Annotated in this window: 97 protein-coding genes, 1 tRNA gene and 1 pseudogene (1 of these 99 running past the window's edge); 38 read left to right on the forward strand and 61 right to left on the reverse strand. The window is 73.3% G+C overall.

Annotated features, from left to right (window positions below):
* Nucleotides 1-801 precede the first annotated feature (801 nt).
* The 4 genes from uvrC to rsgA all read right to left on the reverse strand — a co-directional run bounded on the left by uvrC (nt 802) and on the right by rsgA (nt 7,757).
* Complete coding sequence (gene uvrC, locus AB0K07_RS15850; protein WP_363755623.1) at nt 802-2,799, reverse strand: excinuclease ABC subunit UvrC; 1,998 nt, start codon at nt 2,797-2,799, stop codon at nt 802-804.
* 129 nt (nt 2,800-2,928) lie between these two features.
* Complete coding sequence (locus tag AB0K07_RS15855) at nt 2,929-3,414, reverse strand: Rieske (2Fe-2S) protein (protein ID WP_363755625.1); 486 nt, start codon at nt 3,412-3,414, stop codon at nt 2,929-2,931.
* Between the two features lie 158 nt (nt 3,415-3,572).
* Nucleotides 3,573-6,518 (reverse strand): excinuclease ABC subunit UvrA, encoded by a 2,946-nt coding sequence (gene uvrA, locus AB0K07_RS15860; RefSeq protein WP_363755627.1) that lies wholly within the window; start codon nt 6,516-6,518, stop codon nt 3,573-3,575.
* 168 nt (nt 6,519-6,686) lie between these two features.
* Complete coding sequence (gene rsgA, locus AB0K07_RS15865; protein ID WP_363755629.1) at nt 6,687-7,757, reverse strand: ribosome small subunit-dependent GTPase A; 1,071 nt, start codon at nt 7,755-7,757, stop codon at nt 6,687-6,689.
* A gap of 178 nt (nt 7,758-7,935) precedes the next feature.
* On the opposite strand from rsgA, the gene AB0K07_RS15870 reads away from it, so the two are divergent.
* Both AB0K07_RS15870 and AB0K07_RS15875 read left to right on the forward strand, forming a co-directional pair.
* Nucleotides 7,936-8,652: a maleylpyruvate isomerase family mycothiol-dependent enzyme gene (locus AB0K07_RS15870; protein WP_363755631.1), complete on the forward strand. Its 717-nt coding sequence runs from the start codon at nt 7,936-7,938 to the stop codon at nt 8,650-8,652.
* Nucleotides 8,653-8,659: 7 nt separating this feature from the next.
* The gene (locus tag AB0K07_RS15875; protein WP_363755633.1) at nt 8,660-9,313 is read left to right on the forward strand and encodes an MBL fold metallo-hydrolase; all 654 of its coding nucleotides are present in this window, start codon (nt 8,660-8,662) and stop codon (nt 9,311-9,313) included.
* An 88-nt stretch (nt 9,314-9,401) separates the two neighbouring features.
* Here the strand turns inward: AB0K07_RS15875 and AB0K07_RS15880 are convergent, their stop codons facing one another.
* Together AB0K07_RS15880 and AB0K07_RS15885 are read right to left on the reverse strand one after the other, a co-directional pair.
* Nucleotides 9,402-10,022 carry a VTT domain-containing protein gene (locus AB0K07_RS15880; protein WP_363755635.1) on the reverse strand — a complete coding sequence of 207 codons (621 nt, stop codon included), beginning with the start codon at nt 10,020-10,022 and terminating at the stop codon, nt 9,402-9,404.
* A 100-nt stretch (nt 10,023-10,122) separates the two neighbouring features.
* Complete coding sequence (locus AB0K07_RS15885) at nt 10,123-10,806, reverse strand: 50S ribosomal protein L11 methyltransferase (protein WP_363755637.1); 684 nt, start codon at nt 10,804-10,806, stop codon at nt 10,123-10,125.
* Between the two features lie 194 nt (nt 10,807-11,000).
* Here AB0K07_RS15885 and AB0K07_RS15890 point away from each other — a divergent pair, with 194 nt between their 5' ends.
* Nucleotides 11,001-11,204 carry a cold-shock protein gene (locus AB0K07_RS15890; protein WP_007462771.1) on the forward strand — a complete coding sequence of 68 codons (204 nt, stop codon included), beginning with the start codon at nt 11,001-11,003 and terminating at the stop codon, nt 11,202-11,204.
* 48 nt (nt 11,205-11,252) lie between these two features.
* Here the strand turns inward: AB0K07_RS15890 and AB0K07_RS15895 are convergent, their stop codons facing one another.
* From AB0K07_RS15895 to AB0K07_RS15915, 5 genes are all read right to left on the reverse strand, one after another.
* Complete coding sequence (locus AB0K07_RS15895; RefSeq protein WP_363755639.1) at nt 11,253-12,533, reverse strand: MFS transporter; 1,281 nt, start codon at nt 12,531-12,533, stop codon at nt 11,253-11,255.
* Nucleotides 12,530-13,105 (reverse strand): metalloregulator ArsR/SmtB family transcription factor, encoded by a 576-nt coding sequence (locus AB0K07_RS15900; protein ID WP_363755641.1) that lies wholly within the window; start codon nt 13,103-13,105, stop codon nt 12,530-12,532. Before AB0K07_RS15900 ends, AB0K07_RS15895 begins: the two co-directional genes overlap by 4 nt.
* An 86-nt stretch (nt 13,106-13,191) precedes the next feature.
* Nucleotides 13,192-14,067: a hypothetical protein gene (locus AB0K07_RS15905; RefSeq protein WP_363755643.1), complete on the reverse strand. Its 876-nt coding sequence runs from the start codon at nt 14,065-14,067 to the stop codon at nt 13,192-13,194.
* Nucleotides 14,068-14,224: 157 nt separating this feature from the next.
* Nucleotides 14,225-15,919 carry a CocE/NonD family hydrolase gene (locus AB0K07_RS15910; RefSeq protein WP_363755645.1) on the reverse strand — a complete coding sequence of 565 codons (1,695 nt, stop codon included), beginning with the start codon at nt 15,917-15,919 and terminating at the stop codon, nt 14,225-14,227.
* 3 nt (nt 15,920-15,922) lie between these two features.
* Nucleotides 15,923-16,438 carry a MarR family transcriptional regulator gene (locus tag AB0K07_RS15915; RefSeq protein WP_363756599.1) on the reverse strand — a complete coding sequence of 172 codons (516 nt, stop codon included), beginning with the start codon at nt 16,436-16,438 and terminating at the stop codon, nt 15,923-15,925.
* 125 nt (nt 16,439-16,563) lie between these two features.
* Here AB0K07_RS15915 and AB0K07_RS15920 point away from each other — a divergent pair, with 125 nt between their 5' ends.
* Nucleotides 16,564-18,684, forward strand: coding sequence for an efflux RND transporter permease subunit (locus AB0K07_RS15920; RefSeq protein WP_363755647.1), 2,121 nt, complete (start codon nt 16,564-16,566; stop codon nt 18,682-18,684).
* 55 nt (nt 18,685-18,739) lie between these two features.
* Here the strand turns inward: AB0K07_RS15920 and AB0K07_RS15925 are convergent, their stop codons facing one another.
* Both AB0K07_RS15925 and AB0K07_RS15930 read right to left on the reverse strand, forming a co-directional pair.
* Nucleotides 18,740-19,624, reverse strand: coding sequence for a transglycosylase SLT domain-containing protein (locus AB0K07_RS15925; protein WP_363755649.1), 885 nt, complete (start codon nt 19,622-19,624; stop codon nt 18,740-18,742).
* A gap of 33 nt (nt 19,625-19,657) precedes the next feature.
* A complete protein-coding gene (locus tag AB0K07_RS15930; RefSeq protein WP_363755651.1) occupies nt 19,658-21,076 on the reverse strand; it encodes a DedA family protein in 1,419 nt (472 codons plus the stop codon).
* Nucleotides 21,077-21,209: 133 nt separating this feature from the next.
* Here AB0K07_RS15930 and typA point away from each other — a divergent pair, with 133 nt between their 5' ends.
* Nucleotides 21,210-23,078, forward strand: a complete 1,869-nt coding sequence (gene typA / locus AB0K07_RS15935; protein WP_363755652.1) for a translational GTPase TypA — start codon at nt 21,210-21,212, stop codon at nt 23,076-23,078.
* A gap of 119 nt (nt 23,079-23,197) precedes the next feature.
* Entirely contained in the window at nt 23,198-24,058 is an 861-nt protein-coding gene (locus AB0K07_RS15940) for a serine hydrolase (protein WP_363755654.1), read from the forward strand.
* 28 nt (nt 24,059-24,086) lie between these two features.
* Here AB0K07_RS15940 and AB0K07_RS15945 read toward each other — a convergent pair whose 3' ends face one another.
* Nucleotides 24,087-24,884: a tyrosine-protein phosphatase gene (locus AB0K07_RS15945; protein ID WP_363755656.1), complete on the reverse strand. Its 798-nt coding sequence runs from the start codon at nt 24,882-24,884 to the stop codon at nt 24,087-24,089.
* A gap of 44 nt (nt 24,885-24,928) precedes the next feature.
* Between AB0K07_RS15945 and AB0K07_RS15950 the strand changes: the two genes are divergently transcribed.
* Together AB0K07_RS15950 and AB0K07_RS15955 are read left to right on the forward strand one after the other, a co-directional pair.
* Nucleotides 24,929-26,026 carry a dipeptide epimerase gene (locus AB0K07_RS15950; protein ID WP_363755658.1) on the forward strand — a complete coding sequence of 366 codons (1,098 nt, stop codon included), beginning with the start codon at nt 24,929-24,931 and terminating at the stop codon, nt 26,024-26,026.
* Between the two features lie 58 nt (nt 26,027-26,084).
* Entirely contained in the window at nt 26,085-27,002 is a 918-nt protein-coding gene (locus AB0K07_RS15955) for an NlpC/P60 family protein (RefSeq protein ID WP_363755660.1), read from the forward strand.
* A gap of 37 nt (nt 27,003-27,039) precedes the next feature.
* Here the strand turns inward: AB0K07_RS15955 and AB0K07_RS15960 are convergent, their stop codons facing one another.
* From AB0K07_RS15960 to pnuC, 3 genes are all read right to left on the reverse strand, one after another.
* Entirely contained in the window at nt 27,040-28,038 is a 999-nt protein-coding gene (locus AB0K07_RS15960; RefSeq protein WP_363755662.1) for a TerC family protein, read from the reverse strand.
* Nucleotides 28,039-28,362: 324 nt separating this feature from the next.
* A complete protein-coding gene (locus tag AB0K07_RS15965) occupies nt 28,363-29,487 on the reverse strand; it encodes an AAA family ATPase (RefSeq protein WP_363755664.1) in 1,125 nt (374 codons plus the stop codon).
* On the reverse strand, nt 29,484-30,137 hold the full coding sequence (pnuC, locus tag AB0K07_RS15970; protein WP_363756601.1) for a nicotinamide riboside transporter PnuC: 654 nt from the start codon (nt 30,135-30,137) through the stop codon (nt 29,484-29,486). Before pnuC ends, AB0K07_RS15965 begins: the two co-directional genes overlap by 4 nt.
* A 98-nt stretch (nt 30,138-30,235) precedes the next feature.
* Between pnuC and AB0K07_RS15975 the strand changes: the two genes are divergently transcribed.
* A complete protein-coding gene (locus AB0K07_RS15975) occupies nt 30,236-30,529 on the forward strand; it encodes an antibiotic biosynthesis monooxygenase family protein (protein ID WP_363755666.1) in 294 nt (97 codons plus the stop codon).
* 100 nt (nt 30,530-30,629) lie between these two features.
* Here AB0K07_RS15975 and AB0K07_RS15980 read toward each other — a convergent pair whose 3' ends face one another.
* The 4 genes from AB0K07_RS15980 to uvrB form a co-directional block, all read right to left on the reverse strand.
* Nucleotides 30,630-31,487: a helix-turn-helix transcriptional regulator gene (locus tag AB0K07_RS15980; protein WP_363755668.1), complete on the reverse strand. Its 858-nt coding sequence runs from the start codon at nt 31,485-31,487 to the stop codon at nt 30,630-30,632.
* 203 nt (nt 31,488-31,690) lie between these two features.
* Nucleotides 31,691-32,059 (reverse strand): VOC family protein, encoded by a 369-nt coding sequence (locus tag AB0K07_RS15985; protein ID WP_363755670.1) that lies wholly within the window; start codon nt 32,057-32,059, stop codon nt 31,691-31,693.
* Nucleotides 32,060-32,137: 78 nt separating this feature from the next.
* On the reverse strand, nt 32,138-33,034 hold the full coding sequence (locus tag AB0K07_RS15990) for a helix-turn-helix domain-containing protein (RefSeq protein ID WP_363755672.1): 897 nt from the start codon (nt 33,032-33,034) through the stop codon (nt 32,138-32,140).
* Nucleotides 33,035-33,117: 83 nt separating this feature from the next.
* A complete protein-coding gene (gene uvrB, locus AB0K07_RS15995; protein ID WP_363755674.1) occupies nt 33,118-35,226 on the reverse strand; it encodes an excinuclease ABC subunit UvrB in 2,109 nt (702 codons plus the stop codon).
* Between the two features lie 327 nt (nt 35,227-35,553).
* Between uvrB and AB0K07_RS16000 the strand changes: the two genes are divergently transcribed.
* The gene (locus tag AB0K07_RS16000; protein ID WP_363755676.1) at nt 35,554-37,059 is read left to right on the forward strand and encodes a hypothetical protein; all 1,506 of its coding nucleotides are present in this window, start codon (nt 35,554-35,556) and stop codon (nt 37,057-37,059) included.
* Nucleotides 37,060-37,072: 13 nt separating this feature from the next.
* Here the strand turns inward: AB0K07_RS16000 and coaE are convergent, their stop codons facing one another.
* Nucleotides 37,073-38,254 carry a dephospho-CoA kinase gene (gene coaE / locus AB0K07_RS16005; protein ID WP_363755678.1) on the reverse strand — a complete coding sequence of 394 codons (1,182 nt, stop codon included), beginning with the start codon at nt 38,252-38,254 and terminating at the stop codon, nt 37,073-37,075.
* A 214-nt stretch (nt 38,255-38,468) separates the two neighbouring features.
* Nucleotides 38,469-39,968 (reverse strand): 30S ribosomal protein S1, encoded by a 1,500-nt coding sequence (gene rpsA, locus AB0K07_RS16010; protein WP_363755680.1) that lies wholly within the window; start codon nt 39,966-39,968, stop codon nt 38,469-38,471.
* Nucleotides 39,969-40,372: 404 nt separating this feature from the next.
* Here rpsA and AB0K07_RS16015 point away from each other — a divergent pair, with 404 nt between their 5' ends.
* Genes AB0K07_RS16015 through AB0K07_RS16030 form a run of 4 tightly spaced genes read left to right on the forward strand, consistent with a single transcriptional unit; the run spans nt 40,373 to nt 42,530 of the window.
* Nucleotides 40,373-41,176 (forward strand): class I SAM-dependent methyltransferase, encoded by an 804-nt coding sequence (locus AB0K07_RS16015; RefSeq protein WP_363755682.1) that lies wholly within the window; start codon nt 40,373-40,375, stop codon nt 41,174-41,176.
* A gap of 55 nt (nt 41,177-41,231) precedes the next feature.
* On the forward strand, nt 41,232-41,834 hold the full coding sequence (locus tag AB0K07_RS16020; protein WP_363755684.1) for a Uma2 family endonuclease: 603 nt from the start codon (nt 41,232-41,234) through the stop codon (nt 41,832-41,834).
* A gap of 53 nt (nt 41,835-41,887) precedes the next feature.
* Entirely contained in the window at nt 41,888-42,109 is a 222-nt protein-coding gene (locus AB0K07_RS16025) for a DUF2945 domain-containing protein (protein ID WP_363755686.1), read from the forward strand.
* Nucleotides 42,096-42,530 (forward strand): DUF3140 domain-containing protein, encoded by a 435-nt coding sequence (locus AB0K07_RS16030; protein WP_363755688.1) that lies wholly within the window; start codon nt 42,096-42,098, stop codon nt 42,528-42,530. The genes AB0K07_RS16025 and AB0K07_RS16030 overlap by 14 nt, the downstream gene beginning before the upstream one ends.
* 42 nt (nt 42,531-42,572) lie before the next feature.
* On the opposite strand, the gene polA is transcribed toward AB0K07_RS16030, so the two are convergent.
* The 8 genes from polA to AB0K07_RS16070 all read right to left on the reverse strand — a co-directional run bounded on the left by polA (nt 42,573) and on the right by AB0K07_RS16070 (nt 52,663).
* Nucleotides 42,573-45,272, reverse strand: coding sequence for a DNA polymerase I (gene polA, locus AB0K07_RS16035; RefSeq protein ID WP_363755690.1), 2,700 nt, complete (start codon nt 45,270-45,272; stop codon nt 42,573-42,575).
* Between the two features lie 134 nt (nt 45,273-45,406).
* Nucleotides 45,407-46,120 carry an ABC transporter ATP-binding protein gene (locus AB0K07_RS16040; RefSeq protein WP_363755692.1) on the reverse strand — a complete coding sequence of 238 codons (714 nt, stop codon included), beginning with the start codon at nt 46,118-46,120 and terminating at the stop codon, nt 45,407-45,409.
* Entirely contained in the window at nt 46,107-47,012 is a 906-nt protein-coding gene (locus tag AB0K07_RS16045; RefSeq protein WP_363756603.1) for an ABC transporter ATP-binding protein, read from the reverse strand. Before AB0K07_RS16045 ends, AB0K07_RS16040 begins: the two co-directional genes overlap by 14 nt.
* Nucleotides 47,013-47,040: 28 nt before the next feature.
* Nucleotides 47,041-48,198, reverse strand: a complete 1,158-nt coding sequence (locus AB0K07_RS16050) for a branched-chain amino acid ABC transporter permease (RefSeq protein ID WP_363755694.1) — start codon at nt 48,196-48,198, stop codon at nt 47,041-47,043.
* Nucleotides 48,195-49,178: a branched-chain amino acid ABC transporter permease gene (locus tag AB0K07_RS16055; RefSeq protein WP_363755696.1), complete on the reverse strand. Its 984-nt coding sequence runs from the start codon at nt 49,176-49,178 to the stop codon at nt 48,195-48,197. The genes AB0K07_RS16050 and AB0K07_RS16055 overlap by 4 nt, the downstream gene beginning before the upstream one ends.
* A 67-nt stretch (nt 49,179-49,245) precedes the next feature.
* On the reverse strand, nt 49,246-50,397 hold the full coding sequence (locus AB0K07_RS16060) for a branched-chain amino acid ABC transporter substrate-binding protein (protein ID WP_363755698.1): 1,152 nt from the start codon (nt 50,395-50,397) through the stop codon (nt 49,246-49,248).
* A gap of 367 nt (nt 50,398-50,764) precedes the next feature.
* Nucleotides 50,765-51,955 (reverse strand): hypothetical protein, encoded by a 1,191-nt coding sequence (locus AB0K07_RS16065; protein ID WP_363755700.1) that lies wholly within the window; start codon nt 51,953-51,955, stop codon nt 50,765-50,767.
* 87 nt (nt 51,956-52,042) lie between these two features.
* Nucleotides 52,043-52,663, reverse strand: a complete 621-nt coding sequence (locus AB0K07_RS16070; RefSeq protein WP_363756605.1) for a response regulator — start codon at nt 52,661-52,663, stop codon at nt 52,043-52,045.
* A 96-nt stretch (nt 52,664-52,759) separates the two neighbouring features.
* On the opposite strand from AB0K07_RS16070, the gene AB0K07_RS16075 reads away from it, so the two are divergent.
* The 3 genes from AB0K07_RS16075 (at nt 52,760) to AB0K07_RS16085 (ending at nt 54,285) form a co-directional block, all read left to right on the forward strand.
* Nucleotides 52,760-52,835, forward strand: a tRNA-Leu gene (locus AB0K07_RS16075).
* A 32-nt stretch (nt 52,836-52,867) separates the two neighbouring features.
* Nucleotides 52,868-53,380, forward strand: coding sequence for a helix-turn-helix domain-containing protein (locus AB0K07_RS16080; protein WP_363755702.1), 513 nt, complete (start codon nt 52,868-52,870; stop codon nt 53,378-53,380).
* A gap of 254 nt (nt 53,381-53,634) precedes the next feature.
* A complete protein-coding gene (locus tag AB0K07_RS16085; RefSeq protein ID WP_363755704.1) occupies nt 53,635-54,285 on the forward strand; it encodes an NAD-dependent epimerase/dehydratase family protein in 651 nt (216 codons plus the stop codon).
* 13 nt (nt 54,286-54,298) lie between these two features.
* On the opposite strand, the gene AB0K07_RS16090 is transcribed toward AB0K07_RS16085, so the two are convergent.
* The gene (locus AB0K07_RS16090; RefSeq protein WP_363755706.1) at nt 54,299-55,477 is read right to left on the reverse strand and encodes an aminotransferase class I/II-fold pyridoxal phosphate-dependent enzyme; all 1,179 of its coding nucleotides are present in this window, start codon (nt 55,475-55,477) and stop codon (nt 54,299-54,301) included.
* Between the two features lie 83 nt (nt 55,478-55,560).
* On the opposite strand from AB0K07_RS16090, the gene AB0K07_RS16095 reads away from it, so the two are divergent.
* The 3 genes from AB0K07_RS16095 (at nt 55,561) to AB0K07_RS16105 (ending at nt 58,814) form a co-directional block, all read left to right on the forward strand.
* Entirely contained in the window at nt 55,561-56,040 is a 480-nt protein-coding gene (locus AB0K07_RS16095; RefSeq protein ID WP_363755708.1) for an Lrp/AsnC family transcriptional regulator, read from the forward strand.
* A 51-nt stretch (nt 56,041-56,091) separates the two neighbouring features.
* The gene (locus tag AB0K07_RS16100; protein WP_363755710.1) at nt 56,092-57,114 is read left to right on the forward strand and encodes an LLM class flavin-dependent oxidoreductase; all 1,023 of its coding nucleotides are present in this window, start codon (nt 56,092-56,094) and stop codon (nt 57,112-57,114) included.
* Between the two features lie 263 nt (nt 57,115-57,377).
* Nucleotides 57,378-58,814 (forward strand): pyridoxal-dependent decarboxylase, encoded by a 1,437-nt coding sequence (locus AB0K07_RS16105; RefSeq protein ID WP_363755712.1) that lies wholly within the window; start codon nt 57,378-57,380, stop codon nt 58,812-58,814.
* 302 nt (nt 58,815-59,116) lie between these two features.
* On the opposite strand, the gene AB0K07_RS16110 is transcribed toward AB0K07_RS16105, so the two are convergent.
* Nucleotides 59,117-60,079 carry a sulfite exporter TauE/SafE family protein gene (locus tag AB0K07_RS16110; RefSeq protein ID WP_363755714.1) on the reverse strand — a complete coding sequence of 321 codons (963 nt, stop codon included), beginning with the start codon at nt 60,077-60,079 and terminating at the stop codon, nt 59,117-59,119.
* Nucleotides 60,080-60,180: 101 nt separating this feature from the next.
* A complete protein-coding gene (locus AB0K07_RS16115; protein WP_363755716.1) occupies nt 60,181-60,645 on the reverse strand; it encodes an Rrf2 family transcriptional regulator in 465 nt (154 codons plus the stop codon).
* Between the two features lie 259 nt (nt 60,646-60,904).
* Here AB0K07_RS16115 and AB0K07_RS16120 point away from each other — a divergent pair, with 259 nt between their 5' ends.
* Nucleotides 60,905-61,576 (forward strand): YceI family protein, encoded by a 672-nt coding sequence (locus tag AB0K07_RS16120; protein ID WP_363755718.1) that lies wholly within the window; start codon nt 60,905-60,907, stop codon nt 61,574-61,576.
* 71 nt (nt 61,577-61,647) lie between these two features.
* Here the strand turns inward: AB0K07_RS16120 and AB0K07_RS16125 are convergent, their stop codons facing one another.
* From AB0K07_RS16125 to AB0K07_RS16135, 3 genes are all read right to left on the reverse strand, one after another.
* Entirely contained in the window at nt 61,648-62,532 is an 885-nt protein-coding gene (locus AB0K07_RS16125; protein ID WP_363755720.1) for an acyl-CoA thioesterase II, read from the reverse strand.
* Entirely contained in the window at nt 62,529-63,977 is a 1,449-nt protein-coding gene (gene pyk, locus AB0K07_RS16130; protein ID WP_363755722.1) for a pyruvate kinase, read from the reverse strand. Before pyk ends, AB0K07_RS16125 begins: the two co-directional genes overlap by 4 nt.
* A 316-nt stretch (nt 63,978-64,293) precedes the next feature.
* Nucleotides 64,294-64,659, reverse strand: a complete 366-nt coding sequence (locus AB0K07_RS16135) for a YciI family protein (RefSeq protein ID WP_089019800.1) — start codon at nt 64,657-64,659, stop codon at nt 64,294-64,296.
* Between the two features lie 257 nt (nt 64,660-64,916).
* Here AB0K07_RS16135 and AB0K07_RS16140 point away from each other — a divergent pair, with 257 nt between their 5' ends.
* On the forward strand, nt 64,917-65,237 hold the full coding sequence (locus AB0K07_RS16140; RefSeq protein WP_363755725.1) for a hypothetical protein: 321 nt from the start codon (nt 64,917-64,919) through the stop codon (nt 65,235-65,237).
* A complete protein-coding gene (locus AB0K07_RS16145) occupies nt 65,234-65,743 on the forward strand; it encodes a hypothetical protein (RefSeq protein WP_363755727.1) in 510 nt (169 codons plus the stop codon). The genes AB0K07_RS16140 and AB0K07_RS16145 overlap by 4 nt, the downstream gene beginning before the upstream one ends.
* 28 nt (nt 65,744-65,771) lie before the next feature.
* Here the strand turns inward: AB0K07_RS16145 and AB0K07_RS16150 are convergent, their stop codons facing one another.
* Nucleotides 65,772-69,788, reverse strand: a complete 4,017-nt coding sequence (locus AB0K07_RS16150) for a CHAT domain-containing protein (protein WP_363755729.1) — start codon at nt 69,786-69,788, stop codon at nt 65,772-65,774.
* A 209-nt stretch (nt 69,789-69,997) separates the two neighbouring features.
* Here AB0K07_RS16150 and AB0K07_RS16155 point away from each other — a divergent pair, with 209 nt between their 5' ends.
* Nucleotides 69,998-70,870: an aldo/keto reductase gene (locus tag AB0K07_RS16155; RefSeq protein ID WP_363755731.1), complete on the forward strand. Its 873-nt coding sequence runs from the start codon at nt 69,998-70,000 to the stop codon at nt 70,868-70,870.
* 58 nt (nt 70,871-70,928) lie between these two features.
* Here the strand turns inward: AB0K07_RS16155 and AB0K07_RS16160 are convergent, their stop codons facing one another.
* Entirely contained in the window at nt 70,929-71,708 is a 780-nt protein-coding gene (locus tag AB0K07_RS16160) for an alpha/beta fold hydrolase (protein WP_363755733.1), read from the reverse strand.
* 234 nt (nt 71,709-71,942) lie between these two features.
* Here AB0K07_RS16160 and AB0K07_RS16165 point away from each other — a divergent pair, with 234 nt between their 5' ends.
* Nucleotides 71,943-73,301 carry a pentapeptide repeat-containing protein gene (locus tag AB0K07_RS16165; protein ID WP_363755734.1) on the forward strand — a complete coding sequence of 453 codons (1,359 nt, stop codon included), beginning with the start codon at nt 71,943-71,945 and terminating at the stop codon, nt 73,299-73,301.
* A 10-nt stretch (nt 73,302-73,311) separates the two neighbouring features.
* Here AB0K07_RS16165 and AB0K07_RS16170 read toward each other — a convergent pair whose 3' ends face one another.
* Nucleotides 73,312-73,887, reverse strand: coding sequence for a helix-turn-helix domain-containing protein (locus AB0K07_RS16170; protein ID WP_363755735.1), 576 nt, complete (start codon nt 73,885-73,887; stop codon nt 73,312-73,314).
* Between the two features lie 216 nt (nt 73,888-74,103).
* Between AB0K07_RS16170 and AB0K07_RS16175 the strand changes: the two genes are divergently transcribed.
* Both AB0K07_RS16175 and AB0K07_RS16180 read left to right on the forward strand, forming a co-directional pair.
* Nucleotides 74,104-75,570, forward strand: coding sequence for an MFS transporter (locus AB0K07_RS16175; protein ID WP_363755737.1), 1,467 nt, complete (start codon nt 74,104-74,106; stop codon nt 75,568-75,570).
* A gap of 117 nt (nt 75,571-75,687) precedes the next feature.
* Entirely contained in the window at nt 75,688-76,680 is a 993-nt protein-coding gene (locus AB0K07_RS16180; RefSeq protein ID WP_363755739.1) for an SEC-C domain-containing protein, read from the forward strand.
* Between the two features lie 145 nt (nt 76,681-76,825).
* Here the strand turns inward: AB0K07_RS16180 and AB0K07_RS16185 are convergent, their stop codons facing one another.
* Nucleotides 76,826-77,089, reverse strand: a complete 264-nt coding sequence (locus tag AB0K07_RS16185) for a DUF6244 family protein (protein WP_363755741.1) — start codon at nt 77,087-77,089, stop codon at nt 76,826-76,828.
* A gap of 353 nt (nt 77,090-77,442) precedes the next feature.
* Here AB0K07_RS16185 and AB0K07_RS16190 point away from each other — a divergent pair, with 353 nt between their 5' ends.
* A complete protein-coding gene (locus tag AB0K07_RS16190; RefSeq protein WP_363755743.1) occupies nt 77,443-77,778 on the forward strand; it encodes a hypothetical protein in 336 nt (111 codons plus the stop codon).
* 76 nt (nt 77,779-77,854) lie between these two features.
* On the opposite strand, the gene AB0K07_RS16195 is transcribed toward AB0K07_RS16190, so the two are convergent.
* The 4 genes from AB0K07_RS16195 to AB0K07_RS16210 form a co-directional block, all read right to left on the reverse strand.
* Nucleotides 77,855-78,169, reverse strand: coding sequence for a helix-turn-helix domain-containing protein (locus AB0K07_RS16195; protein WP_363755745.1), 315 nt, complete (start codon nt 78,167-78,169; stop codon nt 77,855-77,857).
* 666 nt (nt 78,170-78,835) lie between these two features.
* Nucleotides 78,836-79,717: a hypothetical protein gene (locus AB0K07_RS16200; protein WP_363755747.1), complete on the reverse strand. Its 882-nt coding sequence runs from the start codon at nt 79,715-79,717 to the stop codon at nt 78,836-78,838.
* A gap of 2 nt (nt 79,718-79,719) precedes the next feature.
* The gene (locus AB0K07_RS16205; protein ID WP_363755749.1) at nt 79,720-82,251 is read right to left on the reverse strand and encodes an FtsK/SpoIIIE domain-containing protein; all 2,532 of its coding nucleotides are present in this window, start codon (nt 82,249-82,251) and stop codon (nt 79,720-79,722) included.
* A gap of 163 nt (nt 82,252-82,414) precedes the next feature.
* Nucleotides 82,415-83,212, reverse strand: coding sequence for an SGNH/GDSL hydrolase family protein (locus AB0K07_RS16210; protein WP_363755751.1), 798 nt, complete (start codon nt 83,210-83,212; stop codon nt 82,415-82,417).
* Nucleotides 83,213-83,413: 201 nt separating this feature from the next.
* Here AB0K07_RS16210 and AB0K07_RS16215 point away from each other — a divergent pair, with 201 nt between their 5' ends.
* Nucleotides 83,414-84,949 carry a M1 family metallopeptidase gene (locus tag AB0K07_RS16215; protein WP_363755753.1) on the forward strand — a complete coding sequence of 512 codons (1,536 nt, stop codon included), beginning with the start codon at nt 83,414-83,416 and terminating at the stop codon, nt 84,947-84,949.
* Nucleotides 84,950-85,374: 425 nt separating this feature from the next.
* Here AB0K07_RS16215 and AB0K07_RS16220 read toward each other — a convergent pair whose 3' ends face one another.
* The 4 genes from AB0K07_RS16220 to gltB all read right to left on the reverse strand — a co-directional run bounded on the left by AB0K07_RS16220 (nt 85,375) and on the right by gltB (nt 93,842).
* Complete coding sequence (locus AB0K07_RS16220; protein ID WP_363755755.1) at nt 85,375-85,947, reverse strand: hypothetical protein; 573 nt, start codon at nt 85,945-85,947, stop codon at nt 85,375-85,377.
* Between the two features lie 99 nt (nt 85,948-86,046).
* On the reverse strand, nt 86,047-87,558 hold the full coding sequence (locus AB0K07_RS16225; protein ID WP_363755757.1) for an MFS transporter: 1,512 nt from the start codon (nt 87,556-87,558) through the stop codon (nt 86,047-86,049).
* A 160-nt stretch (nt 87,559-87,718) separates the two neighbouring features.
* The gene (locus tag AB0K07_RS16230) at nt 87,719-89,233 is read right to left on the reverse strand and encodes a glutamate synthase subunit beta (protein WP_363755759.1); all 1,515 of its coding nucleotides are present in this window, start codon (nt 89,231-89,233) and stop codon (nt 87,719-87,721) included.
* Nucleotides 89,226-93,842, reverse strand: coding sequence for a glutamate synthase large subunit (gene gltB, locus AB0K07_RS16235; RefSeq protein ID WP_363756607.1), 4,617 nt, complete (start codon nt 93,840-93,842; stop codon nt 89,226-89,228). Before gltB ends, AB0K07_RS16230 begins: the two co-directional genes overlap by 8 nt.
* 243 nt (nt 93,843-94,085) lie before the next feature.
* On the opposite strand from gltB, the gene AB0K07_RS16240 reads away from it, so the two are divergent.
* On the forward strand, nt 94,086-94,922 hold the full coding sequence (locus tag AB0K07_RS16240) for a GNAT family N-acetyltransferase (RefSeq protein WP_363756609.1): 837 nt from the start codon (nt 94,086-94,088) through the stop codon (nt 94,920-94,922).
* A gap of 35 nt (nt 94,923-94,957) precedes the next feature.
* Here the strand turns inward: AB0K07_RS16240 and AB0K07_RS16245 are convergent, their stop codons facing one another.
* Together AB0K07_RS16245 and lgt are read right to left on the reverse strand one after the other, a co-directional pair.
* Nucleotides 94,958-96,145 (reverse strand): NAD(P)/FAD-dependent oxidoreductase, encoded by a 1,188-nt coding sequence (locus AB0K07_RS16245; RefSeq protein ID WP_363755761.1) that lies wholly within the window; start codon nt 96,143-96,145, stop codon nt 94,958-94,960.
* 15 nt (nt 96,146-96,160) lie between these two features.
* Nucleotides 96,161-97,348, reverse strand: coding sequence for a prolipoprotein diacylglyceryl transferase (gene lgt, locus AB0K07_RS16250; protein WP_363755763.1), 1,188 nt, complete (start codon nt 97,346-97,348; stop codon nt 96,161-96,163).
* Nucleotides 97,349-97,449: 101 nt separating this feature from the next.
* Between lgt and AB0K07_RS16255 the strand changes: the two genes are divergently transcribed.
* Nucleotides 97,450-98,094 (forward strand): NUDIX hydrolase, encoded by a 645-nt coding sequence (locus tag AB0K07_RS16255; RefSeq protein ID WP_363755765.1) that lies wholly within the window; start codon nt 97,450-97,452, stop codon nt 98,092-98,094.
* A gap of 559 nt (nt 98,095-98,653) precedes the next feature.
* Here the strand turns inward: AB0K07_RS16255 and trpA are convergent.
* Genes trpA through trpC form a run of 3 tightly spaced genes read right to left on the reverse strand, consistent with a single transcriptional unit; the run spans nt 98,654 to nt 101,539 of the window.
* Entirely contained in the window at nt 98,654-99,457 is an 804-nt protein-coding gene (trpA, locus tag AB0K07_RS16260; protein WP_363755767.1) for a tryptophan synthase subunit alpha, read from the reverse strand.
* Between the two features lies 1 nt (nt 99,458).
* The gene (gene trpB / locus AB0K07_RS16265; protein ID WP_363755769.1) at nt 99,459-100,697 is read right to left on the reverse strand and encodes a tryptophan synthase subunit beta; all 1,239 of its coding nucleotides are present in this window, start codon (nt 100,695-100,697) and stop codon (nt 99,459-99,461) included.
* 38 nt (nt 100,698-100,735) lie between these two features.
* Nucleotides 100,736-101,539 carry an indole-3-glycerol phosphate synthase TrpC gene (gene trpC, locus AB0K07_RS16270; protein ID WP_363756611.1) on the reverse strand — a complete coding sequence of 268 codons (804 nt, stop codon included), beginning with the start codon at nt 101,537-101,539 and terminating at the stop codon, nt 100,736-100,738.
* Nucleotides 101,540-102,025: 486 nt separating this feature from the next.
* Here trpC and AB0K07_RS16275 point away from each other — a divergent pair, with 486 nt between their 5' ends.
* Entirely contained in the window at nt 102,026-102,295 is a 270-nt protein-coding gene (locus AB0K07_RS16275; protein WP_363755771.1) for a hypothetical protein, read from the forward strand.
* Between the two features lie 88 nt (nt 102,296-102,383).
* Here AB0K07_RS16275 and AB0K07_RS16280 read toward each other — a convergent pair whose 3' ends face one another.
* From AB0K07_RS16280 to AB0K07_RS16295, 4 genes and pseudogenes are all read right to left on the reverse strand, one after another.
* Nucleotides 102,384-102,992 (reverse strand): Trp biosynthesis-associated membrane protein, encoded by a 609-nt coding sequence (locus tag AB0K07_RS16280; protein ID WP_363755773.1) that lies wholly within the window; start codon nt 102,990-102,992, stop codon nt 102,384-102,386.
* A complete protein-coding gene (locus AB0K07_RS16285) occupies nt 102,989-104,542 on the reverse strand; it encodes an anthranilate synthase component I (RefSeq protein ID WP_363755775.1) in 1,554 nt (517 codons plus the stop codon). The genes AB0K07_RS16280 and AB0K07_RS16285 overlap by 4 nt, the downstream gene beginning before the upstream one ends.
* Entirely contained in the window at nt 104,539-104,973 is a 435-nt protein-coding gene (hisI, locus tag AB0K07_RS16290) for a phosphoribosyl-AMP cyclohydrolase (RefSeq protein ID WP_363756613.1), read from the reverse strand. The genes AB0K07_RS16285 and hisI overlap by 4 nt, the downstream gene beginning before the upstream one ends.
* Nucleotides 104,974-105,153: 180 nt before the next feature.
* A pseudogene (locus tag AB0K07_RS16295) lies at nt 105,154-105,840 on the reverse strand (phosphoribosyl-AMP cyclohydrolase); the annotation flags it as partial.
* Between the two features lie 174 nt (nt 105,841-106,014).
* Here AB0K07_RS16295 and AB0K07_RS16300 point away from each other — a divergent pair.
* From AB0K07_RS16300 to AB0K07_RS16310, 3 genes are read left to right on the forward strand one after another with little or no spacing between them, the layout of a single operon-like run.
* Nucleotides 106,015-106,770 carry an ABC transporter ATP-binding protein gene (locus AB0K07_RS16300; protein ID WP_363755777.1) on the forward strand — a complete coding sequence of 252 codons (756 nt, stop codon included), beginning with the start codon at nt 106,015-106,017 and terminating at the stop codon, nt 106,768-106,770.
* Complete coding sequence (locus tag AB0K07_RS16305) at nt 106,767-107,522, forward strand: ABC transporter permease (RefSeq protein ID WP_363755779.1); 756 nt, start codon at nt 106,767-106,769, stop codon at nt 107,520-107,522. Before AB0K07_RS16300 ends, AB0K07_RS16305 begins: the two co-directional genes overlap by 4 nt.
* Before the next feature lie 24 nt (nt 107,523-107,546).
* Nucleotides 107,547-108,143 carry a TetR family transcriptional regulator gene (locus AB0K07_RS16310; protein ID WP_363755781.1) on the forward strand — a complete coding sequence of 199 codons (597 nt, stop codon included), beginning with the start codon at nt 107,547-107,549 and terminating at the stop codon, nt 108,141-108,143.
* Between the two features lie 37 nt (nt 108,144-108,180).
* Here the strand turns inward: AB0K07_RS16310 and AB0K07_RS16315 are convergent, their stop codons facing one another.
* The 3 genes from AB0K07_RS16315 to AB0K07_RS16325 all read right to left on the reverse strand — a co-directional run bounded on the left by AB0K07_RS16315 (nt 108,181) and on the right by AB0K07_RS16325 (nt 112,749).
* The gene (locus tag AB0K07_RS16315; protein WP_363755783.1) at nt 108,181-108,930 is read right to left on the reverse strand and encodes a DUF2470 domain-containing protein; all 750 of its coding nucleotides are present in this window, start codon (nt 108,928-108,930) and stop codon (nt 108,181-108,183) included.
* A gap of 98 nt (nt 108,931-109,028) precedes the next feature.
* Nucleotides 109,029-110,810, reverse strand: a complete 1,782-nt coding sequence (locus AB0K07_RS16320) for an ABC transporter ATP-binding protein (protein ID WP_363755785.1) — start codon at nt 110,808-110,810, stop codon at nt 109,029-109,031.
* 55 nt (nt 110,811-110,865) lie between these two features.
* Complete coding sequence (locus AB0K07_RS16325) at nt 110,866-112,749, reverse strand: ABC transporter ATP-binding protein (RefSeq protein ID WP_363755787.1); 1,884 nt, start codon at nt 112,747-112,749, stop codon at nt 110,866-110,868.
* 173 nt (nt 112,750-112,922) lie between these two features.
* On the opposite strand from AB0K07_RS16325, the gene AB0K07_RS16330 reads away from it, so the two are divergent.
* From AB0K07_RS16330 to AB0K07_RS16340, 3 genes are all read left to right on the forward strand, one after another.
* Nucleotides 112,923-113,552, forward strand: a complete 630-nt coding sequence (locus tag AB0K07_RS16330) for a TIGR03085 family metal-binding protein (RefSeq protein WP_363755789.1) — start codon at nt 112,923-112,925, stop codon at nt 113,550-113,552.
* Nucleotides 113,553-113,751: 199 nt separating this feature from the next.
* Nucleotides 113,752-114,627 (forward strand): terpene synthase, encoded by an 876-nt coding sequence (locus AB0K07_RS16335; RefSeq protein ID WP_363755791.1) that lies wholly within the window; start codon nt 113,752-113,754, stop codon nt 114,625-114,627.
* Nucleotides 114,628-114,764: 137 nt separating this feature from the next.
* Nucleotides 114,765-115,343 carry the beginning of a long-chain fatty acid--CoA ligase gene (locus AB0K07_RS16340; protein WP_363755793.1) on the forward strand. 1,248 nt of this gene lie beyond the right edge of the window, so only the first 579 of its 1,827 coding nucleotides appear in the window; it begins with the start codon at nt 114,765-114,767; its stop codon lies off the right edge, out of view.

Raw genomic sequence — 115,343 nt, forward strand, 5'->3', positions numbered from 1 at the left:
GTCCCGGGGATGTAACGTGGCGGCCGGCGGGGTGTTCCCCGGGGCTGCCGCACCGCGCCGGTCAAGCCGCGGTGATCTGCCAGGTATAACGACCCGGGCCGGCCCCCGATTCCACGCTGAGGGTGGCCCCGCCCACCCCACACCGACACCCAAACCGGACACCACACCCACCCGGGCCAACCCTGAACCGGACAGTCAGCGCGCAAGCGCCCGGACGGTCTTGCGCGGGTCGGCCATCACGCCGGGCCTTTGAGATCGAGCCACCCCACCAGCCGGGCGCTCGGATGCCCCAATGTCGCCGACACCGAGTCGATCACCCCTCAGCGGCCGAGCCGAGGCCGCAACACTCGACCACCTGGTGCGCGACCCGATGCAAGATCCGCGCACTTTCCGGGAAACTGCGGCCTCGACGCGTCGGGAGGCAGCAACTTCCCCGAAGTTGCGCAGATCTTCACCGGCGGCGGGACACGCGGACATTGTTCGGGCACCGGTGACGCCGGGCACCGGTGACGCCGGGCACCGGTGACGCCGGGCGGCGGACCCGGGGGGCGGCGGACCCGGGGGCGGCGGACCCGGGGGGCGGGCGAGACCTGCCGGTTGAGCCCTATACCTCAGAGTCATATTTATGACTCTGAGGTATAGGGCTCACTGGTATGGGTGCCGCCTGATGGCCGGCCCAGCGCACGAACGCGCCGCCTGTGGCCGGCCGGGCCCGGCGCAGAAGCAGGGCCAGACGGGCCAGCCTGGGGTGGCGGGTGCACGGTCAGGTCGTGGTCGTGCCGGATGGCAGCCACACCGGGTTCACGGACCCGGTGTGGCCTCGGCGTCCTCGTCGGCCTTCGTGCCCTTGGTGAGTGCGGCCAGGATCGCCTCGGCGGTGCGCCGGCCTACCCCGGGCACCTCGGTGATCTCCTCGACGGTGGCGGCGGACAGCCGCTTGAGCGAGCCGAAGTGCCGCAGCAGCGCCTTGCGCCGCACCTCGCCCAGGCCGGGCACATTGTCGAGCGCCGACTCGGTCATCCGCTTGGAGCGGCGCTGCCGGTGGAAGGTGATGGCGAAGCGATGCGCCTCGTCGCGTACCCGTTGCAGCAGGTAGAGCCCTTCCGAGGTGCGCGGCAGGATGACCGGGAACTCGTCGTCGGGGAGCCAGACCTCCTCCAGCCGCTTGGCCAGCCCGCACAGCGCCACGTCGTCGATCCCGAGCTCGGCGAGGGCCTGGGCGGCCGCCGCGACCTGCGGCGCGCCGCCGTCGACGACCACCAGCTGCGGTGGGTACGCGAACTTGCGCGGCCGACCGGTGGTCGGATCGACCAGGATGCCGACCTGCGGCTCGTCGATCTCACCCAGGCCGCCCGGCGCGGCGGGATCGTCGGCCGGCTCGACCCCCACCTCGCCGGTCTCCGCCCGCGCGTCGAGGTAGCGGGCGAAGCGGCGGCGCAGCACCTCGGACATCGCGGAGAGGTCGTCGGTCGCGCCCCGGACGATGAACCGCCGGTACTCGCTCTTGCGGGGCAGCCCGTCCTCGAAGACCACCATGCTGGCCACCACGTCGGTGCCCTGGATCTGCGAGATGTCGAAGCACTCGATGCGCAGTGGCGAGGTGCGCATGCCCAACGCCTCGCTGATCTCGTCCAGCGCCTTGCCCCGGGTGGTCAGGTCACCGGACCGCTTGAGCTTGTGCCGGGCCAGCGCGTCCTTGGCGTTGCGCTCCACCGTCTCCATCAACGAGCGCTTGTCGCCACGCTGCGGCACCCGCAGGGACACCCGGCTGCCCCGGTGGGTGGAGAGCCAGTCGGCCAGGGCGTCGGCGTCCGCGGGCAGCTCGGGCACCAGCAGCTCGCGGGGCACGTCGGCCTCGCCGTGCTCGCCGCCGTACACCTGGGTGCAGAAGTGGTGCACCAGGTCGCCGGTGGTCAGCTCCTCGGTCTTTTCCACCACCCAACCGCGCTGGCCGCGGACCCGGCCGTCGCGGACGTGGAAGACCTGCACCGCCGCCTCGAGCGGGTCGTCGGCGAACGCGACCACGTCGGCGTCGGTGCCGTCGCCCAGCACCACCGTCTGCTTCTCCATCGCCCGGCGCAGCGCGGCCACGTCGTCGCGCAGCCGGGCCGCCCGCTCGAACTCGAGCTGCTCGCTCGCCTCGGTCATCTCACGTTCGATCTTGCGGACCATGGTGTCGGTGCGCCCGGCCATGAAGTCGCAGAAGCCGTCGACGATAGCCCGGTGCTCGTCGGCGGAGACGCTGCCGACGCAGGGCGCCGAGCACTTGCCGATGTAGCCGAGCAGGCACGGCCGGCCGACCTGGCCGGCCCGCTTGAACACGCCGGCGGAGCAGGTCCGGGCCGGGAACACCCGCAGCAGCAGGTCGAGGGTCTCCCGGATCGCCCAGGCGTGCGAGTACGGCCCGAAGTAGCGCACGCCCTTGCGCTTCGCGCCGCGCATCACCTGGAGTCGCGGGTACTCCTCGTCGAGGGTGACGGCTAGATAGGGGTACGACTTGTCGTCGCGGTAGCGGACGTTGAACCGGGGGTCGTACTGCTTGATCCAGGTGAACTCCTGCTGGAGCGCCTCGACCTCGGTGCCGACGGTGATCCAGTCCACCGATTCGGCGGTGGTGACCATCTGCCGGGTGCGCTCGTGCAGGTTCCACATGTCGCCGAAGTAGGAGTTGAGCCGGCTGCGCAGGTTCTTCGCCTTGCCGACGTAGATCACCCGACCGGTGCCGTCGCGGAAGCGGTAGACCCCCGGGGACTCCGGGATGGTGCCGGGTGCGGGACGGTAGGTAGAGGGGTCAGCCACGTCAGCAAGCCTAGTCCGCGGCACCGACAGACCATGCGAAGCGCTAGATCGACTCGGGCTCCGGAACGTCGGGGCGTTGGCGAACGCCGGACACCCCCGGAGCCCGAGTCGATCAGGCGCCCGGACCGATCAGGCCAGCGAGATCTGGTCGCCGGTGACCTTGATGTTCTTCGGCGGCAGCGGCTTGGTGGCCGGACCGGCCTTCACCGAGCCGTCCTCGATCGAGAACTTGCTGCCGTGGCAGGTGCAGTTGATCGTGCCGCCGTCGACGTTCGTCACCGGGCAGTTCTGGTGCGTGCAGATCGGGCTGAAGCCCTTGAACTGGCCGGCGGTGGGCTGGGTGATCACCACGCCGTCGGTGGCGAGGACCTTGCCGCCACCGACCGGGATGTCGGCGGTGGTGGCGAGCGACTGGGCGCCCTGCCGATCGCCGCCGCCCGCGTCACCGGTGCTGGGCACCGCCGGGCCGCCGCTGGTCGGGGCGGCGCCTCCGTCACCGGCGTCGTCGGTGCCGCAGGCCGCCAGGACGACGGCCGCGCCGACCGCCCCGACGCCGGTGAGCAGGGCCCGACGGGTCTGCGTACCCGGACCGGTCAGCGCCTGATCGTCGCTCATGCCTCGCCTCTCTCTCGGCCGCTGTGCCGGTCCTGATCTCCCGGCCACACTGGTCAACACGGGCAACTGTGCCGGATGGTTCACGGTGGCACGGCCTCGACCCAGGAAATGGGAAACGCCGGCGGTGCCCGACTGGGCACCGCCGGCGTCGGGTCGGCTCAGCGCGCGCCGGCGGTCGCCTTGCGCGGGGCCCGGGTCTTGGCGGTGCCGTTGGCCCGGGCGGCCCGGTTGGTGGCGGCCGTCGCGCCCTTGGCCTCGCCGTCGAGCTTGAGCACCTGGCGCAGGAACTGGCCGGTGTGGCTCTCGGGCACCTCGGCGACCTCCTCGGGGGTGCCGGTGGCGAGCACGCTGCCGCCCCGGTGCCCGCCCTCCGGGCCCATGTCGATCAGCCAGTCGGCCGTCTTGATCACGTCGAGGTTGTGCTCGATGGTGATCACCGTGTTGCCCTTGTCGACCAGCCCCTCCAGGACCATCAGCAGCTTGCGGATGTCCTCGAAGTGCAGGCCGGTGGTCGGCTCGTCGAGCACGTAGACCGTCCGCCCGGTGGAGCGCTTCTGCAACTCGGAGGCGAGCTTGACCCGCTGGGCCTCACCACCGGAGAGGGTCGGCGCGGGCTGGCCGAGGCGGACGTAGCCGAGGCCGACGTCGACCAGCGTCTTGAGGTGACGGTGGATGGCCGGGATGGCGGAGAAGAACTCCGCGGCCTCCTCGATCGGCATCTCCAGCACGTCCGAGACGGTCTTGCCCTTGTAGTGCACCTCGAGGGTCTCCCGGTTGTACCGGGCGCCCTTGCAGACCTCGCACGGGACGTACACGTCGGGCAGGAAGTTCATCTCGATCTTGATGGTGCCGTCGCCGGAGCACGCCTCGCAGCGCCCGCCCTTGACGTTGAACGAGAACCGCCCCGGACCGTACCCGCGAACCTTAGCCTCGGTGGTCTCGGCGAAGAGCTTGCGGACGTGGTCCCAGACGCCGGTGTAGGTGGCCGGGTTGGAGCGCGGCGTCCGGCCGATCGGCGACTGGTCCACGCCGACGACCTTGTCCACGTGCTCCAGGCCGGCGACCCGGGTGTGCCGGCCGGGCACCAGCCGGGCGCCGTTGATCTGGTTGGCCAGCACCGCGTACAGGATGTCGTTGACCAGCGTCGACTTGCCCGAGCCGCTGACCCCGGTGACCGCGATCAGCTGACCCAGCGGGAACCCGACGGTCAGGTTGCGCAGGTTGTGCTCGCGCGCCCCGTGCACCACCAGCTCGCGGGCCGCGTCCTGCGGGCGGCGCGACTTCGGCGTCGGGATCGACCGCTTCCCGGACAGGTACGCCCCGGTGACCGACTCCTTGTTCTTCAGCAGGGCCGGCACCGAGCCGCTGTGCACGATCTTGCCGCCGTGCTCGCCGGCGCCGGGCCCGATGTCGACGATCCAGTCCGCGGTGCGGATGGTGTCCTCGTCGTGCTCCACCACGATCAGCGTGTTGCCCAGGCCGCGCAGCCGGATCAGCGTCTCGATCAACCGGTGGTTGTCGCGCTGGTGCAGCCCGATCGACGGCTCGTCGAGCACGTAGAGCACGCCCACCAGCCCGGAGCCGATCTGGGTGGCCAGCCGGATGCGCTGCGCCTCGCCGCCGGAGAGGGTGCCGGCCGGCCGGTCCAGGGAGAGGTAGTCCAGGCCGACGTCGAGCAGGAACCGCAGCCGGGCGTTGATCTCCTTGAGCACCCGCTCGGCGATCATCTTCTGCCGGTCGGTCAGCTCGATGCCGGCGAGCAGGTCGGCGCACTCCCCCACGGACAGGTTGCAGACCTCGGCGATGCTCTTGCCGGCCAGGGTGACCGCGAGCACCTCGGGCTTGAGCCGGGCGCCGCCGCACGCCGCGCACGGCACGTCGCGCATGTAGCCCTCGTACTTGTCGCGGGACCACTCGGACTCGGTGTCGGAGTGCCGGCGCTCGATCCACTGCACCACGCCCTCGAAGCCGGTGTAGTAGGAGCGCTCGCGGCCGTACTTGTTGCGGTAGCGCACGTGCACCTGGTCGTCGGAGCCGTGCAGGATCGTCTTCTGCGCCCGAGCCGGCAGCGCCCGCCACGGGGTGTCGACGTCGAAGTGCTGGGCCTCGCCGAGCGCCTCCAGCAGGCGCAGGAAGTATTCCAGGTTGTGGCCGGTCGACCAGGGCTGGATGGCGCCCTCGCGCAGGGTGCGCTCCGGGTCGGGCACCAGCAGCTCCGGGTCGACCTCCTTCTTGGTGCCCAGGCCGGTGCACTCCGGGCAGGCGCCGTACGGCGCGTTGAAGGAGAAGACCCGGGGCTCGAGGTCCTCGATGGCGAGCGGGTGGTCGTTGGGGCAGGCCAGGTGCTCGGAGTAGCGGCGCTCCCGGTCCGGGTCGTCCTCCGGCAGGTCGACGAAGTCGAGCAGCACCAGGCCGCTGGAGAGGCCCAGGGCGGCCTCGACCGAGTCGGTCAGCCGTTGCTTGGCGCTCGGCTTGACGGTGAGCCGGTCGATCACCACCTCGATGGTGTGCTTCTCCTGCTTCTTGAGCTTCGGCGGCTCGGTCAGCGGGTGCACCACGCCGTCGACCCGGGCCCGGGCGTAGCCCTTGGCCTGCAGCTCGGCGAAGAGGTCGACGTACTCGCCCTTGCGGCCGCGGACGACCGGGGCGAGCACCATGAACTTGGTGCCCTCGGCCATGGCGAGGACCCGGTCGACGATCTGCTGCGGGCTCTGGCGGGAGATCCGCTCGCCGCAGACCGGGCAGTGCGGCTCACCGATGCGGGCGAAGAGCAGCCGGAGGTAGTCGTAGACCTCGGTGATGGTGCCGACGGTCGAGCGCGGGTTGCGCGAGGTCGACTTCTGATCGATCGAGACGGCCGGGCTCAGCCCCTCGATGAAGTCGACGTCGGGCTTGTCCATCTGGCCGAGGAACTGCCGGGCGTACGACGAGAGCGACTCGACGTAGCGCCGCTGCCCCTCGGCGAAGATCGTGTCGAAGGCCAGGCTCGACTTGCCCGACCCGGACAGCCCGGTGAACACGATGAGTGCGTCCCGGGGCAGGTCGAGACTGACGTCACGCAGGTTGTGCTCGCGCGCGCCACGGATGATCAGTCGGTCGGCCACGGTCCGTGTACTCCCGGGTGAAGATGAAGCGGAGGATGTGTCCCGCTCTGGGGTGGTTCTGAGCGGTCGTGCGGGCGCGGAAAACACGCCTCGGCAACTCTAGCCCCGAGGTATGACAGTTTCCCCCGCCCACACATTCCCCCAGCTCAGCCCGGTCGGCCGGGCCCGTCAGTAACCCCCGGGCGCCGGCGGTCGGGTCGCCCGGCGCCGGGCGGAACGCCACCCGCCACGCCGCTCCGCGGCCAGCCGCGCCTCCCGCCGCCTGCTCTCCTGGGCGACCTCCCCCTGCAGCCGCCGCCAGTTCTCCCAGCGACGGGTCGAGAGCTCCCCGGTGCGCAACGCGTCGCGGACCGCGCAGGCGGGCTCGCCGTCGTGCCCGCAGTCGGCGTACCGACAGCCCTCCGCCAGCCCGGCGATGTCGGCGAACGCCCGGTCGAGCCCGGCGACGCCGTCCAGCAGGCCGACCGCCCGCACGCCGGGAGTGTCGATCACCGCGCCGCCGCCGGGGATCGGCACCAGGGCCCGCCACGTGGTGGTGTGCCGGCCCTTGCCGTCGACCCGCCGGATCGCCTGGGTCGGCATCATCACCGCGCCGGCCAGCGCGTTGACCAGGCTCGACTTGCCGGCGCCGGACGGCCCCAGCAGGCCGAGCGTGCGGCCCGGCGCCACCTCGGCGCGCAGCGGTTCCAGGCCGAGGCCGCGCTCGGCGCTGACCGGCAGCACCGGCACATCGGGGGCGACCGCGGCGAGCTGGCGGGCCAGCGCGGCCGGGTCGGCCGCGAGGTCGGCCTTGGTCAGCACGACCAGCGGCCGGGCGCCGGACTCGTGGGCCAGGGAGAGCAGCCGCTCGATCCGGCCGACGTCCGGCTCCGGGTGCACCGGCTCCACCACGGCGGCGGCGTCGAGGTTGGCGGCCAGCACCTGGCCGCTGGCGTCCTTGCCGGCGGTCCGGCGGATCAGCGCGGCACGCCGGGGCAGCACCGCCTCCACGGTGGTGCGGCGGTCCGGCCAGTGCGCGAGCAACACCCAGTCCCCCGCGCAGGGCAGCGCCGAGGGGTCCCGAGCGGCGGCGGCCAGCACCGCCCCACCCAGGCTGGCCCGGACCGGGCCGGCCGCGGTGAGCACGGTGCAGACCCCCCGGTCCACCCGGGCCACCCGGCCCGGGTGGTGGTTGCCGCGTCGCCCGGCGTACGCGGCCCGCTCGGCGTCCCAGCCGAGCGCGGTCAGATCGATCGTCATGGCATCCTCATCGGTGTCGAAGCTGGTGATGGCGGAACACACGTGCCACGTCCGGCATGGTCACCACCTCCGTCCGACGTCCCGGTGCCGCGTATGCCGCTGACGGTAGGGCGCGCCCCGACGCGCCGAAAGCGATTTCCCTGGCGACGGCGCGACAGCGGACCGCTAGGGTCGACGCGTGACCACCGACCCACTGCTGCTGATGGGCGAGGTGGACGACGCCACCAGTCGACTCCTGCGTACCGCGGCGTCCTTCGACGACGCGGACCTGGCGGCCGCGTCGCTGCTGCCGGGCTGGACGCGGGGGCACGTGCTGGCGCACCTGGCACGCAACGCCGACGGCTTCGTCAACCTGCTCACCGCGGCCCGCACCGGCGAGCCGCTGCCGATGTACGCCTCGCCGGAGGCCCGCGTGGCGGACATCGAGGCCGGCGCGGGCCGGCCACCGGCCGAGCATCTGGACGACCTGCGGCGTACCGCGGACCGGTTCACCGACGCGGTCGCGGCCATGCCGGTCGACGCGTGGGGTGCGACGGTGCAGACCCGCCGGGGCCCGTGGCCCGCCGCGCTGCTCGTGTGGGGCCGGCTGCGCGAGATCGAGGTGCACCACCTCGACCTGGCCGCCGACTACCGGCCCGCCGACTGGCCGGAGGCGTTCGCCCACCGGCTGCTGCACGAGGTGGCCGCCCACCACGCCGACCGGCCGGCGCCGCCGTCGATGGTGCTGCGCTTCGACGGCAGCCAGCACGAGCTGGTGATCGGGGAGCGCGCGGGCGCACCGGTCATCACCGGTCCCGCCTCCGACGTCGCCGCCTGGCTGATCGGCCGTGACGGTGGCGACACGCTCGCCGTCACTCCCGACGGTCCCCTGCCTACTCCACCGGAATGGATCTAGAAACGTCATGACATACAGCGGAGACGTCACCCCCGGCGGCGCGCCGGCGGTACGGGAGCTGGACGGGCTCACCATCAGCAAGCTGTCGGTGGGCCCGATGGACAACAACGCCTACCTGCTGCGCTGCACGGCCACCGGCGAACAGGTGCTGATCGACGCCGCCAACGAGGCGCCCCGCCTGCTGGAGCTGATCGGCGACGGCGGGCTGACCGCCGTGGTGACCACCCACCAGCACATGGACCACTGGGTGGGGCTGGAGGAGGTGGTCGCCAAGACCGGCGCCCGGACGCTGGTGCACGCCGACGACGCGGCCGGGCTGCCGATCGAGGCCGAGCGGCTCGCCGACGGGGACACCGTGCCGGTCGGCGACTGCGCGCTGGAGGTCATCCACATCAAGGGGCACACCCCGGGCTCGATCGCGCTGCTCTACCGCGACCCGGCCGGCATTCCGCATCTCTTTACCGGGGACAGCCTTTTTCCAGGTGGAGTCGGCAACACCGACCAGGACCCGCAGCGCTTCGCCGCGCTGATCGACGACGTCGAGCACAAGCTGTTCGACCGGCTGCCGGACGAGACCTGGTTCTATCCCGGTCACGGCAAGGACAGCACGCTCGGCGCGGAACGCCCGGCCCTGCCCCAGTGGCGCGCCCGGGGGTGGTGACGCCGGCGGGGCCGGCCCCCCGGCCGGCCCCGCACCACCCACCCGACCGCGCGGGCGCACCCCCGCACCCGCCGTCGGGTCGAACCGGTCAGGACGTCGGCGCCCCGGTGACCGCGCGCAGTCGGCGCCGGGTGCTCAGCAGCACCACGGCGGCCAGCACCAGCCCGACACCCATGGTGACCAGCAGCGGACTTGACTCTCCCGGCAGCAGCCCCGCCAGCGAGCGGGACGCGGTGCCCAGCGCGAGGTAGAGACCGGCCCAGGCCGTCGCGCCGAGCGCCGCGCAGCCGAGGAACCTCCGGTACGACATCCGCAGTCCGCCGGCGGCCAGCGGCAGCAGCGCGTTGAACACCGGCAGGAACGGCGCGACCACCACCATCCGGCCCCCACCGCGACGCAGGATCCCCTCCGCTGCCGCCCAGCGCGCCTCGCCGATCCAGTCGCCGACCCGACTGCGCCGCAGCCGCTCCCCGTACCGGCGACCGACCAGGAAGCTCAACGACCAGCCGACCAGGCAGCCGACCAGCACCGCGGTGAAGGTGGCGAGCCCGGTGGCCGGGCGGCCCACCCCGACCGCGGCCAGAATCGCCACGTCACCCGGGACCAGGACACCCAGCAGCGGTACGGCGTCGAAGAGCATGACCAACCCGAGCGCGCCCATCAGCAGGAGGATGGGCAGTTCCCCGACCTGGGTCAGCCATTGCGTCATGCCTCGTACGCTATGGCCGCCGCACCACCGTGGACATCCGGTCGCACCCCCCAGCGACCCCTGGGATCCGCCTCGGGGTCGCCCCTGAGACGGCCCGGCCTCAGGCCGGTCGCAGCACCTGCACCCGGCGCAGCGACGAGTCCACCGACGGTTCGGTGGTGGGCACGGGATAGTCGGCCAGCACCGTCAACCCGTCCGCCGGCAGATGCCCCCGGCCGGGGTCGCCGACCAGCACCTCGGCGCCGCCTGCGGCGGCCCGCTGGAGGAACGGCAGCATCCGGTCGGCCATCGCGCGGCTGTAGAAGACGTCGCCCGCGACGACCAGGTCCGCCGCCGCGTCGATGCTGTCGAGCAGGTCGTCCCCCGTGGCCTCGACGGCGACCCGGTTGGCTCGCGCGTTGACGACGACGGCGGCGACGGCGTACGGGTCGATGTCGTTGGCGACCACCTGCCGCGCGCCGGCCAGCGCGGCGGCGATGGCCACCAGCCCCGACCCGGCGGCGAGGTCGAGAACCCGCCGGCCGGCGGCCAGCTCGGGGTGGTCCAGCAGGTGGCGGGCCAGTGCCTGGCCCCCGGCCCAGGCGGAGGCCCAGAACGGCGGCGGCAGGGCGTGCCCGACGGCCGCCTCCATCCGGGCCCACCAGACGATCGCGTCCTCGGCCAGGTGCAGCCGGACCTCCGGGACGAACGGGGTGGGCACCAGCCGGAGCCGGTCCAGGCCGGCGCCGGGCGCGTCGATTTCGCGCTCCAGCTCGGACAGCGCGGCGGCTGCGGCACCCCTCATCGGCGCAAGCATGCCGCAGCGGCGGGTGGTCGGGGTGACTTTCGCGTGCCCGGCGCGCAGAGTTCACCCGAGTTCCGTCGAAGACCTACGGCACTTCGGCCGGCAGATCGGCGTTTCGACCGTTACTGTCGGACAGGTACGGGCGATCATCGGCCACAGGCCGAGGGTCAGCCGCTTTGAACAGGGAGAGATGCATGGCAACCGGCACGGTTAAGTGGTTCAACTCGGAAAAGGGCTTCGGCTTCATCGAGCAGGACGGTGGAGGGCCGGACGTGTTCGTCCACTACTCCGCCATCGCCTCGAGCGGCTACCGGGAGCTCAACGAGGGCCAGAAGGTCGAGTTCGAGGTGACCCAGGGGCAGAAGGGTCCGCAGGCGGACAACGTCCGCCCGATGTAGCTCCGTGCCGGTAGCGGCGGTCGTTCTCCGGCCGCCGCCGCAGCGCACTCAAGACGCCGCCGGGGCGGCGGGCAGGTCCCGCCGCCGCCGGAGCGGCCCGATCAACAGAATCAACGGGGTGACCGCCAACCAGGCGGTCATCACCGTAATTGCGTTCCCGACGCCGTACCACGCGCCGAGGGCGCCTGCCAGCACGGCCGCCAGCGGGATGGTGCCGTAGTTGAGCAGATGCATGCTCACGGTGACCCGACCGAGCAGGTGGTGCGGGGTGTACGTCTGCCGGAAGCTGCCCTTGACGACGTTGCCGATGGCCACACCGAGGCCGATCAGGACCCCGCCGAGGGCCGGCCAGACCAGCCCGACGCCGGGCGTGGCCAGCGGAATGAGCAGTGCGGGAGGCCCGGTGAGGGCCGCACCGAGCAGCATGGCCCGCGCGGTGCCGCAGCGCCGGGCCAGCGCGGTGGCCAGCAGCGCGCCGACGATCCCCCCGGCGCTCATCACCGCGATCAGGACGCCGACCAGGCCCGGCTCGAGCCGCAGCTCACGGACCAGGAACACCACCAGGACGGCCTGGTAACCGATCAGCCCGATGTTGCTGGCCGCGCCGAAGACCGTCAGTACCCGCAGGTACGGGTCGCGGACGACGAAGCGCAGCCCCTCGGCGATGTCCCGGCGCAGCGACCGGGACGCGTCGGCCCGCCGGGTGCGCGGCTCGACGGTGCGGATCCGCAGCAGGCAGGCCGCGGAGAGCAGGAACGTGACCGCGTCGAGCAGCAGCGCGGCGACCGCACCGGTGAGCTGGGCGATCAGGCCCGCGAGGCCGGGCCCGACGACATAGCTCACGGTCTGGGTGGCCTGCAGCTTCGCGTTGCCCTCCGGCAACTGGTCGGCTCGCAGCAGCACCGGCAGGTACACCTGGTCGGCGGTCTCGAAGAAGACGCGTGCGGTGCCGGCGCCGAGCGCGACCAGCAGCAGGTGCCAGACGGTGAGCCGGTCCAGTGCGGCGGCCAGCGGCACGCTGAGGAACGCCACCGCGCAGAACACGTCGCAGGCGACCATCACCGGCCGGCGCGGCAGCCGGTCCACCCACGCGCCGGCCGGCAGGCCGATGAGCAGCCACGGCAGCCAGGCGGCGGCGGTGAGCACCGCGACCTGGAAGGCGCCGGCGTCGAGCACCGCCACCGCGACCAGCGGCAGCGCGACGGTGGTGACGTTGCTGCCGACGCTGCTGACCGCCTGGCCGATCCAGAGCAGCCGGAAGTCCCGGTGCCGCAGCAGCCCGCCGCTCGGGCGGACCGGGCTCGGGTCGGTGTGCGTGACCGTGGTCACGGCCGGGCCGGGACGCCGTGGGCGAACACGAAGACGGGGTGGCGGTCGCGCCCGTCGTCGGGCACCTCCCGGTCGGCCCAACGGGCCAGCAGGTCGATCATTTCGCGGCTGAGCTCGGCCAGCTCGTCGGGTGTGAGGTGCAGCCAGCGGTCGGTGGAGAACGGCCCGTCGTCCCAGGCCGCCTGCGCCGCCTCGTCGGCGCCGTGCCACGCCCGGGCCAGGGCGACGTGCCGGTCCAGGTTGAGCGAGGTGGCGGCGTCGGCGACCGCGCGGGCGGCCGGGTCGGCGTCGAAGTCGGTGTTGGACCAGCGCACCCCCCGGGTGACCAGCCGCCACCACCGCTCGCGCCGGTCCCGGGCCAGCTCGGGGGCTTCGGCGACCAGCTCGCCGGCGGCGAGCACCTTGAGGTGGTGGCTGACGTTCGCGGGCGCCTGATCGGTGTGCTCGGCGAGCATGCCGACGGTCGACGGGCCGTGCACCTTGAGCACGTCCATCAGCCGGCGGCGCAGCGGGTGGGCCATGGCGGCCAGCACCCGCGAGTCGGTGACCTGGCGTACGTCGGGGCTCTCCATGCCGCCGAGCCTGCCATCCGCAACGGCGGTTACGCAACACCTATTGCGGAACTGCCGTTGCGAATAGAGATCCCGGGTCCCACGGCTCAGGCGACCAGCCGGCGGGCCAACTCGTCGGCGACCTGCTTGGCCAGGGTGGGCGGGATCGCCGCGGCGATCTTCTCCGGGGTCAGCCCGGCCAGCACGCCCTGGACGATCGCCGGTTCGTCGGTGAAGTCCCGGCCCGCCAACGCGGTCAGCGCGGTCTGCAGGGCACTCACCTGCGCGCCGAGTGACTTCAACGTCGGGTGTGCCGGCACGTAGTTCGTCGCGGTCGCGTCCTCGCCCATCGCCATCCGGGTGTAGATCTGACCGATCGGGTTGCGGCCGTCCAGCACGGTCAGGTTCTTGTGGACGGTGGCCAGCCAGGCGTGTTCTTCGGGGGTCATGTCGTTCTCCTCCAGGAGTCCGATGGAGCTGAGGTAACGGCGGAACAGCGGTCGCTGGTCGCGGCCCGCCTTGATGGCGTCACGGAAGAAGCTGAAGTGGGTGTGCCACCGGTGCGAAACGTCGCCGGTGCTGCGCTTGCCGAGCCGGTCCCACCGCTTCACGGTGCTGCCGTCGGGGCTGTAGATGATCTCGCGGATGTCCCGGGTGTCGGCGGCGTTCGCGCCGCACTGCCCCACGCACCAGAGCGAGAAGCTGGGCAGGGTGTGCGTCCCGCCACCGGATCGGACCTCGAAGCCGCCGACGTCCAACGCGGCCGCGTCCAGGGTCAGGCCGGCCCGGTCCCGGGGTGACTCCACCACCGAGTAGTCGCCTGCGACCACCCGGTCCGATCCGCAGTGGTAGCCGCCCCGGTGCGCCGGATCGCCAACGATGCCGACCTCCGCCGGCTCCAGGTCGTCCGGTCCGGGGGCGTTGTCGAGGTGGGCCAGCAGAAGCGTGCGGACGGCCAACAGGTTCGCCGGGGCCCGGGTCATGGGGTCCCCCCTTCGATGAGCGGGGGCCGGGCACGGCGTCACACCGCGTACGCGGCGCGGGGCTACGGGCGAACCCGGCCTACTGGTGCACGGCGCCGGGCGTTGAGCCTACGATAGCCCGCTCAAACCGCTAATGCCCAGCTCAGAGGGCATCTGTTCACTTTGGAGATCGTCGCGAGCCAGAGTGGACGATGGGCAACCGCAGCGCCGACGGGTACGTCGGGTCGTGCAGAACCTGCCGCCAGCCGGCACGCAGAGTCACGGCCGCGCCGAGGGGTTCGCCGCTTCCCGGGTTGCGCGCCCAGCGCGGATGGGCGCCGCCCGTGACCTGCACCCGCAGCCGGTGCCCGGCGGCGAACCGGTACGCCGTCGGCCAGAGCGGCACCGGAACGCGGCGCACCCCGGACGGGTCGGCCGGAAACCGCCCGGGCGCGACCCGGACCAGCCCGTCGCACACGTTCCACGATCGACCGCGACGGTCCACATCGCACAGCCGGACGAAGACGTCCAGGTGCGCGAGTTCACTGCGAACGTGGATCTCGGCCCGCACCGGGCCGATCACCTCGACCGGCGCGGTCAGCGGCGCGCTGGTGTACGTCAGCACGTCGGGGCGGGCCTCAACGCGCCGGTTGTCCACCGGGCCGGCCCGCTGCGCCACCAGCAGCGGCCCGCCGAGCGACGGGGTGGGGTCGGCCGGGTCGTACCGGAACTCGTCCGGCGGCGAGGGGATCGGCGGCCGCACCGCCAGCTCGCCGCCCGGATGCAGGTGCCAGGCCGTGTCGACCGCCGGCGGCGGCCAGTCCGGCAGGTCCCGCCAGCCGCCGCCGGCGCCGCCCACGTGCAGCCGCACCGGGGCTGACCCGGGCGACCCGCCGAGGCGGGGTCGGTTGTCCCCCGCCTGAGCCGACCCGGTCAGGTGCTCGTCCAGCCAGGCCAGCCCCTCCCGCAGGGCGGCCACGAACAGGCCGGGGCTGCCGTGCGTCCAGGGGCCGATCACCAGGCGTGGCCGGGCACCAACGGCGCGCAGGGTGGCGTGGTCGTCGAGCTGGGCGGGCAGGAAGATGTCGTGCCAGCCGGTGACCATGAGCACCGGCGCCCGCACCCGGGCCACCCGGTCGGCGAAGACCCGGGTCCGCCAGTACGGGGCGTCCGGGGTGTGGTGGCGCAGCCACTCCTGGAAGAACGGGATCGTCACCCCGGTGGCCACCCGGTCCGCCCCGGCGAGCGGCAGGTGCTCCAGCGCGGCGGCCAGCCGGGGCTGCCCGCGCTTGAGCTCCCGCTGCCGGGCCAGCCACGGCACCGTCTGCGCGTGCAACAGCTCCGCCCAGGTCAGCACGGTGTCCAGGGCGAACGACTCCCCCGCGTACGTCGAGTCCCGGGTGGCCGAGGCGGTCACCACCGCGACCATCGCGCGCAGGTCGTCACCGGCGTCGGCGGCCAGCGCCCACTGCGCGAAGCCCTGGTAGCTGACCCCGAACATGCCGAGCGCGCCGGCCCACCACGGCTGGCGGCGCAGCCAGTCCAGGGTGTCCACCCCGTCGTCGCGCTCGTGCACCAGCGGCGCGAACGTTCCGCCGGAGCCGCCGGTGCCCCGGCAGGACTGGATCACCGCGTGCCGCCCGCGGGCGGCGAGCAGCCGGCCGAGCAGCCGCAGTGGTCCGCCCCGCCCGTACGGGGTGCGGATCAGCACGGTGGGCGCGTCCCGGACGGCCGGGGCGTAGTGGTCGGTGCGCAGCACGACGCCGTCGCGGGCCCGGACCGGGATGTCACGGGTGACCCGCACGGGGCCGGGGCGGGTCGCGGGAAGCCGCAGCGCGGCGCCGGCGAGACGGGCGACGAGCCGGTCCGGCACCGGTCAGCCCGTCGGGCGGCGGGTCGGTTCGGGTCGGGCGGCGCGCACGGCGTCGCGGTGCGCCCGCAGCGAGTCGCTCATCCGCGCCATGAACCGGTGCACCACCTCCAGCTCGTCGTCGCCGAACTCGGCCATCACCGCGTCGGTACGGGCGCCGAGGGGCTGGAAGAACTCCATGGCCAGCGCGGCCCCCTGGTCGGCGTAGTGCAGCAGCACCTTGCGCCGGTCGACGGTGTCCCGGTCCCGGCGGATGTGGCCGGCTCGCTCCAGCCGGTCGATCAGGGCGGTGACCGAACCGGACGAGAGGTTGAGGTGCTCGCCCAAGCGGCCGGGGGTGATCGGATCACCAAGGAGTTCGGCGTCCATGACGGCGAGCAGCGCGTTCAGGTCGGTCGGGTTGAGCCCGTGCAGGTTGGCGAACGCGTGGCCGACGTGCTGGGCGTCCACCGCGTACCGCCGCAGGTTGTTGGTGATCTCGGCGACCAGCTGCTCGCGGCGCGTGTCGCGCCGCCGGTACATGCCGTGAGTCGCCACCTCGCGCCGCTTCTTCCCGTCGTCGGTCCGCCGTGTTGCAGCATAGAACAGCCGTCGATAATCTCGTTTATCAAGATGCTTTCCCGTCAAGAGACCGTGGGGTCACCCTGATGTCTGCCTTCACCAGAGTCGCCCGTGGTCGGTTGGCCGCCTGGCTCACCGTGGCCGCCGCGATCGTCGTCGGCGCGGCCGTCTTCGGGCTGCCCCACCCGGACAACCCGGCGCCGATCTCCGCCACCGGCCTGTCCGCGCAGTGGCAGTCGACCCAGGTGCAGCGCCTGCAGGAGCAGCTCCCGTCCAGCGAGATCCAGCCGGCCATCGTGGTCGTCAGCCGCGGTGACGGCGGCGCCCTGAACGAGGCCGACCGGGCCGCCGTCGCCGCCCGCTCCGGCGACCTGGGCAGCCTCGCGGCCGGCGGGCGGGTCAGCCCGGCGCAGCTCTCCCCGGACGGCACGGTGGCGCTCGTCGCCGTGCCACTGAGCACCGGCGGCGGCCAGGACGAGGTCACCGAGACGGTCACCCGGCTGCGCGCCGCCCTGGCCGACCTGCCCGAGGGGCTCACCGCCGAGGTGACCGGAGCGCCCGCCTTCACCGCCGACCTCTCCTCGGTCTTCGAGGGCGCCGACGTCACCCTGCTCGCGGTGACCGCCGCCGTCGTCGCGGTGCTGCTGCTGATCACCTACCGCAGCCCGTTCCTGTGGACCGTGCCGCTGGTCGTGGTCGCGGCGACCGAGCAGCTCACCCTGCGCGCGGTGGACACGCTCGTACCGGCCGTGGGCATCACCCTCCAGGAGGGCCAGGTCACCGGCATCGCCAGCGTGCTGGTCTTCGGCGCCGCCACCGACTACGCCCTGCTGCTCATCGCCCGCTACCGCGAGGAGCTACGCCGCGAGGAGGACCGGTTCGCGGCCATGCGTGCCGCGCTGCGTCGCACCGCCGATCCCATCCTGGCCAGCGGCGGCACCGTGGTGCTGGGCGTGCTCACCCTGCTGCTCAGCGAGCAGGAGACGAACCGGGCACTGGCCGTGGCCTGCGCCACCGGGGTGGTCTTCGCGATGCTCTCGGCGCTGTTCGTGCTCCCCGCCGTGCTGGTGCTCTTCGGTCGTGGCCTGTTCTGGCCGTTCGTCCCCCGGGTCGGCGGCCCGGTCCGCGAGGGCCGGCTCTGGGGCCGGCTCGGCACCGCCGTGCAACGCCGCCCGGTGCCGGTCGCGGTGCTGGCCACGCTGCTGCTCGCCGGCCTGGCGCTGGGCGGCCTCGGTATCCGCACCGGCCTGTCGGAGACCGAGCAGTTCCGCGCCGAGCCGGAGGCGGTGACCGGCGCGCAGGCCCTGGCCCGGGCGTTCCCCGCCGGCACCACCCAGCCGGTGGCCGTGCTCACCACCCCGGCGGCGGTGCGGACGGTCACCGACGTCGCTGCCACCGTTCCCGGGGTCGCCTCGGCCCGCCCCGCGGACGCCGGCCAGGGCATCGCCCAGGTCGACGTGGTGCTGGAGGCCGAACCCGGGACCACCACGTCCGACCGCACCATCGAGGCGCTGCGCGACGCGGTCGGCGCGGTCCCCGACTCCGCCCCTCCCGCCGTCGACGGCGCCGACGCGCCGTCCGGGGCGATCGTCGGCGGGACCGTGGCCGGCACCTACGACTCGGAGAAGGCCAACGACCGGGACCTGCGGCTGATCCTGCCGATCATCCTGCTGCTGGTCGGCGCGGTGCTCGTGCTGCTGCTCCGCGGCCTGCTCGCACCGGTGCTGCTGGTGCTCACCGTGATCGCGTCGTTCTTCGCCAGCCTCGGCGCGGCGTGGCTGCTCTTCGACAACGTGCTGGGCTTCCCGGCACTGGACAGCGGCGTGCTGCTGCTCGCCTTCGTGTTCCTGGTGGCGCTCGGCGTGGACTACAACATCTTCCTGGTCACCCGCGCCCGGGAGGACGCGGGCCGCACGGGCACGCGGGACGGGATGCTCTCCGCGCTGCGGGTCACCGGCGGGGTGATCACGAGCGCCGGGGTGCTGCTCGCCGCGGTCTTCGCCGTCCTCGGTGTGCTGCCACTGATCACGCTGACCCAGATCGGCGTCATCGTCTGCATCGGCGTCCTGCTGGACACCCTGCTGGTCCGCACGGTCCTCGTGCCGGCGCTGGCGTTCGTGCTCGGCGACCGCTTCTGGTGGCCCGGCCGGATCGCACGCGAGCGCGTGGCGGACACCCCGCCGGAGCCGGTCGCCGCCCGCCACTGAGCGGGCAACACAATGCCGGGTGGGGCCGGGTGCGGCCCGACCCCACCCGGCTCGCTCAGTACCCCAGGCAGACGCACTCGGTCATCAGCGCCCGCACGTTGCGCACGTACGACGGATTGGGGATCTGCAACGGCTCACCCTCCTGCGCCACCGCACCGTGCCCGAAGTTGTACGCGGAGATGACCGCGTTAAGCAGGCAGGAGTCCAGCTCGGCGGTGCACAGGCCGGCGTCGAGCCGGAAGTCGGACTCGAAGTACATGTCGCCGATGTACTTGGTCAGCCAGGCCAGGTAGTTGGCGCCCAGGTACGCGTTGTCCCGGTAGTCATCGATCTCGTAGCTCTGCTCGAACCGCTGGTTCATCCAGGTCGCGGTGGCCGGCATCACCTGCATCAGCCCGACGCCGCCGTCGCAGGCGTAGATGTTGGACTGCCAGCCGCTCTCCTGCCAGGCGGTGGCCTTGAGCAGCGTGAGCGGGATCTTGATGGTCGGCGCGGAGGTCGGCCAGTACGTGCGGGCGGCCGCGTCGGTCAGCGCCGCCTTCGCCTCGGCCCGGGTCGCCTGGGTGCCCTTGTAGCTGGGCTCGCAGGAGGACGGTGCCGGCTTCGGCGGGGCCGGCGGGACCTTGGTCTCGGTGGGCGGCTTCGCCACCGCGCGCGGCTTCGTCGCCGGGCCGGACGTGCGGGTCGGCTTCTTCGTCGGCTTCGGGGTCGGGGACGCGCTGCGGCTCGGCGCGGCACCCATCGCGGCCACCCCGCTCACCGACGGGCTCGGCTCCCCGGTGGCCTCGTCGACCGGGGCGTCGGTCGGCTCATCGGTGACCGCGACCGGCGCGGCCTGGCTCTGCGGGCGTTTCCCCGCGTCGGCGCAGCCGACCATCGTGCCCACCAGCAGCAGCCCCGCGAGCACCATGGCGCCCACCCGACCGGTCCGTCCACACATGCCGTTCCTCCCCCGTACGACCGACGCCGCACCCTAACAAGGTTCGACCGGGCGCCGCGGCCCCTGCGCCGGCGGCCGGACCGGATCGTCGGGCTGCTCCCGCTCGCCCATCGCCCGGTCCCGGGTGGCCCAGGCCACCATGAACACCACCGTCCACAGCACCCCGAGCAGCACCGCCGCCGCGGTGCCGCTGGCCGTGTCCAGCCCGAGATAGAGCCGGGCGCCGCCGACCCCGAGCACACCCGCGGCGGCGGCCGTCCAGGCGGCCACCGCCACCGGCCAGCGGGCGCCCCGGGACACCAGCCAGGCCAGGGTGCAGAAGCTCGCCGCGACCACCGCGTTCTGGGTCGGGAACGGAACCGCCTCGCCGCCGTCCGGGCCGGCACCCGGTGACCCGGTCAGCTCGGCCACCACGGCCAGCACCAGCAGCGGCACGAACGCGCCCACCGTGCCGACCACACTGAGCAGGTCCGCCCGCCACGGCCGGTTCCGCCACGCCAGCACCGCGGCCACCAGCGCCACCAGAGCCACCAGCACCCAGCCCCGCACCACCGACACCAGCGCCGTGGTCGCGTCGGCGGCGCCCGGGGTCCGCCGGGCCGCGAACCAGTTTCCGATCGCCCCGTCCAACGCCGCCAGCCCGCTGTTGCGCACCACCACCGCGAGCAGGCCGGCGATGGCGAGCCCGGCGGCGAAGAGCAGCAGCAGCCCGGCGGCGAGGTTGAGCAGCAGCGTCCAGGCCGGCCCGATCCGCATGGCCACCAGGAAGAACAGCACCCCGTAGCGGGCGCTGAGCCAGCGCACCGGCGGCAGCGCGCCGGCCCGGGAGAGCAGCGCCCGGGCCGGGTCGGGGTTACGGCCCAGCCACCGGCCGGCCAGCACCACCCCCAACAGGCCCGCCAGCAGCACCAGCACCGCGCCGGTGGCCCGGCCGAGCAACCGGGAGACCGTGTCGTACGACTCACCGGCGACGTGACCGAGCAGCACCGATCCGCCCACCCAGGTCACCACGCCGGCCAGGTTCCACGGCGCGAACCGCCGGTACGGCATGCCGGCCGCACCGGCCAGCCGGGGCACCAGGGTGCGGGCGAAAGCCACCCAGCGAGCGGCGAACACGCCCCTTCCGCCGAGCCGGGCGAGCATGGCGTCGGCCCGGCGCCACCGCTCGGGCCCGACCCGGTGGCCCAGCCCGGCACGCAGGCGGGACCCGTACCGCCGCCCGGCGCGGAACGCCAGCGCGTCACCGGCGAACGCGGCGGCGATCATCGCCAGCAACGCGGGGCCCAGCCGCAAGGTACCGTTGTAGGTGAGGAAGCCGACGAGCAGCAGGGTAGCCTCACCCGGCACGAGCAGACCGAAGATCACCGCGGTCTCGCCCGCCACGATCAGCGCGGCGACCAGGTAGATCCACAGGGTGGGCAGACCCTGCACCATGGTCAGCAGATCGTGCACACAAGCCCCCGGGACACGGGAGCCAGCATGCCAGCCGGGGGAACGACCGGGACAGCAGTTTCACCAGAGATCAGGGGCACCTGGGGGTGACCCCGACGCAGCCTGCGCGAGCGCAGGCGGAAGGATAGAGGGTATGCAGCTTCGCACCGACCTCCGCAACGTCGCCATCATCGCTCACGTCGACCACGGCAAGACCACCCTGGTCGACGCCATGTTGCGGCAGGCCGGCGCGTACGGCGCCCGCGGTGAGACGACCGAGCGGGTGATGGACTCGGGGGACCTGGAACGGGAAAAGGGCATCACGATCCTGGCCAAGAACACCGGCGTCCGCTATCTGCCGGCGGACGGCTCCGACCCGGTCACCATCAACATCATCGACACCCCCGGCCACGCCGACTTCGGTGGCGAGGTGGAGCGCGGCCTGACCATGGTCGACGGTGTGGTGCTGCTTGTCGACGCCAGCGAGGGCCCGCTGCCGCAGACCCGGTTCGTGCTGCGCAAGGCGCTGCGCGCGCGGCTACCGATCATCCTGGTGATCAACAAGGTGGACCGCCCCGACGCCCGGATCAAGGAGGTCGTGGACGACACCTACGAGCTCTTCCTCGACCTGGACGCCGACGAGGAGCAGATCGACTTCCCGATCGTCTACGCCTGCGCCCGCGACGGCATCGCCTCGCTGACCCAGCCCGCCGACGGCTCCGTGCCGGACGACAGCAGCTCCCTGGAGCCGCTGTTCCGCACCCTGCTGGACACCATCCCGGCCCCCGCGTACGACGAGGACGCGCCGTTGCAGGCGCACGTCACCAACCTCGACGCCTCGCCGTTCCTCGGCCGCCTGGCGCTGTGCCGGGTCCGGCAGGGCACGATCAACAAGGGTCAGACGGTGACCTGGTGCCGCACCGACGGCAGCAGCCAGCGGGTGCGCATCTCCGAGCTGCTGATGACCGAGGGCCTGGAGCGCAAGCCGGCCGAGTCGGCGGGTCCGGGCGACATCATCGCGGTCGCCGGCATCTCCGACATCATGATCGGTGAGACGCTGGCCGACGCGGAGAACCCGGTGCCGCTGCCGCTCATCACCGTCGACGAGCCGGCCATCTCGATGACCATCGGCACCAACACCTCGCCGCTGGTCGGCCGGGTGAAGGGCTCCAAGGTCACCGCCCGGATGGTCAAGGACCGGCTCGACAAGGAGCTGATCGGCAACGTGTCGCTGCGGGTGCTGCCCACCGAGCGACCGGACGCCTGGGAGGTGCAGGGCCGCGGCGAGCTGGCGCTGGCCATCCTCGTCGAGCAGATGCGCCGCGAGAGCTACGAGCTGACCGTCGGCAAGCCGCAGGTGGTCACCCGCGAGATCGACGGCAAGACCTGCGAGCCGGTCGAGCGGCTGACCATCGACGCCCCCGAGGAGTACCTGGGCGCGATCACCCAGCTGCTGGCCACCCGCAAGGGCCGGATGGAGCAGCTGGTCAACCACGGCACCGGCTGGATCCGGATGGAGTGGCTGGTCCCGGCGCGCGGCCTGATCGGCTTCCGCACCGAGTTCCTGACCGACACCCGGGGCACCGGCATCCTGCACCACGTCTTCGAGTCCTACGAGCCGTGGTTCGGCGAGCTGCGTACCCGCAACAACGGCTCGCTGGTCGCCGACCGGGCCGGCGCGGTCACCGCCTTCGCGATGATCAACCTGCAGGAGCGCGGCCAGCTCTTCGTCGAGCCGACCACCGAGGTGTACGAGGGCATGATCGTCGGGGAGAACTCCCGCTCCGACGACATGGACGTCAACATCACCAAGGAGAAGAAGCTCACCAACATGCGGGCGTCGACCTCCGACGAGACCGAGAAGCTGATCCCGCCGCGCAAGCTGTCGCTGGAGCAGGCGCTCGAGTTCTGCCGCGAGGACGAGTGCGTCGAGGTCACCCCGACCGCGGTGCGCATCCGCAAGGTCGTGCTCGACCAGCAGCTGCGTGGCCGGGCCGCCGCCCGCCGCAAGCACGCCGGCTGACCCCACCAGCACCCGGCACCGGGCGCGTCGACCGCTTGCGGTCGGCGCGCCCGTCCGCTTTCGGCGGCGTACGCGGGCCAGCCCGTCCGGCCCACCGTTGATCGGCTACGGTCACCGGCATGACCTGGGATGATCTCGACGCCCACCTGGACCGGGTGCCCGGCACCGTCTCGGCGTACGTGGGCCGGCTCGACGCGCCGCCGACCTGGACCCGCCACGCCGACGCCGGCCACTACGCCGCCAGCACCATGAAGGCGGCCGTGCTCGCCGCGCTGCACCGCGCCGCCGAGGCCGGCACGCTGGACCTGGACGCCCCAGTCCCGGTGGTCAACGAGTTCGACTCGGCCCAGCCCGGCGCACCCCGGTTCTCCTGCGCACGGCACTACGACAACGACGACGCCGTCTGGGACCGGGTGGGCGGCACCGCGTCGCTGCGCTGGCTCGCCCACCGGATGATCGTGCGGTCCAGCAACCTGGCCACCAACCTGGTCATCGGCCACGTCGGGCTGCCCGCGGTGGCCGAGGTGTGGGCGCTGGCCGGGGCCCGGCACAGCGTCACCGGCCGGGGCATCGAGGACTTCGCGGCCCGCGAGGCCGGCATCACCAACCTGGTCACCGCGCACGACCTGGCCGCCCTGCTCGGCGCCCTGGCCACCGGGGCGACCAGCCCCGGCCGGCTCGCCTCGCCGGCCGGCTGCACGGCCATGCTGGACGTGCTGCTCGCCCAGGAGCACCGCGAGGACCTGGCCGCCGGCCTGCCCGAGGGCACCCGGATCGCGCACAAGAACGGTTGGGTGCGCGGTGTGCGGCACGGCGCCGGGGTGGTCCTGCCCGACGACGCCCCGCCCTACGTGATCACCGTCTGCACCACCACCGACCTGGCCGACGGCGGCGCCAGCGGGGACGAGGCCGAGGACGACGCCTGCCGGCTGATCGCCCACGTCTCGGCGCAGGTCTGGGCCGCCCGCCACCAGCTCTGACCGGGCACCCGCGCGCCGGCCGGCGCGGTCACTCCAGCAGGTGCTCCCGCAGCGCCATGCGGGTCTCGTCGGTCAGCCCGAGCCCGTCGCGCAGGTAGCCGTCGAACGAGCCGTGCACCCGACGCACCTCCTGGTAGCCGGCGTCGAGGTACTCGGGGCGGACCTCCAGCACCGGAAGCACCGCGTCGACGTCCAGCTCGGGCTGGCGGCGCCGCATCGCCTCGACGATCACCGCGCGCAGGCTGTCGGTGAGCGCGTTGTTGCGCAGGTACTCGGCGCGGATCGCGGCCTCGTCCACGCCGAGCACGGTCAGCAGGATGACGGTGAGCCAGCCGGTCCGGTCCTTGCCGGCGGAGCAGTGGTAGACCAGCGGCAGGTTCTCCGGTGCGGCGGCCAACCGGACGGCCTCGGCGAAGCCGACCCGCGCCGACTCGCCCGTGACGAACCACCGGTAGATCTCCGCCATCGCCCCGGCCGTGCCCTGCCGGGCCAGCTCCGCGTAGGCGTCCAGGTCGTGGCCGAGCAGCACCGCCGAGACGTACGTGAAGACCGGGTGCTCCGGGTCGTGCACCGGCAGGTGCACCACCCGCGGCTCGCCCACCAGCCGGTCGGTCGGGGCCACCTCGATCTCCGAGCCGGCGCGCAGGTCGACCACGCAGGCCGGCCCCAGTTTCGTGAGCACCGGCAGGTCCTCGTCGGTGAGCCGGCCCAGCGCCGGAGTCCGGATCAGCCGCCCGGTGCGTACCCGCCGGCCGTCGGCACCGACGAGGCCCCCCAGGTCACGCGCGTTCGGCGCGCCCACCATCTCCCAGTCCCGCCCGGCCATCCGGTCTCCCCTCCCGCCGTGTGCCTGCGTATAGGGTGCCCCATATGACGATCTCGGCGGTACGCACCCACCGGGTTTCCGCCCCCTTACACACCCCGTTCGTCACCGCGCTGCGCCGCACCACCACGGTGGACACTCTGGTCGTCGAGCTGGTCGACTCCGACGGCCGGTCCGGCTTCGGCGAGGCACCGCAGGTCTGGCAGGTCACCGGCGCGTCGGTCGGCGGCGCGCAGGCGTGCGTGCGGGAGTTGCTCGGGCCGCTGCTCACCGGGCGGGACCCGGACGACCTGGTGGCCCGCTGCGCCGAGGTGCAGCGCGCGGTGGTCGGCAACGAGGCGGCGAAGGCCGCGGTCGACGTCGCCCTGCACGACCTGGCCGCCCGGCGGTTGGGCGTACCCCTGGTGCGGTTGCTCGGGGGCACCACGCTGCGGGTGCCCACGGACGTCACGCTGGCCGCCGGCGACGCGGCGGACCTGGCGGCTGCCGCGCGACAGCGGCAGTCCGACGGCTTCGGCGTGCTCAAGCTGAAGGTCGGCACCGACGCGGCCGGCGACCTGGACCGGGTGCGGGCGGTCCGCTCGGCGGTCGGCGCCGGGGTCCGGATCCGGCTCGACGCCAACCAGGGCTGGACACCCCGCGAGGCGGTGCGGATCATCCGCGGCATCGAGGACGCCGGGCTCGACGTGGAGCTGGTGGAGCAGCCGGTGGCCCGCTGGGACCTGGACGGGCTGGCGTGGGTCAGCGACCGGGTGTCCGTGCCGATCCTCGCCGACGAGGCGGTCTTCGGGGTCCGTGACCTGGTGGAGGTGATTCGCCGCCGCGCCGCCGACCTGGTCAACGTCAAGCTGGCCAAGTGCGGCGGGCTGCGACCGGCCCGCACCCTGCTGGAGCTGGCCGCCGCGCACGGGCTCGGCACGGTCGTCGGGTCGATGATGGAGAGTCAGGTCGGCATCGGCGCGGCGGCGAGCCTGGTCGGCGCGTACGGCACCACGGCGGTCGCGGACCTGGACGCCGCCTGGTGGCTGGCCTGGTCGCCGGTGCGGGGCGGGCTCAGCTACGAGGGCGCCACCGTGGTGCTGCCGGACTCTCCCGGCCTGGGCATCTCCGGCCTGGCTGAAGTAAAGATGCAGCCCTCCGGTTGATGATCGTTGGTTTCTTTCATAGGGTTCCAGGGACAGCGGACACGAGCTGGGGGTTGACGTGGAGCTGCAGCCGGGCCGCGAGGCCGTCGTCCGGGTCGCGGTGGCGACGCTGTGGACCTCCCCCGAGGCGGTCCGCCCGGTCGACCAGCCGGCGCTGACCGCGCGCGCCGACATCCCGACCTGGATCTCCGGCCTGGACACCGACCAGCAGGTCGGCGACTGCGTGCTCAGCCAGCTGCTGCTGGGTGAGCGGGTGCTCGTCAGCGAGCTGCGTCCGGACGGCTGGGCACGGGTCGTCGCCGTCGAGCAACCGGCCGCCAAGCTGGACCCGCGCGGCTACCCGGGCTGGCTGCCCGCCGACCAGCTCACCCCCGTCGACCCGGCCGTCAGCGGCCCCCCGCTGGTGGTGGACGCCACGGTCACCGGCCTGCGCGCCGCGCCGAACGGGCCGGTGGTGCTGCCCGGTGTGGTCGTCGGCACCCGCCTCGTCCCGGCCGGCCCGGCGTGCCACGGCTGGCAGCCGGTGCACGTCCCCGGTCAGGCCGCGCCGCTCTGGCTGCCCGAGGGCCAGCTCACCCCGGCGCCGGCCGGGCCGCCCAATGCCGCCGACGTGCTGGCGGTGGCGCAGCGGCTGCTGCACGTGGCCTACGTCTGGGGCGGGCTCTCCGCGTACGGCATCGACTGCTCCGGTCTGGTGCACCTGGCGTGGCGCCGGTTCGGGGTGCTGCTGCCCCGTGACGCCGACGACCAGGCCGAGGCGACCAGCCCGCTGCCGCTGGGCGCGGAACGCCCCGGCGACCTCTACTTCTTCGCCCGCCCCGGCCGGAAGATCCACCACATCGGTATCGTCACCGCCGTCCCCGGCGACCAGGAGGACCGGCGGATGCTGCACGCCTGCTACCGGCGGCGGCGGGTGATCGAGGAGCCGCTGCCGGCCGAGCGGACCGCCACCCTGGTCGGCGCGCACCGGGTCTGACCGGCCGGGCGCGTCCCCGCACCCGGCCGGTGGTGTCTCAGCCCCGGGCCTCGGCCAGTTCGCGGCGGCGGTCCCGGGCGGACTTCATCAGGCTGGCGACCGTGGCGACCAGCAGGGTGCCGAGGATGACCAGCAGCGAGAGCCAGATCGGGATGTGCGGCGCCCACCCCACGTGCTCCCCGCCGTTGATGAACGGCAGGTTGTTGTCGGCCAGCGCCTCCAGCACCAGCTTGACCCCGATGAAGCCGAGCACGACGGCCAGGCCGTAGCTCAGGTAGATCAACCGGTCGAGCAGGCCGCCGAGCAGGAAGTAGAGCTGGCGCAGGCCCATCAGCGCGAAGACGTTCGCGGTGAAGACCAGGTACGGCTCCTGGGTGATGCCGAAGATCGCCGGGATCGAATCCAGTGCGAAGATCAGGTCGGTGGTGCCGATCGCGATCATGACGATGAGCATCGGCGTGAAGAGCCGTCGGCCGGCCGAGTGGGTCGTCAGCTTCGCGCCGTCGTAGTCCTTGGAGATCGGCAGCGCCTTGCGGCTCCACCGGATCAACAGGTTCTCGGAGAACTCGTCCTCGTCCGGCTCACCCTGCCGCGCCAGGTTGACCGCTGTGTAGATCAGGAACGCGCCGAAGATGTAGAAGACCCAGGAGAACTGGGAGATCAGCGCCGCGCCGGCGGCGATGAACCCGCCGCGCATCACCAGCGCCAGCACGATGCCGACCAGGAGCACCTTCTGCTGGTACTGCCGGGGCACCCCGAAGCGGGCCATGATGATCACAAAGACGAAGAGGTTGTCCACCGAGAGGCTGTACTCGGTGAGCCAGCCGGTGTAGAACTGCCCGGCCGAACTGGCCCCGGAGGTCAGCCAGACACCGGCGCCGAAGAGCAGGGCGAGACCGACGTAGAAGGCGACCCAGAGGCTCGACTCGCGCACACTCGGCTCGTGCGGGCGCCGACCGATGATCAACAGGTCGACGAGCAGGACCGCAGTCAGTGCGACGAGGGTCCCCGCCCACACCAATCCGGACACGTCCAACGTTCATTCCTCCGGCAGACACGCGGCGTCGGGCACACCGTACGCCCCCGGAGGGGCCGGTGTGCCGCTGACGGCTCACTCTGGTGACTGTCGGAGGTCTCTTCCGCCACCTCCCGAGCGGGACGGCGACCGACGGGGCCGGGTCGGGCCGCCGAGAATCCGGCGGTCGACCGTGCTGACGACTCCGTCGCGGGGGAATACTCCCCTCCTCGGTGACCATTCTCCCCCACCACGCCGTGTGATCGCACCCCGGGCAGCCGGTGTCCCCGGCCACCCGACCACCGGGAATACGGAGTGCCACATCCCGTGGCGCGTCCTAGGAGGCTAGTGCGTATCGGGTGCGACGAGCGGGTCGGTGAGCGACCAGCCAGCGGCGAGCAGCGCGTCGCAGGCCGACACCGCCCGGGCCAGCCGATCGGCGTGCGGTCCGGCCAGCTCCACCACCGGCACCCCGCACCCGGCCAGCTCGGTGCGGAACCGCTCGGTCATCCAGCCCCGCAGGTGCTCCCCGTCGCGCAGTCCGTCGTCGGTGAACGGCACGTCCCGGTGGTCGGTCAGCAGGTACAGGGCCGGCCGGCGGGCCGCGGCCCGGACCTCGGGCGACGCGCTGCCCAGGTAGCGCTCCTCCCAGATCGCGGTCGCCCGCGCGTCGGTGTCGCAGAACAGCAGCGGCCCGGACGATCGGGCCGCCGCGTCCTCGGCCGCCTGCTGCTCGCGGACCACCGTGCGGAAGTCGCCCCGGTCCCAGGCGACGTCGAACACGCTCGCCCCGGGTGACCGCTCACGCAGCCGGGCCAGCTTGCGGGCGGTCAACTCCCGGCCGTACTCCGGCACCCAGCCGGTGCCGTAGTGCTCGGCGAGCGCCGCGGCCATCGTGGTGGTGCCGGTCGACTCGGCGCCCACCACAACCACCCGCCGGACGAACCAGGCGCGCACCGGCGGGCTCAGCCACCGCCAGTGCCCCACCGGGTCCGCCCGCACGGCGGTGCCGGAGACCGGCACGGTGCGCCGGTCCGGATCCACCGACACGGATACGGCGTCGAAGCGGCGGGCCAGCTCCGCGCCGTACGCCTCGGAGGAGAAGACCGCGTCCACCGGCCTCGAACCGACCGCCGCCCGAAACACCGCGCAGTGCGCGTCCCAGACCGCCGGGTCGGCGTAGTCCACCGGGTGGTCGTCGTACCGGCCGACGAACCGCACCCACGGGGTGTCCGCGTGCACCTCACGCAGCCAGTCCAGCCGCACCCCGAGCGGGATCGACTCGCGGCGCGACGGCGCCACCACCACGGTGACCCGGGCGCAGCGGGCGGCGGCCGCCGCGATCAGCGCGTGGTGCCCGGCGTGCGGCGGATAGAACTTCCCGACCACCATCCCGTGCCCGAACTCCGGGCTGGACGTCCGCTCCGGCGCCCTCGGCGCCGGCGGGTGGCCGGGTGCGCGGTCGGTCACGCGGTGACCGGGGCCGGGCCGGGTGGGACCGGGGTGGGCCGGTCGGCCCGGCGCAGGTCGGCCCGCCAGGCGCGCAGCCCGAGCACGCAGAGGGCGAGGAAGACCAGGTACAGGACGGCGGTCAGGTGCAGGCCCTTGTACGCGTACAGCGGGATGTAGATCAGGTCGGCGGCGATCCAGAGCCACCAGCTCTCCACCCGCTTGCGGGTCTGCCCGTACGTGGCCAGCAGGGACAGCGCCGTGGTCAGCGCGTCCGGCAGCGGCACCGTGGAGTCGGTGGCCCGGTCCAGCAGAGCCCACAGCGCGCCGGTGAGCAGCACCCCGGCGACGGCCAGCCCCAGCCACTCCCCCCGCCCGGTCCGGCTCACCGTGAGCCGGGTCCGCCGCTCGCCACCGAACAGCCAGTGCCACCAGCCGTAGCAGCCGAGCGCGACGTAGACGATCTGGAGCCCGGCGTCGGCGTACAGGCCGGCCGTCCAGAACAGCAGCATGAGCAGCAGAACGTTGGCGATGCCGATCGGCCAGTTCCCGATCCGCTGCCGGGCCACCAGCCAGACGTTCAGCACGCCGGTGGCGAACCCCAGCAGCTCAGCCCAGGTGGTGCCGGTGCCGGCCACCTGGAACGCGGTGCCGGTGAGCCAGTCGATCATCACAGTGCCCTCCCGGGCACCCACCCTAGGGCCACTGTCGACACCGGAACAGACCCCACGACAGCGCCCGGTCCACCCGTCGTGGGAGGCTTCCCGACATGGTGCTTGAGGTCGCGCTGATCGACGTACTGCCCGGACACGAGGACGCGTTCGCCGCCGCGTACGCCCAGGGTCACCCGGTGCTCGCCGGGACGCCCGGCTGCCGGTCGGTGCGGATGACCCGGGGGATCGAGTCCCCGAGCCGGTTCGTGCTGCTGGTGGAGTGGGACTCGGTCGAGGCGCACGAGGAGAACTTCCGGGCCAGCGAGCGGTTCGAGAAGTGGCGGGCGCTGATCGGGCCGCACTTCGCCGGGCCGCCCCTGGTCGAGCACTTCATCGACGTACCGGCCTGAGCGGAGCTGTCGTACCGCGTGGTTATCGTGCCCACCGCACGCGTCGGCCACCGGTCCCGACGGGCTCGGGGGCGCCGGGCCCGGTGGCCGCGCCGTGCCCTCACTCGCCGACGCGGCGGGCCAGCGCGGTGACCGTCTCCTCGGGCGACAACGCGGCGGCCAGCAACGCCTCGGTCATCCGCGCGTACCGGTCGACGTCGACGGCGGTGGCCAACCGGACGTCGGTGGTCAGCGCCTCCAGCATCACCGTCCGCGGGTCCGCCGGGTCGGGGAAGGCGTACCAGGAGTACGGGGTGAGCGGGTGCAGCCCGCCGCCGGCCGCCCCGCGCGGCAGCAGCCGCACCGTCACGTGGGCCAGCCCGGTCACGGCGACCAGGTGCCGCAGCTGCTCGTGCCAGACCGCGACCGGCAGGTCACCCTGGTCGCAGGCCGCTTCGGCGAGCACCGCGGTGTAGCGCGGCGGGTCGGCCCGACGCAGCACCTCCTGCCGCATCGCCCGCGCGCGCACCTCGGCCTCCACATCGACCTCCGGTGCGAGCAGGGCACCGGCGGCGACCCGCAACCGGGCGTACGCCGGCGTCTGGAGCAGCCCCGGCACGACCGCCGGCTGGTACTCGACGATGTGGGCGGCTCCCGCCTCCAGCTCGGCGTAGGTGCGCTGCCGTTCGCTCATCTCGCCGACGGTCTTCCACCAGCCGCGGCTGGTGGCCGCGTCCCGGGCGATCACGATCAGCGCGTCCCGGGTCGGTGCCGGCACCTGGTAGACGTCGAGCAGGTCCAGCACGTCGGCGAGATCCGGACGGCTCTGGCCCAGCTCGATGCGGGACAACTTCGACGTCGAGGCCCAGCCCAGCCGATCGCAGACCTGCTCCAGGGTCAGCGCCTCGCGCCGGCGTAGCTGGCGCAGCTCGGCGCCGAGCCGCACGCGTCGAATGACCGGACTTGTTGGCAACGGCATCCCCGCCTCCCCACCGAGGGAGAGTACGCAGGACGATCACGCAGCGCAATACCGCGCTCGCGCACCGCAACCAATCCGATCACCCCGGCCGGCCGGGCGGATGGTCACCTTCTCGGTTCCGCACGTCGGCGACGGATGCCCGGCCGGCCTGGGTCGGCCCGGGTCCCCTGCCGGCACGGCGTGTGTCCCCCTGCCCGGCTCGCTCAGGGGCGGTAGGTGCCGAAGCTCCAGACGGTGCCGGCCAGGTCGCGGGCGGCATAGTCACGGGAGCCGTAGTCCGTGTCGAACGGCTCCCGTGTGATCTCGGCGCCGGCCGCGCGGGCCCGAGCGCAGTGGGCGTCGACGTCCGGCACCGCCACGTAGACCGACCAGTCGACGTCGGCCGGACGAAGGGGTGCGTCGGCCCGACCGCCCAGCATGATCATGCCGGTGTCGAGGACGAGTTCGGCGTGCGCGACGGTGCCGTCCGGCGCCTCGTGCACGGCATGCACCTGGAAGCCGAAGGCGGAGCAGAGCCAGTCGATCGCGGAGCGGGGATCGGGGTAACGGAGGATCGGATAGATGGTTCGCATGAGCTGATTCTGCGGCCGGCGGGCCCGACCGGGATTGGACGAATGTGACCTCGGTGGATTTCCCTCGGCTGCGTGGTGTCAGCCGACCATCGCCGACCGGGCGGCGAGCAGCGCGGCCGGAGTGGCCCCCGCGAACCGGCGAAAGTCCCGGATGAGGTGGGACTGGTCGTAGTAACCGCACCGAGCCGCCACCGCGGCCCAGTCGACGGTCCGCCCCGCACCTGCCTCGGACTGCCCAGCCGCGACCGGCGCCCCGACACCCGGCCCGCCCATGGTGCTCGGCCCGATGGTCAGGCCGACGTTGGTCAGCGCCGCGTACGCGTGCTGGAAGCGCAGCAACCGGGCGGCCGTCTTGGGCGGCAGCCCGACCTCCTGCCGGAACCGGGACGCGAGATGCCGCCGGCTCCAACCCAGCTCGTCGGCGAGCACACCGACACCACCCTGCCCACCGCTGCCGACGAGCCACCGCCACGCCCATTCGAGCCGGGCATCCACCGGCGGGGACGCCGACAGCCGGGCGGCGAGCACCCTGTCGAGCAGGACGAACCGCTCCGGCCAGCCCGCCGCCTCGGCGAGCCGGACGCGCAGCCGATCCAGCCAACGGCCCGGGAGCTGCCCCACCCCGACGGCCCGGTTCGTCAGCTCGCCCAGCGGCAGGCCGAGGATGCGGCGGGCGGTCAGCGGCGCGAGCAGCAGCTCGACACCCTCCCCCACACCCACCGTGCGGGTGGTGCACCAGCCGTCGAAGGTGCCGGCCACGAACGAGTCGACCCGCTGGACGCCGCGCTCGGCGCTACGCGGGTCGCTCACGTCCAGTGGGGCACCCCAGCCCAGGATCAGTACCACGAAGACGCCGGCCGCCTCGCGACGGACCAGCGGCAGGTCCGCCCGTTCCCGGTAGCCGACGTACCGGTCGACGAAGGGACGCAACCGCACCTCGGGCAGCCCGAGAACCATCTCGTCGAGGGGTGCCACCGCCGTCAACCCCCACCGCCCTCCCTGCGGCCCCGCCGGTCACGTCCCGAGGGTGCGCGGGGCGCGGCCACCGGGGGTGGTCGTCACTTCACGCCGGCGGCGTCCATGCCGCGCAGCTCCTTCTTCAGGTCGGCGACCTCGTCGCGGATCCGGGCCGCCAGCTCGAACTGCAGCTCGCGCGCGGCGGCCAGCATCTGGTCGTTGAGCTCCTGGATCAGCTGGGCGAGGTCGGCGCGGGCCATCCCCTCGCGTGACGGGGTGGTGGCGGCGGCCCGACTCCGGCTGCGGGTCTCCTTGACCGGCGCCTTGCCCCGGGAGAGCTGGCGTACCGCGCCGCCGACCCGGGAGTTCTCGGTGTCCTCCGCCTCGCGGTAGATGTCGTCCAGGATGTCGTGGATCTTCTTGCGCAGGGGCTCCGGGCTGATCCCGTGCGCCTCGTTGTGCGCGATCTGCTTGGCCCGGCGCCGATCGGTCTCGTCGATCGCGTCCGCCATCGACGGGGTGATCTTGTCGGCGTACATGTGCACCTGGCCGGAGACGTTACGCGCGGCCCGGCCGATGGTCTGGATCAGCGACCGGCCGCTGCGCAGGAAGCCCTCCTTGTCGGCGTCGAGGATCGCCACCAGCGACACCTCGGGCAGGTCCAGACCCTCGCGGAGCAGGTTGATGCCGACCAGCACGTCGTACTCGCCCTTGCGCAGCTCGCGCAGCAGCTCCACCCGGCGCAGCGTGTCGACCTCCGAGTGCAGGTAGCGCACCCGGATGCCGTTCTCCAGCAGGTAGTCCGACAGGTCCTCGGCCATCTTCTTGGTCAGCGTGGTGACCAGCACCCGCTCGTCCCGCTCGGTACGCAGCTTGATCTCATGCATCAGGTCGTCGATCTGGCCCTTGGTCGGCTTGATCACGACCTCCGGGTCGATCAGCCCGGTGGGGCGGATGACCTGCTCGACGAACTCACCCTGAGCCTGCTCCAGCTCCCACGGGCCCGGGGTCGCCGACAGGTAGACCATCTGGCCGACCCGCTCCAGGAACTCGTCGAAGCGCAGCGGCCGGTTGTCGGCCGCGCTGGGCAGCCGGAAGCCGTGGTCGATGAGCATCCGCTTGCGCGAGGCGTCGCCCTCGTACATGCCGCCGATCTGCGGGATCGTCACGTGCGACTCGTCGACGACGGTGAGGAAGTCGTCCGGGAAGTAGTCGAGCAGGCAGTGCGGCGGGCTGCCGGGCAGCCGCCCGTCCATGTGCATCGAGTAGTTCTCGATGCCGGAGCAGAAGCCCACCTGCCGCATCATCTCGATGTCGTAGGTGGTGCGCATCCGCAGCCGCTGGGCCTCCAGCAGCTTGCCCTGCCGCTCCAGCTCGGCCAGCCGCTCGGCCAGCTCCACCTCGATGTCGCGGATGGCCCGCTCCATCCGCTCCGGGCCGGCCGCGTAGTGCGTGGCCGGGAAGATCACCAACTGGTCGACCTCACGGACCACGTCACCGGTCAACGGGTTGAGGTAGTAGAGCTTCTCCACCTCGTCGCCGAACAGCTCGATGCGGACCGCCAGCTCCTCGTACGCCGGGATGATCTCCAGCGTGTCGCCGCGGACCCGGAAGGTGCCCCGGTTGAAGGCCATGTCGTTGCGGGTGTACTGAATGTCGACCAGCCGGCGCAGCAGCTTGTCGCGGTCGAGCTCCTGGCCCACCTCGACCCGGACCGCCCGGTCGAGGTACTCCTCCGGGGTGCCCAGGCCGTAGATCGCCGACACGGTCGCCACCACGATCACGTCGCGGCGGGTGAGCAGCGACATGGTCGCCGAGTGCCGCAGCCGCTCGACCTCCTCGTTGATCGAGGAGTCCTTCTCGATGTAGGTGTCGGTCTGCGGGATGTACGCCTCGGGCTGGTAGTAGTCGTAGTACGAGACGAAGTATTCGACCGCGTTGTGCGGCAGCAGCTCGCTGAACTCCTTGGCGAGCTGCGCGCAGAGCGTCTTGTTCGGGGCGAGCACCAGGGTCGGGCGCTGCAGCCGCTCGATCAGCCACGCGGTGGTGGCGCTCTTGCCGGTGCCGGTCGCGCCGAGCAGCACCGTGTTGCGGTCGCCGCGCCGGACCCGACGCTCAAGGTCGTCGATGGCGGCGGGCTGGTCGCCGGCCGGCTGGAATTCACTGACGACCTGGAAGCGGCTGTCGAGCCGGGGAATGTCGAGCGCCATGACCTCAACGGTACGCCGGAGGTCCGACAGGAACGGCCGTCACGGCGGGTACGTGATCAGCTTCAATATTCCCATTGTGTGGCACATGTCACCGACGCTAGGCTCTCGTCGTAGGCCGCTCGCGGCGGCCGACCGGGCCGGTGGCCCAGGCCGTCATCACGGCCGGCCACCCCCGGCACAGCGGTCGCAGCACCCGGCGCGTCCGGCGTGCGCACCCTTGTGGTCGCGCTCGAGGCGCAGACCGGCCGCCGCGAGCGCCCCTGCTCGCCACTCCGACGCCAGCACCGCCGCTCGTCACCCCGGCGCCGCCCCGCCCGTTTCACATCCGTGGACACCTCTCCGAACCCCACTCGCGACAACGGCAGCGCGCCCCGGCCCGCCGACACCGCCGACACCGGCGCCGCCGACACCGCCGGCCCGGTAAAGGCCAACCGCCGCCGTCGTACGGTCCTGCTGCTGCTCGGCCTGACCGCCGTCACGTCCGCGACCGCGCTGGTGATCGGGTTGCTGAGCTGGGCGCCCGACCCGCCCGAGCCGGTCCGGCCGCTGACCATCGCGGAGGGCGAGCGGCTGGCCGCGATGCGGGTCACCAACCTGCGGGACCTGCGCGCCGGGGTCCGCGTCACGGCCGGCACCGGCGCCGCCCGTACCGAACTCGTGGGCTGGGTGGACTGGTCCCGGCCGCTGCTCTACCTCGACGTGGGCGGGCCGGGCGCGGGCGCCGAGCGGGGCCTGTTGCAGAGCGCCGGCCCGGTGCTGGTGATCCGGCCGGACCCGTCCGCGGTGCCCACCCCCGCCGCGCCGCCACTGGTGCCGCCGGCGGACCGCTGGCGCCTGCGCCACCTGGCACCTGGGTCGGGCCTGGCACCGGTGCTCGACCTGCTCCTCGGCCTCGCCGCCGACCGCCCCGACCCGGCCCAGGCGCTGCGCGACGGCGGTGCCCGCTGGATGGCCCGGGAGACGGTGGCCGCCGGCCCGGTGGACGTCCTCCAGGCGCCGCTGCCCGGCGGAGCCGCGCCCGCCGGCACCCCGGCGCCGGGCAGCACGCCGACCGGTGGCGACCGGGACGGGCAACCCCGCTACTGGCTCGACCGGGACAGCAGGTTGCACAAGCTGGTCGCCCAACTGCCCGGCGTCGGCCCGGTCACGGTGATCCTCAACCGGGCGGACCGGCCGACGCTGCGCCCGGTGGACGCGCTCGGCGGCCGGCCCGGGCTGCCCCGTGCGCTGACCGACGCCGAGCAGGACCGGCTGAGCCGGCTACCGGCCCGGCTGCGCGCCCAGGGCGGGGCCGCGCTGACGCTGACCGCCCCGGTGGGCACGGACACCAACCTGCGGGGTGCCGGCTGGGTGAGCTGGACCGCCCGTACCGCGTACGTGGCGGTGGCCGACCTCGGCGTACCGGATCGCCGGACCCTGCTGCGACGGGACACCGCCGGCCTGGCCCGGGCGGACGTGCCGGCCACGGCCGGTGGCGGCGGCGCCGCCGAGACGCCGGGCCGGCCGCCACTGCCGCCCCCCGCCGGGGCGTGGCGGTCCACCCGGTCCGGCAGCGACGACCTGAGCCGGCTGGTGGGCGCAGCGCTGGCCGCCGGGTCGGCCGGGCAGCGCGGCGCGGCCGTGCGGGTACGCGAGGACGTCGCCGCCGGCCGGACCGTCGACGTCGTCGAGCTGCGGACGGCGGACGGGCGGCTGCGCTACTGGATCGACCGGAACGGGTCGCTGCGCCGGCTGGAGCTGCACACCGCCCCCGGCGCCTGGGCGCAGCTCGACCTCAACCCCGCCTCGGTGCCCCGGCTGCCCCCGGCGCCCCGCCCGGCGGCCACCACCTGAGCGACCCTGGCGCTCAGGGCCGCCAGCCGGTCTGCGCGGCCCACTGCTCGGCCCGCAGGTACTCCTCGTCGAACCACGGGTCACGGGCCGTACCGGACCCGCTGACGAGCGGCGCCGCGTCGACCAACTCCCGCTTGACCAGCAGGTACGCGGCCCGGTGGTCCGGATCGGCGCGCAGGTGGTCGCGCATCAGCAGCGCGTACCGCCAGCCGGGCGATCCGGTCACCCGCACGTGCAGACGCACCGGGCGGGCCGGGTCGGCGCTGCCGTGCAACCGCTTCTCCCACCGGCCGCTGCCGGCCGGCCGCGGATCGTCCCACCACTGCCCGGGCACCCGCGGGAACCCGGCGTTCGCCAACCGGTCGGTCAGCGTCCCGTCGGCGTCGGCGAGGCTGGGCACGGCCACCTGCACGTCGATCACGTCCTCGGCCGCGAGACCGGGCACCGCGGTCGGGCCGACGTGGTCGATCCGCAGGTCGGCCGGGGCCAGCGCGTGCCGGATCCGGGCGGCCAACCGGGCGTACTGCTCGGGCCAGGACGGGTCGGCCTCGGCCCGGTCGACCCGGCCCGGCCGGACCACCCGCCGCTCACGCACGTTGTGCTCGTAGGGCACCAGCCGCTGCCGCCAGAGCGCGTCGACCTGAGCGTGCAGCGCCTCAAGGCTTCCGTCGTTGGTCAGCACCACGTCGGCCACCGCGCGGCGACGGCCGTCGTCGGCCTGCGCGGCGATCCGCCGCTCGGCCTCCGCGCGATCCATCCCCCGGTCCCGCGCCAGCCGTTCCAGTCGCGTCGGCACGGCCGTCTGCACCACGACCACCAGGTGGTACGTGGGCGCGAGACCCACCTCCACCAGCAGCGGCACGTCGTTGACGACGATCGCGTCGGGCGCCGCCGAGGCGACCAGCGCGGCGGTGCGGGCCCGGACCCGGGGATGGGTGATCGCCTCCAGCCGGCGGCGGGCGGCCTCGTCGGCGAACACCACCGCGCCCAGTGCGGCACGGTCCAGAGCGCCCTCGGCGTCGAGCACCCGCTCGGAGAAGGCGGCGACGATCTCGGCCAGCCCCTCGGTGCCCGGCGCGACGACCTCCCGCGCCACCCGGTCGGCGTCGATGAGCACGGCACCCCGCTCGACCAGCCGCGCGGCCACCGCGCTCTTGCCGGACCCGATCCCGCCGGTCAATCCCACCCTCAGCACCGAACCAGTCAACCGGATCACGTACCCCGCCGCCAAACTCACCCGCACCGCGGGTGGCGGCGGGCGGCTGCGAGCCCGGCGTGCCAGCGCGCGGCGCCGGCGGGCCGCGTGCCGGCGCGGACGTGACGGCGGACAGTCTGTCGGGGGTACGGCGAGGGCCCCGCCCCCGACGATCCGAAGATCGCGGGGACGGGGCCCTTCGTCGTTCAGCGGGTCACTTACCGCCGGCGAGCTTCTCCCGCAGTGCGGCGAGCGCCTCGTCGGTGGCCAGGGTGCCGGCCGGCTCCTCGGCCTGCCGGCTCGGGGCCGGGCTGGTCGAGGAGGTGGTGCCGCCGCCAGCGGCCGGGACGGCCGGAGTCGGGTTGGCAGCGGCCTCGGCGTCGGCAGCCCGGGAGGTCTGCACCTGCTTGGTGTGGGCCTCCCAGCGCTGACGGGCCTCGGCGTACTGGTTCTCCCAGGTCTCGCGCTGCTTGTCGTACCCCTCGAGCCACTCGCCCGTCTCCGGGTCGAAGCCCTCCGGGTAGATGTAGTTGCCCTCGGCGTCGTACGTCGCGGCCATGCCGTAGAGGGTCGGGTCGAAGTGCTCCTCGCCCTCGACGAAGCCCTCGTTGGCCTGCTTGAGCGACAGCGAGATCCGGCGGCGCTCCAGGTCGATGTCGATGACCTTGACCATGACCTCGGAGCCGACCTGGACGACCTGCTCCGGGATCTCCACGTGGCGCTCGGCCAGCTCGGAGATGTGGACCAGGCCCTCGATGCCGTCGTCCACCCGGACGAACGCACCGAACGGCACCAGCTTGGTGACCTTACCCGGCACGATCTGCTGGATCGCGTGGGTGCGGGCGAACTGCCGCCACGGGTCCTCCTGCGTCGCCTTCAGCGACAGCGAGACCCGCTCGCGGTCCAGGTCGACGTCCAGGACCTCGACCTCGACCTCCTGGCCCACCTCGACGACCTCGGACGGGTGGTCGATGTGCTTCCAGGACAGCTCGGAGACGTGCACCAGACCGTCGACACCGCCGAGGTCCACGAACGCGCCGAAGTTGACGATCGAGGACACGACGCCCTTGCGGACCTGGCCCTTCTGCAGCTTGTTGAGGAACTCGGTGCGCACCTCGGACTGCGTCTGCTCCAGCCAGGCCCGGCGGGACAGAACCACGTTGTTGCGGTTCTTGTCCAGCTCGATGATCTTGGCCTCGAGCTCCCGCCCGACGTACGGCTGCAGGTCGCGCACGCGCCGCATCTCGACCAGGGACGCGGGCAGGAAGCCGCGCAGCCCGATGTCGAGGATGAGGCCGCCCTTGACCACCTCGATGACCGAGCCGCGGACGACACCGTCCTCGTCCTTGATCTTCTCGATCGTGCCCCAGGCCCGCTCGTACTGCGCCCGCTTCTTGGAGAGGATCAGACGACCCTCCTTGTCCTCCTTCTGGAGGACCAGGGCCTCGATGTGGTCACCAACCGTCACAACCTCGGCGGGGTCCACGTCGTGCTTGATCGACAACTCCCGAGAGGGGATGACACCCTCGGTCTTGTAGCCGATGTCGAGCAGGACCTCGTCCCGATCGACCTTGACGACGGTGCCTTCGACAATGTCGCCGTCGTTGAAGTACTTGATGGTCTCGTCGATCGCGGCGAGGAAAGCCTCCTCGGAACCGAGATCGTCGTGGGTGACCCGGGTGGCGCTCGAGGGGGCCTCGATGCTGCTCGTCATGTGGGCGGTTGCTCCGGTCGGATGGGTTGTCACAGCAGGCTGGTGTCGCGGTGACCTGTTCGCGCCAGCGGATCCGTCGCCGGGCACACCGAACGATCGCCAAGTGAGATCATGATGTGGCTCCGTCGACCGCGCACCGTCTCCCTGCCGAGGCACACGATCCGCGAGCGCATCGTCTAGCCTACCGTGCGCATTACCACAGCGTGCAAGCCCTCCCGACTCCTCGCCGTGCGATGACCTGCGAAAGCCGAACAATCGCCCAGAAACCACCCCTGCTGTCTCCCACGTCACACCCGCCTCCCCAGCACCACCGGGCGGGGGACGCGGCCGGCGCCGGGGAACGCGCCGGCGGGTCGGCTCGGCCCACCGCCCGCGAGAGCCGCCGCGGGGCCTAGCGTGAGCGCGTGGATGACGACAGCCGGGTGACCCGGCGCCGGGTCGGTGACGCCGAGGTCCGGCGGGCCAACCGCGGCTGGTGGGACACCGACGCCGACGACTACCAGGCCGAGCACGGGGCGTTCCTCGGCGAAGTGGACTTCGTCTGGTGCCCGGAGGGCCTGCGCGAGGCCGACGCCCGGCTGCTCGGCGACCTGCCCGGGCGCCGGGTGCTGGAGGTGGGCTGCGGCGCCGCGGCCGCCGCCCGCTGGCTCGCCACCCAGGGCGCCCGGCCGGTCGCCTTCGACCTGTCCGCCGGCATGTTGCGCCACGCCGCGGACGCCGCCGACCGCACCGGGGTACGCGTACCGCTGGTGCAGGCCGACGCGCTCGCCCTGCCGTTCGCCGACGAGTCGTTCGACCTCGCCTGCACCGCGTTCGGCGCGATCCCGTTCGTGGACGACTCGGCGGCCCTGCTCGCCGAGGTGCACCGGGTGCTGCGCCCCGGAGGCCGGTGGGTCTTCTCGGTGACCCACCCGATGCGCTGGATCTTCCTCGACGACCCGGGCGAGGGCGGGCTGACCGCCGTGCACTCGTACTTCGACCGGTCCCCGTACGTGGAGCAGGACGAATCCGGCGTGGCCACGTACGTCGAGCAGCACCGGACCCTCGGCGACCGGATCCGGGAACTGGTCGGGGCCGGGTTCCGGCTGCTGGACCTGGTGGAGCCGGAGTGGCCGGCGGGGCACGAGGGGATCTGGGGGCAGTGGAGCCCGCTGCGCGGGCGGCTCTTCCCCGGCACCGCCATCTTCGTCACGGAGAAGGCCGAATGACGGCATCGCATGCGCGGTGCGACCCCACCCCATCGACCGGCGGTAGGCTCGCCCCATGAGCGCGGAGGCCATTCCGACACCACCTGGCCCCTGGTGTCCGGACCCGATGCGGCAGCAGCGCGCCGACTACACGGTCGAGGATCTGCTCAATCTGCCGGATGACGCCCCCCGCGTCGAACTCGTCGATGGAGTCATCCAGGTGACACCCTCCCCCACGCTGGGCCATCAGGACATCTCCCTGCTCCTCGCCCACTGGCTGCTGCAGCACGCGCCCGGTGACCTTCGGGTCGCCCAAGCCGTTGGTGTCGGGCTCAGCTTCAACACCAGCCGACAGCCGGATGTCCTGTTGCGCCGCGCCGAGGTGCCGTCCGATCGGTCCATGCTGCGGCCGGCGGATGTCGTCCTCGCCGTGGAGATCGTCTCGCCGGGCACCCGACGGATCGACCGGTTCGCCAAGCCCGGCGAGTACGCCGCCGCCGGCATCCCCTTCTACTGGCGCATCGAACAGGATCCGGTGCACGTGTACGCGTACCGGATCGGCGACCGGGTAGGGCCGGGCGGTGAGCGGCAGTACGAGTTGGTCGCCGACGGCACCGACGTGATCGAGTTGACCGAGCCGTTCGAGATCAAGCTGCCGATCGCCGAGATCACGCCGTAGTCGGCCGCCTCGGCAGGCCGTTTCGCCCTGGCGGCGCCGGGTAGCCAGGGCGTATGGCCGAGCAGAGGGAATTCCGCGAGGGCGACCACGTCTCCTGGGCCAGTCACAGCGGCCGGGCGCACGGCGTCGTCAAGGAGAAGCTGACCGATCGGACCCACGTACGCGGGCACGCCGTGAACGCGACGGAGGACGAGCCGCAGTACCGGATCCGCAACGACGACTCGGGCCGCGACGTCGCCCACCGGCCGGAGGTGCTGCGCCGTGAGCAGGGGTGACGACGGCGGCGACACCTACCGGGAGTTCGCCGACGCGGTGAACATGAAGCCCCGCGAGCTGTCGACGTGGCTGGAGACCGACGAGTCGAAGCAGGTCGGCTGGCACAAGGGCGGCCGCTCCGGTGGCGGTGAGTCGGTCGGGCACGAATCCGGTCGAAAGATCATCGACCTGTTGCGACGCAAGCGCGGTGACCTGTCCGAGGGCGACTACAAGCACATGCGCAAGGTGGTCGGCTACGTACGCCGGCACATGGCCCAGCGCCCCTCCGGCGACGTCCGCAACACCAAGTGGCGCTGGTCGCTGATGAACTGGGGCCACGACCCCCTCAAGGGCCCGCTGCCGCCCCCGGGCGGCCCGTCGCGCCGCGCCCTCGACCGGCACGGCACGCCGCCGAAGGAACGCCGGGGGCCTGGCCGCTGACCCACCACCGCGAGCAGAGCGCCGACAGCGCCGACCACAGCGTCAGTGGTCGGCGCTGTTCCAGTCCCGGCCTTCGCCGACCGACACCTCCAGCGGCACCGACAGCGGGTACGCCTCGCCCATCTCCCGCCGGACCAGCGTCTCCAGTGCCTCGCGCTCGCCCGGCGCGACCTCGAACACCAGCTCGTCGTGCACCTGCAGCAGCATCCGGGAGCGCAGCCCGGCGTCGCCCAGCGCGGTGTCGACGTGCAGCATCGCCAGCTTGATGATGTCGGCCGCCGAGCCCTGGATCGGGGCGTTGAGCGCCATCCGTTCGGCGATGTCGCGGCGCTGCCGATTGTCACTGCCCAGGTCGGGCAGGTAGCGGCGGCGGCCCAGAATGGTCGAGGTGTAGCCGTCCTGACGGGCCCGGGCGACCACCTGGTGCAGGTAGTCACGCACCCCACCGAAACCGGCGAAGTAGTTCTCCATCAGTCCGCGCGCCTCTTCGGTGCCGATGCTGAGCTGCTGGGACAGGCCGAACGCGCTGAGGCCGTACGCCAGGCCGTAGTTCATCGCCTTGATCTTGCGGCGCTGGTCCGGGGTGACCTCGTCGACCGGCACCCCGAAGACCGACGAGGCGGTGGCGGCGTGGAAATCGGCGCCGGAGTTGAACGCCTCGATCAGCGCGTCGTCCGAGGACAGGTGCGCCATGATGCGCATCTCGATCTGGCTGTAGTCGGCCGTCAGCAGGCACTCGTAGCCCTCGCCCACCACGAAGGCCCGACGGATCCGCCGGCCTTCCTCGGTGCGGATCGGGATGTTCTGCAGGTTGGGCTCGGTGGAGGAGAGCCGACCGGTGGCCGCGACCGTCTGGTTGAAGGTGGTGTGGATGCGCCCGTCGTCGGAGACCGACTTGAGCAGGCCGTCGACGGTCGACTTGAGCTTGGCCACGTCGCGGTGGCGCAGCAGGTGGGCCAGCACCGGGTGCGGGTTCTGCGCGTAGAGCCACTGCAGGGCGTCGGCGTCGGTGGTGTAACCCGTCTTGATCTTCTTGGTCTTGGGCAGGCCCAGCTCGGTGAAGAGGATCTCCTGCAGCTGCTTGGGCGAGCCGAGGTTGAACTCCCGGCCCACCGCCTCGTACGCGCCCTGCGCGGCGGCCTTCACCTCGGCGGCGAAGTGCGCCTCCAGCTCGGACAGGTAGTGCGTGTCGGCCGCGATGCCGGTGCGCTCCATGCCGGCCAGCACCCGCATCAGCGGAAGCTCCACCCCGGCCATCAGCCGCGCGGACTGCTCACCGTCGCGGGACAGCTCGGCGTCGATCGCGTCGGCCAGGTCGAGGGTGGCGCGGGCCTGGAGCATCAGGTTCTGCTCGGCCACACCCTCGTCGCCGAGCCCGTCGAGCGTGAGCTGGCCGGTCTCCGGCACGTCCACCCGCAGCTCACGGTGCAGGTAGCGCAGCGCCAGGTCGGTCAGGTCGTAGGACCGCTGGTCGGGGCGGGCCAGGTACGCGGCGATCTGGGTGTCCCGGATGATGCCGGCCAGCTCCCAGCCGTGCGCGGCGCAGGCCAGCACGGCCGGCTTGCTGTCGTGCAGCACCTTGGGCCGCTGGGCGTCGGCCAGCCAGCCGGCCAGCGCGCCCTCGTCGGCCGGGTCGAGCCCCGCCGGGTCGACCCAGGCCGCCGCCCCGCCGGCGGTGGCCAGCGCCAGGCCGGCGACGGAGGCGGTGTGCCGCTGGTTGGGGCCGGTGTCGAGCTTGACCGCCAGCCCGACCGGGGTGCCGGTCGGCGCGTGCGTGGTCAGCCACCCGGTCAGCGCGCCCGGCGCGGTGAGCACCTCGCCGGTGAGGTCGAAGCCGGACTCGGCCTCCGGCTCGACCGCCTCCAGGTACTGGTAGAGCCGGTCGCGCAGGATGCGGAACTCCAGGGTGTCGAAGACCTGGTGCACCGCCTCCCGGTCCCAGCCGGCCCACCGGGTGTCCTCGGGGCGCAGCGGCAGCTCGAGGTCGGAGACCAGACAGTTGATCTCGTAGTTGCGGATGACGTCGGCGAGCCGCTCGCGCAGGCTGTCGCCGGCCTTGCCCTTGATCTCGTCGGCACGGGCGATCACGCCCTCCACCCCGCCGTAGGTGGTGATCCACTTGGCGGCGGTCTTCGGGCCGACGCCCGGAACGCCCGGCAGGTTGTCGCTGGTCTCGCCGACCAGCGCGGCCAGGTCGCGGTAGCGCTGCGGCCCGACGCCGTACTTCGCCTCGATCGCCGCCGGGTCCATCCGGGCCAGGTCGGAGACGCCCTTGCGTGGGTAGAGCACGGTGACCTGGTCGCCGACCAACTGGAACGCGTCCCGGTCGCCGGTGCTGATCAGCACCGACATGCCCTGGTCGCGGGCCTGGCAGGCGAGCGTGGCGATGACGTCGTCGGCCTCGTAGCCCTCCATCTCCACCACCGGGATGCGCAGCGCGGCCAGGACCTCCTTGACCAGGCTGACCTGACCCTTGAAGTCGGTCGGGGTCTCGCTGCGGCCGGCCTTGTACTCCGCGTACTTCTCGGTGCGGAAGGAGCGGCGGGAGACGTCGAAGGCGACGACGATGTGGGTGGGCTGCTCGTCGCGCAGCACGTTGATCAGCATTGAGGTGAAGCCGTAGACCGCATTGGTGGGCTGGCCCGTCGTGGTGGAGAAGTTTTCCACCGGCAGGGCGAAGAACGCCCGGTATGCCAGGGAGTGTCCGTCGACGAGGAGCAGGCGCGGCGTCGTAGCTGTCACGGCAGCGACTCTAGTCCGTCGCACCGACATCCCCGGGCGGCGGCACCGCGCGTCCGACGCCGCAACGGACAACCGCGCCCGAACGCCGGCGGCCGGCCACCCCGCGAGGGATGGCCGGCCGCCGGAGGGATGGCTCAGGCCACGCCGAGGTACGCCTCCTTGACCGACGGGTCGTGCAGCAGGTCCTGACCGGACCCCTCCTTCACGATCTGGCCGGTCTCCAGCACGTAGCCGCGGTGCGCCCGGGAGAGCGCCTGCTGGGCGTTCTGCTCCACCAGCAGGATGGTGGTGCCCTGCTCGTTGATCTCGGTGATGATGTCGAAGATCTGCCGGATCACCAGCGGGGCCAGACCCATCGACGGCTCGTCGAGCAGCAGCAGCTTCGGCCGGCTCATCAGCGCCCGGCCGACCGCGAGCATCTGCTGCTCGCCGCCGGAGAGCGTGCCGCCGGCCTGCTTGCGCCGCTCGGCGAGCCGCGGAAAGAGGGTCAGCACCCGTTCCAGGTCGGCGGCGATGCCGGCGGAGTCCCGCCGGGTGTACGCCCCCATGTCCAGGTTCTCCATCACCGTCATACCCGGGAAGATCTGCCGGCCCTCCGGCGACTGACACAGCCCCCGGACCACCCGCAGGTCGGCACGGAGCTTGCTGATGTCCTCGCCGTTGAACGTGATCTTGCCGCTGGCGAGCGACCGGGTACCGGAGATGGCCCGCATCGTGGTGGTCTTACCGGCGCCGTTCGCGCCGATCAGGGCCACCACCTCACCCTCGTTCACGGTGAGGCTGATCCCGTGCAGCGCCTCGATCCGGCCGTAGGCAACGGCGACGTTCTCAAGCTCAAGCAGCGTCATCGGCGGGCTCCCCCAGGTACGCGGCGATCACCTTCGGATCGCGACTGACCTCCGCGGGCGCACCCTCGGCGATCTTGCGGCCGAACTCCAGCACCACGATCCGGTCGGTGACACCCATGACCAGCCGCATGTCGTGCTCGATGAGCAGGACGGTCAGGCCCATGTCACGGATCCTGCGGATCAGGGCGAGGAGTTCCTCCTTCTCCGCCGGGTTGAAGCCGGCGGCCGGCTCGTCCAGGCAGATCAGTTTCGGCTCGGTGGCCAGCGCCCGGGCGATCTCCAACCGACGCTGGTAGCCGTACGGCAGGTTGCGCGCCTCGTCGTTGGCCCGGTCGGCGATCCCGACGAAACGGAGCAGCTCCAGCGCCTTCGCCTCGGCGGCCCGCTCCTCCAGGATGTGCCGGGACAGACCGAAGATCTTCGCGGCCGACAGGCGCACCTGCTGCCAGGTCCGGACGATCCCGGACTCGGCGGTGACCTGCGGCAGCTCCTCCGGCTTCGGCCGCACCCGGTAGAGCCGGAACAGCGCCCCGGGCACGCTCGTCTTGTGCCGGGAGTCCGTGCCGACCATGACGTTCTCCAGCGCCGTCATCTCCGGGAAGAGACGGATGTTCTGGAACGTCCGGGAGATGCCGAGCTGGCTGATCTGGTGCGGCTTGCGACCGGTCACCTTCTGGCCCCGGAACCGGACGGCCCCGGACGTCGGCTTGTACACCCCGGTCATCACGTTGAAGCTGGTGGTCTTGCCGGCACCGTTCGGCCCGATGAGGCCGAGGATCTCGCCCTCGTAGATCTGGAAATTGATCTTGTCGAGAGCGACCACGCCGCCGAAGCGGAGCGTGACGTCATCGACTTCGAGCAGTACCGGCCGCGGTCCTGCCTGAGTCGGGATCTTCGGCGTTGCGGTGCTGGTGGTCTGGTCAGACACGAGCGGGTACCTCCTCTGCCTCCGCCGCGCGGTCCTTCAACTCGCGGGCACGGCGCCGGCTCGGGACGAGGCCCTGCGGACGCAGGATCATCACCAGCACCATGGCCAGACCGAAGACCAACCAGCGGTAGTCGGCGAAGTCGCGGAACCGCTCCGGCAGGTACGCCAGCAGCACCGCGCCGAGCGAGACGCCGATCATGTTGCCGGAGCCGCCGACCACCACCATGGCGACGAAGAGGATGGACAGGTTCGCGTTGAACTGGGTCGGATCGATGAACGCGTTCCGGCTGCCGAACAGGAAGCCCGACAGGCCGCCGAGCGCCGCGCCGATGGCGAACGCCCAGAGCTTGAACTTGAACGGGTACACGCCCATCACCGCGGCGGCGTCCTCGTCCTCCCGCACGGCCAGCCACGCCCGGCCGACCCGGCTGTGCTCCAGCCGGCGGACCAGGAACACCATGATCAGCACGAAGGTGATGGCCAACCAGTACCAGGGCTTCGCGTCGATCAGGCCGAAGTACTTGTTGTCCGCCGACGGCGCACCCTCCGGACCGGGGATGGCGGAGATGCCCACCGGGCCGTTGGTCACCCCGGTGGCGTTGCGGGCCACGATCCGGATGATCTCGCCGAAGCCCAGCGTCACGATGGCCAGGTAGTCACCGCGCAGCCGCAGTGTCGGCCAGCCCAGCAGCACCCCGGAGATCATCGTCAGCACGATCGCGATGAACAGGCAGATCGCCCAGGTCACCGCCCAGGTCGACGGCAGGTCGAACTCCTGCTGGATCCACTTCACCACCGGCGAGTTCACCGAACCGAACAGCGCCACGCTGTACGCCCCGATGGCGAAGAAGCCGATGTAGCCCAGGTCGAGCAGGCCGGCGAGACCGACCACCACGTTCAGGCCGATCGCGACCAGCACGTAGATCGCGCAGACGAAGAGCACACCCGCCCAGTTGTTACCGCCCTGGATCGAGTCGGTACGCAACCAGGTCAGGCCCGGAATACCGAGCAGCGGCAGGTAGTAGAGGATCGCCACGAACGCGGCCAGCCCGAGGGCCTGCTGCCACTTCGTCAGCGCCCGCCAGCGGTCGCCGACCGAGGTCAGCACGCTCACCCGGCGGCGATCAGCGGAGCGAATTTTGTCGATCATGCGCGGGCCCTCCCGAGCGACTCGCCCAACAGACCGGTCGGCCGGAACATCAGCACCACGATCAGCACCACGAAGGCGATGACGTCCTCCCAGTTGGACGCGAAGAGCGTAGCGCCGTAGACCTCGACGATGCCGAGGAAGAGGCCACCCAGCAGCGCGCCGCGCAGGTTACCGATGCCGCCCAGGACCGCCGCCGTGAACGCCTTGAGGCCGAGCACGAAGCCGATGCTGTTCTGGGTGAAGCCGAAGCGCATGCTCCACAACAGAGCGGCGGCGCCGGCCATGATGCCGCCGAGCACGAAGATCAGCATGATCACGCGCTCCTGGTTGACACCCATCAGCGCGGCGGTCTCCGGGTTCTGCGCCACCGCCCGCACGCCCCGGCCGTACCGGGTGCGGTTGATGAACCAGTCCAGCAGCGCCATCATCGCCACGGCCGCGACGAAGACGATCACCTGGATGTTCGTGATCGCCGTGTTGCCGATGGTGAACAAGGTCTCCTGCTGGATGATCGTCGGCATACCGACGATCTGCCGGGGGCGGCCGAACGCCGCCGGCAACACGCCACCGAGCAACTTGGGCAGCACCTGCCCGAAGAGCTCGACGAAGACCAGCGACAGACCGATCGCGGTGATCAGGAAGATCAGCGGCGGCGCGTTCTTACGCCGCAACGGCCGGTACGCGATCCGCTCAAGCGCCAGAGCCGTACCGCCCGAGGCGACCGCCGCGACGACCAGACCGAGCACCAGGAACAGGATCGCCTGGCCGATAGGGGGGTTATTTTCCACCCCGAGCTGGTTCCAGAGGATCAGCACCGCGAAGGTACCGACCATGAACACCTCGGAGTGCGCGAAGTTGATCAGGCGAAGGACGCCGTAGACGAGGGTGTAGCCAAGGGCGATCAGGGCGTAGATGGCGCCCTTGGAAAGGCCGTCGACCGTGTGCTGGCCGAGATGGCCGATCAGTTCATCGAAATGCACCGGGGGTCTCCTTGAATCGAGCGCGGCCGGGGTGAGACACCCCGGCCGCACTCCATTGCCTAGGCCGTCAGCTGAGCTTGAGCTCCTGCAGCGGCTCGATCGCCGTACCCTTGATCTGGTAGGCCCAGATGACGACCTTCGACGGGTCGACGTCACCCTTGGCGTCGAACTTGATGTACTTCGACACGCCCTGCTTGTCGTACGCCTTCACGTACGCCAGGATGTCCGCCCGGGTCTTCTTGCCGTCCTTGAAGGCGTCCAGGTAGATCTTGGCGGCGTCGAAGCCCTCAGCACCGTAGGAGCCCGGCGCGATGCCGAACTCCTTCTGGTAGTCGGCGGAGAAGGTGCCGCCGGCCTTGTCAGCCGGGAGGCACGGGCAGGTGATGATCGCGCCCTCGGCGCCGCCGGAGGCACCCGCCGGGAACGCCGGGTCGTACAGACCGTCCGGGCCGACGAACTTGGCCTGGACACCGGCGGCACGCATCTGCTTCACGAGCGGAGCGGCCTCACGGGTGTAGCCGCCGTAGAAGACGAAGTCCGCCTGCGCGGCCTTGATCTTGGAGATGGTGGCGTCGAACTGCGCCTGCCGCTCCTGGATCTTGTCCTTGTTCACCACGATCGGGCCGAGCTGCTTGCCCAGCTCCTCGGTGATGCCCGCGCCGTACGCGCTGGCGTCATCGATCAGGAAGACCTTCGCCGCGTTCTGCGTCTTCAGGTAGCTCGCCACCGCGCCGGCCTGCGTGCCGTCGTTGCCGACGACCCGGTAGAAGGACGTGTTGCCCTTCGCGGTCAGGTCCGTCCGGGTCGCCGACGGGGCGACCATCGCCAGGCCCGCGGCCTGGTAGATCGGCATCGTGGCGTCCGACTCACCGGAGAAGTGACCACCGATGACACCGAGGAACGAGTTGTCACCCGCGATCTGGTTCGCGAACGGGGTCGCCACCGCGGGGTCACCCTGGGTGTCGAACTCCTGCATGGTGACCTTGCAGTTCGGGTTCGCCTCGTTGAACTGCTTCACGGCGAGCTTCGCGCCGTTCAGCGACGGAATCACCAGACCCGCGTTGTCACCCGTGAACGCGCCGAAGATCGCGATCTTGCCACCGCAGTCACCGGACGCGGTCCCACCATCGCCGCCACCGGAATCCTGGCAACCAGCCGCGACCACCAGGGTCGCGGCGAGCGCAACGGTACCCAGCGCCCGTACATAGCTTCGCCTCACGGCTTTCCGACCTCCTCCAGATGCGGACGCGGCTGACCCGAAGCGACGGCGACAGCAGCAGACCCGCAGTTCCACCCACCCCGCAGGGACTCCCCCTGCGTAACGGCTCGTGATGGCGGAGCGTACCGACACCGCACACCCTCCCGGAAGGCCTGAACGGGGGGTCTGCGAAACCGTTACGAAGACGTGGGCAATCCTGTCGATGTCCGTAACAGGTGAATCCGTCGGTCGGTCCTTAATATCGCTGCCGGTCGGAGCCCACCCGCACCGACCCGGACCACCACCCCCCGGACGAAAGGCCCCCTGACCTGCGAAAACTGGCCGGCGCAGCCCACCCGACGCCCGGAAGACGCGCGATCACCGGCCCTCAGGCACCCGGGGCGGCCGCCCACCACAGACCGGGCCGCGAGCCGTCGTCCGCCGCCAACCACCACCGGTCACCCACCGCGACCAGCGCCACGTCCCGATCGGCCCCCGACGGCACATCGAGCGGCATCGCGACCTCCCGCCACGACCCACCGCGGTCGGCCGAGACCCACACCGAGTGCCGCACCCCGTCGGTGACGGCGGCGACCAGCCGATCCCCGGCGGCGACCAGCGACGACACCCCCGGCACCCCCGCCCCGGCCCGTCGACCGAACGCCCCGCCGGCCACCCAGCCCGCCGCCTCCTGCCGCCACGCGCCGAACGTCGCCCCGCGCAGCCCGACCGCCACCGGCACCGGACCGACCAGCGCCACCCGCTGCAACTCCTCGTACTCCGGACCGCCCGGCAGCACCGTGCGCCGCCACGACCGCCCGTCCGGCGACGACCACACCGCCGGATCCCGGTCGATCCGACCAGCCGGCAGCAGGCCACCCACCGCCAGCCAACCCGGCGGCGCCGCCACCGCGTCGAACGCCCAGGTCACCCCGGCCCCGTCGCTCGCCAGCTCCGGTGCGCCCTCCACCAGCGCGAACTCCGCCGCAGCCGGCGACGACACCCAGGAGGCGGCGCCCGCCGAGCGGTTGCCGACGATCAGCCAACCCGGCGCGCCGGCCACCAACCGGGACACGTTCACCGCCGTCGGCCCGCCGTACGTCTCGAACGACGCCTGCACCTCGACCAGCGCGCCGTCGGCCCCCTGCCGCCAGGTGCTCACCCGCGGATAGCCGTGCGCACCGCCGACCTTGGCGCCGATCACCGCCGCCTTCCCGTCCCGGCAGGCCACCGACAAGAGCACGTTCTGCCGGCCGTAGAAGGAATCCGCGCGCACCGGAACCACCGTCCAGGTCGCACCGTCCACGCTGGTCCAGGCCGCCGGACGCGTGCCGCCGGCGGTGTCGGCGACCCCGCCGACCAGGAACCAGCGGCCCGCGCAGGCCGCCGCGTCGCGGAGCAACAGTCGGCCCGCGCCACCCGGCGGTGCCGGCAACGTCAGCGGCTGCCACCCCGGCCGGAGCGCCGGCGAGGCGTCGGCCGACGGCCCCGCACCGCCACTCGGCCCGGCGGGCCCGTCACAGCCGGAGACCAGCAGCGCGAGGAGCGCGAACACGGCGAACACCCGGCGGACGGACACGGGTCGATGCTATTCCCCGCAGGTGCCGCGCGGCGTCCCCGATCCGCGGCGTTCCCGGACCGGTCCCGGGCAGAGGCGGACGAACGGTCAGACGCTCGGCTGCGCCATTTCGCCGCCGGCGGTCTCGGCGAGGATCCGCTCGGCGACCTCCTTCATGGTCATTCGGTGGTCCATCGCCGTGCGCTGGATCCACTTGAACGCCTGCGGCTCGGTCATCCCGTACGTGGTCATCAGCGCGCCCTTGGCGCGCTCCACCGTCTTCCGGACCTCCAGGCGGTCGGTCAGGCCGGCGATCTCCGCCTCCAGCGCGGCGACCTCCGAGTAACGCGACAGCGCGATCTCCACCGCCGGGACCAGGTCGCTCTTCTGGAAGGGCTTCACCAGGTACGCCATCGCGCCCGCCGCCCGGGCCCGCTCCACCAGGTCACGCTGACTGAACGCGGTCAGGATGATCACCGGGGCGATCCGGGCGCCGGCGATGCGCTCGGCGGCGGCCAGCCCATCCATGATCGGCATCTTGATGTCGAGGATGACCAGATCCGGCTTCAACTCCTCGGCGAGGCGGACAGCGGTCTCGCCGTCGCCGGCCTCGCCGACCACCTCGTAGCCCTCTTCGACCAGCATCTCGGCGAGGTCCAGCCGGATCAGCGCCTCGTCCTCGGCGATCAGTACGCGCCTGCGCTCGGCATCCGTCGGCGTCTCGGCCACCAGCCCTACCCCCACCAGTCAGAACCCGACACCCGCCCAGCCGGGTGTCACCGCCCTCAGCGTAGTGGGTAACCTATGCAGGCCGGGAAACTGAAGGCCCCTGTAGTCCAATGGCAGAGACAGTGCACTCAAACTGCATACAGTGTGGGTTCGAATCCCACCGGGGGCACCAGGACTGTCGTACGCACGTTCGATGATGGCGTCGTGCATCCCCCGGAGATCCGCGCCCGCGCTCGGCGACTCCACCTGTCGGGAGCCAGCATCGCCGACGTCGCCCGCAGCGTCGGGCTCTCGTACCGCACCGTCTGGCACTGGTGCCGAGACCGCCCCGAACCCGTCGTCCACGTCACGGCGCTGCGCTGTTTCCGCTGCCGGGAGGGCGTCGACAATCCGACAGATCAACCGGCATACGCCTACCTGCTCGGTCTCTATCTGGGCGACGGACACCTGGTCACCTCGGCACGGGTGCCGGTGCTCCGCATCACCTGCAGCAACGCCTGGCCGGGGCTGATCGAGGCATGCGACAGCGTCATGCGGGCCGTGCTCGCCACGAAGGTGCAACGCATTCCCAAGATCGGCTGTGTCTCGGTGGAGAGCAGCGGCAAGGCGCTGGACCTGCTTGACATCCGTTGGCGAATGAACCTCCCCTGGTCGCTGTCGGTGGCACGGCGTGACGCCGTCGCCGCGCTGGACCGGCACGTCGGCCCGAAGTTCTGACCCTTCCGCCCGCCGGTCGTTGCCCCGGCAAGGTGGCTGACCACCGCCGTCGCCGAGCCGGCCGGCCGGCCAGCGGCCGGTTACCCTGCCGACGAGCTGCTGTGCTGGTGGTCGGTTCGGCCGAGCGGACACCGACCGCCGGGCTCGAAGGGCTGACCAGCCCCCGGCACTACGGGGACCGCCGCGGTGGCGCGGCTGGCTCGCCCCGGGCCGGACCGGCCGGATAACGGGATTGACGACAGGGGTGGGAACTGATGCGCGTGGTGATCTTCGGCGCGACCGGCATGGTGGGTCAGGGCGTGCTGCGCGAGTGCCTGCTCGCCGAGGACGTACGGGAGGTGCTGACCGTGGGCCGGCGGCCGACCGGGCAGCGGCACCCGAAGCTGCGCGAGCTCACCGTCGCCGACGTCGGCGAGCTGGAGGCGGTGCGCGCCGAGCTGACCGGCGTGGACGCCTGCTTCTACTGCCTGGGCGTGTCGTCGCTGGGCCTGGACGAGGCCGTCTACACCCGGATCAGCTACGACTACCCGCTGGCCGCCGCGCGGCTGCTGGCCGAGGTGAGCCCGAGCGCCACCTTCATCTACGTCTCCGGTGTCGGCACCGACTCCACGGAGCGGGGGCGGGTGATGTGGGCGCGGGTCAAGGGCCGCACCGAGAACGCCGTCCTCGACCTGCTGCCCAACGGTTACGCGGCGCGGCCCGGGTTCATCCAGCCGACCCACGGGGCGGTGTCGAGGACCCGCGCGTACCGGATCGGGTACGCGGTCACCCGCCCGCTCTTTCCGGTGCTGCGCCGGCTGCTGTCCAACCACGTCACCACCACCGACGGGATCGGCCGGGCGATGCTGCGGGTGGCCCGGGAGGGCTCACCCCGTCGGGTGCTGGGAAACCGCGACCTGAGGTGAGCCCGCCGGGCGGTCAGCCGAGGATGGCGAGCGCCTGGGCGAGGTCGGCCCGCACGTCCTCGGGGTCCTCCAGCCCGACCGAGAGGCGCAGCAACCCGGCGGCGGGCTTCGCGTCGCCCTCGACCGGACGGTGGGTGAGCGAGGCGGGGTGCTGGATCAGCGTGTCCACGCCGCCGAGGGACACCGCGTGGGTGATCAGCCGGCAGGCGCCGGCGACGGCGGCCGCGGCGGGCGCGCCGCCGTGTACCTCGAAGGCCAGCAGGCTGCCGGGGCCGGCCATCTGGCGGCCGACCAGCGCCGCCGGGTCGTGCACCGACGGGTGGTGCACGCGGTGCACGGCCGGGTGGTCGGCGAGCCAGCCGGCGAGTTTCTCGGCGGTGGCCTGCTGGGCGCGGACGCGCAGCGGCAGGGTCTGCAGGCCGCGGTGCAGCAGGTAGCCGCCGAGCGGGTGCAGGATCGCTCCGGTGACCGCGCGGACCTGGCGCAGCCGGACGGCCCAGTCCGCGTCGCAGGCGACGACGCCGGCGAGGACGTCGCCGTGCCCGCCGATGCTCTTGGTGGCGCTGTGCAGCACGAGTGCGGCGCCGTGGCGGGCCGGCTGTTGCAGGACGGGGGTGGCGACGGTGTTGTCGACCAGCAGCGGGACGTCGCCGGCGGCGGTGACGAGAGCGGCGATGTCGACCAGGTCGAGGGTGGGGTTGGCCGGTGTCTCGACGATGACCAGGGCGGTGTCCGGGCGGATGGCGGCGGCGACCTCGTCGGGACAGGCCCAGCTGACGGTGGTGCCGAGCAGCCCGGTGGCGAGGACATGGTCGGTGCCGCCGTACAGCGGTCGGACGGCGACGATGTGCCGCTGGCCGTCCCGGGTGGCGGCGAGCAGGGTGGCGGTGAGGGCGGCCATGCCGCTGGCGAAGGCGACGGCCTGGGCGGTGCCCTCCAGCTCGGCGAGGGCGGTCTCGAAGCGGGCCACCGTCGGGTTCCACAGCCGTTGGTAGACGGCGCTGCCCTCGGCGGGAAGGAGGCCGCCGGTGGCGAGCTGCTCGTACGCGTTCCCGCCGTCGTCCACCGAGGGCAGCGGGTTGGTGGTGGACAGGTCGATCGGCGGTACGTGGACGCCGAGCGCCCGCAGGTCGTCGCGGCCGGCGTGCACGGCCCGGGTGTCCACCATCGTCATGGCGGTAGCGTCGAACATCCGTCGAGTGCGGGGCAATGGGATGGAAGATAATTCTCTCGCTGGCACTAGCTTCGTTGGCGGATTCGGACGAGGATGGCGGGATGCTCCCTGAGCCGAACGATGTGCGGCCGTATCCGGCGCTGGACGCGGTGGACCGCGCGATCCTGACCGAGTTGGCCGCGGACGGTCGGTTGCCGAACAACGCCCTCGCCGAGCGGGTGGGGGTGGCACCGTCGACCTGCCTGACCCGTACCCGGGCGCTGCGGGAGCGCGGCGCTATCCGCGGCTTCCACGCCGAGGTGGACCCGGCCGCGCTCGGCCTGCCGTTGCAGGCGCTGGTGTCGGTGCGGCTGACCGCGCACGAGCGGGCGGCGGTGGACGCGTTCCGGTCCCGGTCGGTGCGGCTGCCCGGGGTGGTGTCGGTGTTCCACGTCGCGGGCGCGGAGGACTACGTGCTGCACGTGCGGGCCGCGTCCGGGGACGCGCTGCGCGACTTCGTGCTGGATCACCTCGCCGTGGATCCGGTGGTGCAGCACACCCAGACCAGCCTGATCTTCGAGCAGGCCCGCGGGATGGGCTGAGCAGCGACCGGAAAATGCCGGCCAAGCGGAACAAATCCGTCCGCTGACGGGTTGGCCATCCGTGTGATCACCGTACCGTTGTCTGTTCTTGATCTTGCTCCGGTCGCCAAGGGCACCACCGCCGGCGCCGCGTTGCAGGCCACCACCGAGCTGGCCCGGCGCACCGAGGAGCTGGGCTATCACCGCTTCTGGGTGGCCGAGCACCACAACATGCCGGCCATTGCCAGCTCCGCTCCCGCCGTGCTGCTCGCCCACCTGGCCGCGAACACCTCGACGATCCGGCTCGGGTCGGGCGGCGTGATGCTGCCCAACCACGCGCCGCTGGTGGTGGCCGAGCAGTTCGGCACCCTGGAGGCGCTGCACCCCGGCCGGATCGACCTGGGCATCGGCCGCGCGCCGGGCACCGACCAGGTTACCGCGCTGGCGTTGCGCCGCACCATGGAGGGGCTCTCCGCGGAGGGGTTCCCGCGTGAGCTGGCCGACCTGATGAACTACTTCAGCGGCGAGCGGCCCGGGCAGATCATCGCCACCCCGGGGCGGGGTGAGCAGCCGGCCGTCTGGTTGCTCGGCTCCAGCGGCTTCAGCGCGCAACTGGCCGGCCTGCTCGGCCTACCGTTCTCCTTCGCGCACCACTTCAGCTCGGCGAACACCCTGCCGGCGCTGGCGCTGTATCGGCAGAACTTCCGGCCGTCGCAGTGGCTGGACAAGCCGTACGCGATGGTGGCGGTCAACGCGGTGTGCGCGGAGACCGACGAGCGGGCCGAGTGGCTGGCCGGGCCGAGCGCGCTGTCGTTCCTCAAGTTGCGCTCCGGCCGGCCCGAGCCGCTGTCCACGCCCGATGAGGCGGCGGCGTACCCGTACACCGAGATCGAGCGGGAGTTCGTGGAGCAGCGCCGCGACGGTCAGGCGATGGGCTCGCCGGAGACGGTACGCCGGCAGCTGACCGAGCTGGTGGAGCGCACCGGCGCGGACGAGCTGATGCTGACCACGCTGGTCTACGACGTGCGGGACCGGGTGCGCTCGTACGAGCTGATCGCCGAGCTGGTGGCGGGCGGCCTGAACCGGAAGGCGTGAAACACGATCTTCACGTCAGCGTCACCCCGGCGACCCGGACGGTGCCTAACGTTGGTGCCGGTGGTGGTACGGCATTCCCGGTCGGGACGGGTCGGGAATGCCGCGGTGTGGAGCACCGGGCCGGAGCTGAGCGGATTCCGCGGCTGCGGCCCGGTGCCTGCCACCCTAGGCGACCCCACTCCGGACCGCCAGGGCTACATGGGCGACCGCCGAGCCACGCCCGAGTCTTGCCCCGACGGTCGATGCCTGATCAACTCGTCCGGGTGAGCGCCCCACACATGGACCCCGACGAGTTCCGCCGCGCCGGCCACGCCGTCATCGACTGGATCGCCGACTACTGGGCCACCCTGGAGCAGCGTCCGGTCGCTCCGGCCGACCCACCCGGCACGGTGGCGGCCGCCCTGCCGCCCACCCCGCCCACCGCCAACGAGCCGGTCGAGGCGGTCCTCGCCGACCTGGACGCGATCGTCGTACCGGGGCTGACCCACTGGCAGCACCCGGGCTTCTTCGGCTTCTTCCCGGCCAACACCTCCGGCCCGAGCCTGCTCGGCGACCTGGTCAGCTCCGGGCTCGGCGTGCAGGGCATGCTGTGGGCCTCCAGCCCGGCCTGCACGGAGCTGGAGACCGTGATGATGGACTGGCTGGCCCAGTTGCTGGACCTGCCGCAGAGGTTCCGCTCGACCGGCACCGGCGGAGGGGTGATCCAGGACTCGGCCTCCTCGGCGACGCTGGTCGCCACCCTGGCCGCCCTGCACCGGGCCAGCCGGGGCCGCTGGCGCGAGGCCGGCATCGACCGGCGCTACCGCGCGTACACCTCCGTGCACGGGCACTCCTCCATCGAGAAGGCGGCGCGGATCGCCGGGCTGGGCAGCGACGGGGTCCGCCCGATCGAGGCGGACCCGCAGACCCACGCGCTACGGCCGGCCGCGCTGCGCGCCGCCATCGAGGCCGACCTGGCCGCCGGGGAGGTCCCCGCCATCGTGGTCGCCACCATCGGCACCACCTCCACCACCGCCGTCGACCCGCTGCCGGAGATCGGGGAGATCTGCGCCGAGTACGGGATCTGGCTGCACGTGGACGCCGCGTACGCGGGCGCCGCCGCCGTCTGCCCGGAGCTGCGCTGGTCGCACACCGGCCTGGAGTACGCCGACTCGTACTGCTTCGACCCGCACAAGTGGCTGCTCACCGGCTTCGACTGCGACGCGTTCTGGGTGGCCGATCGCGGCGAACTGGTCGAGGCGCTGACCGTGCTGCCGGAGTTCCTGCGCAACGCGGCCAGCGAGTCCGGCGCGGTGATCGACTACCGGGACTGGCAGGTGCCGCTGGGCCGCCGGTTCCGGGCCCTGAAGCTGTTCTTCGTGCTGCGCTGGTACGGCGCCGAGGGGCTGCGGGCGCACATCCGCTCCGGGGTGGCGCTGGCCGCCCGGTTCGCCGACCGGGTCCGCGCCGACGACCGGTTCGCGCTGGCCGCGGCGCACCCCTTCTCGCTGGTCTGCTTCCGGCTGCACGCCGACGACGACACCAACGCCGAGTTGCTGGCCCGGGTGAACGGCACCGGGCGGGTGCACCTGACGCACACCCGGGTGGGCGGCCGGTACACGCTGCGGCTCGCGGTCGGCTCACCGCAGACCGGGCAACGGCACGTCGACGAGGCGTGGGAGCTGCTGAGCGCCGCAGCCGACGACCTGCCCAAGCCCTGACGCCAGCCCAAGGCCGCCCGACTGAGCGGCCGACGCCGCCTCACCATCGGTCGTCACCCCGACCATCACCCGCCGCGACCACCCTGGATCGCGCCTTTGCTCTGCTTACACCGAGGCAACAGTTACCGGTGGTCACCGAGGTGCCCGGGGTTGGGGCCCGTCCCGCCGGGAAATCCGCAGGTCAGTGCGGTGTTGCGTGGAGGTAAGCAGAGCAAAGCGGGCGACAGGCGTCCGATGGGGACGCGCGGCCGGTCACCAGAGGTAGCTGCGACTGAGGCGGACACCGTGGCTGGCGGCGGGGTTCAGCGGGCGGCCGGCGTACCCGTTGCGGTCAGCTCAGCCGGGGCGGTGCCGGCGGCCGCCGGAGCGGGAGAGACCTCGGCGGCGCTCGCGGCGATGGCCCGCGTCTGGCGGGTACGGCGCAGGGCCCGCACGGCCAGCACCAGCGCGGACAGCCAGCAGGCGGCCAGCAGGGCGTAGAGCGCGGGCCGGACCGGGCCGTCCAGCTCGGCGGAACGGATCAGGGTGCGGGCGTTGGTCAGCACGATCGCGCCACCGACCGCCGCGCCGAGCAGTTGGGCCGGCACGATGCGCACCAGCCACGCGGCCAGCGGGGCGGCGATGAGCCCGCCGATGAGCAGCGCGGCGACGGTGGGCAGCAGGAACCCCTCGCTGCCCAGCCCGATCAGGAAGCCGACGCTGGCCGCGCCGGCCACCACGAACTCGGCCGTGTCCACCGAGCCGATCACCTTGCGCGGCTCCATGCGGCCGGAGACCAGCAGGGCCGGCGTGGCCACCGGGCCCCAACCTCCGCCGCCGGTGGCGTCGACGAAGCCGGCGACCAGGCCGAGCGGGCCGAGGAAGCGCCCGCGCAGCCGGCCGCCGACCCGGTCGGTACGCAGCGGCCGGGCGAAGCGGACCAGCAGGTACGCGCCGAGCGTGAAGAGGATGCCGGCCATCCACGGCGCGGCCGACTCGGTGGAGATCGAGCTGAGCAGGGTGGCGCCGGCGAACGCGCCGATCGCGCCGGGCAGTGCGATGCGGGTGACCACCCGCCAGTCGACGTTGCCGAACCGCCAGTGCGCCACCCCGGCGGCGAGCGTGGTGCCGATCTCGGCCAGGTGCACCGAGGCCGACGCGGCGGCCGGGGCGACCCCGGCGACCAGCAGCAGGGTGGACGACGTCAGCCCGTACGCCATGCCGAGCGAACCGTCGACCAGCTGCGCGGCGAGCCCGACCAGAGCGAGGACCAGCAGCTTGCGCACGAGCGCCCCCTGACTTTTCGGCATCTCCTATCGACTTGGTCGACAATGCGGCACGGGGATGCCTGGGTCAAGTGCCCGATCGGTGGATGGGACGCCGGCGGTCAGATCCAGGCGCGCGGATCGGCGGCCAACTCGGTGACCCGGGCGGGCAGCGCACCCGCGGCCACGTCGGCGATGCTCACCAGCTCCAGGATCTCCCGCTCGCTGGCCCGCAGCGCGATCCAGACCTCCTGGAGCGAGCGGGCCGGACCGTGATAGCCGAGTGCTTCCGGGCGCTGCCCGCGTACGTGCGCGAGCGGCCCGTCGATCACCCGGATCACCTCCGCCAGCGAGATCTCCTCGGCCGGGCGGGCCAGCCAGTAGCCGCCCTCCGGGCCCCGCTGGGCGTGCACGATGCCGCCCCGGCGCAGCTGGAGCAGGATGCTCTCCAGGAACTTCGGCGGGATCTCCTGGGCCCGGGCGATCTGGTCGGCCGTGACCGGCCGGCCACGCCCGGGGCCGCTGGCCGTCGCGGCGAGCTCGGCGGCCGCGCGGAGGGCGTAGTCGACCCGGGCGGAGAGACGCATGTCGGCAAGGTTAGCCCGCTGGTCAGCCGGCCGGGCGGGCGACCCTCGGCCGTTCGGCCACGCGTCGACGCGGAGCGGGTCGGTCGCCGAACCCGTCCGACACACGTGAAGTGCGTCATGATCCACGCTTTGGTGGGCCCCGAAAACCCGCGCCGAAGCGTCCCTATGCTGAGCGGGGAGTACGAATGACTGACCGTTCAGGCGGGCTCCATCAGCACATTGATAAACACTCGGGTCAGCTCGGGGGGAAGGCAACACGATGACCGATATCGCGACACGCACCTGGGATGGCATGACCATCCCGGCGGCCGGCACCTATCGTCTCGATCAGGCGCACAAGCGGATCGGTTTCCTGTCCCGGCACATGATGGTGAGCCCGGTACGCGGTGAATTCGCCGAGGGGACCGCGCGGATCCTCGTGGCGGAGGACCCGCTGCTCTCCTCGGTGACCGCCACCATCAAGACCGCCAGCATCACCACCGGCAGCGTCGACCGGGACAACCACCTGAAGAGTGCCGACTTTCTCGACGTGGAGCGTTATCCCACCCTCGAATATCGAAGCACGGGTATCAGGTGGCAGGGCAACGAGGACCCGATCTTCTACTGGGCGCGCCTGCGCAACCATCGATTCGGCGCACGAGGCAGAAGTCACAATCTCCCACCGCAGTCGGACCCGGCGACGCCCGGACGATTCGTACTCACCGGCGAATTGACGGTGAAGGGAATCACGCGTGCGGTCGACCTTCAGGTGAATTTCGGCGGTGCTCGTCGTGATCCGTACGGACAGAACATCTTCGGGTTCAGCGCGACGGCCGAAATCAACCGCGAGGACTACGGCCTGCTGTGGAACGTGGCGCTGGAAAGTGGCGGAGTCCTGGTCGGCAGGACCGTGCAGATCGACATCGCCGGCGAGGGCATCCACCAGCCCTGACCGGTTGGTACGTCGGCCCCGCCGGGACGCGACCTGTGCGGGCGCGTGCCGGACGGGGACGACCGACTGTCTCAGGCGCCGACGCGGCGCAGCAGACCCTCCTGCACGGCGCTGGCGATCTGCCGGCCGTCGGTGGTGAACATCCGGCCGGTGGCCAGCCCCCGGGCGCCGGACGCCGACGGGCTCCAGCAGTCGTAGAGGAACCACTCGTCGGCGCGGAACGGCCGGTGGAACCAGAGCGCGTGATCGAGGCTCGCGCCGACCACCCCGCCCGGCCCCCACACCTCGCCGTGCACGGAGAGCACCGAATCCAGCAGGGTGAGGTCCGAGGCGTAGGTGAGCGCGCAGGCGTGCAGCAGCGGGTCGTCCGGCAGCTTGCCGTCGATGCGCATCCAGACCCGCTGGTGCGGGTCGGCCGGCCGGTCGCCGGGACGGACCCAGCCGGGCTCGCCGACGTAGCGGACGTCGATCGGGCGCGGGATCTGCCCCCAGATGCCCAGCCGCTCCGGATAGCGGGAGAGCCGGTCGGTCATCGTCGGCACGTCCTGCGGCGCGGGCACGTCCGGCGGTGCCGGCGCCTGGTGGTCCAGCCCCTCCTCCGCCCGCTGAAAGGACGCCGACATGAAGAAGATCGGCTTGTCGTGCTGGAGCGCCACCGCGCGGCGGACGGAGAAGGACCGGCCGTCGCGGATGTTCTCCACCTGGTACTCGATCGGCTCGACCGGGTCGCCGGGACGGACGAAGTAGCCGTGCAGGGAGTGCACGAACCGCTCCGGGTCGACCGTGCGGCCGGCGGCGACCAGGGCCTGACCGGCGACCTGGCCCCCGTACACCCGCTGCGGGCCGACCGGGGGGCTCATCCCCCGGAAGGTCATCTCCCCGGTCGGGTCGAGGTCCAGGACCTCGAGCAGCTGGTCGACGGCGGCCTGGCCGACCGCGACCTGGTCGTCGCTCACTGCAGCGCCCGCGCCGACGCCGCGTCGACGAGCGAGCCGAGCTGGTGGACGCGCAGCGTGTTGGTCGAGCCGGGGGTGCCGGGCGGGCTGCCGGCCACGATCACCACGTAGTCGCCCGGGTTGGCCCGGTTGAGGCCGAGCAGCGCCTGGTCGACCTGGCGGAACATGTCGTCGGTGTGCTGCACGAACGGCATCAGGAAGGTCTCCACGCCCCAGGTCAGGGCGAGCTGGCTGCGCACCTCGGGGACCGGGGTGAAGGCCAGCAGCGGCAGGTCGCAGTGCAGCCGGGAGAGCCGCCGGACGGTGTCACCGGTCTGCGAGAAGGCGACCAGCGCCTTGGCGTTGATGGCCCGGGCGATCGACGAGGCGGCCACGGTGAGCGCGCCGCCGTGGGTACGGGGGTCGTGCTGCAGGCGCGGCACCCCGATGGAACCGGACTCGGTGGTCGTCACGATCTTGGCCATGGTGCTGACGGTCAGCACCGGATACTTGCCGACGCTGGTCTCGCCGGAGAGCATCACCGCGTCCGCGCCGTCGAGCACCGCGTTGGCCACGTCGGAGGCCTCCGCCCGGGTGGGGCGGGAATTCTCGATCATGGAGTCGAGCATCTGGGTGGCGACGATGACCGGCTTGGCGTTCTCCCGGCAGAGCTGCACGGCCCGCTTCTGCACCAGCGGGACCTCGTCCAGCGGCATCTCGACACCGAGGTCGCCGCGGGCGACCATGACGCCGTCGAAGGCCAGCACGATGGCCTCCAGGTGGTCCACCGCCTCCGGCTTCTCCACCTTGGCCAGCACCGGCCGGAACACGCCCTCCTCGGCCATGATGCCGTGCACGAGCTTGATGTCCTCGGCCGAGCGGACGAACGAGAGGGCGACCAGGTCGACGCCGAGCCCCAGGGAGAAGCGCAGGTCCTCGGCGTCCTTCTCCGACATGGCGGGCACGCTGACCGCCACGTTCGGCAGCGAGACGCCCTTGTTGTTGGAGACCGGACCGCCCTCGGTGACCAGGCAGCGGATGTCGTTGCCGGTGACGTCGGTGACCTCGACGGCGACGCGGCCGTCGTCGATCAGCAGCCGGTCACCGGGCTTCACCTCCTGCGGCAGCTTGCGGTAGGTGCAGGAGACCCGCTCCTTGGTGCCGACGATGTCGTCGCCGGTGATCACGACGGAGTCACCGGTGCGCCACTCGTACGGGCCGTCGGCGAACCGGCCGAGCCGGATCTTGGGACCCTGCAGGTCGGCGAGGACGGCCACCGGCTTACCGGCCGCCTCGGACGCCTCCCGGACCAGTCGGTAGACCGCCTCGTGGTCAGCGTGGCTGCCGTGGCTGAAGTTGAGCCTCGCCACGTTCATGCCGGCCTCGACGAGACCCCGGATGCGCTCCGGAGACGAGGTGGCGGGACCAAGAGTGCAGACGATCTTCGCGCGGCGTGTCACGCCCATCAGGCTAGTCTCTCCTTCAGGTCGGACTCGGGGCCGACCCCTTGCAGGCAGCGGAACAATTGTCCAACGACGCGCGGCGCGCGTCGGGCCGGCGGGCGGAACCGCACCGGGAACGTTGTGGCGACGGGCAACGGCGACCGCGCGCCGGAAATCGTACGCCTCCGCTGGCACGCACCCTCGACCTGCTCCCGGCGGCGGCTCACCGGGAGTGCCCCGACGGCGGCAGGGTGGGCACCGCGGTGAGCAGGCGCGACCGTAGCAGCGGCGGACGGCCGACCGCCGTCACCATCACGACACCCGTCGCTGGATCGACCGGTCAGCTCTCGGTCTTGGCCAGCGGAAACTCCAGGGAACCGGCGGGGCAGAGGAAGGTCAGCACGTCCACCCGGTAGAGGCCGGCCTGCACCGCCGGGTCGGCCTCCAGCACGCTGCGCACGTCGTCGACGCTGCCCGTGCGGGCCAGCCCGAAACCGATCGGCGGCTCCGGGTTGCGGGCCGGCCCGTCCACCGAGCCGGCGACCAGGATGATCCCCCGTTGCTGCAACGCCTGCATGTGCTCGGTGTGCTCGGCCTGCAACCGCTGCACGGTCTCGTTGGGCAGGGCCCGTCCGGCCGCGCCGGGATAGATCACGATGCACTCGTACGTGTCGAGCGCGAAGTCGACCTGCGGCACTCCCGCCATGGGTGCTCCCTCCGCCGTCGCGCCGGGTGCGGACCGGCCCGGCTGCCCGAGCCGGCGTCGCCGGCACGCGCCCAGCGTCGCACGCCGACGGCGCTCGCACCGGTCGCTCGGCGCAACTGGCCCCGGTCGGGCCGGCGGAGGCAGCCGGGCCTCACGATCGGCGGTCGGGCCGCCGGGTGCTGGTGGTCATCCGACACGTCCGCCGACCGGGCGCCGCGACCGGCTACGGTGGACGGTCCGGGCGGCGGGAGGTCAGGATGCGCGACGACGAACCGGCGGCGGACGCGCTGCCGTACGTCGAGGTGACCGACGAGGCGTACGCGGCGCGGGCCGCGGCGGGCTTCACGGTGCGGGAGTTCGAGTTCGCGGTGCTGCTCACCGGGCGCTGCCCCCGCTGCGACCACTTGATGAGCAGCAGCGTGGTCGACGAGCTGTACCGGCGGGAGGCGTCGGCGGCCGCGCCGGACCCGGGCTACCGGACGGTGCTCTGCGAGTGCGAGGCCGACCACCCCGCGCGTCCGGCCGGGCTGCGCGGCTGCGGCGCGTACTGGACGCTGCGGCTGGAGGTCGAGGCGTGATCCGGCTGCGCCCCGGGCCGCCCGCGACCGTCGCCGACCTGCACCGGGCGCAGCAGTTGGCCGGTCTGCTGCGCGGCGAGCTGGAGCGGGTCCGCGCGGCGGCGGTGGCGTGGCGCAACGGGCTCGGCGGCCTGCTCGTGGCACTGGTCGGGTTCAGCCTGATCCGGGGCCGCACCGACGTCGGCACGCTGGCGCCGCACTGGGGTGCGCTGGTCGGCGTCCTGCTGCTCGCCGCGCTGACCGCCGGCGTGGCCGGGGCGCTGGCGCTGCTCCGCGCGGCGCACGGCAGGTTGGTGGTGACCCCGGTGGCGGCGCTTCCGCCGGCCCCGCTCGGCGACCATCTGGAGGCGATGGCGGCGGTCCGGTCGCTGCGGATCGGGGTGTGGCTGGTGCTGCTCTGCATCGCACTGCTGGTCGCGGCGGTCGGGGTGACCTGGTACGCGCCCGCCCGCCCGGCCCCGCCCGCCGCCGTCTCCTCCGCCGACGTGCAGGCAGGGACGCCCTGAGCGCCTGCCCTTCCGGACGGTGGGCTCGTCAGGGGCCGAGGTGGGCGTAGCCGGCCCAGGTGTCGGGGCGGTCGGGCAGGGCGGCGCGCAGCCGGCGGACCGACCGGTGCAGGGCGACCGCCGCCCGGTCCGGTGCGATCCCGCCGGGCACCGCCAGGCCGTCGTACAGGTCGGCGCAGAGCCGCACGGTCAGCGCGTCCGAGATGGACCAGAGCGCGCCGATGACGTGCCGGAACCCGGCGAGCTGGAACGCGGTGCCGAGGGTGAGCGCCTCGTCGGGCAGGGCCGCGCCGCCGCGTACCGTCTCGCAGGCGGACAGGACGGCCAGCGCGGCCGGGCTGCCGGCGGGCCGCCACAGGTCCCGGACGTGCAGCGGGCCGCCGGCCAGCGCGAGACGCCCCCAGGCCGGGGCGCGCAGGTCCTGGGTGCCGTGGCAGGACAGGTGGGCGACCGGCTGGTCGGGCAGCGCGGTGAGCACGGCCGCCGGGGTGGCCGCCGGGCCGAGGAGTGCGCGGACCCGGGGCAGGTGCCGGCGGACGATCTCCTCCTCCCGCGCCACACCGGGCAGGTCGGCCAGGCCGGGGGTCTGCGGCATGCCGACGACCAGCGCCGAGTCGACCGGCTCGGGCCGGGCCGGCACGCCGCGCCGGGCGTGCGCCAGCGCCCGCAGCGAGGCCGTGTACGACGGCACCACCCGGTCCAGCACCCCGTCGCCGTCGAGTGGGCCGGCCGCGTGCAGCGGCAGCAGGGTGAGCAGCCCGGTGGGGCACCACCACAGCCGTGGCCAGTCATCTGCGGACGGAACGGTCGGGGAGGGCGCCGCCGCGTCGAGCACCGGTGCGGCGACGACCCGCCACAGCCAGTCCAGCGTCTGGCCGACCTCGGTCCGGGCCGCCAGCCGGCGGCGCTGCGCGGCCGGCTCGGGGCCGTCCGGTGCCGCCGCCCCGGTGAGCACCGCGATCGCGGTCAGGAAGCCCGCCGTCCGCGTGACCAGCTCGGCCAGGGCCAGCCCGGGCAGCGGGACCACGGTGACCCGGCCGTCGGCGACCACCAGCGCGTCGCAGCGCCGCGCGGCCACGTTGACCAGCACCACCGGGCCACCGGCCGCGGCCCGGGCCAGGGTGGCGAACGGCGGCGGGCGGAGGAAGTCGGTGAACCCGGGCCGGGCGCGGATCTCCACGAGCAGGTCCCGGCGGCGTACGGCGAGGTCGTACCGCTGCTCCACCCGGCCGCCCGGAGCGTCGGGGCCGGCGGGCGACAGCGCGGTGAAGCCGTCGAGGGCGGCCTGGAGGTCGGCGAGCCGTTCCGCCAGCCGGGGGAACCGCGCGCGCAGGGCGGCCAGGTCCGCGCCCGCGTCGTGGGCCCGGGTCAGCAGGACGCCACGGCCGTACTCGAGCAGCTCGACGGCGCGTTCCGGGCGGTCGAGGGCGGTGGCGACCGCGGCGGCGTCGCTGGCCAGCCCGGGGAACAGCCCGAGCAGGCGGGCCTGGTCGTCGGGGTCCATGCCGTGCCAGGCCACCAGGTCGATCAGCTCGATCGCGGTGGCGTACCCGTCGAGCGCGGCCGGCAGGTCGCCGACCGCCGCGGCGTGGTCCGCGTACCGGCTCGCCGCCGCCGCCCGGAGCAGCGAGGGCGCGGACTCCACCGCGGCGGCGGCGCGCAGCGCGGCGGTCGCCTCGGCCAGCGCGGCCGACCCGGCGGCAGCAGGGTCGGCGGCGTCCGGGAGCGGGTCGCCGGCGGGGTCGGCGACCGCCTCCAGGGCGGTGGCCAGGTTGCTCAGGCACATGGTGCGGGCGGGATGCTCGGCGGGCAGCGCGTCCACCGCAGCCCGGTTGGCCGCCAGCATGGCGGTGGCGTCCGCCTCGTCGCGGCCGGCCCGGTAGCGCAGCAGCAGCGCGTTACCGAGGTTGGTGTGGATCCGGTGCCGCTCCGCGCCGACCGCCGGCTGGCGCTCGCTCAGCCGTTGAAGGAGTCGGACCGCCTCGTCCAGCCCCGCCGGGTCGTCGTGCAGACGGTGCCGCAGCAGATAGGCCAGGGCGAGGGTGTTGAGCGTCTCGACGTACTCGGTTGGCTCGGCCTCCCGTTCGGCCAGTTCGGCCGCCTCGCGCAGGGCGGTCACGGCGGCGTCGGCGTCCCGGGCCGCGCCGGCCGCGACCTGGTCGGGGGGCTCGCCGCCGGCCGGCAGCGCGCCGTTCAGGGCGAGCTCCACCCGGCGGTTCAACGCGGAGCCGTAGTTGGTCAGCGCCGGCAGCCGGTCCGGGTGCCCGGGTGGCGCGGTCTCGGTCACCTGTGCCAGCACCTGGACCGCCTCGGTGAGGGTGGCCAGGTCCTGAGTCGAGGCGAACAGGGCCTGCAACACCAGGCCCAGGTTCGAGCGGTACCGGGGCAGCGAGGCTCCCTCCGGTGGTGCCGCGGCAACCGCGGCCCGCAGCGCAACGGCGGCCGGCTCCAGCAGCGCCGGCTCCCCCGCCAGGTCGGACAGTTCGCGCAGGGTGTTGCCCAGGTTATTGAGCACCTGGTGGCGCAGCGGGTCGGTGCGGGAAAGCAGCGACTCCACCTCGGTCAGCGCGTCCCGGGCGGCCCGCAGAGCGGTCACCCCGCCCAGGTCGGTGTGGCCTCGACCGAGCGCGTAGCCGAGGTCCGCGAGCCAACGGGCCCGTTGGACCGGGTCCCCGGCGGCGTCGGCGCCCTCGCGCAGCAGCCGCACCGCCTCGGTGATGTCCTCGGTCCGCCGCTGCCGCTCGTACCGGGTCACCAGCAGGCCGCCCACCGCGTGTCGTATCTCGTCCCGGCCCAGCCCACCGTGCACCGAGCCGGACCCGGCTGCCGCCACCCGGTACGCCTCGATCGCCGCGTCGAGGTCGGCCGGTGCGGCGTCGGTCTGGTGCCGCTCAGCGAGCAGGGTGGCCAGGCCGGCCTGTGCGGTGCCGGCCAGCTCGGGATCCAGACCGGCGAACGCGGTCAACGCCGACCGGTACGCCTCGATCGCCGCGTCCCGGTCGGCCGGCGACCGGTCACGCAGGAACCGTTCGGCGAGCGCCGTGCCGTGCAGCGCCGCGAAGCGGGGATCACCGGCGGCTCGGGCGGCGGCGAACGAGTCGACCGCCTCGTCGAGGTCGGCCGGCCGGGCCCGCAGACGCCACCGGTCGCGCAGCCGCTGCCCGAGGTTGGCCCGGGCCATGGCGCGCACCGAGGGGCTGGCCCCGGTGACGCGGGCGGCGTCGCGGAGCAGCGTGATCGCTTCGTCCAGGTCCGCCGGGGCGCCGTCGACCTCGTACCGGTCGCTGAGCACGTTGCCGAGGTTGAACAGCCGGGCCGCACGTTCCGGGTCGTCGGCCGGGGTGGACTCCAGGCTCTCCCGGTGCGCCTGAATCGCCGACGGCAGGGCGCGCTGCCGGCCGAGGTGCTGGAACTGGTCGCGGTGCACCTTGCCGAGGGCGGACAGGTAGTGCAGCCGCTCCGGCTCACCCGCGGGCGTGCCGTCCACCGCCCGTCGCAGCAGCGCCGCCGCCCGGTCGGCGCCCCGGTAGTCACGGTTGTTCTCCGCGGCGGCCATCAGCATGACGGCCTCCAGGAACAGCGCGCCGGCCTCGCCGTCGGCCAGGCCGCCCGTACGCCCGCCGGGAGCGGAACCGGTGGGCGTGGACGCGGGGCCGCCGGGGGCCCGCGGGCCGGGCACCCGACCGGAGTCCGGTGGCGGTCGGTGCGCGTGCAGCATCGCCAGCAGCGACGGCGGCACCCGCTCCGGCGCGAAGCGCAGCAGGAACTCGGTGAGCGTGACCGCCTGGACGAGGTCGTCGGCGGCCTCGCCCGGGGGCAGCAGCTGACAGCGGTACCAGTGCAGGCAGGCCAGGAGGAAGAAGCCCTCGGCGACCGGCCCCGGCAGCGGGCCGTCCGTGGGCGTGGCGGTCACCAACTCCATGACCGCCCGGGCGTCGTGGAGCGCGCCGGAGTCGAGCACGGCCCGAGGGTCCGTCGTGGCGCCGAAACGGTCCAGCCGCTCCCGCAGCCGACGCACCGGGTCGGACCTGAACCGTCGCCACATCACGCCTCCCCCGACCGGCCGCACCGGTTCCGATCAGGCGTAGCAGACCGGACACGGGGGCGCCAGCACCAATTCGGTCCTGGCGGCGACCATCGTGTCCCCGCGCACACAGTCGGCGCGCCGGGGATAGGACATCGGGATTCGGGGATCATCGTGGGGTGGCGGGCCGAGCTCATCCCCGCCACGACGACACGATTGGGGAACCGCGTATGGCGACCGACGTCAGCAAGCAACCCGCGAAGGCTTCCGGCAGCTACCGGATCGGGGGCGACCTCACCGTCGACCGGCTCGGCTACGGGGCGATGCAGCTCACCGGGCCGGGCGTCTGGGGTGACCCGAAGGACCCCGCCGAGGCGGTCCGGGTGCTGCGCCGGGCGGTCGAGCTGGGCGTGACGTTCATCGACACCGCCGACTCGTACGGCCCGTTCGTCTCCGAGCTGCTGATCCGCGAGGCCCTGCACCCGTACGCCGACGACCTGGTCGTCGCGACCAAGGGTGGCTTCACGCGGGCCGGGCCGGGCGACTGGCGGGTGGTGGGCCGCCCGGAGTACCTGCGCCAGCAGTGTGAGCTGAGCCTGCGCCACCTGGGCCTGGAGACGATTCCGCTCTACCAGCTGCACCGGATCGACCCGCAGGTGCCGCTCGCCGATCAGCTGGGCGAGCTGGAGCTGTTGCGGCAGGAGGGCAAGATCCGGCACATCGGACTGTCCGAGGTGACCGTCTCCCAGATCGAGGAGTCCCGCGCCATCACCTCGATCGCCTCCGTGCAGAACCTGTACAACCTGGCCAACCGCAGCGCCGAGGACGTGCTGGAGTACTGCGAGCGCAACGATCTCGCGTTCATCCCGTGGTTCCCGATCGCCACCGGCGAGCTGGCGCGCCCGGGCGGGCCGCTGGACACGATCGCCGCCACGCACGACGCGTCGCCCGCGCAGCTCGCGCTGGCCTGGCTGCTGCGCCGGTCGCCGGTGATGCTGCCCATCCCCGGCACGTCCTCGGTGGCGCACCTGGAGGAGAACGTGGCCGCCGCGGAGGTGCGGCTCACCGACGACGAGTTCGAGGCGCTGGCCAAGGCGACCTGACCCTCAACCCGACGCGGCGCGTGGGTGGTCCGAGCCCGGACCACCCACGCGGGCCGGGTCAGAGAGCGAGGCAGTTGGGCCCCACCGGGCCGTCGACGAGGGCGCCGCGCACGATGGTGTACGCGGTGCCGTCGAGCACCAACCCGAGGTGCCCGACCACCCGCAACGGGCAGTACGCCTGGATCAGCACGTTGGTCGCGCCGTCGTTGACGGCGGCGTTCCCGGTCGGCCGGACCAGCTCGTCCTGGAGGGTGCGGATGGTGGTGTAGCGCACCGCGCCCGGGGTGTCGTCGCCGGCGTTGAGGTCGGCGAGGAAGGCGGAGCCGATGGTCATCTGCTGGCAGGCCACCACGCCGGCGCAGCTGCCGAGACCCAGGAACGCCACGATGTTCGCCACGTACGTGCCGTACTGCGGCGAGCCCAGGCTGACGTACCGGCCGACGCTGGCGGTGCCGCCGAGCCGCTTGAGGTAGTAGCGGGCGACGAGGCCACCCTCGGAGTGGGCGACCAGGTCCACGGTCGCCGCGCCGGTGCTGGCGCGTACCTGGCTGACGTAGCCGGCGAACGCGCGGGCGGAGGTGGGGATGTCGCCGAGGCCCAGCCCGGGCAGTTGGTAGATGAAGGTCCGGTAGCCGTCGCCGCGCAGCCGGGCGGCGATCGGCTCGTACGCGACGGCGACGCCGCTGAGCCCGCCGACCACGATGACGGGGTTGGCCGCCGCGGTGACCGCCACCGGGGCGGCCACGGGTGCGGCGGGGGCGGCGGTCGCCGTGGCGGTGGACGCGAGCAGGGCGGCGGTGGCGAGGGACAGGACGAGGACGGTCTTTCGGAGCAGCATGGCCGAACCTCCGGGGGGAGGCACCCGGCGAACCGGGCAGGTGGGTGGGGGTGTCCGGTCGACCGTGCGACGATGATGCGCGCAACAATTTGGAAACGTCAATGACTTGTTACGCGCTGGTAACCCGTTGTTCCGACGGGGGTGCAAACCGGCATATCGGCGCTCCTCCACATCGGACGCTCACCCGGTCGCGCGGGCACCCCGGCGCGGGACGACGGATGGCATGCTGTGGCCGTGGCCGCTGACGAACCCACCGAGCGCCAGCTCCGGGTGATGCCGTGGTGGCTGGTCCTGGTGGGCCTGCTGGTCGCCGCCGCGCTCGGCTGGCTGGTGCTGGACCTGCTGCTCACCGAGGCCGACCGGGCCAGTCAACCGGACACCCGCGCCACGCTGCGCATCGACGCGATCCGCACCGGCCTGACCGTGGTCGCCGGCACCGGCGGCGGGCTGGCGCTCCTGCTGGCCGCCCGCCGGCAGTGGATCGCCGAACGCGCGCAGCGGCACCAGGAGACCGTCGCCGCCCGGGACCAGGCGCACCGCGACCGGGTGCAGGCGCACGCCGAGTCGGTCGCCGAGGCCGCGCAGCGGCACCAGGAGCGGCAGTCCGGGGCGGCCGAGCACGACGCGGCCGAGCGCCGGCTGACCGAGCTCTACACCCGGGCCGTCGAGCTGCTCGGCAACGACAGCGCGGCGGTACGCCTCGGTGGGCTGCACGCGCTGGAGCGTCTCGGTCAGGACAATCCGGCGCAGCGCCCGACGATCGCGGCGGTGCTCTGCGCGTACCTGCGGATGCCGGCGCCGAACGACGAGCCGCGCGAGACGGAGGTCCGGCGCACCGCGCAGCGGGTGCTCACCCGGCACCTGCGCGCGGACGACGCGGACCACTGGCCGGACGTCGTGCTGGACCTGACCGGCGCCGCGCTTGTCGACTTCGACGCCGCCGGCTGCACGCTGGTCGACGCGGACTTCACGCGAGCCGTGTTCACCGGCACGACCAGCTTCGCGGGCACGACGGCGCGAGGCCGGCTCGCCCTTCAGTCGACGGTCTTCGGTGACGTGGTCTTCGACGGCCTCCGGGCCGACGGGGAGGTCGTGCTGGACGGCGCCCGCGTCGGCGGTCTGGCCGACTTCGAGGGGGCCGTGTTCACCGACGGCCTGTCCTGCCGGCGGTCCAGCTTCGCCGGCCCGACCTCATTCCGTCGGGCGACCTTCGGCCAGCCGACCAGCTTCGACGCCACCCGATTCGAGGACGTCGCCACGTTCCGGGAGGCCGCGTTCCTCGGCGCCCTGTCGATGGAGCACACCGAGTTCGGCGGGTCGGCCAGCTTCCGCTCCGTCCGGTTCACGAACATGGCGCTGTTCCGTTGGACGACCTTCGGCGGGGAGGCGCTGTTCGATCACGCCCGCTTCACCGACGCCGCGAACTTCGGCCGGGCCTGGTTCCACAGCGTGGCCAGCTTCGACGACGCACAGTTCAGCCGGCCACCGCAGGTCGACCAGGCCCGGGCGGCGGCTGGTCCTGGTCACCGGTGGCCGGCGGGCACCGTCGTCGAACGGCTCGACGACGAGTGGCTGCTGCTCGTCGACCGCTGAGCGGTCAGCGCTACGCGGCCGGCGGGCGCAGCCCGTCCAGGGCGACGCCGAGCACCCGGTCGCGCTGCTCGGGCGACGGGAACTGGGCCATCGTGAGGCCGCTGATCAGCCGCACCACGTCGTCGAAGCCGATGTCCTCGCGGACCACGCCGGCGGCCTGGGCGCGGCTCATCAGCGGCTCGCCGGCGGCGTAGATCTCCATCCGGCAGCTCCGGAAGATCTCCGAATCGTGCAGCAACTCCTCGGCGAGCGCCCGTTTGGTGGCGACGTACGCGACGAAGCGGTGCAGCCAGGCGACGAGGGCGTCCCACGGGGGCAGCTCGGCCAGGTCCGCGGCGGACCGGCTCAGCGCCCGGACCTCCTCGACGTAGACGGCCTCGAAGAGATGCCGTCGATTCGGGAAGTTGCGGTAGAGCGTGCCGATGCCCACCCCGGCTCGCCGGGCCACGTCCTCCAGCGAGGCGGCGGCGCCGTTCTCGGCGAACGCGTCGCGGGCGGCGGCGATGAGGGCGTCGTAGTTACGCCGTGCGTCGGCCCGCTTCGGCCGCCGGGCGAAGACCTCGGGCGCCTGCCCCGCGCTGGTCATGACGTGCGTCACCTCACCTCGGTTGCATCCGGAGGCACCCCTCCGCTAGCTTAGTGGAGGCACCCCTCCGGAATCCCGGAGGCCTGCCTCCGGTTAGCTTACCTCGGGACCCGCCCGATCCGCCTGGCCACCCGATCGCCCGGGCCCGACAGCCCGCCCGCCGCCGCCCGGCGGGTGACGAACCTCCTTCCGTACGCAATCAGGGAGTTTTCTCTCGTGGCAGTAACCTCCCGGCGCAGCTCGCGTCGGCTCACCTTCTCTGTGCTCGCGGCCGGTGCCGGGTTCTTCGCGATGCTCCAGTCGCTGATCACCCCGGTGCTGCCGACCATCCAGCAGGACCTGCACACCTCGCAGAACACCGTGACCTGGGTACTGACCGCCTACCTGCTCTCCGCGTCGATCTTCACGCCGATCCTCGGCCGCGTCGGCGACATGGTCGGCAAGGAGCGGATGCTGGTCGTCTCGCTCGCCGCGCTCGCCCTCGGCTGCCTGCTCGCCGCCATCGCGCCGACCATCGGCGTCCTCATCATCGCCCGGATCGTGCAGGGCATCGGCGGCGCGGTCTTCCCGCTGTCGTTCGGCATCATCCGCGACGAGTTCCCCGCCGCGCGGGTCTCCGGCGCCGTCGCCGCCATCTCCGCGATCGTCGCCGCCGGCGGTGGCCTGGGCGTCGTGCTGGCCGGCCCGATCGTCAGCACGCTGGACTACCGGTGGCTGTTCTGGATCCCGATGGTCGTGGTCGGGCTGACCGCCGTCGCCGCGCACCTGTTCGTGCCCGAGTCGCCGGTGCGTACCCCCGGACGGATCGACTGGCGGGCCACCCTGCTGCTCTCCGGCTGGCTGGTCGCGCTGCTGCTGCCGATCAGCCAGGGCGCCGCCTGGGGCTGGACCTCCGGCCGGGTGCTCGGCCTGCTGGCGCTCGCCGTGGTGCTGCTGGTCAGCTGGCTGGTCGCCGAGGTGCGCTCCACCAACCCGCTGATCGACATGCGGATGATGCGCCTGCCCGGCGTCTGGACCACCAACCTGGTCGCCCTGCTCTACGGCGCGTCGATGTTCTCCGTGTACGCGTTCCTCCCGCAGTTCGTGCAGACCCCGACGGCCGCCGGCTACGGCTTCGGCGCCAGCATCAGCCAGGCGGGCCTGCTCATGCTGCCGATGCTGGTCGCGATGTTCATCGCCGGCCTGGTCGCCGGCCGACTCCAGTCCGTCTTCAGCGCCAAGGCGCAGCTCGCCACCGGCGCGACGTTCAACGTGGCCGCCTCCGCGATGCTGGCCGCCGCGCACGACACCCGCTGGGAGGTCGCGCTCGCCGGCGGCCTGGTCGGCCTCGGCATCGGCCTGGCCTTCGCGTCGATGGCCAACCTGATCGTGGGCAGCGTGCCCGCCAGCCAGACCGGCGTGGCCACCGGCATGAACGCCAACATCCGCACCATCGGCGGCGCGATCGGCGCCGCCGTGGTCAGCGGCGTGATCACCGCCCACCCGCAGGCCAACGGTCTGCCCCGGGAGGCCGGCTTCACGACGGGCTTTCTGGTCCTCACCGCGATCGCCCTGGCCGCCGCGCTCGCGGCCCTGGCCGTCCCGTCCGCCCGGCGGGCGGCGGCCGGTCGCCGGCCGTCCACCGCGACGATCGTCGAGTCGGAGCTAGCCGGCGAGTTCGCCACCATGCCGTCGACCCGCTGACCCGCTGACCCGAGACCCGGCGCCCGGGGTGGTCCGCCGCCCCGGGCTCCGCTGTTTCCGCCAGTTCCGGGAGTAGGCTGGCCGCTCCCGCCCACTCCCTGTCACCAGGATGCGCCCATGCCGACGTCCGAACTGCTGACCGCCGACCGCATCGACGAGATCGGTGCCCTGGGATCCGGGAGCCCGGACCCGGCCGCGCTGGTCGCCGAGCTGGTGGGTGCGGTCGATGAGGGACGGGTCGCCGACCCCGACGACACCGGATACGCGCTGCTGGTCGCCGCGGAGATCCTGGAGAAGGCGGGGGATCTGGCCGACGCGCTCGCGCTGACCACCCGCGCCATCGCCGAACAGCCCGACGACGACCCGTACGCCCGATCGATGCGCGGCGGCCTGCTGATGCGCCTCGGCCGCGAGGACGAGGGCCTGGCCGAGCTGACCGGGCTGCGCCCGCTGCTGGAGACCGATCCCGACGCCACGTACCTGATCGACGACCTGGCCGAGGCCGGCCACGCCGAGACGGCGCTGGAGTGGCTTACCGGGGCCCTCGACTCGATCATGGAACGGACCCGCACCCAGCAGCACGAGTCCGAGGACGCGCAGGACGAGGCCGCCGCCATGATCTACGGGCTGACCCAGCGGCGGCACGACCTGCGCGAGGAGCTGGGCCTCCCCCACGACGAGTACGACAACCTCGCCGACCGGCTGCGCGCCGCCAGCGACCACGCGCTCGACGCGCTGGACGACGGCCCCGCGACGCTGCTGTTCTGGCCGCGGGCGGAGTTCGACGCCCTGCTGGTGCGCTGGCCCGCGCTGATCGGCAGCTATCCCGCCACCTGGGACGAGCACCGCACCCAGGTCGAACGCGCGCTGGCCAACGCCTCCGGCCTCGGCGGCACCGACCTGGGCGTGGTCGCCGGCTCGGTGGCGGGGCTGGCGGCCTTCGCCGAGCGGGCGGGTAGCGACCCCACCGACGAGGAGACCCTCGACGAGTACGCGGACAGCCTCGACGAGGCGGGCGTGACAGCCTGGCCGCCGGGCCGCAACGACGCCTGCTGGTGTGGCTCGGGTGGCAAGTACAAGAAGTGCTGCCTGCCGCGCTCGCGAAGCTGACCGCGTTTCCTGGGGCACCCACGCGGCCAGCCACATCCGGCGACAGACCCTCAGCTGGCCGGGAGCGGGTCGATCGACTCCGTATCCCGACACCGAGTCGATCACTCGGCCGGGCGGGTGACGCAGCCCGCGCCACCACCCGTGGTCAGTTGCCCAGCGCGCGGACCTTGGCGATCGTCTCCTGGACGTGCTGCTTGGCGGGGTCGCCGCCCTGTGCCGCCTGCGCGAGGGCCTGGCGGTACGTGTCGATCATGCCGATCAGCGGACCGGCGGCCACACCCTCCAGCGCTCCGGCGACGAGCGCCCGCGCCTCGGCCGCGTCCTGCGCTGCCGCTGCCGTCTTGGTCTTCGCCTCGTCCAGCTTCTGCGACGCCGCCGCCAACCTCGCGATGATCTGTGCTGCGCTCACGCGCCCTCCCCGTGTCGACCATCGCCTCCACCACCGCACCGGCGGAGACCACAAGGGAGCGTACGAGATCAGCGCACCCAGCGCGACCAGTCGCTCGTTCACTCGTCACCTAGCGGTAGTGGATGCCCCAAGCGAGCGGCTCTGCCGGAACTTGTCCACGGGACCTCGACCGAGTCCGGCGGAAACCTAGATCTTGGACAGTTTCCGTTCGGCGCGACCGGAAACTGTCCAAGATCTAGGGCGACACACGGGACCGGGAGGCGTCGGACGGTCAGGCGTTCAGCTTCAGCGACGAAGACGTCGAGCCCGTGAACGCCTCAACGAGGCCTCGAGCCCAGCGCCGAGGCGGGCGAATGAGTACCGACGCCGTGGACGACCTGCGTGCCGCCTGGCTCGCCAGGATCTCCACCACCGATCGGGCCGGCGCGCAACTGCACGGGGCGGGGCCGCCCGGCCGGCGGTTGCCCTGGCAGGACGCGGTCACGGAGTGCTGGCGGGCGCTGAGCCTGGTCTACGCCGGCGTGGCCGCGAGCCGTGAGCCAGCCATCTGGGCAGGACCCGGTGGCCCGAACGACACGGAACGCGACGAGATCCTGGCCGTCGCCCAGTCCGCCGGCACCCGCGCGCAATCCGATGGCGCCACCGTCGCCGCGCAGGACGCGGGCCAACAGGCGGGCCAGCAAGGCTGACCAGCAGGACCGGCTTGCTTCGCCTCCTGGTCGAGGCCACCGCGGTGCCGGGCACGGCGCGTCCTGGGTGGTCCGGTCAGTCGCCTTGCCGCGTCCCGTGCTGCTGGTTCTGTCGCAGGGCTTCCTCAAGCTGGTCTTCGAGGATGATGATCCGGCAGGCGGCCTCCAGGGCGAAACCCTCGTCGACCATCTCACGGGCCCGGGCTGCCAGGCGCATCTGGTAGCGGGAATAGCGGCGGTGCCCGCCGGCAGAGCGGTGAGGGTTGATCAGCTTTGCCTCGTCGAGGCGGCGCAGGAAGTCCTGCGTCGTGCCGAGCATCTCCGCGGCCTGCCCAATGGTGTAGGCCGGGTAATTCTCGTCGCCGAACATGTCGTCCGGGGTTTGCCCCATGTCACCTCCATGTCGAGGGCCCCGGCGCTCACGCGCCGGGGCCCAGGGTTACGGGTCAGAACACCATCTACCGACAGGAACGTCGGCTTGTCGTATCCGCACCAGCCGCAAGTGACGGCATCGGGTGCGAGGATCGCATAAGCGTGACCGGAGACCACCTCTCGTTCGATGGATACTGCGGTGTCCGCCGGGCCGGCAATGACGGCCGAGGGCGGGCGATCCAACGGTGTAGGGCCCTCCCTTTCCTCTGCTTCTTCACTTTCCCTTGCTGACGTACGGTCCGCCGATGTCGGTGCCCCCTGCGACTTCATGGCCCCGCACACGTACGGCGAACATCAGCTGGAGCCCTGAAAAGAGCGTTGGCCCCACCTGCGGTCCCGGCGTCACTTCCGTCGGGAATCACGTGCTTCTACTGCCTGGCGGAGGAGCGGTGTCTATCGCTTCTCCTCCGCGCCGCCCGTCGTGACCCCACGGCCGGGCGCTCCGTCCGCGTCTTGACGGATCTCTTCTCTCGACTTGAAGAAGAGTATTCCACACCCTCGAAGATGTCTAGTCACCTCAGCCTAGATTTTCTGCGGCAGCGAGCAGATCTTCTATGGAAAGACTCGCCGCGAATTGTCCGGGGGCCGGGGGCCGGGGGCCGGGGGCCGGGGGCCGGGGCAGAGCTCAGCGCAGGCCGCGGACGAGCAGCAGGTAGCCGCAGTAGGCGACCGGCACCAGCAGGAAGCAGATCAGGAACCCGAGCGGCAGGTAGCGCGGCGGGGTGCCGGCGACCATGGCGGGCCGCCCCCACCGGCCGAGCACCAGGTACCCGCCGAAGAACGCCAGCGCGGGCAGCCCGGCGCAGATCCACGCGCCGAGGGTGAAGCCGTCGACCAGGCCGACCCCGGAGGCGAGCACCAGCGCCAGCATGAGCACCCCGGCAACGGCCCCGCACCCCGCGTACACGGCGACCGCGCGGGCCAGCGGCGACCAGGTGGGCAGCAGCTCCGGCCGCTGGGCGAGCAGCTCCGCCTGCTGCCCGTGCCGGTCGGCCTCGTCGGCCATCCGCCGGGCCATCTCCAGCTCCACCGCCGGGTCGACCGCCGCCGCGCGCTGCGCCGGCACCCCGACGCCCGCCGGGCTCACCGCCGTCGGCAGCGCCAGCCGCGCCTCCCCCGCCGGCAGCTCGGGGTACGCCCCGACATCCGCCCGCCCCGGCGCGCCGGCTGCGCCGGCGAGTCCACCGTCGCCCGGTCCGGGCATGACGGACGGGCCGGACACGGCAGCGGAGTCACCGGCCGACTCGGTCGGGGCCGGCGGGGCGGTACCGCCCGCGCTCGGTGCGGTGCCCGGATGCGCGGGAGGGACGGCGGACGGCTGGTCGACGCCGATCGCGCGGCCGAGCTGGTCGAGGCGGTGCCCCTGGGCGGTCAGCCGCTGGTGCAGGTATTCGACGGCGGCGTGCAGGTCGCGGCGGCGCTCGGACTCGATCGCGGCGTCCCGCTCGCCGGCGCGGCGCTGCTCGGCGAGCTGGCGAGCCAGCGCCGCGTACTCCTCGAAGGACACCGTCACTGCTCCCCGTCCGGCTCGTGCCCGTCGCGGGCGAACGGCACGATCAGCCTCGTGCGCTGGTCGTGCCGGTCGACCAGCAGCGCCCGGTCGGCGCGGGACGTGTAGGCGAGGTCGTGCACCCCCAGGTGCAGCGCCAGCTCGGCCCCCGGCACGTTGAGGGCGACCAGGCAGGCGACGTCGTCGCGGTTCTGGGTGCCGCCGAGGTCGTCGGCGAGCCGGCGCAGGCCGCGCCACCAGCCGAGCAGGTGCACCCCCTGAGCGGGGCCCTGCCGCAGCACCGTGCGCAGGTCGTCCAGGCCGGAGCGGAAGGTGACCGGGTCGGCCGCCCCGAGCACCGGCGCGGCGGCGTCCATCCCGAACACCACCAGGTATTCGCGCCCGGCTGGCGCGTCGGCCAGCGCGGCGATCCGGTCGCGCAGACCGGCCGCGTCGAGCCGCTGCACCGGGTGGCCGGCGGCCCGCAACGCGGCTTCGGTCTCGTCGGCGACCGGATCGGCGGCGGTGACCAGCGAGGCCAGCACGAACCGGGCGTCGCCGGCGGCGTGTTGGCGGGCCAGGCTCAGTGTCGCGGCGCGCAGCACGTCGGCGCCGGCCGGCGCGGTGCCGACCACGGCGAGGTGCCGACCGGGGGTGGCGTCCATCAGGAACAGCGCGGTGGTGCCGTGCACGTCGACGGTCCGGCCGACCAGGGCCATCGGGCGCCGGCCACCGGGGCGCAGCCCGGCGAACGTGGGATCGTCCTCGACCCGCGCCGCCTCGTACCCCTTGAAGACCGCCGGTGGCCGCGCGCCCGGCGGGCGGGCCTCCCACAGCTCGTGACGCAGCGCGGCGAGGTCCGCGGCGGCGGCGTGCGCGTCGGGGAACCGCAGCACGGTGTCGGCGCCGACCGCACCGGCGGCGGTGTTGACCACGGCGGAACCGATCGGCAGGGCCGCGGCCGCGTCGTTCAGTGCGTCGAGCACCCCGCCACCACCGGGCAGCGCCACCCGCAGCGCGAACTGCCCGAAGATCGCCTCGGCCCGCCCGTAGAGGGCCTCGATGCCGGTCATGCTCTGGCTGGCCAGCACCAGGTGCACGCCGTAGGAGCGACCCTTGCGGGCCAGCTCCTCCAGCAGGTCGACGGACTCGCGGGCCAGCGCGTCGTTGCCGGCGAGCAGCACGTGGAACTCGTCGATGACCGCCACGATGCGCGGCAGCGCATTGTCCCGGGGCAGGTCGGCGAGCTTGGTGACGCCGTGCCGCTTGAGCGCGGTGGCCCGGCGCTGTGCCTCGCGGCGCAGCTCGCGCAGCACGGCGAGGCCGTACTCCCGGTCGGATTCGATGCCGACGGCACGGGCGTGCGGCAGCCAGGACGGGTCGCGCCCGGTGGGCACGAACTCGGTGAAGCTCACGCCCTCCTTGAAGTCGAGCAGGTAGAGCTGGAGCTCGGCCGGGGAGTAGCGGGCGGCCAGCCCGTACAGGACGTCGAGCAGGAAGACGGTCTTGCCGGCGCCGGTGCGCCCGCCGACCAGCCAGTGCGGGGTGGCGTCGTCGAAGGCGACGGTCAGCGGGGTGCGGCCGGCGCGGCCGATCACCGTCCGCAGGCCGTTGCCGGCGGACTCGGCCCAGCGCCGCTCGGGCAGCAGGTCGGCGAAGTGCAGCGCGTCGGTGCGGCGGGCGGCGGCGCCCAGGTGCTCGGCGAGCGCGCGCACGGAGGCCGGCGGGGGGTCGCCGTCGAGCAGCACCGGCGCCGCGAGGCCGCCGCCGTCGGCGCTGAACGGGGCGTTGGGCGGGTCGCCGACGTGCGCGTACCGCTCGCTGAGCCGGACCGCGGTGGCGCCGCCCAGCGGCGGCGAGGTCTCACCCGGCAGCCGGGAGGGGTGGCCGGCGAGCAGCACGCAGACGGCGGCGGCGGGGCCGGCGTGGGTGAGGGCGGCGAGCCGGGCCAGCTCGCGCGGAGGCGGTGCGGCGGTGGCGACCACCACCAGCAGCTGTCGGGCCTCGGGGTCGGCGTGCTGCGCGGCGCGGGCGTGCTGTTCGGCCGCGTCCAGCAACGCGGCCACCTCGGCCTCCCCGGTGGCCGGCGGGTCGAGCACCCCGGCGTCGAGCAGCGGGCGCAGCGGGCCGAAGGTGGCGCCCAGCGCGGCGGGGTCGATGCCGGCGACCCGGACCTGACCGGCCGGAGCGGTGGCGACCAGCCGCAGCACCAACGCTCGCAGCAGCCCGGCGACCCGAGGGTCCCGGGCGTCGGTGTCCAGTGCCAGGTGGTGGCCTCCGCCGACCGGCAGCAGTACCGGGAAACCGCCGTCGGGAGTGGACGCCTCGCCGATCCGGACCGGCACCGGCGCGTCGGTGAGGGGGGTGGCGCCCGGCGTGGGGGTGGCCAGCGTGCCGCCGAGGCGGGCCAGTCGGGCCACCAGCTCGCCGGCGCCGACCGGCGCGGTGGGGGCCGCCGCCGTGCCCAGCGCCCCTTGGGCGGCGTCCAGGTGTGCCCGAGCCGCCCGGTGGGAGGTGACCGCCTGACCGTACGCCGACGCGAGCCTGCCCACGCTCTGCCTCCCACGCCACGGCTGTCCGGTTCGCGGAAACCCTAACGGACGGCCGCGACACCGGGACAGTACCGACCCGGCGCGACCGGCCCGAATTGCCGCGCGGCGGCCGACGGTCCGGGATGGACCGGCGGCCGCCGCCGGGCGGTACGGGTTTCCACTGTCAGCCGGTGACCGCCGTCAGGGCGGGCAGGTAGCCGTAGCGGTAGCCGTCGGCGTCCGGGTGGTACGCCTCGATGACGCCGCTGACGTCGTGGATCCACGGGTCGCCGGCGCAGACGCCGTGGCCGGCGAAGTAGGGGCGGGTGTCGGCGAAGGTGGCACCGGCGGCGTTGGCCCGGCCGGAGATGACCGAGGCGAGCACGTCGGCGGCCTCGTTGAGGATGGTGCGCTTGTAGACGCTCATCGCGAGCCAACCGCAGGAGGTGGTCTCGAACAGCCTCGGGTAGCCCAGCACGATCAGCCGCGCGTTCGGCGCGCGGTTGCGGATGGCGGCGTAGGTGGCGTCGAGCCGGCCGGGCAGCGTCGAGGTGGCGAAGGCCTTGGCGCTGTTGACCGCGTTGGTGCAGGACGAGGTGCTGCCGAACCGGCAACTGGTGATCACGTCGGCGAAGCCGGCGTCGTTGCCGCCGATGGTGATGGTGACCAGGGTGGTGGCGCTGCTGAGTGCGTCGACCTGGTCGTTGAGCACGTCGGCGGTGACCGCGCCGCCGCAGGCCGGGAAGCTGAAGCTGGTCACGCCGTGGGCGGCGGCCCAGAGCGGGGCGTACGACTTCTGGCTGCGCAGGCAGGTGGACCAGTCGTACGGGCCGGCGCCGACGCCGGAGGAGTAGGAGTCGCCGAGCGCGACGTAGTTGACGGCGGCGGCCTGCGCGGTGCCGGGGACGAGCACGGCGCCGAGGGCGGCGGTGAACACGGCGACCAGCGCGGCCAGGGCGCGGGCCAGCGGGCGGTGGGGCATGACGGACCTCCACAGGACAGGGGTGGTGGGATCCTGCGACCGCGCGCGTGGCCAGGGGTGGAACGGTTGTTACCAGGCGGTAATACTATCGAAACATTTAGATCAACTGAATAGTGCGGTGAGCCGCGCGGCGGGCCCGCGGCGTTCACGATTGTCGATTAGGTTGGCGGTGCGAACACCCCGATGGAGGGAGTCCACCTCGTGCGACGAGTCCTCACGGCGGCCACCGCCGCCCTGACCCTCACCACCGCCGGCACCATGCTCACCGGCGGCCCCGGCCAGGCCGCCCCGACGGCCTGGGGCCGGCCCACCGTCACGCTCGCGCCGCAACCCGGCGCCCCCGGGCTGGGCGACAGCTACTTCCCCGACTACGGCAACGGCGGCTACGACGTCTCGCACTACGACGTCCGGCTGCGCTACGACCCGGCCACCGACCGGCTCAGCGGCACCACCACGATCCTCGCCACCGCGACCGAGGATCTCTCCCGGTTCAACCTGGACTTCCTGCTCGACGTCGAGTCGGTGCGGGTCAACGGCTGGGCCGCGAGCAGCAGCACCGCGGGCGCGCACGAGCTGGTGGTCACCCCGGCCCGCACGGTGACCCGGGGCCAGCAGCTCACCATCGTCGTGCGCTACGACGGCATCCCGTCGGAGACGCTGGTCGGTGACTACACCGGCTGGACCCGCACCGACGACGGGGCGCTGGCGGTCAACGAGCCCGAATCCGCGTGGTGGTGGTTCCCGAGCAACGACCACCCGCTGGACAAGGCGACCTTCGACGTCTCCGTGTCGGTGCCCACCGGCGTCGAGGTGATCAGCAACGGCGTGCAGCCGAGGCCGCCACTGGCCGAGGCCGGCAACCGCACCCGGTGGAGCTGGCGGACCACCTCCCCCACCGCCACCTACCTGGCCTTCATGGCCATCGGCCAGTACGACATCGTCACCGACACCACGCCCAGCGGCCAGCCGGTGGTGAACGCGTACAGCACCTCCCTGGGCGCGCTCGGGCCGGCCGCCCGGGCCAGCATCGAGCGCACCGCCGAGATCGTCGACTGGGAGAGCGGGATCTTCGGCCCGTACCCCTTCGAGGCGCAGGGCGGCGTGGCCGGTCCGGTGGACGGCATCAGCTTCGCGCTGGAGACGCAGACCCGACCGGTGTACGGCCCGGGCTTCTGGCGGCGCGGCGCCAACACGTACGTGGTGGTGCACGAGAACGCCCACCAGTGGTTCGGCGACTCGGTCTCGGTGGCCGACTGGCGCAACATCTGGCTCAACGAGGGCTTCGCCTCGTACGCCGAGTGGCTCTGGTCGGAGGAGCAGGGCGAGGGCACCGCCCAGGAGGTCTTCGACTTCACCTACGCCAGCTACCCGGCCGACTCGGGGTTCTGGCAGGTGCTGCCCGGTGACCCGGGCGCCGACCGGGTCTTCGACGACGCGGTCTACGACCGGGGCGCGATGACGCTGCACCAGCTGCGGCTGGCCGTCGGCGACGACGCGTTCTTCGAGATCCTGCCGGCCTGGACCGCCGAGCACCGGTACGGCAACGGCACGATCGAGCAGTTCCAGGCCCTGGCCGAGCGGATCTCCGGGCTGGACCTGGACGAGCTGTTCACCACCTGGCTGTTCACCGCCGGCCGGCCCGACGTGGCCTCGGCCGCGCGCAAGGCCGCCTCCCCGCCGGCGGAGCCGAAGTCCTGGGCCAAGATCCGCGAGGCCCACCGACTTCTGGAGCACTGAGCCCGACGACGGCCGGGAGGCCCGCCGCCCTGAGCGACGAGCCTCCCGGCCGTCCCGGCCTGTGCGACAGCCCCAGGCCTCGACCACTCCGCACCGCGCCTGTAGACCTGCCCCACGAACGGGGAACACAGCTCGCCCCAGCCCCCCGACGACCCTCGCGCGGCGCCTGTAGAGCTGCCCCACAAACGGGGCAGTGTCTGGAACCGGCACGACCGGCCGCACCGGTGCAACGACTGGCACCGACAGAGCGGCTGGCACCGACACGAGCGGCTGCACGGTCAGAAGCTGCGGCACCGGCACGAACGGCTGAGCCGCCTGTTCCGCTTCCACGAGGACGGACGATTCGCCGGTCCATATCTGGGGCAGCTCTACAGGCACGCACAAGAACCACCCGGCCAGCCGGCCCGGCCCGATCCCCCAGCGACTCAGGGCGCCCCCGCCGACGACCCGTCCACCGGCGCCAGTCGCACACCCACCGCCTCGACCGTGCCCGCCTCGACCGTGCCCGCCCAGACCGTGTCCGCCTCGACGGCGCGGATGTGCCGGTAGGCGAACCAGAGCGGCGGGAACGCGCCGACCGCGAAGGAGAGGTCCACCAGCGTCCAGAACCAGGGGATGTCCCGGATCGGGCCGCAGATCAGCGCCAGCGGGACGATCCCCGCGCAGGCGATCATGCCGACCTGCACCACCCAGACGTTGCGCACCGGGTCGCGCAGCGGCCCCCAGAACGCCACCGCCAGCACCAGGTGGGCGAAGGCCAGCCAGTCGGTGCCGTAGAGCAGGAACGGGTAGTCCTCGCCGGCCGTCACGAGCCCGGTGTGGACCCGCTCGATCCAGTCGACCAACGCCGGCAGTTGGCCGGCGATCGGATCCAGCGCACGCAGCAGCCAGCGCACCTCGATCTCCAGCGGGAACGCGGTCACCCCGCTCAGGAAGAGCCCGATCAGCACGATCCACAGCCACCGGCGGGTCCGCCGCAGCCGTTCCTCAATGTCCATGATCGGAGCGTAGCGATGATCTTCATTTGCTTCGGCCCCGTGGGCGCGTCGCCCGGGGTGACCGCTGTCTCAGCGCGGTTGGCCGTACAGCGGCGGCGGTCAGACCGCCCCGGCACACCCGGCGGCGTGCCGGCCGTTGCGCGCCGACATCGCGGGTCGACTCCGGGCGGCCAGTGGTGAGCAGACGGGACAGTACCGGGTCGGGCGTCCCGGCCGGTCCCGGCTCACCAGCGTTGGGCGCAGCATCAGGTGGCCGCCGCCGACCGTAGCGGGCCCGACGAGGCGGGACGCCGTCCGCGCCATTCCCCGTACCGGCCTTCGCAGCGGCGGCGCGGCCAGGGCCAGGGTGATTCGCCGGCGCAGCTGACGACCGCGCTGCTGGTCCAGCGCCACCGCCGCCGCCCCGGTCGCGATCGCCGCGACGGCACCGGCCAGGACGAGCGTCTGCCGGGGCCCGGCGTGTTCGGAGAGCCAGCCGAGCAGCGGCGCGCCGACCGCGGCGGAGACCGAGCCGGTGACCGCGAGCGCGGCGAGCACCCGACCCCGCATCGCGCCGTCGGTGTCGAGTTGGGCGCGGGTGCCCACCGTGGTGTCGATCACCACCGCGGCGGCGGCGATCGGCAGGATCACCGCGGCGAAGCTCAGGGTTCCCGGGGCGAGGCCGGCGACGATCTGCAGCCCGCTGGCCAGCAGGCCCGCGGCGACCAGGGTCCGGTAGCCCAGGTCACGTCGGCGGGCCGCGACGAGCGCGCCCAGCACCGTCCCGATCGCGAACACGGTCGACAGGAGGCCGTAGCCGGACGCCCCGGCGTCGAGGGGGCCTTCACTCATCGCCGCCATCGTCACCTGGTAGTTGCGTCCCAGGCTGCCGAGCACGAACGCCAGGGCGAGCGCGAGCAGCAGCACCGGCTGCCCGCGCAGGTAGACGAACCCGGCCCGAACGCCGCCGCCGCTGGTCCGGCCGCCGTCCGGCGCCGTCACCTGGTGACCGTGCAACGCCGCCTGCCGTACGCAGAAGAGCGCCACCACCACGGCGGCGAAGCTCGCCGCGTTGATGCCGAACAGCAGCGCGGGGCCGACGGCGGCCACCACGACGGCGCCGAGGCTCATGCCGAGGATGCGGCCGGCGGAGTTGGTGAGCGAGCCGAGCGCCAACGCGTTGCCGAGCGTCTCCCGGTCCACGAGGGTGGAGGACCAACGACCCATCACCGGACCCTCGACCGCCGAGACGGCTCCGGTGAGCAGGGAGATCACGAAGATCAGCGGCAGGCCGCCGACACCGGTCAGGGCGACCGCCGCCAATCCCGCGGCGAGTGTCGCGTGGGCCACCTGGGCGACGATCAGCAGTGGGCGGGCGGGGAGCCGGTCGGCCAGCACACCGCCCCAGACGCTGAGCAGCAGCGTGGGCGCGGCCTGGAGCAGCACCGCGAAACCCATGGAGGTCGCCGAGCCGGTCTCCTTCAGCACGTACCAGTTGACTCCGAGGACCTGCATCCAGGTACCGATGACGGAGACGAACCCGGCGAGCGCCCAGATCCGGTAGTTCCGGTGGCGCAGCGCGGCGAAGGTGGCACCTTTGGCCACGACGAACCCTCCCGTGCGATCGAGCATGATGATCACGCCCCATCGCGGCGCGGCCCGGCAGCGGACAAGTCTCGCGGCGACTAAACCGATCTGCCCACCTTCGTGATCGGTCTCACGACCCACCCCGGCCGGCGCGGCAAACCGCCGCGCCGGCCAGACATCCCGGTCCGCCGGGTTACGCCCCGGGTCAGCGCGCGGCGAGCGGCTGTGCGGCCGGGACGACCGGGGCCGGCAACGCCCCGGGACCGCCCAGGTACCCGTGGATGGCGGCGGCGGCCGCACGCCCCTCGGCGATGGCCCAGACGATCAACGAGGCGCCCCGGTGCATGTCGCCGGCGACGAACACCCCGTCAGCGTCGGTCTGCCAGTCGTCGCGGGCGTCGACGGCGCCCCAGGCGTTACGGGTGACCCCGAACTGGGCCAGCAGCGGCTGCTGCTCGGTGCCCTCGAAGCCGATCGCCAGCAGCACCAGGTCGGCCGGCAGCTCACGCTCCGAACCGGGCACCGCGGTGACCACCCGCCGGCCGTCGCGCTTCTCCACGGTCACCTCGGCGATCCGCACCGCCCGCACCTGCCCGGTGCCGTCGTCCACGAACTCCTGCACCGCCACGGCGAAGACCCGCTCGCCGCCCTCCTCGTGCGCCGGGTAGCTGCGCAGGATCCACGGCCAGGTCGGCCACGGGTCCCGCGCCTCGTCGCGCTCCCGCGGCGGCTGCGGGTACAGGTCGAGCTGGTGCACCCCGGCCGCCCCCTGCCGGTGCGCGACGCCGAGGCAGTCGGCCGCCGTGTCACCACCACCGATGATCACGACGTGCCTGCCGGCCGCGTCGATCGGAGTGCCGTCCGGCAGCACCGCGACGGACGGACGGCCCTGGCCGCTGGCAGCCGCGGCGGCGACCACGCGGTTCGCGGCGACCAGGTGCGCCATCGCCTGGTGCACGCCCCGCAGCTCCCGGCCCCGGGTCTCCGGGGTGTCCCGCCCCTGCAACGCGCCGCAGGCCAGCAACACCGCGTCGTGCTCGGCGCGCAACTGCTCGGCGGTGACGTCCACCCCGACGTTCACCCTGGTGCGGAAGCGCACCCCCTCGGCGGCGAGCTGGGCCAGCCGGGCGTCGATGTGCCGCTTCTCCAGCTTGAAGTCGGGGATGCCGTACCGGAGCAGGCCGCCGATCGCGTCGTCGCGCTCGTACACCGTCACCGCGTGGCCGGCGCGGGCCAACTGCTGGGCGGCGGCCAGGCCGGCGGGCCCGGAACCGACCACGGCGACCGACCGGCCGGACGGCGCCGGCACCGGACGGGGTACGAACCCGCGCGCCGCCGCCGCGTCGGCGATCTCCACCTCGACCTGCTTGATGGTCACCGGCTGGCCGCCGGCGATGCCCAGCACACAGGCCGCCTCGCAGGGCGCCGGACAGAGCCGGCCGGTGAACTCCGGAAAGTTGTTGGTGGCGTGCAGCGACTCCACCGCGGCGTCCCAGTTGCCGGTGCGGACCAGGTCGTTCCAGTCCGGGATCCGGTTGCCCAGCGGGCAGCCGTCGTGGCAGAACGGGATGCCGCAGTCCATGCACCGGGTGGCCTGCTCGCGGACCAGGTCCTCGCCGGCCGGCGGGTACACCTCACGCCAGTCGCTGATCCGCACCGGCACCGGGCGGCGGGCCGGCAGCCGCCGGTCGTAGCGCAGGAAACCGTTCGGGTCAGGCACGAGCCACCTCCTGGGCGGCCACCCGCGGAGCGGGCGGCACCGGCGCGGCGGGCGGCGCGCTGAGCGCGCTCATCACCGCGTCGTCGACGTCACGGCCGGCGGCTTCGGCGGCCCGCATGATCTCCAGCACCCGGCGGTAGTCGCGGGGCACCACCGCGGTGAACTCGGCCACCGCCTCCGGCCAGCGCTTGAGCAGCTCCTCGGCGACCGCCGACCCGGTCTCGGCCACGTGTCGCTGGACCAGCTCGTGCAGCAGCGCCTGCTCCTGCTCGCGCAGCGGCGCCAGGTCGACCAGCTCCGCGTTGACCCGCGCCCGGTCCAGCCGGTGCACGAACGCCGTGCCACCGGACATCCCGGCGGCGAAGTTGCGGCCGGTCGCGCCGAGCACCACCACCGTCCCACCGGTCATGTACTCGCAGCCGTGATCGCCGACGCCCTCGACCACGGCGACCGCGCCGGAGTTGCGCACCGCGAAGCGCTCCCCCACCCGACCGCGCAGGAACACCTCACCGGCGGTGGCCCCGTACAGGATGGTGTTGCCCGCGATGATCTGGTCCTCGGCCCGCGACCCCGGCTCGGCGTCGCCGTCGAGGAACGGCGCCGCGGCGTCCGGACGGACGATGATCCGCCCGCCGGAGAGGCCCTTGCCCACGTAGTCGTTGGCGTCGCCGTGCAGCCGCAGGGTCACCCCGCGCGGCAGGAACGCGCCGAACGACTGCCCGGCGGTGCCGTGCAGCACGAACTCGATCGTGTCGTCGGGCAGGCCGGCGCCGCCGAAGCGGCGGGTCACCTCCCCGCCGAGCATGGCGCCGACGCTGCGGTGCTCGTTGCGCACCGCCACCTCGACCCGTACCGGCGACCCGTTGGTCAGCGCCGGGCGGGCGAGCGCGATCAGCTCGTTGTCCAGGGCGTGCTCCAGGCCGTGGTCCTGGGCGCGCACCCCGCGCCGGGCGGCGCCGGCGGGCAGCTCCGGCAGGTGCAGGACGGGCGCCAGGTCGAGCCCGTGCGCCTTCCAGTGCGTCACCGCCGGGGCCACGTCGAGCAGCTCGGTCTGGCCGATCGCCTCCTCGATCGAGCGGAAGCCCAGCTCGGCGAGGTACCCGCGGACCTCCTCGGCGAGGAACAGGAAGAAGTTCTCCACGAACTCCGGGGTGCCGGTGAACCGCTCGCGCAGCACCGGGTTCTGCGTGGCGATGCCGACCGGGCAGGTGTCCAGGTGGCAGACCCGCATCATCACGCAGCCGGCGACGATCAGCGGCGCGGTGGCGAAGCCGAACTCCTCCGCGCCGAGCAGAGCCGCGATCAGCACGTCCCGGCCCGTCTTGAGCTGGCCGTCGACCTGCACGGTGACCCGGTCGCGCAGCCTGTTGAGCAGCAGCGTCTGCTGTGCCTCGGCCAGACCCAGCTCCCAGGGGGTGCCGGCGTGCTTGAGCGAGTTCATCGGGGACGCCCCGGTGCCGCCGTCGTGGCCGGAGATCAGGATGACGTCCGCCTTGAGCTTGGCGACGCCGGCGGCGACGGTGCCGACGCCGACCTCGCTGACCAGCTTGACGTGCACCCGGGCGGCCGGGTTGACGCACTTCAGGTCGTGCACCAGCTGGGCGAGGTCCTCGATGGAGTAGATGTCGTGGTGCGGCGGCGGGGAGATCAGGCCGACGCCCGGGGTGGCGTGCCGGGTACGGGCGATCCACGGCCAGACCTTGTTGCCGGGCAGCTGTCCACCCTCGCCGGGCTTGGCGCCCTGGGCCATCTTGATCTGGAGGTCGTCGGCGTTGACCAGGTATTCGCTGGTGACGCCGAACCGGCCGCTCGCGATCTGCTTGACCGCGGAACGGCGGGCCGGGTCGTGCAGCCGCTCGACGTCCTCGCCGCCCTCGCCGGTGTTGGACTTGCCGCCGAGGCGGTTCATCGCGATGGCGAGCGTCTCGTGCGCCTCCGCCGAGATCGACCCGTACGACATGGCGCCGGTGGCGAACCGCTTGACGATCTCGGTGGCCGGCTCGACCTCCTCGATCGGCACCGCCGGGCGGACGCCGGTACGCAGCGTGAACAGCCCACGCAGCGACCCGGCCCGCGCGGCGAGTTCGTCGACCTTCGCCGTGTACTGCCGGAAGACGTCGTACTGCCGGCTGCGGGTGGCGTGCTGGAGCAGGAAGACCGTCTCCGGGTTGAACAGGTGCAGCTCACCCTCGCGCCGCCACTGGTACTCGCCGCCGACCTCCAACCGGTCGGAGACGGCGGTGCCGGCCGGGGGCCAGGCCAGCGCGTGCCGGGCGGCCACCTCGGCGTGCACGCCGGCCAGCCCCACCCCGCCGATCCGGCTCGGGGTGCCCCGGAAGTAACGCTGGATCAGCCGGGTGTCGAGGCCGACCGCCTCGAAGACCTGCGCCCCGCAGTACGAGGAGACCGTCGAAATGCCCATCTTCGACATGATCTTCAGGACGCCCTTGCCGAGCGCCTTGGCGTAGTTGCGCAGCGCGGCGGCCGGCTCCACGCCGACCAGCGCGCCGGTGGAGATCATGTCCTCCACCGACTCGAACGCCAGGTACGGGTTGACCGCCGCCGCGCCGTACCCGATCAGCACCGCCGCGTGGTGCACCTCCCGGCAGTCGCCGGACTCCACGATCAGCGCCGCCTGGGTGCGGGTCTGCTCCCGGACCAGGTGCTGGTGCACGGCGGCGGTGAGCAGCAGCGACGGGATCGGCGCCAGGTCGGCGTTGGAGTCCCGGTCGGAGAGCACCAGGATGCGGACGCCGTCCTCGATCGCCTCGGAGACGTGCCGGCAGATCTCGGTCAGCCGCGCCTTGATGCCGGCGGCGCCCTCCCGGATGCGGTACAGCCCGGAGACCCGGACCGCCTTGAAGCCGGGCAGGTCACCGTCCTCGTCGATGGAGAGGATCTTCGCCAGCTCGTCGTTGTCGATGATCGGGTGCGGCAGCACGATCTGCCGACAGCTCGCCGCGCCCGGGTCGAGCAGGTTGCCCTCCGGCCCGATCGTCGACGCCAGGCTGGTCACCAGCTCCTCCCGGATGGCGTCCAGCGGAGGGTTCGTGACCTGGGCGAAGAGCTGGTGGAAGTAGTCGTAGAGCAGCCGCGGCCGGGTGGACAGCGGCGAGATCGGGGTGTCCGTGCCCATCGAGCCGAGCGGCTCGGCGCCGGTGCGGGCCATCGGCGCGAGCAGGATCTTCAGCTCCTCCTCGGTGTAGCCGAAGGTCTGCTGGCGACGCCGGACCGAGTCGTGCGTGTAGACGGTGTGCTCGCGGGCGGGCAGGTCGCCCAGCTCGATCAGCCCGGCGTGCAGCCACTCGCCGTACGGCTGCGCGGCGGCCAACTCGGACTTGATCTCCTCGTCGTGCACGATCCGGCCGGCGACGGTGTCGACCAGGAACATCTTCCCGGGCTGGAGCCGCCCCTTGGCGACCACCCGGGCCGGGTCCAGGTCGAGCACGCCCGCCTCGGAGCCGAGCACCACCAGCCCGTCGTCCGTACGCCACCAGCGCCCCGGGCGCAGCCCGTTGCGGTCCAGCACCGCGCCGACGATCTCGCCGTCGGTGAAGGCCACCGACGCCGGCCCGTCCCACGGCTCCATGAGGCTGGCGTGGAAGCGGTAGAAGGCGCGCTTGTCCGGCTGCATGCCGGGGTCGTTCTCCCACGCCTCGGGGATCATCATGAGCACCGCGTGCGGCAGGCTCCGCCCGGCCAGGTGCAGCAGCTCCAGGACCTCGTCGAAGTTCGCCGAGTCGGAGGCGCCGGGGGTGCAGACCGGGAAGACCCGCCGGATGTTGCCCGGCACGTTCGGCGAGCGCAGCAGCGCCTCCCGGGCCTGCATCCAGTTGCGGTTGCCGCGGATCGTGTTGATCTCGCCGTTGTGGGCGATGAACCGGTACGGGTGCGCCAGCGGCCAGGACGGGAACGTGTTGGTGGAGAACCGGGAGTGCACCAGCGCGATCGCGCTGTCCACCCGCTCGTCGCGCAGGTCCGGGTAGTACGCCGGCAACTGGTCCGGGGTGAGCATCCCCTTGTAGACCATCGTCCGGCTGGACAGCGACGGGAAGTACGCCGGCACGCCCCGCTCGGCGGTCTCCCGCTCGGCCTGCTTGCGCACGCAGAACGCCACCCGGTCCAGCTCGATGCCGCTGAGCGCGGAACCGGCCGGCCCGGCCGGCGAGTCGGTGAGCCGGTGCGCGGCCAGGAAGAGCTGCCGGACCCGGGGCATCGCCGCCAGGGCGGTCTCGCCGAGCCCGGTCGGGTCGATCGGCACGTCCCGCCAGCCGAGCAGGTCGGCCCCCTCGACGAGCGCGTACTTCTCGATCACCCGGCGGGCGCGCGCCTCCGCGGCGTCGTCGTCGGGAAGGAAGACCAGGCCGGTGGCGTACTCGCCGGCCGGTGGCAGCGCGATGTCGGCCACCGAGCGCAGGAACACGTCCGGGACCTGGATCATGATGCCCGCGCCGTCGCCGGTGTTGGGCTCCGCGCCGCGGGCGCCCCGATGGTCCAGCCGGCAGAGCGCGCCGAGCCCGTTGGCGACGACGGCGTGCGAACGCCGGCCGTGCAGGTCCGCCACGAACGCCACACCGCAGGCGTCGTGCTCCTGCGCCGGGTCGTACAGGCCCTGTGCGGACGGGCGGGGGCCGGGCGTCGGGGACGCCTGCGGGCTGTGCGGGTACGGCTGTGACTTGTGCGGGTACGGCTGAGCCACCGGGCCTCCTGTCGTCACTCAGGTTGGAGCATGGTGGGGACGACGTCGGCCCGTGGGTCTATTGAGTCTACGTTAGGGCGCGGTCCGCAAGGCCACTCAAGATTGATCACACCGTCCAGAGTCTGGGACGTGTAGTCTCGCGCGGTGGATCCGCTGCACAAGGACATCTTCGCCCGGTTGGAACGCTTCTACGACGCGGTGCCCCGCGACGTCGCCACTGCGGAGGAGCATGGCGGACTGGTGTTGTTCGTCCGCGACGGTGCGGGCTGGCCGTTCTACGCCCGGCCCCGGATCGACGCGACCGAGCCGCCGTCGTTGGCCGACGTCGCCTCCGTGCGCGAACGGCAGCGGGAGCTGGGCCAGCCGGAGGCCTTCGAGTGGGTGCACGAGACGACCCCGGAGCTCCTGGCGGTGGCCCGCTCGGCGGGGCTGAGCGTGCTCGAGGCGCCGTTGATGGTGCTCGACCCGGCCGCGCTGCCCGACCCGGCGACGCTCTCCGACGTACCGGTGCGGGTGCTGGCGGCCGACTCGCCCGGCTTCGCCGCCGACGTGGCCGCCCGGCGGGCGGTGGCCGCGGTGTCGTTCGCCGCCGCCGGCACCGCGCGCGGCGACGCCGGCCCGGCTGAGCGGGACGCCGCGATCACCGAGCTTGAGCTGGCCGCGCTGGACGAGGAACGCACCCGGGTCGCCGACGGCCGGCGGATCTCCGCCCTGGCCGGCACGCCGACCGAGGGCGCGCTGGCCAGCGGCATGGCGATGCGGGTGGACGACGTCGCCGAGATCGCCGGCGTGGCCACCCTGCCGGCCGCCCGCCGGCGCGGACTGGGCGCCGCGCTGACCGCCACCATCGCCCGGGAACTGCTCGCCACCGGCACCGACCTGGTGTTCCTCTCCGCCGGCAGCGAGGAGATCGCCCGGGTCTACCTGCGGGTCGGGTTCCGTCGCATCGGCACCGCCTGCATCGCCGAGCCCGGCGCCCTCATCCCCTGACGCTCCCTGGGCCATCCGGTCCCACGCCCCGCGGATCAGGCCGGTGGACGCCACTGAGCGGCGGAGGCGGCGGCGCTGGAGAGCAGCCGCGAGTTGATCGTGCCGAGTGCGGCGTCCCGGGCGCGCAGCGCCAGCCGGCCCCGGGTCTGGAGCACCGCCGACATCCGCCGGGTCTGCCGGACCACCGTCGCCGCCCGGGGGCGGCGCACCCGGTCGTACGCCTGCACGGCATCGGGCAGCCGCGCCTCGCGCAGCAGCGAGGCGAGCGTCGCGGCGTCCTCGAAGGCGAGGCAGGCGCCCTGGCCGAGGTGCGGCGGCATGGCGTGCGCCGCGTCGCCGAGCAGCACCACCCCGCCCGGCCCGACCGGGAAGCCGTACGCGCGGGGCAGCGGTCGCAGCTCGCGGACCTCCTGCTGAACCAGGTCCGCCGGGTCGGTGGCGTCGAGCAACGCGGCGATGGGCGCCGGCCAGCCGGCGTACCAGCGGCGCAGCAGGGCGAGCTGGGTCTCCGGCGGCTCCGGGCGGGGCGCGCCAGCGGCGGTGGCCACCCAGTAGATGCCGCCCCGGGTGGAGCCGCCGGAGGAGCCGCGCTCGCCGAGCGAGGCGGCCACGAACCGGTAGCCCGCGCCGAGGACCTCCCCGGCGAGTGGCTGGTCGGCGGGCAGCCTGGGCGCCCGGTACCAGGGAATGACGGCCCGCCAGGCGGCGCAGCCGGAGCTGACCACCCCGGATTCGGGGGCGAGTTGGCGGCGGATGCCGCTGTCGGTGCCGTCGGCGGCGATCACCAGGTCGGCTTCGATGGTGTGCCGCCCGTCGCTGACCGCCGGACGCTCGCCCGGCTCGACCCGGACGTGGCGCACGGTCACCCCGGTACGCAACTCCACCCGCTCGCCGAGCCCGGCGATCAACGCGTCGTGCAGGTCTTCGCGATGCACCACCACCGGCATCCGGTCGGCCGGGATGGGCCGCGGCTGCACCAGCCAGTGCCCATCCGGGCGGCGGACGCCTCCGTCGGGCAACGGGGTGGCGATCGCGGCCAGGCCGGCGCCCAGGCCGAGGGCCTGCAACGCCCGGACACCGTTGGGCCAGAGCACCACGGCGGTCGGCTCGGGACGGACCCGCTCGGCGCGTTCCAGCAGGGTGACCTGCCAGCCGGAGCGGGCCAGCGCGCCGGAGACCGCTAGGCCGCCGACCCCGGCGCCGACCACCACCGCGCTTCGCATCGGTGCCGCCCCCGCTCAGCTGTCCCGGTCGACCGGGCGCGCGCCCGTGGCGTCGGCCCGGTCGTCGCGGGATTCCGGCGTACCGTCCGCCGTCTGCTCGTCGGCCGACGGCTCATCACCGGGGACCGCCCCGTCGAGCGGCTCAGCGCCCACGGGTCGATCGTCGTCCTCGGTGGCCGGCTCGGGCGGCACCACGCCGTTGTCCCGCCAGGCCTGGTACTGCTCCTCGCTGACCACCCGGTAGCCCTCCGGCGCGGCGGCCCGCGCACCGGTCTCCCGCTCGGAGAGGTCGACCTGGGACAGATCGGACGTGGTGGGCGGGGTCGGGGTCGCCGCGGCGCCGACCGGGATCAGGTACTCCCGGGGGCCGCGGACCCGCACGAAGTAGATCAACGCGCCGAGGAAGACCAGGGCGGCGGTCCACACGTTGAGCCGGACGCCGAGGATCTGGTTGGCCTCGTCGGTGCGCATCAGCTCGATCCAGAACCGGCCCACGGTGTAACCCATCACGTAGAGCGCGAACGCCCGGCCCCGGCCGAGCTTCAGTCGCCGGTCGAGGACGAGGACCAGAGCGACCACGCCGAGGTTCCACAGCGCCTCGTAGAGGAAGGTCGGCTGGTACAGGCCCGGTTCGAGGATCGGTTGGCCGGCGTCGTCGCGCAGCGCGTGCCCGGGGTTGTCCGGGTCCATCCGGTGGATCTCCAGGCCCCACGGCAGGGTGGTCCGAGCGCCGAACAGCTCGTTGTTGAACCAGTTGCCGACCCGGCCGACCGCCTGGGCCAGCGGCAGCCCGGGGGCCAGCGCGTCGGCCACGACGCCGAACGGGATGCCGAGCTGCCGGGCCGCGATCCAGGCGCCGATGGCGCCACCGGCGACCGCACCCCAGATGCCGAGACCGCCCTCCCAGATGGCGAACGCCTTCACCGGGTCGCCGCCCGCGCCGAAGTACTTCTCGGGGGAGGTGATCACGTGGTAGATCCGGGCGCCGATGATGCCCGTGGGCACGGCCCACACGGCGATGTCGAGCACCGCGCCGGGCGCGACACCGCGCTGACGCAGCCGGCGCTCGGTGACCCAGCAGGCCAGCACGATGCCGAGGATGATGCACAGTGCGTACGCCCGGATCGGGACCGGCCCGAGCTGCCAGACCGCGGTGCTGGGACTGGGCAGGGCCGCCTGGGGGGACAGCGAGGCGAGGGTCACGGGTGCACACGCTACCGCTGTGCACCCCGGAAGCGGCACCCCGGGCCGCTGTGCGTGCTTCCCGGTGACTTCTGGTTTGCACCGTCGTAGGCTCTTTGTCCATGAGCGCGCTCACCTGGGCGGTCGCCGCGGTCGTCACCGACGAGGCCGGCCGGGTGCTGCTCTGCCGGCACGGCCGGGGTGAGCGCCGGTACGCGCTGCCCGGCGGACGGCTGCGCCCGGCGGAGAGCCCGACCCGGGCGGCACTGCGGGACATTCGCGCGGAGACCGGCTGGGAGATCGAGCTGGTCGACCTGGTTGGCGTCTACCACCTGACCAGCCCCACGGTGAGCACGCCGCCCGGGCGCGCCGGGCCCCTGCCGGACGTCCTCGTGCACGTGTTCCGGGCCCGCGCGGCCGAGGTCCGACCGGCCGCCGACCCGCTGCCGGGTTGCCGGCTGTCCTGGCACGCCCCCGCCGCACTGCCCGAGGCAGTCACCCCACTCACCCGAGCCGCTGTCGCCGACGCGGTCGCCGGCCGCTCCGGCGTGCTGCGCGACGCCCTGTGGGCAGCGAGCAGCGTCGACCTCGCACCGCGTCCAGTTGCTCACGGCGATCCGGATGGTCAGCGAGAGACCGGCCACGACGGGCGAACAGCTCCTGGCCGCCCCAGCCAGCCAGGCACCGACAACGGCGGATCGCCAGGAGTGGGGCAGCCGCCGGAGCAACGTGGCGAAGCAGCGACGGACCCGTCACTGCGGCCCTGAGGCGCGTTAGCGGTCTGGCGGCTCGGCGCAACCAAACGTCGGACCGGCGGGGCGGGCCGGACCGGCAGGGCGGGCCGGACCTGCTGCTGTCGCGACTCGGCCTCGACGAGCTACTGCTCTGCGGCGCGTCACGCATCCTGCGCGGTCGTCGTCCACCGCTGGCGAGAGTCATCGGTCTCGGGGGCATCACCCAGTTGAGGGCTATACCTGTGAGTCATATTCATGACTCACAGGTATAGCCCTCAAAGAAGCGAGACACCCGCGCGGCGCCACGCCGCATCGCCAATCAGCGGCACACGCGCCGACGCGACAACCGCCCGCCCGCGCCGCCGGCGGACCAGCGAACGGCCGCGGACCAGCGGAACCGCCGCGGACCAGCGAAACGGCTGCGGAACGGCCGACTGGGGAAGCGGCGGACGGCCCGGCAGAGCGGCGGGCCAACGAACCGACCGACCGGCGAACATCGGAACGGCGCCCCAGGTGGAACCGCACGGCGGCAGGGCCGCCGGCCCGGCAGAATGCGGGGTCGGCTAGGCCGGGCGACCAGACTGCCCAGCGGTCAGCGGGTGGGTGTGCGGACGCCCTCGGCCAGTTCGGCGCTCAGGGTTCGCAGGGCGGCCAGGCCGTCGGCCTCGGAGGGCGCGTCAAGTACGCAGCGGACCAGGGCGCTGCCGACGATCACCCCGTCGGCGTACCCCGCGACGGTGCCGGCCTGTGCACCGGTGCCCACGCCCAGACCGACACCGACCGGCAGGTCGGTGACCCCGCGGACCCGGGAGACGAGCGTCGGGGCGGCGGCGGAGGTACGTGCCCGGGCCCCGGTCACACCCATCACGGCGGTGGCGTAGACGAAGCCCCGGCAGTGCGCCACGGTCATCGCCAGGCGGGCGTCGGTGGACGACGGCGAGACCAGGAAGGTGCGGTCCAGGCCGTGCGCTTCCGAGGCGGCGAGCCACTCGTCCGCCTCGTCCGGGATGAGGTCCGGGGTGATCAGGCCGGTCCCGCCGGCCGCGGCGAGATCACGGGCGAACGTGTCGACGCCGTAGCGCTCGATCGGGTTCCAGTAGGTCATGGTGACCACCGGGGCGCCGGTGGCCGCGACCGCCTCGACGATGCGCAGCGTGTCCTTGGTGCGTACGCCGCCGGCGAGTGCGATGTCGCTGGCCTTCTGGATGACCGGCCCGTCCATCACCGGGTCGGAGTACGGAATCTCCACCTCGATGACGTCGACGCCGGCCTCGACCATCGCGGTCATCGCCGCGATGCTGCCCTCGACGGTCGGAAACCCGGCCGGCATGCAGCCGACCAGCAGCGCCCGTCCGTCGGCCCGTGCCTTGTCGAAGGCCACCCCGATCCGGCTCATCTCACCGCTCCTTGTCGAGGATGCCGAAGTAGTCACCGGCGGTGTGCACGTCCTTGTCGCCCCGCCCGGACAGGTTGACCACGATGGTGGGCTCCCGGCCCAGCTCGGCCGCGAGCTTCGGGGCCAGCGCCACGGTGCCGGCGAGCGCGTGTGCGCTCTCGATCGCCGGGATGATCCCCTCGGTGCGGCAGAGCAGCTCGAACGCGGCCATCGCCTCCTCGTCCGTGACCGGCTGGTAGCTGGCCCGGCCGGTGTCGTGCAGCCAGGCGTGCTCAGGCCCGACGCCCGGGTAGTCCAGGCCGGCGGAGATGGAGTGCGACTCCAGCGTCTGCCCGTCGGCGTCCTGGAGCACGTAGGTGCGCGTGCCGTGCAGCACGCCGGCCGACCCGCCGGTGATGCTGGCCGCGTGGCGGCCGGTGGCCAGCCCGTCGCCGCCGGCCTCGAAGCCGTACAGCCGGACGTCCTCATCGCCGACGAAGGCGTGGAAGATGCCCAGGGCGTTGGAGCCGCCGCCGACGCAGGCGGTGACCGCGTCCGGCAGCGCGCCGGTGAGGTCCAGGCACTGCTGGCGGGCCTCGTCGCCGATGCCGCGGACGAAGTCGCGGACCATCGCCGGGAACGGGTGCGGCCCGGCGGCGGTGCCGATCAGGTAGTGCGTTTCGTCGACGTTGGCCACCCAGTCGCGCATCGCCTCGTTCATCGCGTCCTTGAGGGTGCGCGAGCCGGCGGTGACCGGGACGACGGTGGCGCCGAGCATCCGCATCCGGGCCACGTTGAGCGCCTGCCGCTCGGTGTCGACCTGGCCCATGTAGACCACGCACTCCAGGTCGAACAGGGCGGCGGCGGTCGCGGTGGCCACGCCGTGCTGGCCGGCGCCGGTCTCCGCGATCACCCGGGTCTTGCCCATCCGCTTGGTGAGCAGCGCCTGGCCGAGCACATTGCGCACCTTGTGCGCCCCGGTGTGGTTGAGATCCTCACGCTTGAGCAGAACCCGCGCGCCGACCTCCGCCGAGAACCGGCGGGCCTCGTAGAGCAGTGACGGGGTGCCGGCGTAGTCACGCAGCAAGGCCCCGAACTCGGCCCGGAAGGACTCGTCCGCCATCGCGGTACGCCACGCCCCGTCGAGCTCGTCCAGCGCGGCCACCAGGGCCTCGGGCACGAATCGACCGCCGAAGCGGCCGAAGTGGCCGGCGGAGTCGGGCTGCGAACCGGCCACCGGGGCCAGCGCGTCGGCGCTCATCGGAAATCCTCTCGGTGGGGCGTCACACCGGCGCGAGGTCAGCGCACCGGCCGGGGCGTTGCCGGGTGGTTGCCGGCGTTGACCAGCTCGGCCACCGCCTCCCGGGGGCTCTTCTGGGTGACCAGGCCCTCGCCGACGAGGACCGCGTCGGCACCCGCGGAGGCGTACCGGATCAGGTCGTGCGGGCCGCGGACGCCAGACTCGGCGATCTTGACGACGCTGCTCGGCAGGCCGGGCGCGATCCGCTCGAACACCGACCGGTCGACCTCCAGGGTACGCAGGTTACGGGCGTTGACCCCGATCACCTGCGCGCCGGCCTCCAGGGCCCGGTCGGCCTCCTCCTCGTCGTGCACCTCGACCAGCGCCGTCATGCCCAGCGACTCGATCCGCTCCAGCAGGCCCATCAGGACGTTCTGCTCGAGCGCGGCGACGATCAGCAGGACCAGGTCGGCGCCGTGCGCGCGCGCCTCGTGCACCTGGTAGCTGGAGACCACGAAGTCCTTGCGCAGCACCGGCACGGTGACCGCGGCCCGGACGGCCGCCAGGTCGTCCAGCGAGCCGCCGAACCAGCGCCCCTCGGTGAGCACGCTGATCGCCCGAGCTCCACCGGCCGCGTAGTCGACGGCGAGGTCGGCCGGATCGGCGATCTCGGCCAGCCGGCCCTTGGACGGCGAGGAGCGCTTCACCTCGGCGATCACGGCGACGCCGGGCTTACGCAGCGCCGCGTACGCGTCCAGTGGCGGCGGCGCCGCCGCGGCCAGTTCCCGGATCCGCTCCAGCGGAACCTCTTCCTGGCGCCGAGCGACGTCCTCACGCACGCCAGCCAGGATCTCGTCGAGCACGCTTACGGACGCCGCCTGACCGGCCTCGTCCCCCTCCGCGTGCGCATGCTCAGCAGTCACCAACGGACTCCCCTCTCCGGGTGTCATGGGCCGATGCTAGGGGCAGCCGACCGGAGCCAGGAGGTGGGGGTATGGCGCTGGTCACGAAAAGGGCTGCGGCATAATGGCCGACTTGCCGTGAACGGGATGTCACTCAACGCCACCTCCGGCATCGACCGACGTCGTACGACGAGAGCCTGGCGGCCCGATCGCACCGGGCCGACCCACCGATCATGCCACCGCCCCCCGCCCGCGACGCAAATCGCAGTGATGCTGGTCGATGCTGTGAGCAAGCTCAAGGCCGAACGGCCGGTGCCTGGTCACGGCCGAGGCGGGACAGTTGACCGGGCGGTCACCCCGGCGAAACGTCAGCCGGTCAGCATCGTCCTCGGGCAGACTCGATGGCGCGCCTGCCCGACCGTCGCCAACTCCTCGTGCGAGGTGACCATGAGCATTTCCGAGCCGACCCCGAGCATCGGGCTGACCACCGTCTCGCGGACCGTGGCGTCGCTGGCCGTGGGGGTCGTCCACACGCTCGAGCGGGCCGTGGTCGGCGAGGGGCGGATGCGGACCGCGCGCGGCAACGCCTGGGAGGCGGTCTGCGCCGACCGGGCCCGCGCCGACCGGCGCGCCGAACTGGACCGCCTGGTGGCCGAGTTGACCGCCGCCCGCGCCGCGGCCCGCCGCCAGCAGCGGGAGCGTCAGCCGGTCGGCTGACACCGGCGGCCACACCGGCCGTCACGTCGGCCGGCCATCGACTCAGCCGCGTCGGGTCAGCCCCGTCGGCTCGGCTCAGCCCGTCGGCTCAGCCGGCCGTCGGGTCCTCGCCCCGGTCCAGCGCGTCCCACGCCTCGGTGGTCCGCCGCCCGGCCATCGGGCTGGCCGGAGCGGCCTGTCCGGCCGCCGGCGGCGCGCTCGGCGGGCTGGTCCGTGCGGGCCGCTCGTACCGGGCGCCCATCGCCGGCCAGCCGCCGCCACGCAGCGCGGTCCACCCGCCGCCCGCCGCGGCCAACAGGCCGCCGAGCAGACAGAGCGCCGGCCACTGCCGGCTCACCACGCCGTCGAGATCGGTGACCAGGCCGTACCCGCCGCCGGCCGCCACGGCCAGACCGAGCACGCCCAGCAGCACGCCCAGCAGCCGCCGCAGCCGGCCGCGCGTGGCCAGCACCGCGCCGCCCCCGGCCAGCGTGACCAGGGCCAGCGCCGGGAGCCACGGCAGCAGGGCCGCGCCGCTGTGGGCGTCGCGCACCGGCGGCAGCGGCGCCGGGCGCACGGTCAGCTCGACCGACCAGCCCCGGGTCGACGCCCACAGCGCCAGGGCCGCGCCGGCGAGGCAGAGCACCACGGCGTACGCCAGCTGACGCCGGCCCGCCGCGGGCCGCGACCGGTCGGCGGGTTGCGTGGTAGCGCTCATCGGGCGGGCCGCAACGTCTCGGCGGCCGCGATCGCGGCCAGCACGGCGGCGGCCTTGTTGCGGGTCTCCTGGTCCTCGGCGGCCGGGTCCGAGTCGGCCACCACCCCCGCGCCGGCCTGCACGTAGGCCCGGCCGTCGCGGATCAGCGCGGTCCGGATGGCGATCGCCATGTCCAGGTCGCCGCCGAATCCGAAGTAGCCGACCGTGCCGCCGTAGAGGCCACGGCGGACCGGCTCCAACTCCTCGATGATCTCCATGGCCCGCACCTTCGGGGCGCCGGAGAGGGTGCCGGCCGGGAACGTCGCGGCCAGCGCGTCGAACGCGGTGCGATCGTCACGCAGCGTGCCGGTCACCGTGGAGACGATGTGCATCACGTGGCTGTACCGCTCGATGGTCGCGAACTCGGGCACCTCCACGCTGCCCGGCTGGCAGACCCGGCCCAGGTCGTTGCGGCCCAGGTCGACCAGCATCACGTGCTCGGCCCGTTCCTTCGGGTCGGCCAGCAGCTCGGCGGCGAGCCCGGCGTCGGCGGCCGGGGTGCGGCCGCGCGGCCGGGTGCCGGCGATCGGGTGCAGCAGGGCCCGGCGCCGCCCGTCCGCGTCGCCGGTGACCTTGAGGTGCGCCTCCGGGGACGAACCGACGATGTCGAACCCGTCGAAGCGCAGCAGGTACATGTACGGGCTGGGATTGCTGGTGCGCAGCACCCGGTAGACGTCCAGCGGATCGGCGTGCGTCGACCGCTCGAAGCGCTGGGAGAGGACGATCTGGAAGCACTCGCCGGCCCGGATCGCCTCCTTCGCCGCCTCCACCGCCTTCGGGTAACCCCCGTCGGGGGTACGGCAGAGCACCTCGCCGGCCGGCGGGCGCTCGACCGTGGAGATCATCGGCGGGATGGGCCGGGACAGCGCGGTGGTCATCGCGTCCAACCGGCCCACGGCGTGGTGGTACGCGGCGGTGACCTGCGGGGCGCGGTCCGGGGTGTCCAGCGGCGGCAGCACCGCGTTGGCGACCAGGAGGGCCGAGCCGTCGTAGTGGTCGAGCACCACCAGGTCGGTGGCGAGCATCATGCCCAGCTCCGGGACGCCCAGGTCGTCCTCGGTCAGCTCGGGCAGCCGCTCGAAGCGGCGGACGAGGTCGTAGCCGAGGTAGCCGACCATGCCCCCGGTCAACGGGGGCAGCCCGCTGGACGGGTCCCCGATCGGGCCGGCCAGCGCCGCGACGGTCTCCCGCAGCACCCGCACCGGGTCACCTTCGGTGGGCAGCCCGGCCGGCGGTTGGCCGAGCCAGGTCGCCACGCCGTCCCGCTCGACCAGGGTGGCGCTGCTGCGTACCCCGATGAACGAGTACCGCGACCAGGCCATGCCGGCCGAGCCGACACCCTGCTCGGCGGACTCGAGCAGGAACGTGCCGGGCCCGCCGGCCAGCTTGCGGTAGACCCCGACCGGGGTCTCCGCGTCGGCCAGCAGCCGCCGGGTGACCGGCACCACCCGCCACCGGGCGGCCAGCTCGGTGAAGGTGGCCAGGTCGGGGCTCACCGCGCCGTCGGTCACGAGCGGGCCTCCGTCCCGGTGACGGGCAGCTCCGTGAAGAAGCACGTCCGGTGACCGGTGTGGCAGGCGGCGCCGACCTGGTCCACGCTGACCAGCAGCGCGTCCCCGTCGCAGTCCAGCGCGACCGAGCGGACGTACTGGTGGTGCCCGGAGGTGGCGCCCTTGACCCAGTACTCACGCCGGCTGCGTGACCAGTAGGTGGCCCGGCCGGTGGTGAGGGTGCGGTGCAGCGCCTCGTCGTCCATCCAGGCGACCATCAGCACCTCGCCGGAGTCGTGCGCGCGGACCACGGCGGCGACCAGGCCGTCGGCGGTGCGGCGCAGGCGGGCCGCGATGGCCGGGTCGAGCCGGGACGGGCGGGCCGCCGCGGGCGCCGTCGGGCCGGTCGGATCGCTGGGGACGCCGGTCACCGGCGCGTCAGGTACGGGCACAGTGACCCATTGTCCCGCACGCGGCGCGGGTACCGGCGACGGCTCCCGCCGGGGCCGCGGCGGGCGGCCTGCGGGCCGGGCCAGCTGAGCGACGTAGCGGTCCAGCCGGCCGTCGACCAGGGCGTCGGCCAGGTCGCTGCCGGCGACCTCGGCGATCTCCTCGGCGTACGGGCGGATCAGCGGCAGGGTCCCGGAGACCAGCCGCACGGAGGCCGCCCAGAGCTGCCCCGTGGAGCCCGGGCGCAGCCCGAGGCAGAGCAGCATGTCCTCCCGGTAGCGGGGTGGGGCGACCGGCAGCTCCAGGGCCGCCGCGAAGGCCGCACGGCGGGAGAACACCCGCACCGACGGGTTGGCGGGGCGCAGCACCGAGGGGCAGAGCCGGGCCAGGTCGGCCACGGCGAGCCGGAAGCCGAGGCGGTCGTCGGCGGCCCGGGCGGCGGCGGCCTTACCCAGCGTGGCGATCAGCTCCTCCAGCCGGGGCGGTTCGGCGGGCTGGCAGAGGACCGGCAGGTCGATGCGGCGTCGCCAGTGCGGGTCGGCCCAGAGCAGCCGCGCCGGCGCGGTGACCGGCAGCCCGAAGGCCCAGTCGGCCGGCTCGCCCAGTCGGTCCACCCAGGAGCGGACGTCCCGGGCGGCCACCGAGACGTGGGTGAGCCGGCCCGCGGACTCGGCGAGGTACGCCCGTCGGGCCTCGTACGGCGCGCCGCCGACCAGCACGTCGAGGTCGACGTCGCTGTGGGCGGTGGCGGCCCGCCGGGCGTGACTGCCGCGCAGCAGGATGCCGACGACCGGCCGCTCGGCCGCCTGCCGCAACCGCGCGGCCCAGTCGTCGAGAAACCCGCTGTCCGGTAACGGAGCGTGACCCACGGCGTCATCGTGCCGTACGCCCGATCGGCGCGCAATGCCCGTTGCCGGACCTGGTGTCCGGTCCGGAGGCTACTGCCCGTTCTTCCGCTGGGCGCGACGGCGGGCGTTGCGCCCGCACCGGTATCTCATCTAGCGTTGAGTTCAACAGATGATGAGTTTCCCCGGAGGTGCTTGATGGACGACGCGATAGCCGTCCGCGACCTGCTCGTGGACCGGGGCGGGCGGCGGGTGCTGGACGGCATCAGCTGCACCGTCGCCCGCGGCGCGGTGACCGGTCTGCTCGGCCCCAGTGGCAGCGGCAAGACGACGTTCATGCGCGCGGTGGTCGGGGTGCAGGTGGTCACGGGCGGGACGGTCACCGTGCTGGGCCAGCCGGCCGGCTCGCCCGCGCTGCGGCACCGGGTGGGCTACCTCACCCAGGCGCCGAGCGTCTACGCCGACCTGACCGTGCGGGAGAACGCCCGGTACTTCGCGGCGCTGCACGGCCGGGGTCGCGCCGAGGCCGACCAGGCGATCAGCGACGTCGGGCTGGCCCGGGCGGCCGGCCAGCTCGTCGGCACCCTGTCCGGCGGCCAGCGCAGCCGGGCCTCCCTGGCCTGCGCCCTGGTCGGCGAGCCGGAGCTGGTCATCCTCGACGAGCCGACCGTCGGTCAGGACCCGGTGCTGCGGGCCGACCTGTGGGCCCGGTTCCACGCGATGGCCGCTGCCGGCACCACCCTGCTGGTGTCCAGCCACGTGATGGACGAGGCGGCCCGCTGCGACCGGCTGCTGCTGATCCGCGAGGGGCGGCTGATCGCCGACGACAGCCCGGCGGCGATCCGCGCCGCCGCTGGCGTCGACGACCTCGACGAGGCGTTCCTGCGGCTGATCCGCGCCGGCGCGGCAAGCACCACGGGCGTCGACGCGGCGTCCGGACGGGAGGCGTCGTGAACCCGCGGATCCTGGCGGCCACCACCGGCCGCATCCTGCGCCAGCTCCGGCACGACCGGCGCACCATCGCGCTGCTCGTGGTGGTGCCGTCCGTCCTGCTGACGCTTGTCTACTTCATGTACGCCGACCAGCCGACCCCGCCCGGCCAGCCGTCGGCCTTCGACCGGATCGCGCTGGTGATGCTCGGCATCTTCCCGTTCGTGATCATGTTCCTGGTGACCAGCATCGCCATGCTCCGCGAGCGCACCTCCGGCACCCTGGAGCGGCTGCTCACCACCCCGCTGGGCAAGCTCGACCTGCTCTTCGGCTACGGCATCGCGTTCGGGCTGGCCGCCGCCGTGCAGGCCGCGGTCGCCGCCGGGGTGGCGTACTGGATCTTCGACCTGGACACCGCCGGCAGCAGCGGGCTGGTCATCGCGATCGCCGTGATCGACGCGGTGCTCGGCGTCGCCCTCGGGCTGTTCTGCAGCGCCTTCGCCCGCACCGAGTTCCAGGCAGTACAGTTCCTGCCGGTCGTGGTGGTCCCCCAGCTGCTGCTCTGCGGGCTGTTCGTGGCCCGCGACCAGATGGCCGGCTGGCTCCAGGCGCTCAGCGACGCCTTCCCCCTGTCGTACGCCATCGAGGCGTTGCAGGAGGTCGGCGCGAACGCCGAGCCGACCGGCACGATGTGGCGGGACGTGGTGGTGGTGCTCGGCGCGGTGGTGCTGGCGCTGGTGCTCGCGGCGGCCACCCTGCGCCGGCGCAGCGGCTGACCGGCGGGCGAACGAAAGGCGGCGATGGCGCGGCGGACCGGCCGGCGACCCGGCAACCAGGACACCCGGCAGGCGATCCTCGACGCGGCTCAGGCGGCGTTCGCCGAGCGCGGCTTCGACGCCGCCTCGATTCGCGCCATCGCCGGCACCGCCGGGGTGGACCCCGCCCTGGTGCACCACTACTTCGGCAGCAAGGACCAGCTCTTCCTGGCCGCGATGAACTCGCCGGTCGACCCCGGGGAGCTGCTGCCGAAGGTGCTCGCCGGCGACCAGGACGGCATCGGCGAACGGCTGGTGCGCACCTTCCTCGGCGTCTGGGACTCCCCGGCCGGCACCGCCGGGGTGGCCCTGCTGCGCTCGGCGGTGAGCAACGAGTGGACGGCCCGGCTGCTGCGCGAGTTCATCACCACGCAGGTGCTGCGCCGGGTGCTCGACCAGCTCGACGTCGAGCCGGCCCAGCTGCCGCTGCGCGGCTCGCTGATCGCCAGCCAGCTGATCGGGTTGGCCATGATGCGGCACGTGGTCCGGCTGGAGCCGGTGGCGTCCGCCGACCCGGAGACGCTGGTCGCGGCCGTCGGCCCGACCGTGCAGCGCTACCTGACCGGGCCGCTGCCGACGTAGCGCCGGCGGACCGACCGCCGGGGCGGGCGGGTGGCGGTCAGCCCGGCGGGCGGGCCTCGGCACGGTGGCGCAGCGGCGGCAGCAGCCGGACCAGGTCGGCAGGGTCGGCCACCGGGCACGGGAAGGCGAGCCGGACCCGCCGCCGGGCGCCGGGGCGGCCGAGGGCGACCACCAGCCCGTAGCGGTCGATGCGCACCACCCGGGGCGGCCCGTCCGGCGTCTGCTCGGTCAACCCGAGCTGCCGGCGCAGGTACTCGGTCACCTGGCCGCGGTCGCGCTCCGCGAGGTCGGCGAGCAGCCGCGCCTCGACCGGGTGCACCGGGTCCGGCTCGGCCTCGGCGTACTCCACCGGGTCGATCCGGTGCACGGCGCCGGCGCGCTCCCAACGGACCTCAACCACCTCGAAGCGGAACAGCCGGAACCGCACGCCCAGGTCGAGCAGGTCGCCGGTCGGCTCCACCGCGGCGAAGTCGACCGCCGCCCGGCGCGCCTCGGCGCCGTGCAGCTCGGCGGCCCAGCCGGAGACCCAGGCCCGGCCGAGCCCCGGGGCGCCGGCCGCGGGCGGCAGGTCGAGCACGTCGAGCACCACCGCGACGTCGGCGCCCCCGGCGGCCGGCCGCAGCGCGGCGGCCAGGTGGCTGGCCACCGGGACCAGCAGCAGCACCCGGCCGTCCGGATCGGTCACGTGCCGGGCGTGGTGCGGGCCCGGCCGGTGGGCCAGATGGACGAGACCGGGCAGCCGGCCGGCGACGAGGGTACGAACGATCTCGGCGGGGCTGGGCCGCATGGCGCGACCTCCTTCAGAGGTTAGGCTTACCTAACCCGGAGCCTAGAGCACCCAACCGACCGGCGTCCACCGTCCCGGCGCAGGTGGACGCCGGTCCGTTACCGGGTCTGCTCCAACCAGGAGGCGTAGAGCAGGCCGTAGACCGAGTCGGCGTCACGGACCAGCTCGTCGTGCGGCCCGCGCTGCACGATCCGCCCCCGATCCACCACGATCACCTCGTCGGCGGCCTGCGCCGTGGACAGCCGGTGCGCGATCGCGAGGGTGGTCCGACCGCGGGTGACCGCGTCCAGGGTGCGTTGCAGGCGCACCTCGGTCGCCGGGTCCACCGCGCTCGTCGCCTCGTCCAGCACCAGCAGATCCGGGTCGGCCACGTACGCCCGGGCCAGCGCGACCAGCTGCCGCTCCCCGACGCTGAGCGCCTCACCACGCTCGCCGACCGGCGTGTCCAGGCCCGCCGGCAGGCCATCCAGCCAGTCCGCCAGGCCCAGCTCGGTGAAGGCGGCGCTGAGCTGCTCGTCGGTCAGCTCCGGCCGGGCGAAGCGGACGTTGTCCCCCACCGTCGCGTCGAAGAGGAACCCGTCCTGCGGGACCATCACCACGCGGGAACGCAGCGAGTCGAACCGAACCTCCGCCAGCGGCACCCCGGACAGCAGCACCGCGCCCGCCGACGGGTCCATCAACCGGGTGAGCAGCTTGGCGAAGGTCGTCTTGCCACTGCCGGTCTCGCCGACCACCGCCACCCGGCTCTTCGCCGGAATCTCCAGGTCGATGTCGTGCAGCACCGGAGGACCACCGGGATAGGCGAACCGCACCCCGGCGAACCGGATGTCCAGCGGCCCGCCCGGCAGCTCCCGCCCCTGCTCCCCCGGGTCGGCAACGTCCGGGGCCACGTCCAGCACGTCGAGCACCCGGCGCCAGCCCGCGATCGCGTTCTGCGCCTCGTTGAGCACCTCGGTGGCGATCTGCACCGGCTGGATGAAGAGCGTCACCAGGAAGAGGAACGCGGTCAGCTGGCCGATCGACAGCGTGCCGTCCACCCCCAGCGTCACCCCGAGCACCACCACGCCGGCCAGCGCCACCCCGGCCGCGAGCTCACCCACCGAGCTGCCCACGATGCTGATCCGGATCGCCCGCTGCTGCGCCAGGCGCTGGCTGTCGATGGCCTCGTCCAGCCGCCGCGCCGTGCGCCCCGCGATGCCGTACGCCCGGATCACCGGCGCGCCCACCACGCTCTCGCCGATCGCGCCGAGCAACGTGCCGGTGCGCTGACGCACCGTCGCGTACGCCGCGCCCAGGCGCCGCTGCAGCTGCCGGATGATGAACACCGCCGGCAGGAACGCGGCCAGCACCACCAGGGTCAACTGCCAGGAGTACGCCAGCATGACGATGGTCGTGACCACCAGCTGGCCGAGGTTGACCAGCAGGATCACCCCACCCCACTGGAGGAACTGGGTGATCTGGTCGACGTCGCTGGTCACCCGGGACACCAGCGAGCCACGCCGCTCCGACTGCTGGTGCAGCATCGACAGGTCGTGCACGTGCCGGAACGCCCTCGTCCGCACGTTGGCCAGCGCCGTCTCGCTGACCGTGAACAACCGGCGCATCATCAGGTAGCCGCAGAGCGTGGTGACCGTCAGGATCGCGGCGGTGATCACCACCACCGACCAGACCACGTCCAGGTTCAGACCACCGACGATGCCGCGGTCGATGCCCTGCTGCACGGCGACCGGCACGGCCACCCGGCCCACCATGTAGACCAGCGCCAGGCCCAGCGTGCCCGCCAGGCCGATGCGCAGCTCCGGCGAGAGCGCCAGCCCCCGCCGCAGGGTCTGCCAGGTCGTCTCCGCCCGCTCGTCCCGCTCATCCGTCTTCGCGCTCACCGGTCTGGCCTTTCGTTCGCGACTGCGGGGCTCCGCTGCGCTGCACTCCTCGCGCTCACCGGTCTACCTCGATTTCCAGGCCCGAGGGCAGCGGCGCGACCTCGTCCTCGTACGGACGCTCCTGCGCGCGGTCGACCTCCGCCTGCTCGTAGGCGGTGACCAGGTTGACGTAGCCCGGCACGGTCGCCAACAGCTCGGTGTGCGTGCCCCGGGCGATCACCCGCCCCTGCTCCACGTAGATGACCTCGTCGGCCAGGGCGATGGTGGCCCGGCGGTACGCCACCACCAGGATCGACGCGGCCGGCACCCCCGGCTCAGCCCCCGACGAGCGCAGACCGGCCAGGATCGCCGCCTCCACCCGCGGGTCCACGGCGCTCGTCGCGTCGTCGAGCACCAGCAGGCGCGGCCGGCCGGCCAGCGCGCGGGCCAGGGTGAGCCGCTGCCGCTGCCCGCCGGAGAGCGAGGTGCCCCGCTCGCCGACCATCGTGTCCAGACCGTCGGGCAGCGCCGCGACGAACCCGTCCGCCTCGGCCAGCCGCAGCGCCGCCCAGACGTCCTCGTCGTCGATGCCCGGCCGGTCGAGGGCGATGTTGGCGCGGACCGTGTCGTCGAAGACGAACGGCACCTGGGCGACCAGGGCCACCGTGCCGGCCAGGGACGCGGCGGTCAGCTCGCGCATGTCCACCCCGTCCAGCTCGACGACGCCGGCGTCCGGGTCGACCAGGCGCACCGCCAGCGAGGCGATGGTGGACTTGCCGGCGCCGGTGGGCCCCACCAGGGCCACCGTCCGCCCGGCCGGCACCGTGAACCCGACCGCGCCCAGCACCTGCGCCCCCGGTTGGTGCGCCTCGGCCGGCGGGTAGGAGAAGTGCACGTCGGTGAAGGTGAGGGTGGCCGGGCCCGGGGTGGCCGGGTCGAGCACCCGCGACCCGTACGGCATCTCGCCGGTGGCGTCGAGCACCCGGCGGACCCGGTCCCAGCCGGCGACGCTGCGCGGCAGCTCGGCCAGCACCCAGCCGATGGCCCGCACCGGGAAGGCCAGCACGGTGAAGAGGAAGGCGACGCTGACCAGCTCGGTGACGCTGATCGCGCCCTGCCGCAGCCGGAACGCGCCGACGACCAGCACGGCCAGGGTGCCGAGGCTGGGCAGCGTCTCCAGCAGCGGGTCGAAGACACCGCGCAGCCGACCGACCGCGATCAGCGCGTCGCGCAGCTCGCCGGCCCGGCCGGAGAACCGGGCCGTCTCCTGCGCCTCACGGCCCATCGTCTTGACCACCAGGGCGCCGTCGAAGCTCTCGTGGGCGATCCCGCTCACCTCGGCGCGCAGCCGCTGGGCCCGGGCCTGCCGGGGCGCCATCCGGCGGGAGTAGACCACGTTGAGCGCGAACAGCGCGGGAAAGACGGCGAGGCCAACCAGGGCCAGCGCCCAGTCGGTGGCGAACAGCGAGACGATCGCGCCGACGAGCATCACCAGGGTGCCGACCGCGAACGGCAGCGGCGCGATCGGGTACCAGGCCGCCTCGACGTCGGAGTTGGCGTTGGAGAGCAGGGTGCCGGTGGCGTTGCGGTGGTGCCAGGACAGCGGCAGGTCCAGGTAGCGGCGGGTCACCCGACGGCGGTAGGCGGCCTGGAGGCGGTACTGCATGTAGCCGGCGCCGAGACGGCGGCCGAAGATGCCCACCACCCGCAGCACGCTGATGCCGAACAGGGCGATCGCGGCCAGCGCCAGGCTGCCGGTGGCCACCTCACCCCGCGCGATGGCCGGCACCACCACGTCGCCGACGACCCCGCCGACCACGTACGCGCTGACGATGACCATCGAGCCGAACAGCACGCTGCCGACCACCGCCACCGTGAAGATCCGTGGCTGCTCCCGGATCGCCTGCCTGAGCACCCCCAGCCCCCGGCCGAGCACATCCCGACTTGTCCTGCTCGCCACGCTCTCCCCCGCCGTAAGCCACGATTATCTCCCTCATCCTTACCGGTCCGGGCCACCCGCACCGACCCGGACCGGATATGTCAACCGTCACGTACGGCGTGCGACGGGACCACCCCCGCCGACCGGGGCGTCGGCGGGGGGCGCCAACGGGCCTTCGGGCCTACGATCGGGCCATGCCGCGGTACGCCCGAGCCGAGCGCGAGGCGCTGGCCGACCTTTTCCTGGCCCTCGGGCCGGACGCGCCGACGATCAACGAGGGCTGGGCGACCCGCGACCTCGCCGCCCACCTGGTGCTGCGGGAGCGCCGCCCGGACGCGGCCAGCGGGATCCTGCTGGCCCCCCTGCGCGGCTACGCCGAACGGGTCCGTCGCCGCCTCGCCGCGCGGCCCTACGCCGAGCTGGTGGCGCAGGTGCGCCGGCCGCCGGTGTGGAGCCCGGTCAGCAATCCGGTGACCGACGAACTGGTCAACACGCTGGAGTTCTTCATCCACCACGAGGACGTGCGGCGGGCCGGGTCCGGGTGGCTGCCACGCGAGCTGGCACCCGGCCTGCAGACGGCGCTCTGGAAGCGGGCCGCCCCGCTGGCCCGGCTGGCACTGCGCCGCTTTCCCGCGGACCTCTACGTGCAGGCGCCGGGGTACGGCGAGATCTCCGTCGGCCGTGGCGGCGAGCCGCTGCGGGTGGTCGGCGCGCCGGCCGAGTTGACCCTGTTCCTCTCCGGCCGGCAACGGGTGGCCCGGGTCCAGCTGGACGGTCCGGCGGCCTCCGCGCGGCAGCTCCGCAACGCCAGCCTGGGCATGTGACTGTCTGCACTTATTCGGTCACGCATTCTTCGTGGGAAAGCGCCGCGCCCAGCGATGCGCGACGATCCCTGCTCCCGTACGCTTCATCGGCCGTTCCGCGCCGGTGCGGCTCGAGTGGGGGCGTACTGTGCGGAGTTTCGCGATCTCGGCGCTGCGGGAGCCCCCGTTTCCCGCGGGGCGCCATGAGGCGACGGATCGGGTGGCGGGCGAGAGCGTCGAGTGGGCGCGCGCGTTCGGGCTGATCGATTCCAGCCACCGGGTCCGTCGGCTGCAACGGGCCGACGCCGCCGGTCTGGCCGGGCGGGCCTGCCCGGACGGGTCGGCGGAGGGGCTGCGGCTGCTCACCGACCTGATCTCCTGGCTCTTCGTGATGGACGACGCCTGCGACGAGGACGGCCTCGGCGCCGACCCGGCCCGGCTGGCGCCGGCGATCGGCTCCCTGCTCGACGTGCTGGACCGGTGTGGTGACCCGGACGTCGTACCGCCCGCCGCGGGGCCGCTGGGTGACGCGCTGCACGACCTGTGCCGCCGGACCCGGTCGCACGGCCGCCCGGCGCTGCTGCTGCGGTTCGTCAGCCAGGTGCGGGAGTACCTGCTGGCGCTGCTCTGGGAGGCGGTCAACCGGGAGCGCCGGCGCGTGCCCGAGGTGGCGGAGTACGTCCAACTGCGCCGACACATCGGCGGCGTGCATCCCTGCCTCACCCTGACCGACCTGGCCTCCGAGGAGCCGCCCGGGTCCGGCCGGCGTGCCGATCCGGCGCTGGCCGCCCTGGATCTGCTGGCGGTGGACCTGGTCTGCTGGTGCAACGACCTCTTCTCGTACGGCAAGGAGAGCCGGGCCGACCCGGACGCGCACAACCTGGTGACGGTGATCGCCCAGGAGAGCGGCACGGACGAGCCGGGCGCGCTGCGGGCGGCGGCCGACCGGTTCAACCAGGGGCTCGCGGAGTATCTGACGGCGGAGGACGCGCTGCTGGCCAGCGGGGACGAGAGGTTGCGCTCGGTGCTCGCCGCTCGGCGCAACTGGGTCCGGGCAACCTACGACTGGTCACTGGTGGCCGCCCGGTACGCCTGATCCGGCGTACCGGTTGGTGGGACGGAGCCCCCGGACGATCACCGGGGCTAGCCGATGCCCGGTGGCAAGCAATACCCTTCGGTAACCACTATGACGTGACGACCGTCACGCCACCACCCCCGAAGGCGGCTACAGCGATGGCTCTCGATGTCCCGTACCGCTCCATCCCGGACATGTTCCTCAAGCGCGTGGCGGCCACCCCCGACCGGCACGCATTCGCCTCCCCGGCCCCGGACGATTCGGGCCCCCGCTGGCTGACCTGGGCTCAGGTCGGCCAGCGCGCCAAGGCGGTCGCCGCCGGTCTGCACGGCCTGGGCGTCGGCCAGGAGGACCCGGTCGCGATCCTGGCCAACACCCGCCTGGACTGGGTGATCGCCGACCTCGGCATCATGTGCGCCGGTGGGGCGACCACCACCGTCTATCCGACTACCGAGCCGGCGGACGCCACCTACATCATCGCCGACTCCGGCTCGAAGGTGCTGTTCGCGGAGAATCCGGCCCAGGCCGCCAAGATCGCCGGCGCCGAGGTGCCCGCACTGACCCACGTGGTGCTCCTCGACGGTGCGGCCGACGCGTCCGCCGCGGTCCCCCAGCTCACGCTCGCCGACCTGGAGGAGCGGGGCACCCGCGCGCTGGCCGCCGAGCCGGAGCTGATCGACATGCTGGTGGCCGGCATCGGTCCGGATCACCTGGCCACCCTGATCTACACCTCCGGC

The organism is Micromonospora sp. NPDC049301 (assembly GCF_040678715.1).
Lineage (GTDB): Bacteria > Actinomycetota > Actinomycetes > Mycobacteriales > Micromonosporaceae > Micromonospora.

Bases quoted from the DNA above. Each gene is read 5' to 3' on its own strand.
- AB0K07_RS16135 (WP_089019800.1), bottom strand. From the start codon at position 64,659: ATGGCGGGAGTGCCGCAGGTCGACTTCGCGCTCGACACGTACGAGTGC.
- AB0K07_RS16190 (WP_363755743.1), top strand. From the start codon at position 77,443: ATGAGTACCGACGCCGTGGACGACCTGCGTGCCGCCTGGCTCGCCAGG.
- AB0K07_RS16280 (WP_363755773.1), bottom strand. From the start codon at position 102,992: ATGAGCGCTACCACGCAACCCGCCGACCGGTCGCGGCCCGCGGCGGGC.
- AB0K07_RS16155 (WP_363755731.1), top strand. From the start codon at position 69,998: ATGGCGACCGACGTCAGCAAGCAACCCGCGAAGGCTTCCGGCAGCTAC.
- AB0K07_RS16255 (WP_363755765.1), top strand. From the start codon at position 97,450: ATGAGCGCGCTCACCTGGGCGGTCGCCGCGGTCGTCACCGACGAGGCC.
- AB0K07_RS16195 (WP_363755745.1), bottom strand. From the start codon at position 78,169: ATGGGGCAAACCCCGGACGACATGTTCGGCGACGAGAATTACCCGGCC.
- AB0K07_RS16210 (WP_363755751.1), bottom strand. From the start codon at position 83,212: ATGCCCCACCGCCCGCTGGCCCGCGCCCTGGCCGCGCTGGTCGCCGTG.
- AB0K07_RS16095 (WP_363755708.1), top strand. From the start codon at position 55,561: ATGCTCCCTGAGCCGAACGATGTGCGGCCGTATCCGGCGCTGGACGCG.
- AB0K07_RS16025 (WP_363755686.1), top strand. From the start codon at position 41,888: ATGGCCGAGCAGAGGGAATTCCGCGAGGGCGACCACGTCTCCTGGGCC.
- pyk (WP_363755722.1), bottom strand. From the start codon at position 63,977: ATGGGCGTGACACGCCGCGCGAAGATCGTCTGCACTCTTGGTCCCGCC.
- AB0K07_RS16050 (WP_363755694.1), bottom strand. From the start codon at position 48,198: ATGATCGACAAAATTCGCTCCGCTGATCGCCGCCGGGTGAGCGTGCTG.
- AB0K07_RS15915 (WP_363756599.1), bottom strand. From the start codon at position 16,438: ATGTACCGGCGGCGCGACACGCGCCGCGAGCAGCTGGTCGCCGAGATC.
- AB0K07_RS16180 (WP_363755739.1), top strand. From the start codon at position 75,688: ATGCCGACGTCCGAACTGCTGACCGCCGACCGCATCGACGAGATCGGT.
- AB0K07_RS16150 (WP_363755729.1), bottom strand. From the start codon at position 69,788: ATGTGGCGACGGTTCAGGTCCGACCCGGTGCGTCGGCTGCGGGAGCGG.
- AB0K07_RS16300 (WP_363755777.1), top strand. From the start codon at position 106,015: ATGGACGACGCGATAGCCGTCCGCGACCTGCTCGTGGACCGGGGCGGG.
- AB0K07_RS15950 (WP_363755658.1), top strand. From the start codon at position 24,929: ATGACGATCTCGGCGGTACGCACCCACCGGGTTTCCGCCCCCTTACAC.
- AB0K07_RS15945 (WP_363755656.1), bottom strand. From the start codon at position 24,884: ATGGCCGGGCGGGACTGGGAGATGGTGGGCGCGCCGAACGCGCGTGAC.
- AB0K07_RS15900 (WP_363755641.1), bottom strand. From the start codon at position 13,105: ATGGAGAGCCCCGACGTACGCCAGGTCACCGACTCGCGGGTGCTGGCC.
- rpsA (WP_363755680.1), bottom strand. From the start codon at position 39,968: ATGACGAGCAGCATCGAGGCCCCCTCGAGCGCCACCCGGGTCACCCAC.
- AB0K07_RS15975 (WP_363755666.1), top strand. From the start codon at position 30,236: ATGGTGCTTGAGGTCGCGCTGATCGACGTACTGCCCGGACACGAGGAC.
- typA (WP_363755652.1), top strand. From the start codon at position 21,210: ATGCAGCTTCGCACCGACCTCCGCAACGTCGCCATCATCGCTCACGTC.
- AB0K07_RS15920 (WP_363755647.1), top strand. From the start codon at position 16,564: ATGTCTGCCTTCACCAGAGTCGCCCGTGGTCGGTTGGCCGCCTGGCTC.
- AB0K07_RS16115 (WP_363755716.1), bottom strand. From the start codon at position 60,645: ATGCGTCTCTCCGCCCGGGTCGACTACGCCCTCCGCGCGGCCGCCGAG.
- AB0K07_RS15985 (WP_363755670.1), bottom strand. From the start codon at position 32,059: ATGCGAACCATCTATCCGATCCTCCGTTACCCCGATCCCCGCTCCGCG.
- AB0K07_RS15980 (WP_363755668.1), bottom strand. From the start codon at position 31,487: ATGCCGTTGCCAACAAGTCCGGTCATTCGACGCGTGCGGCTCGGCGCC.
- trpA (WP_363755767.1), bottom strand. From the start codon at position 99,457: ATGAGCCGGATCGGGGTGGCCTTCGACAAGGCACGGGCCGACGGACGG.
- AB0K07_RS15925 (WP_363755649.1), bottom strand. From the start codon at position 19,624: ATGTGTGGACGGACCGGTCGGGTGGGCGCCATGGTGCTCGCGGGGCTG.
- AB0K07_RS16310 (WP_363755781.1), top strand. From the start codon at position 107,547: ATGGCGCGGCGGACCGGCCGGCGACCCGGCAACCAGGACACCCGGCAG.
- AB0K07_RS15905 (WP_363755643.1), bottom strand. From the start codon at position 14,067: ATGACCCGGGCCCCGGCGAACCTGTTGGCCGTCCGCACGCTTCTGCTG.
- AB0K07_RS16275 (WP_363755771.1), top strand. From the start codon at position 102,026: ATGAGCATTTCCGAGCCGACCCCGAGCATCGGGCTGACCACCGTCTCG.
- AB0K07_RS16085 (WP_363755704.1), top strand. From the start codon at position 53,635: ATGCGCGTGGTGATCTTCGGCGCGACCGGCATGGTGGGTCAGGGCGTG.
- AB0K07_RS15855 (WP_363755625.1), bottom strand. From the start codon at position 3,414: ATGAGCGACGATCAGGCGCTGACCGGTCCGGGTACGCAGACCCGTCGG.
- AB0K07_RS16040 (WP_363755692.1), bottom strand. From the start codon at position 46,120: ATGACGCTGCTTGAGCTTGAGAACGTCGCCGTTGCCTACGGCCGGATC.
- AB0K07_RS16020 (WP_363755684.1), top strand. From the start codon at position 41,232: ATGAGCGCGGAGGCCATTCCGACACCACCTGGCCCCTGGTGTCCGGAC.
- AB0K07_RS16245 (WP_363755761.1), bottom strand. From the start codon at position 96,145: ATGCGAAGCGCGGTGGTGGTCGGCGCCGGGGTCGGCGGCCTAGCGGTC.
- AB0K07_RS16170 (WP_363755735.1), bottom strand. From the start codon at position 73,887: ATGACCAGCGCGGGGCAGGCGCCCGAGGTCTTCGCCCGGCGGCCGAAG.
- pnuC (WP_363756601.1), bottom strand. From the start codon at position 30,137: ATGATCGACTGGCTCACCGGCACCGCGTTCCAGGTGGCCGGCACCGGC.
- AB0K07_RS16160 (WP_363755733.1), bottom strand. From the start codon at position 71,708: ATGCTGCTCCGAAAGACCGTCCTCGTCCTGTCCCTCGCCACCGCCGCC.
- AB0K07_RS16225 (WP_363755757.1), bottom strand. From the start codon at position 87,558: ATGCTCGATCGCACGGGAGGGTTCGTCGTGGCCAAAGGTGCCACCTTC.
- AB0K07_RS16315 (WP_363755783.1), bottom strand. From the start codon at position 108,930: ATGCGGCCCAGCCCCGCCGAGATCGTTCGTACCCTCGTCGCCGGCCGG.
- AB0K07_RS16140 (WP_363755725.1), top strand. From the start codon at position 64,917: ATGCGCGACGACGAACCGGCGGCGGACGCGCTGCCGTACGTCGAGGTG.
- AB0K07_RS16220 (WP_363755755.1), bottom strand. From the start codon at position 85,947: ATGGACATTGAGGAACGGCTGCGGCGGACCCGCCGGTGGCTGTGGATC.
- AB0K07_RS16330 (WP_363755789.1), top strand. From the start codon at position 112,923: ATGCCGCGGTACGCCCGAGCCGAGCGCGAGGCGCTGGCCGACCTTTTC.
- AB0K07_RS15880 (WP_363755635.1), bottom strand. From the start codon at position 10,022: ATGACGCAATGGCTGACCCAGGTCGGGGAACTGCCCATCCTCCTGCTG.
- AB0K07_RS15885 (WP_363755637.1), bottom strand. From the start codon at position 10,806: ATGAGGGGTGCCGCAGCCGCCGCGCTGTCCGAGCTGGAGCGCGAAATC.
- uvrB (WP_363755674.1), bottom strand. From the start codon at position 35,226: ATGGCGCTCGACATTCCCCGGCTCGACAGCCGCTTCCAGGTCGTCAGT.
- rsgA (WP_363755629.1), bottom strand. From the start codon at position 7,757: ATGACGATCGATCTGACCGCGCTCGGCTGGGACGCCGAGCGGGCCGCG.
- AB0K07_RS16120 (WP_363755718.1), top strand. From the start codon at position 60,905: ATGACCGATATCGCGACACGCACCTGGGATGGCATGACCATCCCGGCG.
- trpB (WP_363755769.1), bottom strand. From the start codon at position 100,697: ATGAGCGCCGACGCGCTGGCCCCGGTGGCCGGTTCGCAGCCCGACTCC.
- AB0K07_RS15940 (WP_363755654.1), top strand. From the start codon at position 23,198: ATGACCTGGGATGATCTCGACGCCCACCTGGACCGGGTGCCCGGCACC.
- AB0K07_RS15890 (WP_007462771.1), top strand. From the start codon at position 11,001: ATGGCAACCGGCACGGTTAAGTGGTTCAACTCGGAAAAGGGCTTCGGC.
- AB0K07_RS15875 (WP_363755633.1), top strand. From the start codon at position 8,660: ATGACATACAGCGGAGACGTCACCCCCGGCGGCGCGCCGGCGGTACGG.
- AB0K07_RS16090 (WP_363755706.1), bottom strand. From the start codon at position 55,477: ATGTTCGACGCTACCGCCATGACGATGGTGGACACCCGGGCCGTGCAC.